Origin of the sequence: Actinoplanes sp. NPDC023936 (assembly GCF_040639325.1) — a bacterium.
Lineage (GTDB): Bacteria > Actinomycetota > Actinomycetes > Mycobacteriales > Micromonosporaceae > Actinoplanes.
Window position 1 is genome coordinate 68,955 of the sequence record NZ_JBEZZR010000009.1, and the last position, 113,225, is coordinate 182,179.

The following is a 113,225-nucleotide window of genomic DNA, read 5'->3' on the forward strand; positions in this document are numbered from 1 at the left end:
TCCACACGCAGACCCAACTTCGCCGGAGTGTGTGGAGTCCGGGCGCGATCCGAACCTCAGATCCACACGCAGACCCAACTTCGCCGGAGTGTGTGGAGTCCGGGCGCGATCCCAACCTCAGATCCACACGCAGACCCAACTTCGCCGGAGTGTGTGGTGCGCCACGGTCAAGGGAGTGACCTGCGGGTTTGCGTGTGGCTTCGCAGGCTCGAGGAGCCCGTCGAACCTTCGCGCCGGCCCGGCCGTCCGCGACTTTCCGCGAAGCGCCGTGTTCCCCTCGGATTCCGGCACGCCGGGGGACGATCACGGGTGTTGACCGGCACTGGGCGGCAGCAGCACCTTCGACGGTCCATTTGAGGCATTCACCCGGTGGCCGTGGGTGATCGAGAGCTGCGACTCGCCCGCGCCGGCTCGACGCCCGTCCGGCAGCGAGGGCAGGTCACACGATGCGGTGCAGGCGCGGGGACGGGAGCACACCGAAGCAGCACCAGCAGGGACGCGGGCACACCGAAGCCCGCACCAGCACGGACGCCGGCACACCGAAGCCGTGCGTGAGCCCTCATCGCCGCCCTGGCAGGGGTGCGCGCTCACGATGACGTTGCGTGCGCCCTCACCGGCCCTCAACCGCCGCCCGCCCGCGAATCCGCCCCGCCCGCGAGTCCGTCCGGGCGGGGCCGCGCACCCTCAACCCGCCACCTCGCAACGAAAGGCTCCGATCAGCCAGAGCGTCAAACGCCCAGTTCGCCACCATGGTCAACTTAAGCTGAGTGGCACTGACCGGCACCCTGTCGACGCCCGCGTTTGTCACACTGCGTACCGGTAACCGGGGTGAAGGCGGCGCTTGCCCAAAAGCCGTGGACATCCCGAGCCCCACAGGATGACGCAAAGCAGCAACGCTCCGCACTGCCGGTGACCAGCGTGGTTCCGACCGGACGTAGCTGAGGATCTCAGCGCGTGAGCATGTCAGCCCTTCGAGTGTTGCCCGGCGCACGGACGCCTCAACTTCGCGGCAGCTTCGCCTGCCGGGACCGCTCGTAGCGCCCGCTCAGCATCGCCACCACCAGGAACGCCGCCATCGGCACCAGCACCAGCGCCGCCCACTGGACCGGCCCGATCAGGCGGGTGGCCTCCGGATGGTACGAGTTGTATTCCATGAAGCCGTCGAAGCCGGACCGGATCAGCGGCACCGTGACCAGCACCGGCGCGGCCCAGGCCGGCAGCCAGCGGCGGACCGTGGCCTCCTGCCGGATCGCCGCCACCAGCACCAGGCCGGCGGCCGCCACCAGCATCAGAACGGCGACGCCGGACATCGCCGGCATATCGCTGAGGAGCATCTCCACGTCGCCCCTGCCGAGCACCAGCAATGGGGACAGCTGGTACGGCAACAACCAGTCGATCTCGGTCACCAGGATCAACAGGCCGCCTGCGGACAACACCAGGAGCAGGCCGCGCGGGCGGCCGGCACGGGTCGCGAGCAGACCGGCGACCAGCACCACGGCCGCCGTCATGATGATCCAGTAGGCGTTGAGCAGCATGGCCGGCGTGTCGAGGTACCACCGGAGGGCTGCGGCGATCTCACCGGCCAGTCCGATCGCGGCGCCGGTGAAGCCGAGCAGACGCCACCCTTTCGCCACCGCGACGAGCACCAGCGACCAACCGGCGAGGCGGACGTAGTCGACCGGCGCGACGACGTCGAGATGCCCCGGGACCAGCGGGACCACCCGGCGCCCCTCGAGCGCCAGCAACAACAGCGCTCCGAAGAGCTGGACCACCCGGGCGGACTGCCGGAGGCCGGCCGGCACGGGCACCCGCCGCAGACGCACCACCAGCGCCGAACGGACCAGGTCGAACACCTGCCCGGGACCGGGCCGCCCCTCGGCCGCCAGCACGGCGAGCAGCTCCTCCTCGTAGTCCCGGCGGAAGTCTCTCGGATAGAGCGCGAGCAGTCGCCGCTGCGTGGCGCTCATGCGGGCGCTCCCCCGAGCTCGGTGCGGCGGGCGCGCAGCCGGCCGTCGGCGATCGCGGCCTGCTCGCGCAGGCGTGCCGTCTCGGCGGCCAGGCTCCGCTCGCCGGCGGCGGAGAGCCGGTAGTAGCGACGGAGGCGGGACTGCACGATCTCCTCGCGGTCGACCTCGATCAGCCCCTCGGAGCGCAGCCGGTCGAGGGCGGCGTAGAGAGTGCCGGCGCGGAGACGGACGCGGCCGCCGGTCATCGCTGACACGTCCTCGATCACGGCATAGCCGTGCCGGGGCTCCTCGGCCAGGGCGGTGAGAACCAGGAATGTCGGCTCCCGCATCGGCGCATCGCTCATGGCAGCAGCATATACCGATCATCGGCATATACGCCATGCGGTTCATACGCTGGTTCGCGGGTACCACCAGAAAAACCAGGGGGAGGATCACACATGGCCGAAAGCGATCTCGGAAACCTCGGCGGCCTGACCGGCTGGGTCGCCTCGGTGATCGAGTCGACCGGTGAGATCGGTGTCGGCCTGCTGGTCGCCCTGGAGAACCTGATCCCGCCGATCCCGAGCGAGATCGTCCTCTCGATGGCCGGTTACCTGGCGAGCGAGGGCCGGGTCAACCTGGTGCTGGTCTGGGTCGCCGCCACGGTCGGCGCGCTGGTCGGCGCCCTGCTGCTCTACTGGCTCGGCCGCGGCCTCGGCGAGGAACGGCTGCGCCGCTGGCTGGACAAGGTGCCTCTGGTGGACCTCGACGACCTGGACCGGGCGGACCGCTGGTTCGAGCGGCACGAGCGGGCCACCGTCCTGTTCGGACGCTGTGCGCCGGTGGTCCGGAGCCTGGTCTCCATCCCGGCCGGGGCGAACCGGATGCCGGTCGGCCAGTTCGTCCTGTTCACCGCGATCGGCAGCGGCGTGTGGAACGCGCTCTTCGTCGGCGCCGGCTACGCCCTCGGCAACCGCTGGCAGGACGTGGAGAAGTACAGCCACTGGTTCGACTACGCGATCTGGGCGTTCTTCGCGATCGCGATCGGCTCCTGGGTGGTCAAGAAGGTGCGCAAACGGCGTCGCGCGGCCGCCCGCGAGGGCGACCGCGCGTCAACTGGTTAGCCGGTTCAGAAGCCGGCGCTCACCTTGGTGAACGCCCAGTCCGCCTGGGCGATGCCGGAGCAGTCGGAGACCACTCCGCCACCGGCGCAGCCACGGTCCCGGTTGACCGCCCAGAAGGCGAAGCGGGCCAGGCCGTTGTTCCGGGCGTAGTCCCGGATCCGGGTCCAGGTCTCGACCGACGTGACCTCCTGCTGGTCGGAGAGACCGTTCATGCCGGAGATGCCGATCCGCGAGTACGCCTGCGCGTCGGTGTACCCGAACGTGCTCTTCAGGACGTTCTTCAGGCCCTCGGTGGCGCCTACCGTGCTGGCGTACATGTCAGCGCCGCCGCTGAAGTCGAACGGCATCTGGGTGAAGACGTCGATGTTCGCGTTCTTCGCCTTGGCCTGCTGGATCAGCCGGACACCGTGCGCGTTCGGGCCGGTGGTGGTGGTGCCGAAGGTGAGGATGGTCTTCACCGACGGGTTCTTCTGCTTGACGATCTTCAGCGCGTCGACGATCCGGTCGGCCACCACGTAGTTCTCGAACTCGTCGGTGTTCTCGATGTCGATGTCGATCGCCTTCAGCTGGAAGGTGTCGATCACCTTCTGGTACGCCCCGGCGAGTGCCTCGGGAGTCGAGCAGTTCGGGCCGAGCTTGTTGCCGCTCCAGCCGCCGATCGACGGGACCACGTCCGCCCCGGCCGCCCGGATCGCCGCGATGGTGCTGGCGTGCGCGCCGCCGGTGAGGCCGGTGGAACCGTCCCAGGCCGGGTTGCAGCCGTTGCTGGCGAGCACGAAGGCGATGGTGAACGCCTTGATCCCGGTGGCGTTGACGACAGTGGCCGGCGCCGGCGGGTTACCCCAGCCCGGGTAGATGTACGGCGCGGCCGCCATCTTCGTCCCGGTGGCCGGCGGCTGGGTGGTCGGCCCGGTGGTGGGCGTGGTGGTCGGCGGCGTGGTGGTGCCGCCGCAGACGCCGTTGTCGGCCCAGACCGCCCACTGGGAGCTGTTGGTGGCCGGCGACTCGTTCTGGGTCCACCACTTGGCGGTGTAGTTGCGGCCGTTCTGCGAGGCGGTGTTGTCCTTGACGTAGACGGCGCTCGCGCTCCAGGCCGGAGCACACGCGACGGCCGCGTTCGAGGTGGTCATCGGGATGATCGCGGCGGCCGTTCCGGCCATCGCGACCGCCGCGACCACGGCGATCTTCCTGCTGAGTTTCACGGGACGCTCCGAGAGGGGGAGGTTGATCAGGGGAGGGTGGCGAGGTGCGGGTCGACGGTGTTGGCCCAGCTGGTGCCGTTGGTGACGTCCCAGTTGATGGACCAGGTCATCGCTCCGCGGATTCCCGGGTACGTGGCCGGGGGCTTGAAGGTGCCGCAGTTGGTGCCCCTGGCCAGGCAGTCGAGCGCGGCGTTGACCACCGACGGGGCCACGTATCCGCCGCCGGCCGCCCGGGTGCTGGCCGGCAGGCCGAGGGCGATCTGGTCCGGGCGCAGCCCGTTCTGCAGCGGGATGCAGGCGAGGGCGGTCAGGAAGTTGATGGTTCCCTGGCCGTACGCGGCGTTGTTGTCACAGCCGAGCATGGAGCCGGAGTTGTAGTACTGGGTGAAGACGACGGTCAGGATGTCCTTGATGTCGAGCGCCAGCTTGAAGTACGAGGACTGCGGGTTCTGCATGTCGATGGTCTGCGGCGCCATCGTGATGATCAGGTTGTTGCCCGCCTTGGCCCGCAGCGACCGCAGGGCACTCGCCATGTAGGTCGGGTTGAGCCCGTTCTCCAGGTCGATGTCGACACCGTCGAATCCGTACGTCCGGATCAGCGCGTGCACCGAATCGGCGAACGCGGTGGCGGCCGCCGCGCTGTTGACCGCAACCGTGCCCTTCTCGCCGCCGACCGAGATGATCACCTTCTTGCCGCGCGCGTGCAGGGTGGCGATGTCCGCCTTGAACTGCGCGTCGGTGTATCCGCCGACCGCGGTGGCCAGGCCCGGGTCGAGGTTGAAGGTGACAGCGCCGGCCGTCGTGGTGGCGTCCGCGAAGGCGACCGCGATCAGGTCGTAGGCGGCGGGGACGTCGGCCAGCTTGAGCGGCGCGGCGCCGTTGTCGAAGTTCTGCCAGTACCCGGTGGTGAAGTGCGCCGGCAGCGCGCCGTTGCTGGGGGACTGGGAGGTGGACGGCGACGAGGACGGCGAGGTGGAGGGGGATGCGGACGGCGAGCTGGAGGGCGACGAGGACGGCGACGACGAGGGCGACACCGACGGCGACCCGCTGGGAACGACCCCGCCGTCACACACCCCGTTGTCGGCCCAGACGTCCCACTGACCACTCCGGACGGCCGGGGAATCGTTCTGCGTCCACCACTTCGCGGTGTAGTTGTGGCCGCTCTGCGAGACCACGGCGCCCTTCACGTACACGGCGGACGAGCTCCACGCGGTGGCACAGGCCGTGGCGGCCTGGGCGTTGCCCGCGAACCACGTCGCCGCGCCGCCGGCGACGAGCGCCGTGACCGTTGCGAGGATGACCGATCTGGAGCGCTTCATCGACGTCCTTCCGTACACGCTGTGAGGTGTATCAATCTTTAGGACTGTTAACAGTAAAAGTAAAGAGTGACAGCCTTAAACATCCTTAAAAAATCTTCGGGTACGACAATGGGCCGCAGCCGCAGGTCAGCGGATACGACCCATCAGGACCAGTCGATAAAAAGTATTACCGGCGGAATTGGATCCAGTTGATGTTCACAAAGTCAGCGGGTTGACCGCTACTGAACGTGAGGAACACCGTGTGCGTACCCGTCACATTGGACACGTTGCCCGGAATCGATTGCCAGCTCTGCCAGCCGCCGGTGCCGCCGAGCGCGAAGCTGCCGATCGGCGCGTTGCTCCGGCTGTCCAGCCGCACCTCCACCAGACCACTGACCCCGCCGGCCGCGCCGGACGCGACCCGGGCCACGAAGTCCTTCACGCCGCCCGTGCCGAAGTTGACGTTGTCGAACCGCAGCCAGTCGCCGTTCGCGATCCACCCGACGTCCTGCCCGCCCTCCGCGCAGGTCTCCACCTGCACGCCCGCGGACGCGTTGAAGGACTCCGCCTCGATCCGCGCGTACGCGTCCCGGGTCGAGCCGCCGGGGGTGGGTGAGGTGGTCGGTGAGGTGGTCGGCGTGGTGCCGCCGGGGGATTGCCAGACCGCCACGTAGTCGACGAGCATCGGGACGCCGGACTGGGTCTGCGCGGTGGGACCGCCGCCGAACGCCGCCGGGAAGCCGCCGCCGATCGCCACGTTGAGGATCACGAACATCCCGTGGTGGGTCGCGTTGTTCCAGGTCGTGGCGTCGACAACGGTCGAGTCGAGGGTGAAGTAGTTGACGCCGTCCAGGTACCACCGCAACTGCTCGGGTGACGTGCTGCGGTCGTACTCCAGCGCGTAGGTGTGGAAGCTCGTCAGGCAGCCGTTGCACGGCCGCTCCCCGCTACCCAGGCCGGTGGTCTCGTTGCACGGTCCGCCGGGATTGGTGCCGCAGTGCAGGGCCGCGAAGACGCTGGGACGCCCGTTGATGTTCTCCATGATGTCCCACTCGCCGATGCCCGGCCAGTTCGTGGCGCCCACCGGACGGGCCGCGTCACCGAGCGCCCAGAACGCCGGCCAGTAACCGGCGGCCGCCGGGCCCGTCACGTTGGGTTGCTGGATCCGCGCCTCGATGCGCACCCGGCCGCCGACCGGTGCCGCGAAGTCGGTCCGCTGGGTCTCGACCCGGCCGGACGTCCATCGGCCGGCCGAGTCCCGGATCGGCTTGATCGCCAGGTTGCCACTGCCGTCCTGGTAGACGTTCTCGGTCGAGTCGGTCATCGTCTCGACCTCGCCGGTGCCCCAGTTGGGGGCGCCGCCCGGATAGCCGGTGCCGATGGAGTAGAGCCAGTTGGAGCGGTTGAGGCCGGTGCCCGCGGCACCGGTGAAGTCGTCGCTGAAGACCAGCGTCATGCCGGACGGCGGCGGCGGCACCGCCGCGTCGGCCGTGGTCACGATCGTCACGGAGGCGGCCACCACCAGTACGGCCGCGGCGAGAGCTCGGAGACTTCGCATGGGGACACCACGCCTTTCGAGGGGACGAGAGAGCGCTCTCACGAAAGTTTCACGCTTGTTACACGACGTGTCAACATGGACGAATGCCAATGCTTAGCGGCACGTCCCCACGGGTACTTGGCGGCCCATGGACACCGCCACCGAGGGGACCTCGCTTCCCGCGGACATCGCCGCCGAGGCCGAGCGCCACGATCTGCTGACTCTCGGCATCGAAGAGGAGTACCTGCTCGTCGACGCGGCCGAGCCACGCGCCGTCGAGGCGGTCGAGGACGTCTTCGCCGCGCTGCCCGAGGGCATCCGGGACGGCGTTCAGCACGAGTACTACCGCAGCCAGATCGAGGTGGCCAGCCCGCCCCGGCTGGACCTCGCCGACCTGCGCGCGGAGATGACCCGGCTGCGGTCCGGCGTCGCGGCGGCCGCCGAGCGTGCCGGCGCCCGCCTGGTCGCGGTCGGCACCGGCCCGGCCGCCGGACCCAACCTGCGGATCGTGGACAAACCCCGGTACCACCGGATGCGGGACCGCTTCGGCGACCTCTCCCCCGGTCAGGGCATGTGCGGCATGCACGTGCACGTGAGCATCCCGGACCCGGAGACCGGCGTCAAAGTCCTCAACCACCTGCGGCCGTGGCTCCCCGTGCTGCAGGCCGCCGCGGCCAACTCCCCGCTCTTCGCCGGGCGCGACACCGGGTACGCCAGCTGGCGCTCGATGTTGTGGGAACGCTGGCCCACCGTCGGCCCGGCGCCCTACCTGCGCTCGCACGAGCACTACCTGACGCTCATCTCCGACCTCGAGGCGAGCGGCGCGATGCTCGACGAGGGGATGCTCTACTGGTACGCCCGGCTCTCCGCGAACTACCCCACCGTCGAGATCCGGCTGGGTGACGTGACCCCGACGCTCGACGACGCGATGCTGCTCACCGCGCTCACCCGGGCCCTGGTCGCGACACTGCTCCGCGAGGTGCGCGACGGGATCGAGGCCCCGGACGTGGAACATCCGCTGCTGATGGCCGCGCACTGGCGGGCCGCGCACGACGGCCTGGAGGGCCTCAACATCGACATGGCGACGCGGGAGCCCCGGCCGGCCTGGCGCCTGATGCGGCAGCTCTTCGACTACGTGCGCCCGGAGCTGGAACGGCACGGCGACCTGGAGACCGCGACGGTCCTGATGGGACGGTTGCGGGCCGCCGGGACGGGCGCGGCACGGCAGCGCGCCATGCTGGCCCGGGGCGCCTCGGTCGCGGACGTGGTGGACGAGCTCGCTCGCCTCACGAAAGCGACAGAAGCGGACCGATAAGGATCACACCCCTATCGGTACGGATATTGCTGAGCGTAGTGACGCACGGTGACCTGGGGAAATCACGGTGCGTGCTGACGGGATGACCGATTCGGTATCGCGTTCGATCATGCAGCACGGTAGGCATGACGGATGTTTCCGCACAACCCGCGCCCAGCAGCACCGACGTCGGGTGTGGACGGCGCGAAGGGCGGGCGGCACCGCAGGACGGAGACGCCCGCCGAGAGCGTCCCGGCCGAACCGGACACCACCGGAACGAGCACCGCCGGACCGAGGCCAGCCGGACCGGGCACGGCTGGAACGGGCACGGCTGGAACGGGCACGACCGACACGTCCGGGTCGGCACGGCACCGCGCGGGGGCGTACCCCTCCGCCGGCTCCTCCCGGACCACCCGCGGCAGCAGGCCACGCACCGCCCGGCACGCGCGCCGCACCGCCTCGTCGGCCCCGCAGACCGGCGCACACCGCGCGCCGGGGACGCTGCCCGTCGAGGAGTGGATGACCGCCGCGCGGAACCGGCCGGCGCTGCTGCTCGGCACCCTTGTCGTCGCGGGCGTGCTGCTCGCCTCCGTGCCGACGATCCCGCAGCAGGACGGCGGGCCGACGAGCGTGATGAACGCCGCGGCCCAGGCCGTCGCGTCCCGGGTGACCAGCCCCAAGGTGACGAAGACCCCGGTGGCCGCCGAGGACCCGTGGACCGAGCCCGCCGCCGAACCCGAGGTGACGCGGGCCGCCGCGCCACAGCGCCCCGCGGCGACGCCCACCCGGGCCCAGCCGACGGCCGAGGTGCAGCAGGCCGGCCGGAAAGCGCCGCGCGGCGACGGCCCGGCCAACTCGCTGGTGACCACCGGATCCCGCACGGTCACCCTCAGCTTCGACGACGGTCCCGACCCGAACGAGACGCCGAAGATCCTCGACATCCTGGCGAAATACCAGGTGAAGGCGGTCTTCTGCCTGGTCGGCTCGCAGGCGCAGAAACACCCCGACCTGGTCCGGAAGATCACCGAGGCCGGGCACGTGCTCTGCAACCACACCTGGGACCACGATCTGAAGATCGGCAAGAAGAAGCCGGAGCAGATCCGCCACGACCTGGACCGGACCAACGCGGCGATCCGGGCCGCCGTTCCCGGCGCGCCGATCCCCTACTTCCGGGCGCCCGGCGGCAACTTCACCGTCCGGCTGGTCGACGTGGCGTACTCGGGCGGCATGACCTCGCTCTACTGGGACGTCGACCCGCGCGACTGGTACCACCCGGCCGGCGAGTCCGACGCGGACCACGTGAAGCGGGTGGTGGCCGAGGTCAGGAAGAATACCCGGCCGGGATCGATCATCCTGTCGCACGACTTCAACCAGCCGGCCACGACCACCGCATACCAGCAGCTGATGCCGTGGCTGACCAGCAACTTCACGGTTGGCCTGCCGGGCTCCGCGCCGGCGCCGGCCAGCTCCGCGCCGGTTCCGCCCTCGGCGCCCGCGACAACGGCCCCGACGCCCTCGGCGCCGGCCACCACCCCGGCGTCGCCCAGCCCGTCGCCGGCCGTCTCGGAGTCACCGGCGGCGCCCGAGGACGTGGCAGCCGCCGGTGTCACCCCGTCAGCGACGACCCCGGCAGGCTGACCGAGCCTCGTCAGCGACTCCCCCGGCGGACCGATCTCGCCGGGGGCGCGCTGACGGCCGGCTGGCACGTCGGGCACCAGTAGAGATTGCGGCCGGCCAGCGGCCCGCGGGCCACCTCGGTCCCGCAGACCAGGCACGGCTGGCCGGGACGGCGGTAGACGTACACCTCACCGCCGTGCCGGTCGACGCGCGGCGCCCGCCGCATCGCCTCCGGGGTGTGCTCGGTGTGGACGGTGTCGATCCGGCCGCGCGCCACGCCCTCCTTCATCAGCGCCCGCAGGTCGTCCCAGATCGCGGTCCAGCGCGTCTCGTCGATCGCGATGCCCGGCGTCTCCGGCGACAGCCCGGCTCGGAACAGCACCTCGTTGGCGTAGATCAGCCCGCAGCCGGCCACGACGGACTGGTCGAGCAGCAGCGCGAAGAGCGGCTTGGTGCTGCTCCGGACTCTGGTGAACGCCCGGGCCGGGTCCGCGTCGTCACGCAGCGGGTCGGCGCCGAGCCGGGCCTTCAGCAGGTCCACGGCGCCCGGGTCGAGGACCTCGCAGGCGGTCGGGCCACGCAGCTCCAGCCAGTGACCGGAACCGGTCATCCGCAGCCGGACCTGGCCGATCGGCTCCGGCGCGGGCAGCTCACCGTCGGCGAACTTGCCGTAGAGGCCGAGATGGACGTGGACGGTCCGATCGTCCTCGTAGTGGTGCAGCAGATGCTTGCCGTACGCCTCGGTGTCGCGCAGCACCCGCCCGTCGACAAGCGCGGCGCCGGCCGCGAACCGGCCCTGCGGGCTGCTCACCCCGACCGGCTGCCCGGCGAAGAGCTCGCGGTGACGTGTGGCGAGGCGGTGAATGGTATGTCCCTCCGGCACGCGACCAAGGTATCCGCCGCGCGGCACGGCACCGATTCGGCGTGATGATTGCCACCGCGGTCCGGTTCTGCCGACAGCGGATTCGCCCTGAGGGGAATCAGTGGCCGTCACGCCACGCCTGGGAGAAGGTGTGAATCGAGAACAGCGATGCGAGAAGGTGGGCTCATGAGCATTGACACGACCATGCGCGGCGGCGGCGCGTCCTTCGACGACCAGGTGTTCGAGCGGCTGCTCCGGGAGCGGATCATCTTCCTCGGCAGCGAGGTCAACGACGAGGTGACCAACCGGATCTGTGCGCAGATGCTGCTGCTGGCGTCCGAGGACTCCGAGCGCGACATCACGCTGTACATCAACTCGCCCGGCGGCTCGATCAGCGCCGGCATGGCGGTGTACGACACGATGCAGTACATCAAGAACGACGTCGCGACCGTCGCGATGGGCATGGCGGCCTCGATGGGCCAGTTCCTGCTCACCGCCGGGACGGCCGGCAAGCGGTTCGCGCTGCCGCACGCCCGGGTGATGATGCACCAGCTCTCCGGCGGCATCGGAGGCACCGCCGCGGACATCGCCATCCAGGCCGAGAGCATGCTGCACATCAAGCAGGTGATGAACGAGCGGATCGCCTTCCACAGCGGGCACACCCCGGAGGAGATCGAGCGCGACTCGGACCGGGACCGCTGGTTCACCGCGCCGCAGGCGAAGGAGTACGGCCTCGTCGACCACGTGATCACCACGACGGCCGACGTGCACACCGCCGCCTCGATCGGCTGATCCTCAGCAGCGAAGAAGGGCACGTGGAGTGACATCCACGTGCCCTTCGTGTCGTTTCCGGAAGGGCGGGGTATAGAGACCGTCATCACTGATGAAAATTGCTCGGAGGTGCTGACGTGAGGATTCCTTCCTTCCCCCGCCAGGCCTCGGCCGATAGCACGGTCGAGGACCGGCCCACTACGACCACAACGCAGCGTGACGACCGGCTGCCGCACCGCTCCCCGGTCGCGCCGCGGACCAGCACCGTCACCCCGCCCCGGGACGAGACCACCACGACCATTCCGGCCGTCCGCACCGAGCCGGCCCGCACCGAGCCGGCCCGCACTGAGCCGGCCCGCACCGAGCCGACCCGGACCGAGCGGCCCCGCACCGAGTCCGAGCGGGCCGCGGCGGTGACCGAGGAGCGCCCGCCGGCCGGCCGCGCCGCGGTCGACGCCCAGCCGGTCCAGGACCGTAAGCCGCGCGCCAGCCTGATGGCCACCGCCGGTCTGATCCTCGGTGTGGCGGGCGCGCTGCTGGTGCTCTCCGGCCCGCTGATGGGTTACGGCATCGGCGTGGCCGCGCTCGGTCTGCTGCTGTCGCTCGGCGGCCTGCTCGCCACCCGCAAGCGGCACGTCGCCGGCAAGACCGACGCGCTGCTCGGCCTGCTGCTCTCGCTCGGCGCGATCGTGATCGGCGTGCTGGCCCTGACCGGCTCGCTGAGCTGGCTCGGCACCGACATGCAGCCGGTCAGCGATCTCCGGCAGTGGCTTGACGCACAGTTTGAGAATCGATTCTGACGGGTACCTGACATCCAGCGCCGGTGATGCACCGGCGGTCCTCCTCGGAACCGGGACGGCTCACCCCGTTCCCGCCCCGAAAGGCTCCGGCGGTTCGCCGGAGACACCGCAATGCTCTGAGGGACCGGCGGTTCGCCGGTCCCTCAAGCGTGTGCGCAACGAATCGCCACAGTCCCCCGTGATCACGCAACGTTCCGCCGCTCCACGCATGGTTGATCCAGGGTTGTCGTCGGTCGATGCCGCATAGCGTCTTCTTCCATGACGTCCTCCGCCACGCCGCGCCGTTATCTCATGTGCCGGCCCACGCACTTCGCCGTCACCTACCGGATCAACCCGTGGATGGACCCGGCGGCGCCGTACGACAACGCGCTGGCCGTCAGCCAGTGGGAGAACCTCCGGCAGACCTTCCTCGACCTCGGCCACACGGTCGAGCTGATCGACCCGCTGCCCGGGCTGCCCGACATGGTGTTCGCCGCGAACGGCGGCACCGTGGTCGACGGCCGGGTCCTGGGCGTCCAGTTCCGCGACGCCGAGCGGGCCGACGAGGCCCCCGCGTACGCGTCCTGGTTCCGGGACCGCGGCTTCGAGGTGCACGAGCCGAAGCACACCAACGAGGGCGAGGGCGACATCCTGCTCGCCGGGGACGTGCTGCTGGCCGGCACCGGGTTCCGCACCGCGCACGCGTCGCACGCGGAGACCCAGGAGGTGCTGCGCCGGCCGGTGATCACGCTGCAGCTGGTCGACCCGGCGTACTACCACCTCGACACGGCGCTCTGCGTGCTGGACGAGACGAACATCGCGTACCTGCCACAGGCCTTCTCGCCGGGATCGCAGGCGGTGCTGCGGCAGCTGTTCCCGCACGCGATCGTCGCGACGCCGCAGGACGCGGCGGTGCTCGGCCTGAACGCGGTCAGCGACGGCCGTACCGTGGTCCTGCCGGTGCAGGCCACGGACCTCACGGCTTCCCTGGCGGAAGCCGGTTACCAGACCATCGGGGTCGACCTGTCCGAGCTGCGCAAAGCCGGCGGCGGCCCGAAGTGCTGCACGCTGGAGGTGCGCTCGTGACCACCGTCGATCTTCGTACGCCGGATGCGCTGGCCGAGGCCGAGCGCTGGACGGCACACAACTACCACCCGCTGCCGGTCGTGGTCGCCGAGGCGGAGGGCGCCTGGGTGACCGACGTCGACGGCCGCCGCTACCTCGACTTCCTGGCCGGTTACTCGGCGCTCAACTTCGGGCACCGGCACCCCGGCCTGATCGCCGCGGCGCACGCCCAGCTGGACCGGGTGACGCTGACCAGCCGCGCGTTCGTGCACGACCAGTTCGGCGCGTTCTGCCGGGGGCTGGCCGAGCTCTGCGGCAAGGACCTGGTGCTGCCGATGAACACCGGCGCCGAGGCCGTCGAGACCGCGATCAAGGTGGCCCGCAAATGGGGGTACCGGGTCAAGGGCGTCGCCGACGAGCGTGCCGAGATCATCGTGGCGTCCGGCAACTTCCACGGGCGCACCACCACGATCGTCAGCTTCTCCACCGACCCGGAGGCACGAGCGGACTTCGGGCCGTACACACCGGGTTTCGTCGTCGTCCCCTATGGCGACCTGGAGGCCGTCCGGAAGGCGATCACCCCGAACACGGTGGCCGTGCTGATGGAGCCGATTCAGGGCGAGGCGGGTGTGCTCGTACCCCCGGCGGGGTTCTTCGCGGGTCTGCGTGAGCTCTGCACCGAGCGCAACGTGCTGATGATCGCCGACGAGATCCAGTCCGGTCTTGGCCGCACCGGCCGCACCTTCGCGATCGAGCACGAGGGCGTCGTCCCGGACATGTACGTGCTGGGCAAGGCGCTCGGCGGCGGGATCGTGCCGGTCTCCGCGGTCGCCGCCGACCGGTCCGTGCTGGGCGTGCTGCGGCCCGGCGAGCACGGCTCCACGTTCGGCGGCAATCCGCTGGCCTGCGCGGTCGGCGCCGAAGTGGTCCGGCTGCTCGCCACCGGTGAATTCCAGGAGCGCTCCGAGCGGCTCGGCGCCCGGCTGCACGCGGGTCTGCGGGACCTGATCGGCAAGGGCCTGGTGGCGGTACGCGGACGCGGGCTCTGGGCCGGTGTCGACATCGACCCGCTGCTGATGACCGGCCGCCAGGCGTGCGAGCGGCTCGCCGAGCGGGGTGTCCTCGCGAAGGACACCCACGGCTCGACGATCCGCCTCGCACCGCCGCTCGTGGTCACCGAGAAGGACCTGGACCACGCGCTGACGCAGCTGGCCGAGATCCTGAAGAACTAGGGCCCGACCGGGCCCTAGCGGCCGACCGGGCGGAACGCCATCGTCGGCGCCTCGCCCATCACCGACTCCGGCTGCACCACGCCACCGCTCGCCCACAGCTTCGAGCGGCCGAGGTGCACCCCTGCGTAGAGCTCCACGACGTCCTCGGGACCGAGGATCCGGCTCTCCTGGCGTTTCAGGGAGAGCCGGGCGTCGTCGTCGGACGAGCCGCCCGGGCGGATGCCGGAGCCGTTCGTGCTGACGTCCTGCACCGTCACCTCGTCGCCGCGCAGGCTGAGCCGGACGTGCCCCCGGCTGATCCATTTCCGGGCGTCGTCGCTGAGCCACTGGCCGAGCATGACGCCGTCGCCGCCCTCGGGCGCCCGGCCGACCACGACCGGCTTGTCCTCGGAGACCACGAAACGCTGGCGGATCACCCCGTCGATGCGTACCGAGAAGACCTCGGTGCCCGGCCGCGCGCCGGCGTCCCGCAGCCGCTCACCGTGCCGCGGGCAGGTCGGCACTCCGGCCCGTAGCGCGGGCGGCGGCTGGGAGACCGGGCTGGTGTAGGTCCGCATGTCGGAGAAGAAGCTGTCCGAGTCGCCGCCGCTGCCGTAACTGGTGCAGTTCGGCGCCGGGCAGCTCCAGATCCGGGCGAGCAGGCGCTCGCCGAGCGGGGAGCGCGGCACCGGAGGCGCCACCTCGCCCCGGCCCACCCGCGGGACGAGCGTCGGCCCACCCTGGTTCGACACCAGGGCGAGAAGGCGGCCGGGATCGGCCACCCAGGGCCGGCGGTCGCGGAAGCGGTCCTCCCGGTCCCGGGTGAGCACCGGCAGGCCGAGCATCTCGGCCACTTCGAGCACCCGGTCGTCGAGCTGCGGAACGACCTCGATCTTGCCGTCGTCGGCCCAGCGGCGGACGACCATCCGCTCGTTCGACGTGAGGTCGGTGTCCGAGATGAGGCCGCGCGGGGCGACCGCGTAGACCGGCACGTTCTCCTCGGCGACGTAGCGGCCGAGCGCATCGACCAGCAGCCCGAGGCGGACCAGGCTGGCCGGGCGACCACCGTCGAGATCCGCGTAGCGGACGACCTCCGACAGATCGACCACGGCCCGGGCGAGTGCCGGGTCAGTGGTTAGCCGGACCTCGATGGCGTCGAGGACCTTGCTGACCTCGAATCTCACGAGTCCTCCCCATGGGTAACGCGTACCGGCCCATCATGCCCGCCACATGATCCGGCGAGAAATCCGGGCGTCCGCGAGGCCGGACTTGTCCGTTTGCGAAGTCACTCGCCCGGGAATCCCCTGATCGACCGGCGTCACATTCCAGGAGGGACACATAATGCGGAAAATCGCCATTTATACGGCGACCGCCACGCTCGCCCTGACGGGTTGCGCCAACGCCGACACCGCATCACCCGGCCCGTCCCGATCGCCAGTGGAGAACCCGAGCGTCGTCGCGACAGCCGACCCCGCCGCGACCGCCGCCCTGGGCAAGGCCACCGCCGCGCTCGGCACGACCAGCTACACCATGACGGTCACGGCCGGGAGCGGCTTCACGATGATCGCGCTGCTCGACCCGCCGGGCGGCAAGGGCACCGCCGAGCTGACCGCCAGCGGGCCGAACACCGAGATCACCGTCAAGTCCCTGCTGATCGGGCAGGACCTGTGGGCGCAGATACCCACCATCACCAAGGACGGCACCTGGACCCACCTCGACATGAGCCGGCTGCCCGAGGGCGCCAACGTCGGCCTGCGGCCCGGCCGGATCGACCCGGTGGACAGCGCGAACCTGCTCGCCTCGACCACCGACGTGCGGTCCACCGGCGGCAACTCGTACTCCGGCACGGTCGACCTGACCAAGGCGGCCGGCATCGCCGGCCTGGACCGGGTCACCATCGACGGGTACGGCTCGGCGGCGCAGCGCGTGCCGTTCGTCGCCGCCCTCGACGAGCAGGGCCGGCTCGCCACGCTCACGCTGCAGCTGCCCGCCGTGAACGGCACCACGATCGCCCCGGTCGAGGTCCGGTACACCGAATACGGCCGGACGGTGGACGCCGAGCAGCCGCAGGCCGCGACAGTGGTCGAGGCCCCGGAGAACGTCTACCGAGCCCTGGGCGGCTGAACCCGGGACGGCTGGAGTCGCGGGAGCGGGAAGTCCGGCGGCTGGTTGGCGTCGATCCACTCGTCGATCCGGGCCCACCAGTCGTAGAGCCAGTCGACCCGCTCCTGCTCGCCGGCCGGCACCTCCTCCGGCGGCACGCTCCAGAACTTCATCACCAGACGCTTGTCCATCGGCAGCTCGCGCCAGACGTCGGACACCGTGACCATCCGGTCCAGGCCGGTGTGCGCCACGAAAATCACTCCGGCGTCCGGCGCGGCGTCGATCGCCGCGAACAGGCCGCCCGGTTTCGGCGGCAGCAGGTTGTTCAGGTGCTTGGCCCGCTCGGCCATCTCGTCCAGCCCGCTGGCCCGGAGCCGGGCGATCGCCTTCTTCTTGCGGCCGGGCGTGAAGTTGCCGCCCTCCGGGAAGATCACGAAGGCGTCGTTGTGGTCCAGGCCGGTGGCGAGCGCGCCGATCTGCTCCTCCAGCGTCGCCGTCCCGGTGCGGCCGGGCGAGATGAACCGGTTGGGCAGGCGGTTGAGCAGCACGTCCACCGCCGGATCCCACTGCAGGGCCGCTTTCAGCACGATCCGCGGCTCCCGGGCGAACCAGTTGACCAGCGCGTGGATCAGCGTGAACGAGTCGCCCGGACCGGCGTGCCGGCTCACCACGATCTCCGGGCGGCCGGGGATCGCGGTGTCCGGATCGGTGCCGACCACGTCGATCGTCAGGTGCAGCGACCACCGGGCGAACCAGAACAGGATCCGCAGGAACCATCCGGTCATCACGTAATGGGCCCGCTGGAAGAACGCGTTACGGATCTGCCAGCCGAACCCCGAGGCCACCCAGGTCACCGCGAGGGCGACGAGCGCCACCGCGTCCCAGACCAGGTAGACGACGAGCAGGAAGACCAGCCGGGGCACCCGCAGCCGGCCGGGCACGAACGGCGACGCGGCCAGGGCGATCAGCAGCCAGACCGGCAGCGTGGTGACAAGCGTCGTGGCGAGCAGCACGACGAGCGGGGCGAGCACGACACGGCGTACCCAGATCGGCGGCAGGCCCATCACTGCTCCGGCAGCGGGTTCACGTTGGCCGACAGGTACCGGCGGGACGCCGTGTAAGCACGGCTGATCCGGCGGCCGACAGCGGCCATGTCCCGGTACGCCCACGGGGAATCGTCGCGAGCCTCGCCGCCACCGCTGGGAAGAACGTGCACCCGGACATCGTCGGGCAGCGACGCAAGCTCCCGCGCGAACCGGTGCCGCCGGGCGATCTCGAACGCCACCTGCGCCACCTCCCACGGCCGTTTCGGAACGCTGAGCTGCCGCTCCACCCGCCCCACCTGGAGCACGAAGATCAGTTTCGCGCCGACCCGGACCGCCTCGCCGATCGGGATCGAGTTCACGATGCCGCCGTCCACATAGTGCTCGCCATCGATCTCGGCGGGTGGCAGCAGACCGGGCACGGCCGAGGAGGCGAGCACCGCGTCGACGAGCGGTCCACTGTCGAACCAGTGCTCGGCGGCCCGCTCGATGCTCGCCGCGCAACACCGGAACGGGATCTTCAGGTCACCGAACGCGGTGCCCTCGCCGAGCTCGCTCTCCAGCAACCGCCGCAGCGGGCGCGGCGAGTGCAGATGGGTGCGGGCCGCGAACCGGCGCATCTGGCGGCCGAGCGAGTCGCCGTACACCGCCGCCGCCTCCGGTGAGGTCCAGAGCCGCAGCAGACGATCGGTCACCGCCTCGGACGGATCAGCGGCGACGAGCGCGCCGTTGACCGCGCCGATCGACGTGCCGACCACCACGTCCGGCCGGAACCCGGCCCGGAACAGTGCGCGCAGCATCCCGACCTCGACGGCGCCGAGCACGCCACCGCCACCGAGCACGAACGCCACCGGACCGTTGACCATGGTCCCATCTTGCCTTGACGCCGGTGTGAAGGCATAACGTCGGGCGCATGCTGATCGGAGAGCTCGCCGAGCGGGCCGGCACCAGCCCGCGCACGCTGCGCTACTACGAGGAGCAGGGGCTCGTGCGGCCCCGGCGCGACGCGAACGGCTACCGGCAGTACGACGACGCCGAACTCCGCGTGGTGCACGAGATCCGCACGCTGCTGGCCGACGGCTTCGGGCTCGACGACATCAAGCCGTTCGTCGACTGCCTGCGCGCCGGCAACGAGGCCGGCCACGTCTGTCCCGACGCGGTCGCCGTGCTGCGCCGCCGTCTGGCCGAGGTGGACGGATACCTCACCCAGCTCACCGACGTCCGGCAACGCCTGCACGACCAGCTGAACCAAGCGATCGAACACCGGGAGATCCGATGCCTGATGAATCCCTGCTGACCGCCACTGATCAGAACTTCGCGGAGCTCGTACTGGCCTCCCCGATCCCGGTCATCGTCGACTTCTGGGCCGAGTGGTGCCCTCCGTGCGGCCCGCTGACCCGGGTCCTGAGCGAGCTGGCCGACGAATTCGCGGGTCAGGTCCGCATTGTCACGCTTGATGTGGACGCCAACCCGGCGAGCACCCGGGACTATCGCGTGCACTCCATGCCCACCCTGCTCTTCTTCATCGAGGGCGTCCTGACGAACACTCTCGTGGGCGCCCGTCCGAAATCGATCCTCCGAAAGGCGATCACCACGACCGCGTCGCCCTACACCAACGCAGGCTGAACCCCTCCCCCGGTACGGGCCGAACCTCCCCAACCGCACCAATCCGTCCCGCCCCATCCGGGCGACTGACGCCCCTCCCGCCGGCTCACTCCGCCGCCGGCACCGGCGTCCCCGCACGGCCCGGCACCGCCGCCGGCACCGGCGTCCCCGCACGGCCCGGCACCGCCGCCGGCACCGGCGTCCCCGCACGGCCCGGCACCCGCTCCCGCCACGACCCAGCACCGATCATCCGGCGCGCCCCAGCCCGAGCCGTAGCCCAGACACCCCAGCCGGCCGCATGACCTGCGTCAACTACGGCTCGCCAGGCCCGGCCGTAGCCCACACACCCCCGCAAGCCACGCAACCTGCGTCAGCTACGGCTCACCGGACCCAGCCGTAGCTGAGCGCGGTGATCAAGGCCTGATTTGCTGCACCAGCTACGGCTCGCCCCGGCCAGCCGTCGGTCACGCATGTCAGACCGCGTTATGACCTGCCTCGGCTACGGCTCACCGGCTTCGACCGCCCCTGACGGACGGATTCGTCGGAACCGCCCCCGTTGAGGAGCGCCGCGCTCGGACGGGGCTCGCACGGCCGAGCGCCTCCGCATCGTGGGCGCCGGCGGGAATGCCGGGCATCGGCGGCCTTGCCTGGCACCGGTAGCGAAAGTCGCCGGACGGCCCGGACCACCGCTGGTGGCCGCGCGGACTCCCGGGGACGGGATCGGTGCGGTTGGGGAGGTGTGGCGCGTACCCCGGCGGGGTTCGTCAATCGAGCTCGGGCATCGCGACCGGCTGGGGGCGCGGGCGGCAGGTGCCGCACTGGACCGCGTCCTCGACCACCAGCGCCTCGGCCCGGTCGCGGAGCACCGAGCGGCTGATCTCCAGGAGGTACGGGCCGAAGCGGGCGTGCTCCGCGCACACCGCCCGTCCGCAGAACCGGCACGTGGCGCGTGCCCCCTCGGCGCAGAACCAGCAGAGCATCGGTGGTTCCTCCTTCGTCCGCGCCGGGGCGGGGAATGTCAGCCGGCGGAGGTTTCGGTGGTGGGTTCGGCCGAAGTGGGGTCGTCGGTCGGGTCCTCGGTGGGGTCGTCCGTGGGGTCGTCGGTCGGGTCGTCGGTGGGGTCGTCCGTCGGGTCGTCGGTCGTCGGGGCGGTGCTCGGGGCGGTGGCGCTGGAACGGCTCGGCGTGGGGCGGGCCGACGGGGGCCGGGACGTGGCGGACGGGCGGCTGGTGGCCGTCGTCGCGGCGCGGCTGGGTGTGCGGCTCGTCGTGGTGCGGTCCGGCGCCGGGGTGGTCGAGGTGACCTCCGGGGAACCGGTCTCCGACGGGGTCACGCTCGGCTCCGGCGGGAACGTGCCCTCCTCTGTCGGCTCGTCGCTCGGACCGGCCGCCGGCGGCGTGACCACCACACCGTCGCCGCAGGTCAGGCTCTCGCCGGAAGCCGGGCTCGCGGCGCCGCCGACGGTCACCGTCCCCTTCGCGACGGTGACCGCGACCGGGTCCGCCGCGAACCAGGAGCGGCCGTCGTTCACCACGTCGCCCTGGGTGCGCAGCACGGTCAGCGCGAGCGGCCGGTACGCCCCGCTCGTGCTCGCCGTGTCGGCCAGCACCCGGCCGCTGCCGAGGGCCAGCCGGCCGGACGGCGACGACGTCCGGCCGCGCGCCACCTCGGCGCGGTCCAGCTGGGTGGACGAACCGGCGCAGAGCACCACCGTCGCGCCGCCCGGGAACGTCAGCGTCGCCCGCCCGGCCTCCGGCACCCTGATCTGCGCACCGGCCTCGATGTAGCGGCGGCCGCCCGCCTGCACCATGGTCCGGTCCGTGAGGGTCTGGCCGCGTTCCACGGTGAGCAGCACCCGCTCGGCCGGCATCTCCGCCCAGGCCGGGCCCGGTTTGACGTTGAGCGCCACACTGACCAGGACGAACACCAGCAGGACACTGGCGAAGGCCCACATCCGCCGCTCGAAGTGACGGTCCACGTCGTACTCGGTGGGCGGTGGCGGCGGGCCGGGCGGGACGGCAAGCGGCGGATGGCCGGCGCCGGGGCGGACCGCGACAGGCGCGCTCGGCCGCAGCGACGGCATCGGGACGCCGGGGCCGTGCACGCCGACCAGGGGCGGCAGGTCCGAGGCGTCCGGCATGATCCAGAGCCGGACCGGGGTACGGGTCTGCGCGACCGCACCGGGACTGCCGTCGCCGACCGGCCCGACCAGTGTGCCGCGCCGCAGCTCGGTGCCGTCCGGCATGGCGATCACGCCGGACTCGACCACCACGGCATGGGTGGGTCCGGGCAGGATCACCGGCACGCCGGGTTCCAGGTCCGCCGGGTACGCCGCGGTGATCAGCGCGAGACGCTGGTCGTCCTCGAGCGCGGCGAGCGCCGGGGTGTCGGCGAAGAGCGCTTCCGCCTCCTCGCGCTCCATCGGCGGCGGGCCGGGCATCGGGCCGACCACGGCGGCGACGGCATCGGCCGGGGCCACGAGCAGCGTCGCGCCGGCGGCGGCGAACCAGTCCAGCTGCGCGGCGCGGCCGGTGAGCGCGCCGGCCAGGCCGACCACCCCGCCCGGACCGGCGTGGTGCCGGATCGTGCCGCCCGGATCGCCGGGGCGGCGGCCGTGCAGCGCGCCGTCGGCGACCACCAGGACGGTGGCCGGGAGCTCGCCGGAACGGACCAGCTGACGACCGGTCCGCGGGTGCTGCCAGCGGGCGTGCGCGGCCAGCTCGTGCAGCGCCGGCTCGGGCAGGCCGCCCAGCTCCGAGGCGTGCAGCGCGGCCAGGCGGCGCGGCAGGTCGGCGTCCCGGTCCCGTTCGGCGGCCCGCTGCCGGGCGAGACGCCCGGCAGCGGCGAGGCGGCCGAGCAGGGCGTAGAGCATCGGGGCGGCCAGGCCCAGCACGATCGCGATCAGCAGCAGGCGGGCGAGAACGCCCTCGTGCCAGAGACCGACGGCCAGGCCACGCACCCGGTCGGTCCAGAGCCGGCCGCCGAGGCCCGCCGCGACGGCCAGCCAGAGCAGGCCGAGCAGGGCGTAGAGCGCGACGAGCCGGCCCTCCCGGTCCAGCGCCGACCATCGGGGGCCGCGCAGCCGCAGCCGGCCGGAGAGCCAGGTCAGGGCGCGGGCCCGCAGGTCGGGGATCTCCAGCCAGTCCATCAGCAGGTAATGACCGTCGAGCGGCAGCAGCGGGCTCAGATTGAAGAACGTGTGCAGGTAGAAGAGGAACGCCAGCTTGAACGCCACGCCACCGGTCGCTGGCACGGCGAGGCCGATCACCTGGGCCAGGCCGGCCAGGCCGAGCGCGGCGGCCGGACCCGCGGCGGTGACGGCGATCCGGGCACGGCGGCCCGCCATCCAGACGTCGCTGGTGTCGACGAAGACCGAGGGGATGCCGAACTTGAGCATCAGGCCGGCGGCCGGGACCTCGCGCCCGACCCGTTTCGCGGCGAGCGCGTGACCGCACTCCTGAGCCGCGAGCACCAGCACGTTGAGTAACACCAGGACGACAGCGCCGAGGAGGTAGGAGTCACCCACCAGAAAGAGTGACAGGCTGCCGCGCTGCCAGGTGGCCGCGAACAGCCCCACCCCGGCGACCGCGAAGGCCACGCCGATCCAGAACGCCACCCGGGTGAAGAGCAGCCGTCCCGCGCGCTGATAGGCCGCGCCGACCAGGCCGTCGACGTCGGCGGAGAGGATCCGGCGCCCCCGCGCGGCGGCGGCGAGCGACCCGCCGAGGAGTTTCGGCAGGGGTTCCCGGCGCATCTCGCGCAGCGGCCGGAACGCGTCCACCGGAAGCTCTTCCAGCATCCGGTTGGCGGCCAGGTCGGCGACCACCCGGCGGACCTGGTCGGGGGCGAGCCGCCCGGCGATCCGGGCGAACTCCGCGACCAGCCGGGCGACCGTGGACGAGCCGTCCATCATCAGGGCGAGCTGGTACTCCTCCGGGCCCAGCCGAAGGTACGACGCCCGTCCGCCCTCCTCCGGCGAGCGGAGCATGACGTAACGCCCGCCGCGCACCGTGGCCCGATGCCGGACCTCGATGCCGGCGCGCAGCACCGGGCGGGCCCCGGACGGGTCCAGCCGGTCGGCGACCCTGTGCCAGACCCCGGCGTCGGCCGGCCCGGACGGCACCCCGGGTGCTCGCCCGGCCAGGGCTTCCCAGACGTTGGTCCGGGGTTCGACGTAGGTCAACTCGCGGGGCCTCTCACTCCAGACGACGCCCAAAGGGCGAATGGAGATTAGGCGGTCGCCTGGGCAAACGCGAGTCCCCGGCGGCAAAAGTAGCCCGTTGGTCGCTAAAGGTCCTGAATCGCGGCATAGATAGGAATACGGCGGGTGACGCGCCCACCCCCGGGTCACGTCACCCGCCGTAGCGGGAAAGCTCTGGTTACTGCGCCTCTTGCAGCGTCACCGTGACGGTCTTCTCGCTGCCGTTGCGGGTGAAAGTGATCGACATCTTCTGGCCGACGGTGCCGGCCTGAACCGCTGCCACCAGGTCGTCCGACTCGTCGATCGCCTTGCCGTCGACCTTGGTCACCACGTCGCCCTGCTGCAGGCCGGCCTTGGCGGCCGCGCTGTTCTGCGTGACGCTGCTGACCAGGGCGCCGCCGTTCTCCCCGTCGGTCACGCTGACGCCGAGAGCCGGGTGGCTGACCTTCTTGCCCTGCATCAGCGCGTTCGCCACGTCGACCGCCTTGTTGCTCGGGATCGCGAAGCCGAGACCGATGTTGCCGGAGCTCGACCCGGAGGTGGCGATCGCCGAGTTGATGCCGATGACCTCGCCGTTCGTGTTGACGAGCGCGCCACCGGAGTTGCCCGGGTTGATCGGCGCGTCGGTCTGCAGCAGGCCGGTCATCGTCTGCGTCGCCGACTGCTGCTGTTGCTGCTGGCCGCCGAACGGGCTCTGCGGGGTCTCCTGCTCCTCCTCGCCGCCGGACTGGATGGTGCGGTCCTTGGCGCTGATGATGCCGGCGGTCACCGAGCCCTCCAGGCCGAGCGGGCTGCCCAGGGCCAGGACGGTGTCGCCGACCTGGCTCTGCGAGCTGTCCCCGAACTTGGCCTCTTTGAGGTCGGCGACGCCGGTGGCCTTGACCACGGCCAGGTCGGTGCGCGGGTCGGTGCCGACGACCGTGGCGGTGGCCTTCGTCCCGTCCGCGAAGATGATGTTGACCGACTCGCCCTGCGCGGTCGAGACCACGTGGTTGTTGGTCACGATGTAGCCGTCGGCGCTGAGCACCACGCCGGAGCCCTCGCCGGAGCCGGTGGTGATCGAGACGACGCTGTCCTGGACCGCCGCGGCGATCTCGGCGAGCGACGACCGGTCGACCACGCGGGTGACCGAGGAGTTGCTGGTCTGCGCGCTCGGCGCGGTGCTGCCGTCGTCGAGGGCCAGTGCGGTCGCGGCGCCGACCCCGCCCGCTCCGAGCGCGATCACCACGGCGGCCGCACCGGCCAGGAGGATCTTGCGGCCGCGGCCGGAGCGCCGCTGCTCGCCGCCGGGCTGGGCCCAGACCGGGACGCCCTCGGCGGTCGCGGTGCCGCCGGGCTGCCAGGCCGACGAGTACGCCGCCTGCTGCGCGTAGTCCTGGTAGCCGGGCTGCTGGTAACCGGCGTAGCCGTGCGCCGGGTAACCCTGGTGCTGGTGCCCGTAGGCCGCGTAGGGCTGGCCGGTCACCGGCTCGGGTGAGCCATAGGGCTGCCCGGACGCGGTCTGCGCGTAAGCCGGCTGGGCCGACGCGGGCTGGGCCGAAGCCGGCTGAGCCGACGCGGGCTGGGCCGACGCGGGCTGGACCGAAGCGGGCTGGGCGGCCCACGGGCTCGGCGGCTGGGTGGGCTGCGGCTGGCTGGGCTGCGGCTGGGCAGCCGGAGTGTGGGGTGCCGCGGACTGGTGAGCGGCGGACTGCGCGGCAACCGTCGGCTGCGCGGCGGTCGGCTGCTCAGACTCCACCCGCGCCGCGCTGTTCTCAGCGTCGGCGTCCGCGGGCCGCGGGTCGGTCTCGTTTTCGTTCATGCGCTTAACTCTGCCCCGTCGTACTCGTACCGAACTGTGTTACTCCTGGACGTTTTCTGTGAAGCTTTTGTCCGGATTTATGGTCGGCAAAGTGACGCGGAACGTCGTTCCTTTGCCATCTTCGGACAGAACCTCCACGGAACCTTGGTGCGCGCGTACGATTGCCGCCACGATCGCGAGGCCCAGCCCGGTCCCGGTGGCCTCCCGGGTGGTGTTCCGGGTCCGTGCCTCGTCTGCCCGGTAGAACCGCTCGAAAACCCGTTCCCGCTGTTCCGCTCCGAGCCCCGGCCCGGTGTCCGCCACCTCGACCACAGCGGTGTCACCCTCGCCGGCGTGCAGCCGCAGCGTCACGCTCGCGTCCGCCGGCGTGTGCACCAGCGCGTTGGTCATCAGGTTGCCGATCACCTGGCGCAGCCGGGCGTCGTCCCCGTACGCCACCAGCCGCTCCGGCTCGTCGCGCACCTCCAGGCTGATCTCCCGGTCCGGCGCCGTCGCCTCGGCGGCCTGCACCGCGTCCAGGGCGAGCACCGGCAGCTCCACCGGGGCGAGCGTGAGCGGCCGCTCCCGGTCGAGCCGGGCCAGCAGCAGCAGGTCCTCCACGAGCAGGCCCATCCGGGCCGCTTCGTCCTCGATCCGCCGGACCAGCCGGGCCACCGCGTCCGGGTCGGAGACCGCCCCCTGCCGGTACAGCTCGGCGAACCCGCGGATCGTGGTGAGCGGCGTGCGCAGCTCGTGCGAGGCGTCCGCGACGAACTGCCGCATCTTCTGCTCGGACTCCAGCGCCCGCGCCTCGGAGCCCTTGGCCGCCTCGGCCGCCTCGCGCGCCGACTGCTCGGCCGCGAGGGCGGCCTGCTCGGACTGCGCGCGGGCCTGGAACGCCGCCTCGATCTGGGCGAGCATCGCGTTCAGCGCGCGGGACAGCCGGCCCAGCTCGGTGGTGGGCTCGCCGTCGTTCTCCTCCGGGTCGGGCACCCGGCGGGTCAGGTCGCCGGCGCCGATCGCCGCGGCCGTCCGCTCGATCTGCACGAGGGGGATCAGCGTCTGCCGGACCAGCGCCGCGCCGATCGCGGCGAGCGCCACCAGCACCGCGCCGCCGACCAGGAAGTCGACCCAGACCAGCCAGGCGATCACCGCGTCCACGCCGGACATGCGCTGGCCGACGTAGAGCGCCGAGTCGTTGTCGGTGCGGACCACGAGCATCCGCCAGGTCAGCGTGCCGTCGACCGACCTCGTCGTGTACGGCGTCCCGTCGTGCTTGTTGATCTCGTCGACGCCGGTGAGGATCTCCGGGAGCTGGTTGTCGGTGTAGTCCCCGCCGACCAGGATGCGGGTGCGGCCCACGCCGCTCACCGACGTGGTGGTGGTCAGGTAGTCGGACGGCAGCACGATCCGGATGGTGTCCGAGCCGCCCGCCTTGAGCCGGGCCAGCGCGAACCGCTTGAGCTGGTCGTCCATCCGGCTGATCAGGTAGGTGTTCAGCGCGTACGTGCTCGTCGCGCTGATCAGCGTGAGCGCGGCGAAGACCAGCACGAGCACCGAGGCGACGAGCTTGGTGCGCAGCGAGATCTTGCGCAGGTTGGGGTGCGGCGGGATCGCGCCCCTCACCCGCTCGGCGAGTTTCATGCCCGCGCCTAGACGGCGGGCTTGCGCAGCACGTAACCCACGCCGCGCAGGGTGTGGATCAGTCGCGGCTGCACGTTGTCCACCTTCCGCCGCAGGTACGAGATGTAGGACTCGACGATGTTGTCGTCACCGCGGAAATCGTATTTCCAGACGTGGTCCAGGATCTGCGCCTTGGAGAGCACCCGGTTGGCGTTGAGCATCAGGTAACGCAGCAGCTTGAACTCGGTCGGCGAGAGCTGCACCCGGCTGCCCGCCCGGTAGACCTCGTGGGTCTCCTCGTCCAGCTCCAGGTCGGCGAAGACGAGCCGGGACGGCTGCTCCTCGCCGGCCGTGGTGCGGCGCAGCACCGCCCGGATCCGGGCGGTGAGCTCCTCCAGGCTGAACGGCTTGGTGACGTAGTCGTCGCCGCCGAGCGTGAGCCCACGGATCTTGTCGTCGGTGCCGTCGCGGGCGGTCAGGAAGACCACCGGGGTGCGCTGCCCACCCTCGCGCATCAGACGGATGACCTCGAAACCGTCGAGGTCGGGAAGCATGACGTCGAGCACGACGAGATCAGGCGCGGAGTTGCGCGCGGCGCTGACGGCCGCACTGCCACTGGTCGCGGTGGTGACGTCGAACCCGGCGAAGCGCAGGCTGGCGGAGAGCAGCTCGAGGATGTTCGCATCGTCCTCGACGACGAGCAGTTTCGCCTCGCTCTGCTTGGGCTGGGTCTGGGCGGCCATGGCGCCATTGTTTCTCCACCCGCTGCAGCTCCGCTGCACAGTTGCTGAAAATTATCTGTGAGAGCGAGTCACGCTGCCAGGCGGTAGCCCCTCCCGCCCAGGCTGGCCTGCGCGGCGCGGGCCAGCGCACGCCGTCCGGCGCCGGACTCCGGCCGCAGCGCGGGAGCGGCCACCAGTGTGACGGTCAGCCGGCGGACCCGGGCCACCCGCAGCACCGAACCCCAGAGCGTGTCCGCGCCGACGAACGCCGCCTCGGTCGAGTCGTAGCTGATCGAGATCGGGACCACCGGCGCGCCGGAGTCGATCGCGGCCTGGAAGAGAGCGGGACGAAACGCCCCACTCTCGGTGCCGCAGTACGTCGTACCCTCGGGAAACACCGCGACCGACCGCCCGGCGCGCAGCGCGGCAGCCACCTCGCCCACCGTCTGCGGCAGCGACTTCGGCCGGTTCCGGTCGATGAAGATGGCGCCGCTGCGGCCCGCTGTCGCGCCGATCGCCGGCCACTGCCGCACGTCGTGCTTCGCGACCAGCCGCACCGGGACGGCCGCGTGGAGCGCGACGACGTCCAGCCAGGAGACGTGGTTGGCGACCAGCAGGCTGCCGGGGCGCGGCGCGGGACCGCGCCAGACCAGGCGGACACCGAGGACCGCGAGGATGGCGCGGGGCAGGGCACGCAACGCGCCGCCACGCAGCAGCGCCGCCGGCAGCAGACCCATCAGGAGTACGGCGATCAGCCCGGTCACCCGCAGCGCGGCGGTGACCGGAGTGGACGGCGACGCGTCGCCGGGACGGCAGCCGTCGCCACAGCCCGACGCAGGCTGCCAGTTCATCGCGTCGCGCCCAGGAAGTGCCGGCGGTACCGCGGGTCCAGGCGGTCCATCGAGAAGAGCACGTAGAAGTCGGCGCAGTCGAAGTCGGGGTCGAAGGCCGGCTCGCCGCAGACCCAGCTGCCCAGCCGCAGATATCCGCGGAGCAGCGCCGGAACCGCCACCTTGGGGTCGCCGGTGACGCCCTCGGCCGGGGTCCACGGGCGGCGCGGACGCACCCGCAGCGCCGGTGGCGAGAGGTGCTTCGCGGTGATCCGCGCGCGGACACCGGCGGCCGTCACGCCACCGTCGGTGAGCGGCACCGAGGCACAGCCGCCCAGCCAGCGCAGGTTGTTGAGATGCAGGTAGCGGGCGATGCCGGCCCACATCAGGTTGACCACGGCCCCGGAGCGGTGGTCCGGGTGCACGCAGGAGCGGCCGATCTCGACCAGCTGGTCGCGCAGCGGCCGCAGGGCGCTCAGGTCGAACTCGGCGTCCGCGTACCGGCGGCCGGCCAGCTCGGCGGCGCGGGGCGGGAGCATCCGGTACGTGCCCACCACCTCGCCGGTCGAGTCGTCCCGGACGATCAGGTGGTCGCAGTACGCGTCGAACTCGTCGCTGTCGAGCCCGGCCGACCCGGGCAGTGTGGCGCCGAGCTCGCCGGCGAAGACGTCGTGACGCAGTCGCTGCGCGGCCTCGACGAGGCTCGCGTCGTCCGCGATGAGGAGCGTGTAGCCGCTGGTCCCGGTGGGTGCGGCGGCCGTCATCAGAACTGCCATGAGATCTGTGTAAGGGTGACAGCTGCCGATGGCGTGTCGGCTCAGGTGGCGATGCGTGACCGGTTGATGAACGACGTGTGCGGCGCCGGTCGATAGGGTCGGTGGATGCTGATCCCGGCGCGATACAACGGACCTCCCGGAACCGGCAACGGCGGCTGGTGCGCGGGCGTCTTCGCGCAGGTCACCGGCGTGCGGCCGGCACAGGTGACGCTGCGGGTGCCGCCGCCGCTGGAGGTCGAGCTCGACCTGCGCGACGACGCGATCTGGGCCGGCGGGACGCTCGTCGCCTCGATCGAGCCGGGCACGGTCGGCGCGGGCGTCCCGCCGGTGCCGCACGCCGAGGCGGTGGCCGCCTCGGCGAGCTTTCCCGGCTTCACCCGGCACCCCTTCCCGACCTGTTTCGTCTGCGGCCCGGACCACCCGGACGGCCTGCGGATCTTTCCGGGGGTGCTGCCGGACGGGCGCGCCGCCGCGCCGTGGACGGTTCCGGACGAGGTGACCGAGCCGACCATGTGGGCGGCGCTGGACTGCCCCGGCGGCTGGGCCGTGATCGCGAGCGGCCGGGCATACGTCCTCGGGCGGATCACCGCCGCGATCGACGCCCTGCCGGAGCCCGGGGCGGAGTGCGTCGTGGTCGGCGCCGCCACCGGGATCGCCGGGCGGAAGGCGACCGTGGAATCCGCCGTGCACGGCCCGGACGGGCGCCGGCTGGCCGTCGCACGGGCCACCTGGATCGCCGTCGGCTGAAAACAATTTCTGCGCGACAGGCACGAAAGGGACGGATGCGCTGGTCGAGACGGTGCTCACATCTCGTGGCGCGAAGCAACCCGGCAAGGCGATTGGTCACAGAGTGGACGTCCGGATGGAGGGCGCTCATACACGGCGTAGCCTTGACCGAGAATCCTACCCGTCCCGCGTGACGGAGCAGTCACGTGATGACAAACACGGTGAAAGAGGCGAACGCGGCAGTGTCGACGCAGCAGACTTCGCAGGACAATCCACTCGCGGACTTCGGTCCCAACGAGTGGATCGTCGATGAGATGTACCAGCGATACCTGGCCGACCCGACAAGTGTCGACCCTGCCTGGCACGACTTCTTCGCCGACTACAAGCCGGCGATGGCATCGGGATCGATCGCGACTCCGGACGAGGCCACGGCGGCCAACGCCACCGCGACCGCCGCGAAAGCCGGCACGGACGCGCCCGCCGCGGCCACTGTCGCGCCGCCGAAGCCGGTGACCCCGGCCGCCGCGCCGAAGGCGGAGCCCAAGCCGAAACCCGCCCCGGTCGAGAAGGCAGCGCCGAAGCCGTCGGCCAACGGCGCCCCGACCGGCGAGGCGAAGACCACCCCGCTGCGCGGTGTCGCCTCCAAGATCGTGCAGAACATGTCGGCCTCGCTCGAGGTCCCGACCGCCACCTCGGTGCGCGCGGTCCCGGCGAAGCTCATGGTCGACAACCGCATCGTGATCAACAACCACCTCTCCCGCGGGCGCGGTGGCAAGGTCAGCTTCACCCACCTGATCGGGTGGGCGCTGATCCGCGCGGTCGTGCAGCACCCGGAGATGAACAACTCCTTCGCCGAGATCGACGGCAAGCCCAACCTGGTCCAGCCGCAGCACATCAACCTGGGCATCGCGATCGACCTGGCGAAGAAGGACGGCTCCCGCACGCTGGTCGTGCCGTCCATCAAGAACTGCGAGTCGATGGACTTCCGGCAGTTCTGGCAGGCGTACGAGGACGTGGTCCGGCGCGCCCGCCGCAACGAGCTGACCATGGAGGACTACTCCGGCACCACGATCTCGCTGACCAACCCCGGCGGCATCGGCACCGTCCATTCCATCCCGCGCCTGATGAACGGCCAGAGCGCGATCATCGGCGTCGGCGCGATGGAGTACCCGGCGCCGTACGCCGGGATGAGCGACGACATGCTCACCGAGCTCGGCGTCAGCAAGGTCACCACGCTGACCAGCACCTACGACCACCGGGTCATCCAGGGCGCGCAGTCCGGCGAGTTCCTCAAGGTGATGCACGAGCTGCTGCTCGGCAACCACGGCTTCTACGACGAGATCTTCACGTCGCTGCGGATTCCGTACGAGCCGGTCCGCTGGGTGCGCGACGTGGCCCGGACCTCCGAGGGGCAGATCGACAAGGCCGCCCGGGTGGTCGAGCTGATCCACGCGTACCGGGTGCGCGGTCACCTGATGGCCGACACCGACCCGCTCGAGTTCACCATCCGCAAGCACCCCGACCTGGACGTGCTGCAGCACGGCCTGACCCTGTGGGACCTGGACCGGACGTTCCCGGTCGGCGGCTTCGCCGGCAAGCAGAAGATGAAGCTGCGGGACGTGCTCGGCGTGCTGCGGGACAGCTACTGCCGCCGGGTCGGCATCGAGTACATGCACATCCAGGACCCGGAGGAGCGCCGCTGGGTCCAGGAGCGCATCGAGGTCAAGTACACCAAGCCGGACGCCGAGGAGCAGAAGCACATCCTCCACCGGCTCAACGCCGGCGAGGCGTTCGAGACCTTCCTGCAGACCAAGTACGTCGGCCAGAAGCGATTCTCGCTGGAGGGCGGCGAGTCGCTGATCCCGCTGCTCGACGCGGTCCTGCAGTCGTCGGCCGAGGCCGGTCTCGACGAGATGGTCATCGGCATGGCCCACCGCGGCCGGCTCAACGTGCTGACCAACATCGTCGGCAAGCCGTACGAGAAGATCTTCAACGAGTTCGAGGGTCAGATGGACCCGCGCTCGGCGCACGGCTCCGGTGACGTCAAGTACCACCTCGGCCAGACCGGCAAGTACACGACGCCGGACGGCGAGCACTCCACCACGGTCAGCGTGGTCGCCAACCCGTCGCACCTGGAGGCCGTGGACCCGGTGCTCGAGGGCATCGTCCGGGCCAAGCAGGACCGGCTCGACCTGGGCCTGCACGGCTACACGGTGCTGCCGGTGCTGGTGCACGGCGACGCCGCGTTCGCCGGCCAGGGCGTGGTCGCCGAGACGCTGAACCTGTCCCAGCTGCGCGGTTACCGGACCGGTGGCACGGTGCACGTCATCGTGAACAACCAGGTCGGCTTCACCACCGCCCCGGAGTACAGCCGCTCGTCGATGTACTCGACCGACGTGGCCCGGATGATCCAGGCGCCGATCTTCCACGTGAACGGCGACGACCCCGAGGCCGTGGTCCGGGTCGCGAAGCTGGCCTTCGAGTACCGGCAGACGTTCAACAAGGACGTCGTGATCGACATGATCTGCTACCGCCGCCGCGGTCACAACGAGGGCGACGACCCGTCGATGACCAACCCGCGGATGTACCAGATCATCGACACCAAGCGCAGCGTCCGGAAGCTCTACACCGAGGAGCTGATCGGCCGCGGCGACATCACCGTGCAGGAGGCCGAGGAGCAGCTGCGCGACTACCAGGGCCGCCTCGAAGAGGTCTTCAAGGCCACCCGGGACACCGGCGGCACCCCGCCCCGCCCGCACAGCCTCATCGAGGAGAGCGAGCCCGAGGTGCAGACCGCCGTCGACGCGGGCGTGGTCCGCTCGGTCGGCCAGGCGCACGTCGAGCTGCCCGAGGGCTTCACCCCGCACAAGCGGGTCCAGCAGCTGCTGGACCGGCGCGCCAAGATGTCCACCGACGGTGGCATCGACTGGGGCTTCGGCGAGCTGATCGCGTTCGGCTCGCTGCTGAACCAGGGCGTCACGGTCCGCCTCGCCGGTCAGGACTCCCGGCGCGGCACCTTCACCTCCCGGCACGCCGCGATCGTCGACGCGAAGACCGGCAAGGACTTCCTGCCGATCTCCACGCTGGCCACCGGCAACGCCCGGTTCTTCGTGCACGACTCGCTGCTCAGCGAGTACGCGGCGATGGGCTTCGAGTACGGGTACTCGGTGGAGAACCCGGACGCGCTGGTCCTCTGGGAGGCCCAGTTCGGTGACTTCGTCAACGGCGCGCAGTCGATCGTGGACGAGTTCCTCTCCTCCGGCGAGGTGAAGTGGGGCCAGCAGTCGTCGCTGGTGCTGCTGCTCCCGCACGGCATGGAGGGCCAGGGGCCGGACCACTCGTCCGGCCGCCCCGAGCGGTTCCTGCAGCTCTGCGCGCAGGACAACATGCGGGTGGCGAACCCGACCACCCCGGCGAACTACTTCCACCTGCTGCGCCGCCAGGCCCTGAGCAGCAAGCGCAAGCCGCTGGTGGTCTTCTCGCCGAAGTCGCTGCTGCGCCACAAGGCGGCCGTCTCGCAGGTGAACGAGTTCACCGAGGGCACGTTCCAGCCGGTGATCGGCGACACCGGGATCAACGGCACGCCGCTCGACGCGACCGCGGTGAAGCGGGTCCTGCTCTGCTCCGGCAAGGTCTACTACGACTTGGCGCAGGCGCGGGCCGACCGCGGCATCACCGACACCGCGATCATCCGGATGGAGCAGATCTACCCGCTGCCCGTCGAGGACCTGCGGTCGCTGCTCGCGCAGTACCCGAACGCCGAGGACTTCGCCTGGGTCCAGGAGGAGCCGGCGAACCAGGGCGCCTGGTCGTTCGTGGCGCTCAACCTGCTCGAGCACCTGGAGGGCGTCCGGCTCCGCCGGATCTCCCGCCCGGCCGCCGCCGCCCCGGCGGTGGGCTCGGCCAAGATGCACGACGCCGAGCAGGCCGCGCTGGTCGAGGCCTCGCTGCCGCGTCCGTGACGATGTGAAAAGCGGGGCCGCGCAGGGATTACCGCGCGGCCCCGCTTACTATCCGCTCATGTACTTCACCGATCGTGGCATCGAGGAGCTCGTCGAACGGCGCGGCGAAGAGACCGTGACCCTGGAGTGGATCGGCGAGCAGCTGCGTACCTTCGTCGACATGAACCCGGAGTTCGAGACTCCGATCGAGCGGTTCGCCACCTGGCTGGCCCGCGACGACGAGGATGAAGAGTGAACTTTTTTCAACGTGGCTAGGGCCCGCCCGGCTGGCGCAGGCCAACGGCCCGGCGGCTTCAGGCCCGTCGCCAGGTTGAAAATGGTTCATTGGATCTCACATCGGGAACGGGACTTTCGGCCCGGCCGGAGACTGATCCGGCCGGTAGGTTGAATCTCGTGGCACGCAGCGTTTACGTCGCGGGTTTGGGCCCCGGCGTCGGTAAAGGAACCGTGGCGCTCGGCATCGTCGAGCTGCTGTCCCGGCGCGTGGCGAAAGTGGCGGTCTTCCGGCCGCTCGTCGCGGGCGCCGGCCGAGATTCCGTTCTCTCCGTCCTCCAGGACCGCTATCCCGGCCCGGTGGCCTACCAGGAGTCGTTCGGCGTCACCCTGGCCGAGGCGACCGCGCTGGTCGCCGACGGCCGGCGCGAGGAGCTGATCGGACGGATCGTGGAGCGCTACCGGGAGGTGGAGCGCCGCAGCACGGCCGTGGTGATCGTCGGCAGCGACTTCACCGACAAGCTCGAGGAGGGCCGCGACGAGCTGCCCCGGGAACTGGCCTTCAACGCCCGGCTGGCGGCCGAGTTCGGCAGCGTCGTGGTCCCGGTGGTCAGCGGCGAGGGGCGTACCCCGGAATCGCTCGCGGCGGCGGCGCGGAGCGCGTACCACTCCCTGGTGGATCTCGGCGCGACGGTTCTCGCCGTGATCGCCAACCGGGTGCCCTTCCCGGTCGCGGCCGAGACCGGCCTGCCGGTCCCGTTCTGGGCGCTGCCGGAGGTCCCGGCGATCGCCGCGCCCACGGTGGGCGAGGTGGCTGCCGCGCTGGACGCCACGGTCTTCACGGGTACGCCCGGTGCCCTCGACCGGGACGTGCTGGACTACGTGGTCGGCGCCGCCCAGGTCCCCACCGTCCTGCAGCACCTGACCGAGGGCGCGCTGCTCATCACCCCGGGCGACCGGGCCGACCTGCTGGTGGCCGCGAGCGCCGCGCACGCGGCCGGCACGGTCACCCTGGCCGGCCTGGTGCTGACCCTCGGTGAGCCACCGGACCGGCACGCCGTCGAGGTGATCGAACGCCTCAACACCGGCCTGGCCATCCTGATCTCCAAGGCCGACAGCTACCACACCATCGCCGCGGCCGGCCGGATCAAGGCCCAGCTGAGCACCCCGCGCAAGATCGAGGCGGCGCTCGGCGTCTTCGAGAAGCACGTGGACACCGACGAGCTGGCCTCCATGCTCGACGTGGCCCGGTCCAGCCGGGTGACCCCGCTGATGTTCGAGAACGACCTGATCGACCGGGCCCGCGCCGATCGCCGGCACCTGGTGCTGCCGGAGGGCACCGAGGAACGGATCCTGCGGGCCGCCGAGACGCTGCTGCGGCGCGACGTCGCCGACCTCACCCTGCTCGGCGACCCGGCCGAGATCACCCGGCGGGCCCGGGAGATCGGCGTGGAGATCGGCGGGGCGCAGCTGGTCGACCCGGCGGCCAGCGCCTGGCGCGAGGACTTCGCGGCCCGGTACGCGGAGCTGCGCAAACACCGCGGCGTCACGATGGACCTGGCGTACGACGTGGTCCGCGACGTGAACTACTTCGGCACCCTGATGGTCGCCGCCGGGCGGGCCGACGGCATGGTGTCCGGCGCGAACCACACGACGGCGGCCACGATCCGGCCGGCCTTCGAGATCATCAAAACGGTTCCGGGGCTGTCGGTGGCGTCCAGCGTGTTCTTCATGCTGCTCGCCGACCGGGTGCTGGTCTACGGCGACTGCGCGGTAAACCCCGACCCGGACGCCGCACAGCTCGCCGACATCGCGCTCTCCTCGGCCCAGACCGCTGCCGCGTTCGGCATCGAGCCACGGGTCGCGATGTTGTCCTACTCCACCGGCAGCTCGGGCTCCGGCGCGGACGTGGAGAAGGTCGCTGCGGCCACCGCTCTGGTCCGCGAGCGGCGGCCCGATCTGCCGGTCGAGGGCCCCATCCAGTACGACGCGGCGATCGACCCGGCCGTCGCCGCCGCGAAGCTGCCCGGCAGCGCGGTCGCGGGCAAGGCGACGGTCTTCGTGTTCCCCGATCTCAACACGGGCAACAACACGTACAAGGCCGTGCAGCGGTCGGCGAACGCGGTGGCGGTCGGCCCGGTCATGCAGGGCCTGCGCGCACCGGTCAACGACCTGTCCCGCGGCGCGACGGTCAAGGACATCGTGAACACGGTCGCCATCACGGCGATCCAGGCGGGAGCGAAATGACCCGGGTACTCGTGCTCAACTGCGGCTCGTCGTCGGTCCGCTACCGCCTCTACGAGGGCGACGAGGTGCTCACCAAGGGGCTGATCCAGCGGATCGGTGAGGCCGACGGCGACGCGGCGGACCACGACGAGGCGCTGCGGAACCTGATGGACCGCCTGGACCTCGGCGGGCTGACAGCGGTCGGCCACCGGGTGGTGCACGGCGGCGAGCGGTTCACCGCGTCCACCGTGGTGACCGACGAGGTGCTCGCCGCGATCGAGGACCTGATCCCGCTCGCCCCGCTGCACAACCCGGGGGCGCTGACCGGGCTGCGGGTGGCGCGCAAGCTGCTGCCGGACGTGCCGCAGGTGGCCGTCTTCGACACCGCGTTCCACTCGACGATCCCGCCCGAGGGCGCGCTCTGGGCGATCGACTCCGCGCTCGCGAAACAGTGGGGACTGCGACGGTACGGGTTCCACGGCACCTCGCACGCCTACGTGTCCCGGGAGACGGCCCGGGTGATCGGCAAGCCGGTCGGCGAGGCCAACGTGATCACGTTGCACCTGGGCAACGGGGCGAGCGCGACGGCGGTGCGCGGCGGCCGGAGCGTGGCGACGTCGATGGGGATGACGCCGCTGCCGGGCCTCGTGATGGGCACCCGTTCGGGGGACGTCGACCCGAGTCTGATCTTCCACCTGCACCGGGTGGCCGGCCTGTCGGTGGACGAGATCGAGGACGCGCTGACCCGCCGGTCCGGGCTGCTCGGTGTCTCCGGGGACAACGACATGCGCACGGTCCTGGAACGCCGCGACGCCGGGGACCCGGACGCCACGCTGGCGCTGGACCTCTACTGCCGCCGGATCCGGGAGTACGTCGGCGCGTACCTGGCCGTGCTCGGCCGGGTGGACGCGATCACGTTCACCGCCGGTGTGGGCGAGCATGCGCCGCAGGTCCGGGAACACGCGCTGGCCGGCTTGGAAGCGCTCGGCATCTCGGTGGACCCGGACCGCAACGCACGCAACGAGCTGATCATCTCCCCGGACGGCTCACCGATCACCGTGTGCGTGGTGCCGACCGAGGAGGAGCTGGAGATCGCCTCGGAGGCCCTCCGCGCCGTTCGCTCAGAGGGACAGCCAGGCGACTAGCGCGATCAGCACGACGGCGGCCACCACGCCGCCGATCACGAACGGGAGCTTGGAGGGCGACTCGGAGTCCGGCCCGGTCCGGGTGAACGCCCGGAACGCCTCGGTGTTGCCGCTGGGGTCGACGCTGTTGTCAGACATGCGCCGACCCTAGCCAAACCGGTCAAGAATGGCGAAACCGGCCACCTGATCAGGCGAGATGATCAATAACGACCTTGCCGAAGACCGCACCGGACGCCAGCCGCTCGAACGCCCGCTCGACCTCGCCGAACCCGAACGTCGCGTCGATCACCGGGCGGACCGTCCCCTCCTCGATCAGCCGCAGGAGGGCGGCGAGCTCGTCGGGCGTACCCATGCTGCTGCCCAGGATCTCCAGCTGCATGGCGAACACCCGGCGCAGGTCGATCTCGGCCCGGTGCCCGGCGGTCGCGCCGCACACGACGATCCTGGCGCCCGGCGCCGCACACTTCATCGAGTGGTCGAACGTCGGGGCGCCGACCGACTCGATCACCACGCCGACGCGTTCCGGCAGGCGGGCCCCGGGCTCCACCGCGATCGCGCCCAGCTCGGCGATCCGCTCCCGCTTCCACTGCTCCCGGCTCGTCGCGTAGACCCGCTTGCCCAGCGCGACACCGAGCGCGACAGCCGCTGTCGCGACACCGCCGCCGGCTCCCTGCACCAGCACCGACTCGGCCTCGGCGAGCCGGCCGCGGGTCACCAGCATGTGGTACGCGGTGAGCCAGGCCGTCGGCAGGCAGGCCGCGTCCGCGAAGGACACCCCGGCCGGCTTCGGGATCAGGTTCTCCCGGGGCGCCGCGAGCCGTTCGGCGATCGTGCCGGGGTGACGCTCGGAGAAGAGCGAGTAACCGCGTGGGTCGGCCCGGTCCTCGACCACCGGGAAGACGATCACCTCGTTGCCGTCCGGGTCGACGCCGGCCGCGTCACAGCCGAGGATCATCGGGAGCCGGTCGGGCGGCAGGCCGACGCCGCGCAGCGACCAGAGGTCGTGGTGGTTGAGCGAGGAGGCCCGGACCTCGACCGTCACCCAGCCGTCGGGTGCGGGCGCGGCGGGCAGGTCACCGACGGTCAGGCCGCGCAGGGGCTGGTCCGGGTGCAGGGCGGAGGCGTAGGCAGCGCGCATCTGGTGACCTTAACGTCAGATAAGGCGACGACGCCGCCCCCGGAGCCGGGGGCGGCGTCCTTGCTCGTACCCGTCAAGCGGTCTGCCGGACCTCGGCCACGACCGGAGCCGGCGCCGGAACGGCGACCCGGCGCGCCACGCCGTCCTCGATCGCCGCCGCCGCGACCGCCGCGGCGACGGCCGGACCGACCCGCGGGTCCAGCGGGGACGGCACGATCGCCTCGGGACGCAGCTCGTCGGCGACGATCGCGGCGATCGCGTCAGCGGCAGCGACCTTCATCCGCTCGGTGATCGTGGTGGCCCGGACGTCCAGCGTGCCCCGGAAGATGCCGGGGAACGCCAGCACGTTGTTGATCTGGTTCGGGAAGTCGCTGCGGCCGGTCGCGACGATCGCCGCGTACTGGTGCGCGAGCGCCGGCGGAACCTCCGGCGTGGGGTTGGCCAGCGCGAAGATGATCGCGCCGGGCGCCATGCCGGCCAGCGCCGACTCCTCGATCGCGCCGCCGGAGACGCCGATCAGCACGTCGGCGCCGATCAGCGCCTCGGTGATCCCGCCGGTACGCCCGGAGATGTTCGTGGTCGCGGCGATCCGCTCCTTGAACGGGCCCAGGCTGGGGCGGTCGGCGTGGATGATGCCGCGCGAGTCGCAGACGATCATGTTGGCGCCCTGGACTCCGGCGGCGATCAGCGTGTTGGTGATCGCGACACCGGCCGCGCCCGCGCCGCTGACGACCACGCGCAGGTCGGCGAAGTGACGCCCGAGCAGCTTCGCGGCATTGCGCAGCGCGGCGAGCGTGACGACCGCGGTGCCGTGCTGGTCGTCGTGGAAGACCGGGATGTCGAGCTCGGCGTCGAGCCGCTCCTCGATCTCGAAGCAGCGCGGCGCGCTGATGTCCTCCAGGTTGATCCCGCCGAACGACGGCGCCATCGCCTTGACCGCGGCGATGATGCCCTCGACGTCCTGGGTGTCGAGGCAGATCGGGATCGAGTCGACCCCGCCGAACTGCTTGAACAGGACGGACTTGCCCTCCATGACAGGCATCGCGGCCTTGGGGCCGATGTTGCCGAGGCCCAGGACGGCGGAACCGTCGGTGACCACGGCGACAGTGTTCGCGGTCCAGGTGTAGTCGGCGTAGAGCGACTCGTCCTCGGCGATCGCCTCACAGACACGGGCGACACCCGGCGTGTAGGCGAGGGACAGATCGTCCCGGCTGGCCAGCGGGACTGTCGCGGTCATCGTCATCTTGCCCTGGCGGTGCAGGTCGAAGACCGGATCGGCGGCAAGGGCAGGATCGAGCTCGAAACTGAAAAAAGACACGGTGAACTCCACACGGCATCGGCGTTGATACGTGGCACCTGACCACTGCTGGTCGCGAGTATGCGCCAGGGGAAGGTGCGATGCGGGGATCACCCGAGAAAGCGTCCGCAGCGCGGGTGTGCGCTGGGGATTACGAAACACTACTTTATCGGCCCTGGCCTGGGCCAGTACCGAAATGTCACACGCCCGAGAACGTCCGCGACGCCATACGCCCGCGAGTCGTCGATGACTAACCCGTTGTCGCCCTCCAGCCACCAGCCGCCGTCCTGCTCGCGGATCGCGCGCTTGACGACCAGCAGGTCCGGGCGGGACCGGAAGGTCGCCACCACCACGTCGCCGGCTCGGACCCGGCCGCCGCGCCGCACCACCAGAGCGTCGCCGGCACGCAGCGTGGGCACCATCGACGGGCCCCGCACCAGCGCGGCGAACAGTGGTAATTGCCATCCCAAGGCAGGAAGCCTCCGTCGCGTTCGCCTACCGGCGTAAGGGGTAGTGTCAACCACGGATCATCGCAAACTCTATGGAGGAGTCCTGATGCGACTTCCGCGTTTCCTCACACCGCGCACCGTGGTCAGCGCGCACTGTGACCTGCCCTGCGGGGTCTACGACCCGGCCCAGGCCCGGATCGAGGCCGAGTCGATCAAGGCCATCGCCGAGAAGTACCAGGCGAACACCGACCCGGAGTTCCGCACCCGGGCCATCCTGATCAAGGAGCAGCGCGCCGAGCTGGTCAAGCACCACCTGTGGGTGCTCTGGACCGACTACTTCAAGGCGCCGCACTTCGAGAAGTACCCGAACCTGCACCAGCTCTTCAACGAGGCCACCAAGCTGGCCGGCGCCTCCGGCGCCAAGGGCTCGGTCGACCCCGCGGTCGCCGAGCAGCTGCTCGGGAAGATCGAGGAGATCTCCAAGATCTTCTGGGAGACCAAGCAGGCCTGAGGGGCCGCTCCGGGCCCGGCAGCCGATCGTTCGGCCGCCGGGCCTGCCCTTACCCAGAGTGAGCGGCTAGAGTCTCCTCCATCAGGAGGAGGGGCCCGGGGTGACTCAGCTGATGCAGACAGAGCCGGACGTCGGTGACGACGTCGTACTACTGACCGTTCCCGCCGACGGCGGATACCTCGGGGTCCTCCGGACGGCTACCGCGGGTCTCGCGGCGCGCCTGCACTTCGCTCTCGACGAGATCGAGGACCTGCGCATCGCTGTCGACGAGGCGTGCGCCATGCTGCTCGCGATCGCCACCCGCGACGCCGAGCTGGAGTGCCGGTTCGCGGTCACCGACGACGCCCTGACCGTCGAGGTCACCGTCGCCACGGTGCGCGGCGCGCGGCTGCCCTCCGAGTCGTCGTTCGCGTGGAAGGTGCTGACCGCTCTCACCACGTCGGCCGAGGCCGAGGCGAACGGGCGGTACGCGACGATTCGCCTGCTGACCAGGCGCACCGAGTTCTGACCCGGGTCAGCGGACCGCGTCGGCTATGTAGTCGAGGTGCTCCGCCGCCATCCGGGTGGCCGCCTCCGCGTCGGACGTGACAAGGCTCTCCAGCAGGCGCCGGTGGTCGGCGTCGATGCGCATCCAGTAACCCTCGGGCAGCCCACCGATCACCTCCTCGCCGTACGAAGCCTGGTAGAGCGGGCTTCCCACCAGCTCGAACAGCGGATTGCACGTCGCTTTCGCCATCGCCCGATGGAACGCGGCATGCGCCGCCATCATCGTGTCGAAGTCGTCGATCGCCGGGTCGAAGAGCGCCCCGCGCAGCTCGGCGAGGTGCGCGTCGGTGCGGCGGACCGCGGCCAGGCCGGCGATCGGCACCTCGAGCGCGCGCCGCAGCTCCAGCATGTCGGCGAGGCCGACGCTTGCCGAGTGGGTGAGCAGCGCGAACCCGGTGGAGAGCCCGTCGGCCAGCTGCTCGGCGTCGGGATGCGCCACGAAGCTGCCGCCGGTGACCCCGCGGGTCGTGACGATCAGATGCTGGCTGGCGAGCAGGCGCAGAGCCTCCCGGACAGTGCTCCGGCTCACACCGATCTTGACGCACAACTCGGGTTCCGGTGGCAATCGCTCACCGGGTTGCAGACGTCCTGAGGTGATATCTGCTCGCAAATCGTCCGCGAGTTGTTGGTATGCGGGCGGGCGCACCATTGAGCCGGTCACCTGTCCAGGTTAGGCCCTGATCCGCCGCTGGAGACCCGCTAATCGACGCCCAACGCTCGACTACTCGGTGGAACCAGGATCAGCGCCGCGGTCACCGCGGCCAGCAGGAGCATCCCCACGCCCTGCCAGGTCATCCCGATCTGCACCAGGAAGCCACCGGTCGCCAGCAGGAAGAGCTGGACGACGACGGCCGGTCCGCGGGCACGCACCGCCCGGCGCCCGAGCGCCCGGGCCACCAGGAAGACCACGACCGCGGCCAGGGCGGCCATCACGGTGAGCGAGGCGGCTACCGCCACCTCGATCTCACCGCTGGTCAGATCGAGGATCACCAGGTACGCGGTGAGCACAGCGAGTCCCGCCGCCTCCAGGTACAGCAGCCGCACCCCCCAGTCGAGGGTCCCCGCACGGTCCATCACAGGCTTCTCACCGGTCACTGGAGCACCATACCGACAGCCCGGAGCCGTTCCGCCGGGTACAGTGCCGCCCATGCGAGCGTTGCTGGTGGTCAACCCCCGGGCGACGACGACCAGTGAACGCAGCCGTGACGTGCTGGTGCGGGCGTTGCGCAGCGCGGTGGACCTGACCGTGCGGTACACCGAACGGCGCGGCCACGCCACCCGGCTGGCCCGGGCGGCCGCCGAGAGCGGGGTCGACCTGGTGGTCACGCTCGGCGGCGACGGCACGGTGAACGAGGCGGTCAACGGCCTGCTCACCGCATCAACCGCGCTCACCGAACTACCCGGCCCGCTCGCGCTCCGGCTGCCGGCCCTCGCGGTGGTCCCCGGCGGCTCCACGAACGTCTTCGCCCGCGCGCTCGGGATGCCACGGGACTGGGTGGACGGCACCGGCGTGATAATCGCCGGCATCCGCGACGGCCGGCATCGGGTGATCAATCTCGGTCGAGCGGACGATCGCTACTTCACCTTCACGGCCGGTCTCGGGTGGGACGCCGCGACGGTTCGCGGCGTCGAGCAGGCCCGCCTCCGTGGCCGGACGTCCACACCGGGGTTGTACGTCCGCTCAATGGCCGGCCAGTTCCTCACCGGCATGGACCGCAAGAACCCGCCGCTCGCGCTGGAACGGCCCGGCGAGGAGAGCGCGACCGGGCTGAGCACCGTGATCGTGCAGAACACCGCGCCCTGGACGTACGTCGGCGAGAAAGCCGTCGATCTCAACCCCGGCGCCTCGTTCGATCTCGGGCTCGACGTGCTGGCACTGCGCCGCCTGAATATTCCGGGGACAGCGCGAACCGTGACACAACTCGCGTGGCGATCCGGTGATCTTCGAGGTAAACAAGTATTACGGCTGCATGACATCGCCGAGTTCACCGTGGTGGCGTCCCGACCCCAGGCATTCCAGCTGGACGGCGACTACTTAGGGGAACGACAGAAGGTGCACTTCGTGTCCGTCCCCTCGGCGCTGCGTGTGATCTGCTGACAGTGGGGTACGTGAGACCTGAAGTTGCTCACGATCCGTTACAGAAACACGGTCAAAAGGTCGGCGAAGTGGGCAGGACCGTACTACATTGATGGGAGCGTTCGTCAACCGGCCCGCGCGGCAACGGCGGAACCGGACATAAGGGTGCGTGAGCCAGCTCACCCGCCGGGAGAAACTTCCAGCGCTACCCTTGACATCGCGAGAGTTCGTGAAAGCATTCACAAGCGATAAGAAGTAACCGGTTGCTGCTTGTGCGCGTTCCTAATCCAGAAGCGCGGAACAGCTACCAAACACCAAAAGCTTGCTGACGCACTGGTGATCACACGGGTACAACCCGTCGCCACCACTGCGCATGCATATAGGTAAACAGCACTGTTTTCATTACCCCATCCGAAACAAGGAGTTTGCCGCCATGGACTGGCGTCACGATGCGATCTGCCGCGACGAGGACCCTGAGCTGTTCTTCCCGATCGGGACGTCCGGCCCGGCGCTCCTGCAGGTCGAGCAGGCCAAGGCCGTGTGCCGGCGGTGCCCGGTGACCGAGTCGTGCCTCTCGTGGGCGCTCGAGTCCGGTCAGGACGCCGGCGTCTGGGGCGGGATGAGCGAAGACGAACGGCGCGCTGTGAAGCGCCGGGGCGGCCTTCGGGTCGGCGCTCCTACCGCCTGATTCAATCCCCCACACAGCATTTACGCCCCGGGCCGGACGGCACCGGGGCGTCTTGCTGTTTCGGGCCGCTCACTCAGAGCCTCATTCCACAGTGCGCAATTGCGATCACGGTACGTTTCCCCGTACCCCCGAAATGATCTCGAAATTCGGATCGCGGCGCTTTGCGTCGCGGAGTCGGCACACTCCGCATTGGAGTGACCCGATCACTCTTTCGCTGTTACCTTGCGCGGACTACCGGTAACCCAGAGTGAACTAATCCGTTTACCGGCGCACGCGGCCGGCTTGATCCTGTCCGGACTGGCTCGCGGGGGCCCTGAGCGGCCCGCAGAGCCGTTTCCCGATCCGTCCCGGGCACGAGCCTCCCCGGGAGCCGCCGGGGCCGCTCCATCGATCTCCGCCGCCCGCGCTGTCGATCTCCGCCGCCCGCCCCCGCTGCTACGCCCCGCTGCTACGCCCCGCTCGCGTCAGTGGCGCGCCAGCCTCGATCTAGGCGAAGTGTTGTCGACCGACACATCACCAGGTGGGCGTCAAGTCGCCAAGATCGGCAGTCAGGTGGCCGGCGCTGGCGCGTGCCGGCGTCGGTGCGGGCGCCGGGCCCGGGTGCCGGGCGCGGGTGCGGGTGCCGGGCGCGGGTGCGGGTGCCGGGCGCGGGTGCGGGTGCCGGGCGCGGGGCGCGGGCAGCGTCAGGCAGCCATCGGGAGCGGGTGGCCCAAGGCCGACTCCACCCGGGCTGCCACGAGACGCACCAGCTCCGTTGCCGCGGTGAGTGGCTCGGCGACCGCTACCGCCCCGGCCTCCCGGGCTGTGCGTGCCGCGAGGTCGTAGAGCAAACCAGGCGCAAGGAAATACGCCGACATCCCGACCCTTCGCGCGCCGGCGGCACGCAACGCCGCGACCGCCTCACCGGGCGCAGGGCCGGCGCCTGAGGCGTAGGCCACCTCGGCGGGCAGCCCGAGACGCCGTCCCAGGGCCGCGGCCGCGTCCGCCACGGTCGCCCGCGCCGCCTCGTCACGGGTGCCGGCGGACGCGAGCACCACGCCGTCGAGACCTCCGGGGCACGACCCGGCCGGCGGCAGCGCCACGCCGTCGAGACGGCCCCCGGGAAACACCCCGCCCCGCGGCAGCGCCACGCCGCCGGAAGTGCCGGAATGCGAGCCGGTGCCGGAGCGGGGCGCTGAGGCCAGCAGGCGCCGGCTCAGGGCGGACAGCAGCAGCGGCGACGCCGGGCCCAGAACGTCGGTGGCGGTCACCGTGATCGGCAGCGACGCGGCCGCGCGCACCACGGCCGGCAGATCGACGCGACCGTGGTACGCCGACGTCAGCAGCAACGGCACCAGGACCGCCCGGGCCGCCGGGGCCGACGCCAGCACGTCGAGCGGCCGGGGTCCCGCGTGGTCCAGGTAGGACGCCTCCACCAGCCACTCCGGGTGGGCCCGCCGAACCGCCCGGGCCAGCGCCTCGGTGGCGACCGCGGCCCGAGGGTCACGGCTGCCGTGCGCCACCAGGACCACGGCCGGCCGCGCCGGCCGTCCGGACGCGGAAGACCCGACCACCGGCCCCGCCGGGTCCGGCCCGGCAGCGGCCGCCGGCCCGGGGCCGCGAACCGGCCCGGTCAGCCCGGCCGGCCCGGATCCCAGAAACGGGCGGATCAGACGTGCAGGCCGCATTCGGTCTTCTCGAACATCGCCCAGCGACCGGCCCGCGGGTCCTCGCCGGCCTTGGTACGCCGGGTGCACGGCCAGCAGCCGATCGAGCCGTAGCCCTTCTTGAACAGCTCGTTGACCGGCACGTTCCAGCGGCTGACGTACCGGTCCACATCCGCCTGGGTCCAGGCCGCGATCGGATTGACCTTGACCTTGCCCTTCTTGGCGTCGAACGCGACGACCGGCGTGTTGGCGCGGGTCGGCGACTCGTCGCGGCGCAGGCCGGTGGCCCAGGAGTCGTAGTCGGCGAGGGCGCGCTCGAGCGGCTCCACCTTGCGCAGGAAGCAGCACTCGTCGGGGCTGCGGGCGAAGAGGCGGGGGCCGTACTCGCCGTCCTGCTGGCCGACGGTCAGGCGGGGACGGATCGAGCGGACGTTGACGTTCATCGTGCGGATCACCGTGTCCCGGACCTTGAGGGTCTCCGGGAAGTGCAGGCCGGTGTCGAGGAAGACCACGTCCACGCCGGGCGAGACGCGGGAGAAGAGGTGCGCCACGACGGCGTCGGCCATCGAGCTGGTGACGCAGAACCGCGAGCCGAACGTGTCGGTCGCCCACTTCGCGATCTCCTCGGCGGGCCGCCCTTCAAGAGCCTGCGCGGCGTCCAGAGCGAGCGCCTTGAGTTCCTCGGGGCCGCGCCGACCCGCCTCGACGACAGAGCCGGCGACCGGGCCGGCGACAGAGCCGGCGACGGGGCCGGCGCCCAGACTGACCAGACCGAGACCAGAAGCGTTGAGCAGGCTCATCTGTTTACTCCCTTGGACAGCAACCCGATGAACTTGACCGAGAAAACTCGCGCGCAGGAGTGGCACTCCCAGGCGCCGTGGGAGGCCTCGCCGGGACGGAGGTCCTCCTCACCGCAGTAGGGGCAGTACAGGACGGCGGATCTGGCGTCGCTCATTTCAGGAGCTCCTCGTCGGCCCGCAATACCCAGGTCGCGAACGTCTCGCCGTCGGTGCGGCCGTCCAGGTAGTGCCGGGCGACGCGTTCCACGTACTCGGGAAGCTCTTCGGCGGTGGCCTTCAGGCCCCGCACCTTGCGCCCGAAGCCGGCGGTCTCGCCCTTGGCCATGCCGAGCGCGCCGCCGAGGTGGATCTGGAAGCCCTCGACCTGCTCGCCGTGCGAGTTCATGACGAGCTGACCCTTGAGGCCGATGTCGGCCACCTGGGTGCGCGCGCAGGCGTTCGGGCAGCCGTTGATGTGCACCGAGATGTCGGCGTCGAAGTCCTTGAGCCGGTCCTCGAGACGGGCCACCAGCTCCTCGCCGCGGGCCTTGGTCTCGACGATCGCGAGCTTGCAGTACTCGATGCCGGTGCAGGCCATGGTGCCGCGCCGCCACGCGGACGGCCGGGCTTCCAGCCCGATGCCGCGCATCGCGGTGATCAGGGACTCCACGTTCTCGTCGGAGACATCAAGGACCAGGAGCTTCTGGTACGCGGTGAGCCGCACCCGATCCGAGCCGTGCGCCTCGACGAGGTCCGCCAGCCGGCTCAGCTGGGTGCCCGAGGAACGGCCGACCACCGGGGCCGCGCCGATGTAGTTCTTGCCGTCGTTCTGCTTGTGCACGCCGATGTGGTCGATCGGCTTCTCCGGCAGGTCCGGCGAGGGGCCGTCGAGAAGCGTCCGGCCGAGGTACTCCTTCTCCAGGACCTCGCGGAACTTCTCCACGCCCCAGTCGGCGAGCAGGAACTTGAGGCGGGCGCGGTGCCGCAGCCGGCGGTACCCGTAGTCCCGGAAGATCCCGACGACACCCTCCCAGACGTCCGGGATCTCGTTCAGCGGCACCCAGACGCCGAGCCGCTCGGCCAGGCGCGGGTTGGTGGAGAGGCCGCCGCCGACCCAGAGGTCGAAGCCGGGGCCGTGCTCGGGGTGGATCACCCCGACGAGCGAGATGTCGTTCGCCTGGTACGGCCCGTCGGCCAGCCAGGAGATCTGGGACTTGAACTTGCGGGGCAGGTTCGAGTACCGCGGGTCGCCGACGTACCGCTTCACGATCTCGTCGATCGCCGGGGTCGCGTCGATCACCTCGTCGGCCGAGACACCGGCGACCGGGCTGCCCATCACGACACGCGGGCAGTCGCCGCACGCCTCGGTGGTCTGCAGGCCGACGGCTTCGAGCCGGCGCCAGATCTCCGGCACGTCCTCGACCCGGATCCAGTGCAGCTGGATGTTCTGCCGGTCGGTGATGTCGGCGCTGTCCCGGCCGAACTCGGTGGAGATCTGCGCGATGGTGCGCAGCTGCGCCAGGTTCAGCGCGCCGCCGTCGATCCGGACGCGGAGCATGAAGTACTCGTCCTCGAGCTCCTCCGGCTCCAGCACCGCGGTGCGGCCGCCGTCGATTCCGGCCTTGCGCTGGGTGTAGAGGCCCCACCAGCGGAACCGGCCGCGCAGGTCGGCCGGGTCGATCGAGGAGAACCCGCCGTGCGCGTAGATGTTCTCGATGCGCGCGCGGACGTTGAGCGGGTTGTCGTCCTTCTTGCTCCGCTCGTTGGGGTTCAGGGGCTCGCGGTGGCCGAGCGCCCACTGACCCTCGCCGCGGGCCTTGCGAGGCCGGGCGGCCGGCGTTGCGGGGGTGTTGCTGGGCGCCATCTCGGCTTCCCTCCGGGTTTCGTGGGCGCGCGTTGCCGCTCACGGCCCTGGAGGCTCGTGACATCTGTGTCAGGAGTGGGCCCGGCGGTCGCGTGCCCGAAAATGAAAAGCGGGCGGCGTCAGGAAGCCGGACACATCGCGCTGCGGACACGGCCGTAGTCCACGTGGCGGCGGGCCACGAAGCGGCGGTCAACTGCAGCGGTCATGTTGGCTAGCGTCTCACGCCGGGCGAATCTGAGCCAGTGCGGTCCAGAATCCGGGAGTGTGCCACGTAACACAACGGTGACAAGTGGTAACGCCGAAGGCCGACCACTCGATGCAGCGAGATGAGCACTCGAGTCGCGAGACTCAGGCGTCGGTCAGCGTTTCGCGAGCGGCACCACCAGGACCGCCTCGGTGCCGCCGCCGGCCCGGTTGCGCAGCTCGATGCTGCCGCGCAGCTCGCCGGTCGCCAGCGCCCGGACGATCTGCAACCCGAGCCGCCCGCTGGCGTCCGGCCGGAAGCCCTCCGGCAGCCCGCGCCCGTTGTCGGCGACCGTGACGTGCAGCTGTTTGCGGAACCGGTGCGCGGAGACCACGACCTCACCGGCCTGCTCCGGCGGCGCGGCCTCGTCGTCCTCGTCGTCCGGGGCCGAGAAACCGTGCTCGACCGCGTTGATCAGCAGCTCGTTGAGCACCATCACCAGCGAGGTCGCGATCTCCGCGGGCAGCACCCCGAACGTGCCCTCCCGGCGCATCCGCACCGGGAAGCTGGTGGCGGCGACCTCGGTGGCGGCGGTGGCTACCCGGTCCACGATGCCGTCGAACTCGACCGCCTCGTCGCTGGACATCGAGAGCGTCTCGTGGACGAGCGCGATCGAGGCGACCCGGCGTACCGATTCCTCCAGGGCCATCCGCGCCTCCGGCGCGTCCACCCGGCGGGCCTGCAGGCGCAGCAGGGCCGCGACGGTCTGCAGGTTGTTCTTCACCCGGTGGTGGATCTCCCGGATGGTGGCGTCCTTGGTCATCAGGGCGCGTTCCCGGCGGCGGATCTCGGTGACGTCGCGGACCAGCACCAGCGCGCCGATCGGCACGCCGGCCGGCAGCAGCGGCAGCGCCCGGGTCAGCACGGTGGCGCCGCGCGCCTCGACCTCCATCCGGGGCGCGAACTCGCCGCGCAGCGACCCGAGGATCCGCTCGGAGGCGTCGTTGCCCTCCAGCGGGTCGGCGGCGAGCCGGCTCGCGAGGTTCGCCAGCTCCTCGCCGACCAGGTGCGAGTTGAAGCCGAGCCGCCGGTACGCCGACTGCGCGTTCGGGCTGGCGTAGGTGACCTTGCCGGACGAGTCCAGCCGGATGATCCCGTCGCCGACCCGGGGCGCGGACGTGGTCTCGCCCGGGTGCCGGGGCGGCGGGAACGTGCCGTCCGACACCATCTGGGCCAGGTCGTCCGCGGTGGTCAGATAGTTCAGCTCGAGCTGGCTCGGCGTGCGCGCGGTGCTCAGGTTGGTGTCGCGGCCGATCACCGCGATCACCTCGCTGTAGCCCTCCTCCAGGTCGGAGGCGTCGCGCAGCCGCACCGGGATGGCCTCGTGGCGGGCGGGGGTGTCCCCGTACCAGACCGGGTCGCCCTCCCGCCAGATCCGCTCCTGGGTGAGCGCCACGTCGAGATGTGCCACCTCCGGCCCGCCGACGATCTTGCCGACCTGGTCGTCCTGGTACGCGGTCGGCGCGGTGACCGGCCGCACCTGGGCGACGCAGAGGAACTCGCGGGGCTGCCGCGGCTCCCCCTTGATCGGCACCCAGAGCAGCAGGTCAGCGAAGGAGAGATCGGAGAGCAGCTGCCAGTCACCGGCCAGCCGATGCAGGTGGTCGATGTCGGCGGGGCTGAGGTTCGTGTGTTCTTCGACGAGGTCACGCAGGGTGGACACGAACCCAGCTTATTTCTAGAAGGTGGTGGTGACCTTCTTGAGGCCGCGCGGCGCGTCCGGATCCTCGCCCCGGGCCAGCGCGAGCGCCAGCGCCAGCTTCTGCAGCGGGAGGATGTCGAGCATCGGGCTGTACCGCTCGTCGACGGCCGGGACCGCGAGCCGGGCCGAGGCGCCCGGGACGTCGGCGGGGCCGATCGTGACGACGTCGGCCCGGCGCTCGCCGAGACGGGTCACCACGTCACGCATCGAACGGCCGCCCGGTCCGTCGCCGACCACCGCGAGCACCGGCACGTCCGGGTCGGCCATCGCGAGCGGGCCGTGCAGCAGGTCGGCGCCGGAGAAGGCGAGCGCCGGCAGGTACGACGTCTCCATGAGCTTCAGGGCGGCCTCGCGGGCGGTCGGGTACGCGAACCCCCGGCCGGTCGTCACCAGGCTGGAGGCGAACCGGTAGCGCTGCGCCAGGTCCTCGGCCGACGTGTCGGCGAGCGCCGCCTCGGCGAGCCGGGGCAGCTCGGCCAGCGCGTCGCGCTCCTCGGCGGGCAGCCGGCCGTCACCGGCGCGGACACCCTCGATGAGCATGAGCAGCGCCAGCAGCTCGGCCGTGTAGGTCTTCGTGGCGGCCACCGCCCGCTCGTGCCCGGCGGCCACGTCGACGGCGAGCTCGGCGGCCTCGGCCAGCGGCGACGACGGGTTGTTGGTGACCGCGACGGTGAGCGCCCCGTTCTCCCGGGCGACGCCGAGCACGCCGGTGAGGTCGGCCGAGCCACCGCTCTGGCTGACCCCGATCACCAGCGTGCCGGTGAAGTCGGGACGGGCGCCGTAGAGCGTGATCGCGCTCGGCGAGGCGCTCGCGACCGGCAGGCCCAGGCGGATCTCGGCGAGGTACGCCCCGTAGAGCGCCGCGTGGTCGGAGGTGCCCCGGGCCACGAACAGCACGTTGCGCGGACGGCGACGAGCGATCTCGGCCGCCACCTCGGCGATCGCGCCGGCGCTGCCGCCCTCCAGCAGCCGGGCGAATCCGGCCGGCTGCTCCCCGATGTCCGCCGACATGCCGCTGCCTCGCTGTGTCACGTGATCTCCCCAGAGTCCTGTTCCCGCGCAATCGCTGCGCAATCTTGCAAGAAGAAGCTTACAACGTCAAGGTTTCGAGCAGAACTGCGCAAACATGAGGACTGACATATGGCGCTGCTTCCCCTAGGGTCTTTGCACGTGGATTCCCCCTCGGCCCACCGCGACCTCGCGCGCGCCCGCGCCGCACTCGACCGCGGCGAGATGGCGGACGCCGCCGGCCATCTGACCGGCGCGCTCACCCACGCACCCACGCTGCCCGAGATCCATGAGCTGCTCGGCCGGTTGGCCGCGACGCCCGGCGGCGGGCTCGATCTCTTCCCGTCCGAGCCGCACGAGCCGGTCGGCCGCTCGGTCGCGCGCGCGCATCTGCTCGCCGCCTCCGGGCGCCCGGAGGACGGCCTCCCCCTGCTCGCCACGGCCAGCGGCAACCACCCCGGCGCCGACTGGGCCGGCGTGCCGTGGGTCAGCGACCCGGCGCTCGGCGTGCGCCTCGACCCCGGGCTGCTGGCTCGCACGATCATGCGGCTCTGCACCGCGGTGGGCGATCCGGCGCCGGAGGGGACCGCCGACTCGCTGCGCCCCTACCTCACCGTGATCAGGCACGCGGTCGCCGCGCACGGCGAACAGGCGATGCTGCTCGGTGCCGGCTCGGCGCTGGCGCGCCGGCTCGGCGAGGTGCGCCTCGCCGTCGACTGGGCCACCCGCGGCGCGCGGGCGCAGCCCTCCAAGCTGGGCGAGATCTGGCTCGGGTACGCGTACCGCAGCGCCGGGCGGATGCCGGAGGCCCTGGCCGCGCTCCGCCGGGCGGTCGCCTACGACCCCGACGACCTCTCCGTGTACGCCGACGTCGCCGCCACCCTGGCCGACCTGGACCGGCTCGACGAGGCGTTGCGCTGGACCGAGCTGGCACTGGAACGGGACCCGGACTTCGACTGTGTCGTACACACCGCCCACCGGCTGCGGCACCGGGCCGACGGCGACGTGGCCCACCTGGTCGCGCTCGCCGACTTCATCCGCGACCACCCGGACGACGCCCACGAGCACACCGACCTCGAGGAGTGCTGCCGGGAGGCGGCCTGGCTCGGGGGCATGCCGGCCGGCGCGCCGCTGCGAGCCGGACGCGCGCCGGTGAACGCCGAGCCGTCGGCGGACGCGGTCCGGCGGCTGCTCCGGATCGCCACGCCGACCTGGGCGCATCCGCCCGCCGCGTACGACCGGGCGCTCGGCCTGGTCCTGGTCGAGCCGTGGGAGTTGCTCGCGCTGCTCGCCCACCCGGCCGTCGTGGAGGCCCGCCAGCCCACCGGGTACGAGGTCTGGGCCTGTCTCGGCCTGCTCCACCACGGCTCCGAGGAGCCGTGGCTGGACTCCAGCCGCCGCCGGCTGCTGCTCGGCCTGCTCGACGGCGACCTGGACCGGGTCACCCAGGCGGCGCTCTTCGCGCTGATCACCTACGCCTGGGTGGATCCGGATGCCCGCCCGGACGTGGCAGCCGTGGTGGCCGGCCGGCTCAGCGAGATGGCGTCCGGCCCGGCGGCCCGGGCGGTCGCCGAGCTGGCGCTCGCGGCGCCCGGCCTGGACCGGCCGACCCGCGAGCTGGCCGCCGCGACGATCCGGGTGCCGCAGGTGCCGCGGCAGCGGCGGGCGAACTGGATCCGCCGCTCGTTCTACCGGAACTAGCTGGCTCCGCTTCGCTCCGCGGCGATCGCCTTGTAACCGGTGATCGCGGGTCTAGCGGGCCTGGCTACTAGTTCTACTAGTTGATGACGGCGATCAGGTCGCCCTCCTGGACGACGTCGCCCTCGTTCACGGTGAGCTGAGCCACCGTCCCGTCGGACTCGGCGATCACCGGGATCTCCATCTTCATCGACTCCAGGATCACCAGCGTGTCGCCGTCCGCGACGGAGTCGCCGACGTTGGCCACGACCTTCCACACGTTGGCCACCATCTCGGCCCGGATCTCGTCAGCCATCAGGGGATCGCCCTTCCGCTCGCATGAACGCTTGTTCAGGTGAACGCCATCAAACCACGGATCGCCGCCGAGCGAGGCGGAGCCGGTAGGCAACCCCGGCGGGCACGTCCCGGCGCTGCGGAGCGGCCCACTACGATCGGCTGCGGAACGGCACCACTAACCAGGGAGTCCCGCCATGGCGAAGAAGGCCCGTAAGAAGAAGGCCCGCAAGAAGAGCTCTGCCAACCACGGCAAGCGCCCCAACAGCTGAAAAAAGGCCCGGCGGATGCCGGGCCTTTTTCATGTCCTGACCGGGGTCAGGGGAGGAACTCGCGGGTCTCGGTCTGCACCTCGAGCTGGTCCAGCTTGTGGCGCAGCCGGTCGCGCAGCTCCAGCGGCGCCCGCTCGTCACCGCAGCAGCGGCCGACCAGGGCCTTCACGTCGTGCTCGATCCCGAATTCGCGCAGGCAACCGGTGCACTCGTCCAGGTGCTTCTGGATCAGCTGCCGGCGGTCCTCGCTGCACTCCAGGTCCAGGTAGAGGTAGACCTCGCTGAGGACTGAGCTGCAGTCGGTCTCGTTCTCGTCGGTCGACATCGGTGTCAGGCCCCCTGCGGTTCGGACGTCGTGGCGCGGGTGATGCCCCGGTCGGAGGCGTACTTCTCCAGGAGATTGCGCAAGTTGCGCCGTCCCCGGTGCAGCCGGGACATGACCGTGCCGATCGGCGTGCCCATGATGTCGGCGATTTCCTTGTAGGAGAAGCCCTCGACATCGGCGAGGTACACCGCGAGCCGGAAGTCCTCCGGCAGGGACTGCAATGCTTCCTTGATGTCGCTGTCCGGAAGCCGGTCCAGCGCCTCGGTCTCGGCCGACCGCAGACCCTGCGACGTGTGCGACTCGCTCGACGCGAGCTGCCAGTCGGTGATCTCCTCGGTCGGCGCCTGCACCGGCTGCCGCTGCTTGCGCCGGTACGAGTTGATGTACGTGTTCGTCAGGATCCGGTACAGCCAGGCCTTGAGGTTCGTACCCTCTTCGAACTGGTGGAACGCGGAGAACGCCTTGAGGAACGTCTCCTGCACCAGGTCCTCGGCGTCAGCCGGGTTACGGGTCATCCGTAGTCCGGCGGCGTACAACTGGTCAACGAACGGCAGCGCGTCGCGTTCGAAACGCTGACGGCGCTCGTCGGTCCGCTCTTTCTGGGCCACCCTGGACTCCCCCCTCGACCGCCCCGCCGAGGATACGGGTAGTGCCCGTGTAACGCCTTCGAAAACCGCGGGTGTGCTCACGCTCACCGAAGGAGACAAAGGCTGAGTCTCGGCCGCCGGCCACTCCGGGGAGCTCAACAAGCTCTGCACCCGGGCGACCTCCCGGCCGTCGCGCTCGACGATCTCGGTACCGGCACCCACTACGACATCCCCTTCCGACGAACAAAAGTGTCCGCCTGTGTAACGCCGCCCGGGGGTCTCCCATTCCGCACCTCCCGGGCCCGCTCATCGAGCCCAGCCGTGCTCCCGCAACCAGTCCACCGCGAGGGCCGCGGTTCCGGCGACGTCCTTGCGGAGATCGTGGACGGCGCCCGGCCGCACGGCCACCTCCACCGTGCCGGCCGGCTCGGGCACGCCGAACGGATCCCGATCACCATTGATCACCAGCGTGGGCAGCGGCAGCGCCAGCTCGCCGGCCCGGCTCTTCTCCGGCTTGCCCGGCGGATGCAGCGGGAACGCGAGCGCGAGAACACCCGCGGCGCCGAGCGTGGTCGCGGTGCGGCACGCGACCCGCGCTCCGCTGGAGCGCCCTCCGACGATCAACGGCGTTTCCGGTACGCGCAGAGCAGCGCCGACCGTGAGCCAGGCCTCGTCGAGGTGCCCGGCCGGCGCGGGCGCACGCCGGCCGGCCACCCGGTAGGGCTGGGTGACCAGCGCGACCCGCACACCGGCCGCCACCGCCGCGTCGCGCACCGCGACCAGGTCCGGCGCGTCGACGCCTCCCCCGGCGCCATGGCCGAGGAGGAGCAGACTCACCGCCGGACCGGACGGGGCGGTGACGCGGACGGCGGCGGGGCCGCGCGGGGTGGTGACCGTCAGTTCCTCGGGGCTGTGCACAGCCCCGTTCTATCAGCGACTGACCGGCATCAGGTTCAGCAACCGGCGATCGTCGTCGGCGGAGTCGTCCTCGACCATCTCACCGTCCGGCGCGACGCGCTCCCGCCAGGCGACCAGCATGGCCCGCCGCTCGCGTGGCGTGGTGCCGCCCCAGACGCCGTGGCAGTCGCCGACCTGCAGCGCCCACGCCAGGCACGGGCCCTGCACCTCGCAGGTCCCGCAGAGCGCCACGGCCGAACCGGATGGTTCGTTGGGCGCCGGAAAGAACGTCTCGGGATCAACGCTGCGGCAAGCGCCTCGCGTGCGCCAGGCCTCATCGGTACGTCGTTGCGCGATCGCCTCGAGCAGTCGCGGGTCACGTCGCGCGATGGCCACCTCATGCGGACGCGGCATGCGTGCTCGTGTCATCAGCCCACCTCCCCCGTGGGACCGGAAGTGCTGTGGCGGCCGAACCGCACCCTACGGACCGGTACCACTCCGGCGCTGGTTTGTACCGCACCGTACAAGATCAGAACAAGGGGGTGATCTATCTTGAAACAAAGTTGTTGATTCAGAATGGGCGCATAATCCGACAAAGAAGAACGTTGATCTAGCGCTGTTCAGAAAAGCGTCACCTCGGAGCGAGGTTCCAGCAACTCGGGCCCATTGTTGCGGACATTGCCGACCTCCGGCCCGATCGCACGGATCTCGATGGCTTCCAGATCGCTGTCGGAGAGCGGGCGCAGCAGCCGCTCCGGATCACCGCCGCCGGCCAGCCAGTCGTCCCACCGCTCCGCCGGCAGGATCAGCGGCATCCGGTCGTGCACCCGGGCCAGGCCACCCCGCGCGGCCGTCGTCACCACGCTGCACGTGAGCACCGACTCCGGGCCCCACGCCGACCAGAGCCCGGCGAACGCGAGCGGCCGCCCGTCCAGCGGCGTCATGTAGAACGCCTGCTTCTGCTTGCCGTTTGCCCGGCTGCCCCTTGCCCGGTCGCCGCTTGCCCGGTCGCCGCTTGCCCGGTCAGCGTTTGCCTGGTCAGCGTTTGCCTGGCCGGGACGCACCCACTCGAACCAGCCGTCCGCCGGCACCAGGCAGCGCCGTTTCGCGAACGACGGCGCGAACGACCGCAGCGTCGCCACCGTCTCCGCCCGTGCGTTGATCATCCGGGCGCCGGCGCGCAGGTCCGGCGCCCAGTGCGGCACCAGGCCCCAGCGGGCGGTGTCGAGCACCCGGCCCTCGTGCTGTTTCGACGTGCGGATCAGCGGCACCGGATCGGTGGGCGCCACGTTCCAGCTGGCGCGCAGCGGCTCGGCCACGTCGACGGCCTCGAAGAAGAAACTGAGGTCGGCGTTGCTCCGGGTCGTCGCGTATCGGCCGCACATGGACAGCACCGTACTGCGCCGGACCCGTGGCCGTCCGCCCCCACGCCACCCGGAGCGATCACGCGCCGATCACGCACGATTCCGCTGCCCAGTGGGCACGCTCCCACGGAATGCGTCGTGCACGTCGCCTCAGGTCAGCGAAATCGCGGAGAAATGGTCGCCGCCGACGGGTCCGTCCCGTGAGCCGGGAATGCCGTCGGGTCCCGGGGGCCCGCGACGGCAGAATGGGGTGGTGACTGCTGAACCTCGCCCCTGGCTCGCCCCGTCCGCTTCCGGCCCGGTCTCGGCGACCGTGCGGCTGCCCGGCTCCAAGTCGATGACCGCCCGCGCCCTGGTGATCTCCGCGCTCGCCGACGGGCCGTCGGTGATCGAGGCGCCGCTGCGGGCGCGCGACACCGTGCTGATGACGGCGGCCCTGCGGGCGCTCGGCGTCGGCGTCGACACCGGCTCGGACGAGCGGTGGACCGTGACGCCCGGCCCGATGCGCGGACCCGTCCGGATCGACGTCGGCCTGGCCGGCACGATCATGCGGTTCCTGCCGCCGGCCGGCGCGCTGGCGGACGGCACCGTCGAGTTCGACGGCGACCCGCACGCCCGCAAGCGGCCGCTGCGCCCGATCGTCGAGGCGCTGCGCTCGCTCGGCGTCGCGATCGAGGCCGCACCGACCGGCGGGCTGCCGCTCACCGTGCACGGGACCGGCCTGGTCGAGGGCGGCGAGGCGGTCATTGACGCGTCCGGGTCGAGCCAGTTCGTCTCCGGGCTGCTGCTCTCCGCGCCGCGCTTCACCAAGGGCCTCACCCTGCGTCACGAGGGCCCGCCGGTGCCGTCCGCGCCGCACCTGCGGATGACGACGCACATGCTGCGGGCCGCCGGCGCGGTGGTCGACGAGAGCGTGCCCGACGTGTGGACGGTCGAGCCGGGGCCGCTGCACGGGCGCACCTGGACGATCGAGCCGGACCTGTCCGGGGCGGCGCCGTTCTTCGCGGCGGCGGCGGTCACCGGCGGATCGGTCACCCTCACCGGCTGGCCGGCCGACAGCTGGCAGCCCGTCGAGCGGCTCGCCGAGATCTTCACGGCGCTGGGCGCCGAGGTCTACTTCACGCAGGAGGCCGAGCCGGGCGACGAGGCCGCGGTGGGCGGTCTCACCGTGCGCGGCACCGGCACGCTGCGCGGGATCACCGCGGACCTCTCCGAGGTGAGTGAGCTCACCCCGGTGATCGCGGCCCTCGCGGCGCTCGCCGAGGGGCCGTCCGAGCTGCGCGGCGTCGCGCACATCCGGGGCCACGAGACGGACCGGATCGCCGCGCTCGCCACCGAGCTGGGCAAGGCGGGCGCCGCGGTGACCGAGTTCCCGGACGGGTTGCGGATCGTGCCGGGGGCGCTGCACGGGACGACCTTCGAGACGTACGCGGACCACCGGATGGCACACGCCGCGGCGGTTATCGGACTCGCCGTGCCGGGCATCAACCTCGCCGACGTAGGTTGTACGTCGAAGACGTTGCCCGAGTTCCCCGAACTCTGGGCGGGACTCGTGGCGAGGAGCTAGATCTGCCAGGGCGTAAGCGGGAGTACGACGAGGACGACGTCCGGATCCGGCCGGGACGCGCCTCCCGCCCGCGTACCCGGACGCGGCCGAAACACGACGACGCGGTCGAGGCGCTGGTGATCACCGTCGACCGCGGGCGGTACGGCTGCGTCCGCGAGGACACCGGCGGCCTCGACGTGATCACCGCGATGCGGGCCCGGGAACTGGGCCGCAAGTCGGTGGTGGTGGGCGACCGGGTGTCGCTCGTCGGTGACGTCTCCGGGGCGCCGGGCGCGCTGGCCCGGATCGTGCGGATCAGCGAGCGGACGTCGGTGCTGCGCCGCACCGCGGACGACGACGACACGACACCGGAAGGCCGGCTGGAACGGGTCGTGGTGGCGAACGCGGATCAGCTCGTCATCGTGAGCGCGCTGAGCGACCCGCCGCCGCGGACCGGGTTCATCGACAGGTGCCTGGTGGCGGCGTACGACGCGGGCATCGAGCCGCTGCTCTGCCTGACCAAGGCCGACCTGGCCGGTCCGGAGCAGGTCCTCGACTACTACGCCGAGCTGGACCTGCGGCACGTCCTGGTCCGCCCCGGCAGTGATCTTGACGAGTTGCGCGGCCGGCTGGCGAACCGGATCTCGGTCATGGTCGGTCACTCCGGCGTCGGCAAGTCGACGCTGGTGAACCGCCTGGTGCCGGACGCGCTGCGGGCGGTCGGGGTGGTCAGCGCGATCGGCAAGGGCCGGCACACGTCGACAAGCGCGGTGGCGCTGCGCCTCCCCTCGGTCCGCGGAAACCGCAAGGACCCGGGCTGGATCGTCGACACACCGGGCATCCGGAGTTTCGGCCTCGCCCACGTGAGCGCGGAAAGCCTGTTGCACGGCTTCCCGGACCTGGTCGAGGGCACTCTCGAGGACCAGCCGAACTGCGGGCACACCGCGGCCGACGCGGACTGCCGGCTCGACGGATGGGTGGCCGAGGGCAAGGCTGATGCGCGACGCCTGGCCTCGTACCGCAGGCTGTTGAGCTCGCGGGCCGGAGAGCTGGACGTTCGCAACGAAGACGGATCCACCGCCTAGCTCGCGCCTGAGATGCACTAACTTTCTGGCATGGCTGGATATGCGGACGATCTCGCGCTTGCCCATCTGCTCGCCGACACGGCCGACGCCATCTCGACGGCCCGGTTCCGCGCGCTCGACCTGCGCGTCGAGGCCAAACCGGATCTGACGCCGGTCTCCGACGCGGACACCGCTGTGGAGACGGCGATCCGGTCCACGCTGGCCCGCGCCCGCCCGCGCGACGGCATGCTGGGCGAGGAGTTCGGCCGGACCGTCGCGGCCGCCGGGCCGGGCAGCCGGTACTGGGTGATCGATCCGATCGACGGCACCAAGAACTTCGTGCGCGGCGTGCCGATCTGGGCCACGCTCATCGCGCTGATGGAGGGTGACACCCCGGTGGTGGGCCTGGTCTCCGCGCCGGCGCTGGGCCGTCGCTGGTGGGCCGCGCGCGGCCTGGGAGCGTACGCGGGAAAGCACCAGCACGCGGCCAGCCGGATCAGCGTCTCGTCGGTGCGCGCACTCGCCGACGCCAGCTTCTGTTACGCCAGCCTGAACGGCTGGGCCGAGAACGGCCGTCTGGACGCGATGCTGGACATCCTGCTCGGCGTGTGGCGGAGCCGGGCCTACGGCGACTTCTACGGATACATGCTGCTCGCCGAGGGCGCCCTGGAGGCGATGGCCGAGCCGGAGTTGTCGCTCTGGGACATGGCCGCGCTCATCCCGATCATCACCGAGGCCGGCGGCAAGGTCACCGATCTGGACGGCCGGCCGGCCGCCGACAAGAGCTCGGTGATCGCCACGAATGGACTGCTGCACGAGACGGTTCTGACCGCGCTGGCCCGCCGGGGCTGATCAGACGGACAGATCGGGGCATGAGTCCATCGGGGCGGGGTACCTAGCTGTTCTGCGGATCACTGGCCACAACGATGACGACTGATCCTCTCGCCGAAATGCGAGGAGAGGACGCGTTATGCACAATGGAGCGATCATGCCGACCGAGGTTCGTCATCTGGTGGACCGCGACCAGGCCTATCCCCTGGTGCGGTTGACCGGGGTGCTCAACGGCGAGACCGCCGCCGCGGTCCGGTCGGTGCTGCTCGACGTGCTCGCCGACCAGCCCGAGGCGGTCGTGGTCGACGTCGCCGACCTGGTGGCGCCGCAGGCCGGCTCCACTGCGGTGCTGCGGGACGTGCTCGACGTGACGCGGGACTGGCCGGGCTCGCACCTGGCGCTCTGCGGAGCGGCCGACGCCGCGACCTGGAAACCGAGTGGCTGGCCGGTCTGGCCGGACGCGGACGACGCCTTCGCCGCGCTGGGCGAGCCGGAACAGGACCGCCGGGTCAGCATCGAGCTGGATCCGGTGGTCCGCGCGGCTCGCCGGACCCGGGAAGTGATCACCGAGTCGTGCGGCAGGTGGGACTGCCCGGACCTGATCGGCAACGCCTGCATCGTGGCGACCGAGCTGGTGAACAACGTGGTGGCGCACGCCCGTACGCCGATGCGCGTGCTGCTGGCCCTGCAGGGCGACACGATGAGCGTGGCGGTCCGGGACGGCTCGCCGACACTGCCCCGCTTCACCGGGCCGGTCGAGGTCACCTCGTACGGGGGCCGGGGTCTGCTCCTGATCGACACGGTCTCGGCCCGCTGGGGTCACCTGGAACTGGACGGCGGCAAGGTGGTGTGGGCGCGGCTGGAACCGGATCGCACGGTGATGCCGGTATGAGGCAACGCCCGCGTGGGTAGATTTGCGGACATGCGAGAGAACGACTACCCGACCGAGGTCAGCGATCCGGAGGCCTCGGGACTGCCGGATACCGCCGACGACGATTCCACCGCGTACGACGAGGTGGACAGCACCCGGTGGAGCGACGGGCCGGATCCCGCCGCGCTGGCCGGTGTCGGCCCCGGCGGGTCGAACCGCTTCGGTGACACCGCGGAGGAGCAGCGCCAGGGCGAGTCGCTGGACCAGCGGCTGCGCCAGGAGGAGCCGGACTTCGGCGCCGAGCGCGAGCAGGTCCAGCGGGACCGGGACCCGCTGGACGAGACCGTCGACAGCTCCGAGGAGCTGGCGTTCGACCGGGACGTCTGGGAGGACGGCCCGACCTCGGACCCGAAATCGCAGGTGTCGCTCTACGACGACGGCCAGCTCGACGAGGCGGACCCGGAGACGGTGGGCCGCCTGGTCGCCCCGGACGAGGGTTCCGGGTGGGACGAGGAGCCGGACAGCGTCGCCTACGACGCGGGCTCGGCCGGTGGCGGCGCCAGCGCCGAGGAGCTGGCGATGCACGAGACGCGGGCGCCGGATTACGACTGATATGTCGTAGGGCAGCCTGAAAAGATCGGCCCTCACTCTTGCTGAGAGCGCTCCCAACTAGGCAGAGTGCTCGCGCGAGTGATCAAGAGTGGGGGATGTGGCGATGAAGAGCGTGCGCCTGCTGCGGTCGCTGACGGCGGCCGCAGTGTTCGTCTCCGGGCTGTCGATCGTGACCCTGGGGCGGGCGGAACGCGCCGCCGCGGCTCCGACCGTGACCAAGACCGTCTTCAGTGACTTCTTCGGCGGCGATCGGGGCGCCACGCCGGACCCGGCCAAGTGGGCTCCGGCCCGCGAGGCCTGGCTGGACGGCGAGGGACGCCTCGTGCTCGACGACACGCTGCGCACCGCGAAGGCCGTCACCCAGAAGTCCGGGCGTGCGATGGCCAAGATCCAGATGCGGCGGACGTCGGGGGCCTGGCGTGCGCTGGGTGTGCTCGACGAGTCGGGCCGGATCCCGGCCGGCAAGGTCGAGGTGCTGGCCGACGACGGCGTGGCGGACGACGAGTTCCACACCTATGCGATCGAGTGGACGCCCACGTCGATGGTCTGGTCGGTGGACGACGTGGACGTCATCCGGTTCACCCCGGCGGTCAGCGGGCAGCCGTTCCATCTGGCGCTGAATCTGAACAGCTGGGGCAACCGGGCGCCGGCCATCGCTGTCGACACGGTGCGCGTCACGATCCAGGTCGCGGTGAAGACCACGGCGTGGGAGAAGTTCACCGCGTATCAGGCCGGGCAGTACGTCACGTACAAGGGCGGCACCTACCGGGTGACGGAGCGGCACACCTCGCTGCCGGGGTGGCAGCCGACGCTCGTACCCGCGCTCTTCACGAAAATCTAGGGGCAAAGCGTTATCCGGCGGTTCCGGAACCCGTCTCCATTGACCGACAGCAGTCTATCTCTAAAGACTGTTTGGAGAACCGGTTCCCTCTCCCCCGGAGGATCCCCATGCGCAAGTTACGGATGCTGCTCAGCGTGGCGGTGGTCGCCACCACGCTGGCCGGCACGCTCACCCTGGCCTCGCGCGGCGACACCGCCGACGCCGCGATCGGCCCGGTCACCTGGTCGGACGAGTTCAACGGCGCGGCCGGCGCGCCGGTGGACGGCTCGAAGTGGAACTTCGACACCGGCGGTGGCGGGTTCGGCAACAACGAGCTGCAGTACTACACGAACTCGACGAACAACGTGCGCCAGGACGGCGCCGGGCACCTCGCCATCACCGCGCGCCGGGAGAACCCGGCCAACTACCAGTGCTGGTACGGCACCTGCCAGTACACCTCCGGCCGGCTGCTCACCTCGGGCAAGTTCACCCAGCGGTACGGCCGCTTCGAGGCGAGCATCAAGGTTCCCCGGGGCCAGGGCATCTGGCCGGCGTTCTGGATGCTCGGCGACAACCTCGGCAGCGTCGGCTGGCCGCAGTCCGGCGAGATCGACATCATGGAGAACGTCGGCAAGGAGCCGAACCGGGTCTACGGCACCATCCACGGACCGGGGTACTCCGGCGGCAGCGCGGTGGGTGGCAACCGGACGCTCTCGGCGCCTCTCGGGGACGCTTTTCACTCGTACGCGGTGGAATGGTCTCCGAATTTGATCGTCTGGTTCCTCGACGGCGTGGAGTACTTCCGCGCCACGCCGGCCTCGGTCGGCGGTAACCAGTGGGTGTTCGACCACCCGTTCTTCCTGATCCTGAACGTCGCGGTCGGCGGCAACTGGCCGGGCAGCCCGGACGCGAGCACCTCGTTCCCGCAGACCATGCTCGTCGACTACGTCCGGGTCTCGGCCTGGACCGAGTCCACCGGCGGCAGCGCGCTGAAGAGCACCTTCAACGGCCGCTGCATCGACGTGCCGGGCGGGACCGTCGGCGACGGCGCCCGCCTGCAGATGTACGACTGCAACGGCACCGCCGCCCAGAGCTGGGCCCCCGCCGCCGACGGCACCCTGCGCGCCCTCGGCAAGTGCATGGACCCGGCCGGTGGCGCGCTCGCCAACGGCACCCCGATCCAGCTGGTCACCTGCAACGGCAACCCGGTGCAGCGGTTCACCCTGTCGGCCGCCGGTGACCTGGTCAACGTCTCCGCGAACCGGTGCGTGGACATCGCCGGATGGAACAACGCCAACGGCGCGCAGCTCCAGCTCTGGGACTGCGGCGGCACCGCCAACCAGAAATGGAGCCGTGCCTGATGGCCTCGCTCCGCTCGGCGGGATCGCGCCCCTAGAAGACTGGCGCGATCGGCCTGAGCCACGGGGACCGGTCAGCGGCTCACGGTGTACCGGTCCCCGTACACCTGCCAGCTCAGCGGCGCGGTCAGGTCCAGGTTCGCCGTCCGCAGGAACACCCGCTGGGCGGTCTCCACCCGGCTGGTATCGCTGTGCGCCGCCTCGGTACGCATCTCGGCCGCCCGCGAGTCCAGGAAGGCCGCCAGATAGCTGATCTCGTCGCCGTCCCGGGCCGGCGGCCGGGCGGACTGCGCCGCCCGGTCACGGATCTCCTTCAGCCCGTCGACGCCGTGCATCACCGCCGCGTCGTAGTAGGCGAACTGGCCCAGCGCCCGCAGCCCGTCGGACTCCGCGAGCCGGACCGCCGGACCGAAGTAGATCCGGTCCCGGGCGTCCTCCTGGACCTGCCGGAACACCGGATCGGCGGCCGCCGCCCGCCACGCCCGCACGAAGCCCCGGCCCAGACCCCGGTGCGAGTCCGTGCCGTCCACCGACCGCAGTGCCGGAAGGTACCGGGCCAGGCGGTTCGACGGCCTGCGCCGGGAGTACTCGGTGACGACGCCGAGCATGTCCGAGGTGCCCGAGGTGAACCCGACGATCCCGCCGGTGTAGCCACGGCCGTCGCCGATGTCCTCGATGTAGCCGAACGACCCGCGCCAGTCCAGCGTCGAGTTCTCCGCGCTGGCGACCAGCTTGAGCGCGGTCTCCTTCTTGCCGGCCGAGGTCAGGTCCGCGGCCTCTCCCGGCACCCCGGCGGTCGCGCGGCGGCCACTCTCGGTGACCGGCCCGGACGGCCCGGGGCCGTACGCGCGCATCTCCCACAACGAGTACCCACCCGAGGCGACCGACCGCCGGGTGGCGAGCAGGCGCAGGTAGCGCCCGGATCCGTGCAGGCCGCGCACGTCGTCGGCGCCGCCGTTGCCGGAGCCGGTGCGGTAGAGGTCGCGCCAGACCGAGCCGTTGTCGGAGAGCTGCAGCCGGTACGCCCTCGCGAACACCGTGGCCCAGCTCAGCCGGACCCGCCTGACCTCCTGAGCCGCGCCGAGGTCGATCTGGACCCACTGCGTCCCCGGCCCGGTGCCGCTGGTCCACCGGGTCCGGGGGTCGCCGTCGTCCACGCCGTTCGCCGTCCAGGCGACCGAGGCGGTCGAGGACGCGAGAGCCGGCCGGCCCTGCGAGATCAGCACGTCGGCTCCGGCCACGGCGGCCACCGAGACGGCCGGTGGCACACAGAGGACAGCGGTGATCCCGCTGATCAACGCGAACGAACGAAACGACCCGCCCATGCATTTACGCTAGGGCGGGAGCGGTCAGCGACGCTTCCGGTTCCGCGAAATCAACACTATCGCCAATACGACCCCACCCACGACGAACAGGCAGCAGAGCAGGCCGAAGAAGCCGAAGACCCCGAAGCCGCCCCGCGAGCGACGGCGGGCCGCCTCGACCGCCAGATCCGCCACACCGTTGCTCGCCGCCCATGCGTGTGCCGGGACGACCAGGGCCAGGACCGCGCCCGTCACTACCGCGGCCGCTCGTGACCACCACTTCATCAGATGAGCCATGTCTCCATGCTGACCCATCGGTGCAAGTCAAACGGAGGCATGGGTAAGAGACCGGTACCTACGGGAAGGGAACACGCGATGAACGCGGATCTGGTGGCGCTGGCCGAGGCGCACGGGGTTGCCACGTGGTACGAGGACTGGCAACGGCAGCGAACCGACGTCTCCGAGGAGTCGGTGATCGGCGTGCTCGGGCTGCTGGGCGTCGACGCGAGCACACCCGCCGCGGTACGCGCCGCGCTCGCCGCCGTCCGGGGCCGGGAGAAGGGCGGCCTCCCGGGGACGGTCGTGCTGCGCGCCGGCTCCCCGTTGCGGCATCCCGGTGAGATCACGCTGGAGGACGGCCGGACCCTGCCGGCGGACAGTACGGAGATCCCGCTCGGCTGGCACCGGCTGCGATCCGGCGACCAGGAGACCACCCTCGTCGTGGTGCCCGCCGAGCTTCCCGAGCCGCCCGAGGCCTGGGGCTGGATGGTCCAGCTCTACACCCTGCACTCCGCCGACTCCTGGGGCATGGGGGACCTCGGCGACCTGCGGTCCTTCGTGTCCTCCGTCTCCGCCGGCGCCGGTCTCGTGCTGCTCAACCCGCTGCACGCGATCACGCCGGTCCGGCCGGTGCCGGCCTCGCCCTACTCGCCGTCGAGCCGCCGCTTCGCCAACCCGATCTACCTGCGGATCTCGGACGTCGACGCGTACCGGCGGGCGGACGCCTCGCTGACGGCGCGGGTGGACGCGCTGAAGCCGTCCCCGCCCGCCGACGGGCTGATCGACTACGACGCGGTCTGGGCCGCGAAACTGGCCGCCCTGGAACTGCTCTGGCCGCTCGCCGGACCGGTCGACCTGGAGAGCGACCCCGGACTCACCGACTTCGCCCGGTTCTGCGCGCTCGCCGAGGAGCACGGACCGGACTGGCGGACGTGGCCGGAGGAGTTGCGCCGGCCGGACTCGCCGGCGGTCACGGCGTACACCTCGGACCGGATCGCCTTCCACGCCTGGATCCAGCACCTGGTCGAGGACCAACTGGTCGCGGCGCGGGAGGCGGCCGCCGGCATGCCGGTCGGGATCGTGCACGACCTCGCGGTCGGCATCGACCCGGGGGGCGCCGACGGCTGGCTGCTGCAGGACGTGCTGGCGCCGGGCGTGCGGGCTGGCGCGCCGCCGGACGCGTTCAACCAGCTGGGTCAGGACTGGGGCCTGGCGGCCTGGCGGCCGGACAAGCTGGTGGAGACCGGGTACGCGGCGTACCGGGACATGCTGCGGCGGATCTTCCGGCACGCGGGCGGGCTCCGGGTCGACCACGTGGCGGGCCTGTGGCGGCTCTGGTGGGTGCCGCCGGGCCTCGGCGCGGCGCAGGGCACCTACGTCCACTACGACCCGGAGGCCATGCTCGGCATCCTGACGCTGGAGGCGCACCGGGCCGGGGCCGTGGTGATCGGCGAGGATCTCGGGACGGTGCTGCCGGAGGTGACCGACGGGCTGGCCGGCCGGAACATGCTCGGCTCGGCCGTGCTCTGGTTCACCCGGGACGACGACGGCGACTACCTCCCCGCCGCCGATTACCCGCGCAATGCCCTGGCCAGCATCTCCACCCACGATCTGCCGACCGCCGCCGGCTTTCTGGCCGGCGAGCAGGTTCGGGTACGGGCGGAGCTGGGTCAGCTGGCCGGTCCGGTCGAGAAGGAGCGCGCCACCTGGCAGAAGGACCGCTCCGAACTGCTGGATCTGTTGCGGTCCGAGGGTCTGCTCGGCGACGACCCGGCCACCGAGCAGACCATGCTCGCCATGCACCGCTTCCTGGCCCGGACGCCGTGCCGGTTCGTCACCGCGTCCCTGCACGACGTCCTGCTGGAGATCCGCCAGCCGAACCTGCCGGGCACGTTCGACGAGTACCCGAATTGGCGGATCCCGCTCGGTCCGGACCTGGCCGGGGTAATCGGGCACCCGCTGTTCCGGGAAGTGGCCGAGATTCTGGGTAAAAGAGAACCCATGAGTTTCTTGGACAAGGCGAAGCAGTTGGTCAACAAGCACGAGGACAAGGTCGACAAGGCACTCGACAAGATCGGCGACGAGGTGGACCGGCGTACCGGCCACAAGCACAGCTCCAAGATCGACCGGGGCGTAGAAGAGATCAAGAAGCGCACCGGCCCGACCCGGAGCTGAGCTGGAGTGGCTGGCCCGTGCGGCGCCGGCCGCACGGCCGGGTCAGACGGACAGGGGTTCCGGCGGCGGGTCGTCGTCCACCGCGTACAGCATCGGGTGCAGCGGCAGGAAGGTGTCCGGCCGCCGGCAGCGGGCCGGCGGCAGCAGCGAGGATCCGTGCGCCGGGTGCTCCCGGCAGTGCCGGTGCGCCCGGGTCAGCGCGTCCTCGTGATGCCGCCCGCCGCCGTACTCACCGCAGCCGGCGCAGTCCCACCTCCAGAACGGCGCGCCCTCGTCGGAGGTGTGCCGCCGGATCCGCAGCGGCGGGCCGGCGGCCTCCTTCGCGGCGGCCAGGATTTCGGGCATCTCGCGGGCCGGCGGCGGACCCAGTGGCCGCCGCTGCCCCATGATCTCGGCCAGCACGTTGCTCGACACCGTGACCTCCGTGTTCGTAGCGGTGCGTTTCAGCGTTTCAGCTGTTTCAGTGTTAATCGCACCTTTGGAACCGGAAGGCCTTTTGACCCGTTTTAACGCGGCTTGATGACACCCAGCGACGAGGCGGTCACTCCGGGGAAGACGCCCGACATGTCGCCCACCCCGCACCGGGCCCGCAGGATCTCACCGATCACCGCACGGTAATCCGTGGTCACCGCGAGGTCGCCGTCGCGCAGGTCGTCCGCGGCGAGGCCGGGCCACCGCCCGTACACCTTGCCGCCCCGCACACCGCCGCCCAGCACGAACATCGCGTTGCCGTACCCGTGGTCAAGGCCGGCGGATCCGTTCTGCGTCACCCGCCGGCCGAACTCGCTGATCGTGATCAGCGTGACCCGCCGCATGCCGTCCGGGCCGAGGTCGGCCGCGAACGCCGCGAGCGCGGTGGCGAACGCCGTCAACTGGTCGTACATCCGCCGGCCCGCCGCCGCCACACCGAGATTCTCGTGCATGTCCCAGTCACCGGAGTCGACGGTCGCGGTGCGCAGCCCGGCACCCGACTTGATCAGCCGGGCCACGTCACGCAGCGCGTCGCCGAGCCCGGTGCCCGGATAGACCGCGCCGTTCGCCGGCGCGTATCCGGCCGCCCGCAGCGCGGCGCCCCGGCTCAGCGCGCCGGTGAGCTGCCCCGCCGTGGCCGCCAGCGCGGCCGGCGCCCCGGCGTAGAGCTTGCTCATCGTGGCGGCGATCGGCCGGTCCGCCTGATCACCGTTGAGCTTCAGGTGGTCGACGGCGGTCAGCCCCAGGTACGGCGCCGGGCCGGACAGCACCCGGGCCGGCATCGCGGTGCCCATCGCGACGGCGTGGAACGGATCGGCCGGGCCCGCGCCGGAGGTGCCCAGCATGCGGTTCAGCCAGCCGGTGCGGATCGACGTGCCCGGCGCGGCGCGCTCCAGCTCCTCCATGGCCGAGAAGTGCGACCGGTTCGGCGCCGGCTGCCCGACCGCCTGCACCGCGGCGAGCTGGCCGCCGGTCCAGTACGGCAGCAGCGGGGCGAGCGCCGGGTGCAGCCCGAAGAACGCGTCACCGCCGATCAGCTGGGCCTTCGGGACGCCGATACCGGGGCGGGCGGCGTAGTAGCCGGGATCGCCGTGCGGCACCACCGCCGAGAGGCCGTCGAAACCGCCCCGCATCGAGAGCAGCACCAGGACGTCACCCGAGTACGACGGGTCGGCCGCGAAGGCGAGGCTGGTGTCCAGCTGCGATCCGGCCAGGCCGGCGAACGCGCACGCCGTGCCGGTCGCGAGCAGGCGCCGCCGGGACAGGGTCTTCGTCATCTTCACTCCGGGGCTCATCGCAGCGCGAACGTCGGGGAGTTGAGCAGCATCGCCATCAGGTACGGGAACATCCAGCCGGCCGCCGGATCACCGGCTTTCAGCGGCGACGCCGGTGTCCTGCCGTAGAACTCGGCGAGCGCCGTCACGTGCGCGGCCGGGGGCGCCATCCCGAGCAGCCGCACGCCCAGCTGAGTGATCAGCGCGCCGTACGTGGCCGGCAGCACCCCCAGCATCCCGGTCGCCAGGTTCGCCGGCCGTACCAGCGTGTCCGGCCACCAGCCGGCCGCGATGGAGAGGTGGAAGTTCCAGCGGACCAGCAGGCCGGAGGGCGACGCCCAGGCGCTCGCCACGTCCGGGAACCCGTTCGGCGGCGCCCAGGAGAGCGGCGCCTGGCCGGCGTCACGGGCCATCGCGTAGAGGCTCTCCAGGAACTTCGTCCCGGTGGGCGCCGGACCGTAGCCGAGGATCCGTACCGTCGCCGCCAGATCCTCCAGCGGCGTCCGCGTCTTGGCACCGGCCGAGGCCGCGAACGCGGCCGAGGTGAACAGCGCCCGGAGCACCGGCGCGATCGCCGACTTGTTGTCCAGGTAGACCTTGACCAGCGCGGTGATCAGATCGGCCGGCGGGTCGTCGGCGACGAACCGGACGCAGAGCTTCGTGACGATCCGGCGAGCCGTCACCGGGTGCAGCGCCAGGTAGTCGAGGAGCGCCAGCGCGGCCTTCTCCCCGCCGGCCGCTGTCGCGTTGGCGTGCTGGAAGGAGAGGATCCGGACCGCTCCGGTGGCGTGCGCGGCCGCGTCGTACCGGTACTTCCCGGTGGCGTTGTCCACTGTCAGACCGGTCAGCAGCCGGGCCGCGGCCTTCACGTCCGACTCGGTGTATGCCAGGCCCACCGTGTGCAGTTCCAGCAGCTCACGGCCGTAGTTCTCGTTCGGCGAGGCCTTGCTGGAGAACCGGTTGTCCAGGTAGGTGAGCATCGCCGGATGCCGCGCGGACGCCTTGAGCATCGCGGCGAAAGTGCCCAGCGCATGGGTACGGATGACGGTGCGGTCATAGTCGATCCGGCTGTCCCACACGTCCCCGTGCGGGCAGGTGACGTTCAGGTGGTTGCTCCAGAAGTCCACCATCACCTCGAACAACTGGCGCTCGCTCCAGACGGCCCGGGCCACCGCCGAGAACCCCAGCTGCCACATCGGCTCCCAGCTGTACTGCTTCAGCTTGCCGGCGGTGACCAGGTTGCGGATCTGGGCGATCCCGAGCCGGGCCAGCGGGAACCGGGCGACCAGGCCGTCGGCCACCGTGTCCGGGATCGAGGACGGCTTCAGCTGACGCTCCAGCCAGGCCTTCGTGCCCAGCTTGCGGATCGCCGCGATCGACGACGGGCTGGGGCCGAACGTGGCCCGGCGCAGCAGGTGCAGCTGCGGGTCGCCGGGAACCGATGCGGCCGCGCCGGTCGTGGCGGCCGCGGCGGCGGGCGTGCCGAGGGGAAGCACCGCTGCCACGCCGGTGGCCGCGGCCACGCCCACGACCGAGCGACGCGTCATCGGCTGCTCGAATGCGCTCACGGAGGGAAATGCGCTCACGGAGGGATATGTCGGGAGTTCCCCGAGTGATCGTTGGGTTCCCTGCGGCGTGCTCCCGATTTGCTCCGGAGATACTGACCGGATGGCACAGCGCAGGGCGTCCCGGCGACGCGTGGAGACGGTCGCCTCCGGAGTGGCCGAGCTGACGCCGGACCCGGACCGGGACACGGCCTGGACGCTGCTGCTGGACGGCGCGCCGCAGTCCCACGTCGACCTCGCCGACCCCACCTACCTGCAGTTCGAGTACGTGCGCCGGATGGCCTCGGCAATCGACCTGGTCGCGCCGCCCGGCCGGCCGCTGCGCGCGCTGCACCTCGGCGGCGGCGCGCTCACGCTGCCGCGGTACATCGCTGCCACCCGGCCCGGTTCCGCGCAGCGGGTGGTCGAGATCGACGGTCCGCTGGTCGAGCTGGTGCGCGAGGCGCTGCCGCTGCCCGCCTCGGCCGGCATCCGGGTACGGATCGCCGACGCGCGCGCCGCGGTGGAGGGAATGCGCGACGCCGGGTACGACCTGGTGATCCTGGACGTGTTCGCCGGCGCCCGCACCCCCGCGCACCTGGCCTCCGCCGAGTTCGCCCAGCAGGTGGCCCGGGTGCTCGACCCGGCCGGCTGGCTGATCGCGAACGTGGCCGACGGCCCGCCGCTGAAGTACGCGCGCACCCAGGTCGCCACGATCCGCGCCGCGCTGCCGCAAGCCTGCCTGATCGCCGACGCCGGTGTGCTGCGCGGCCGCCGGTTCGGCAACCTCGTGGTGCTCGCCGGGCGGACCCCGCCGCCGCTCGCCGAGCTGTCCCGGCGTGCCGCGGGCGACTGGTTCCCCGGCCGGGTGGAGGACGATCTGGACCGCTTCGCCGCGGGGGCCGTACCGGTGCCGGACGCGGCGGCGGTCGCCTCCCCGCCACCACCGACCGGCCTCTTCGGTAACCGAAAGTAGTGGGCGGATCTGCCCTTGGTGCATGCCTGATCACCGGACTGCGTCGATTCCGGAAGATGCGATGTGATTCGTGCCCGGTCACTGGCGGCACCCGGCGCAACAGGCTGTAATCGGGGACGGCCGCGAGAAGCGCATCGCGGCGATCACGGGGAAGGCGGACGATGTTCCACCAGCACTTCCTGTCCGCGCCCGGTACGGACCTGGGACCGCTGGACACCGGGGAGCGCGTGCTCTGGCAGGGCCACTGCGCCGTCGCCGAGTACGCGTTCGACGAGGCGTCCTCGCTACCGCGATGGACCCTCCCGGAAGAGACCGTGGTCCTCGTGACGGACCGGCGGGTGCGGTACACGTACGCGAACACTTCGACGCTCAGTAGTGGTGAGCTGTTCTGGCTGTGGCCGCAGCACCTGCGTGTCCAGCCGGGCAACCGGGAGGTCGGGCGCAATGCCACGATCACCCAGATCCAGCTGGTCTGCAACGGGCCGGGCGGCAGCTTCCCGGCGCTGGTCTTCGCCGGTGGCGCGCTGGGCACGGTCGGCGACGCGGACCGCCTCGCCAACGTGCTGCGCCAGGCCATCGCCCGGTTCCGGGTGGAGAACGCGAACGAGATCGGCGTGCCGGCCCCACAGGCCCGGATGCTGTCCCGCCTGGTGATCGGGCCGGAGTTCAGCAACTATCAGGGCGGCGAGGGGCAGACCGTGACGCTGCTCGGTTCGGTCCCGGTGCCGGCGCCCGTCGAGGATGCCGCGTTCGCCGAGTCCGCCGAGTTCGGCGCCGAGGCGGAGTTCATCCAGGACGCCGAGCTCGTCCAGGACGACCGGCCGGTCTCCGCCGTGCCCACCTCAGCCGTGCCCACCTCAGCCGTGCCCACCTCAGCTGTGCCCGCCTCGGCCATGCCCGCGTCCGCGGTGCCGGTCTCGGCTGCGGCCTTCGACCGTCCCGGCCGGGAGGCCGACGCGCAGCGGGCTCAGGAGGCGATCCGCGCCGAGCAGGACAGCCGGTACGCGGAGCCCGACCTGGCCTCACGCGCGGCCAGTCTGGCGGCCCGGATCGCCGGGCTGGTCTCGGCCTCGGACGAGGACCGGCCGGGCCAGGTGACGAACCTGTCCGCGTACCTGAACGCGGACGTCGACCCCGGCACCGCCCGCTAGAACCCTCCGCGGGCCGCCCCTCAGGCAGAAGCCGGCTTCCCGGTCGCCGACGGCGCGAAACACCGGCCCTCGGCGACCCGCTCGGCGTGCACCTGATGGGCACGCCGCAGCAGGGCCATCAGCTCGTCCTCCTGGCGGATCCGGGACCGCTGGCGCTCCGGCAGCTTGCGCAGGTTCTCCTCCTCGCCGAGGAGGCGGTGGTAGATCTCGTCGCAGTACGCCGGGTCGGTCTCGACGTCGAGGAACTCGGTGGCGTGCCGGCGCGCGGCCGCCACGTGCGTCCGGGCCCGGCCCTTCGGGCTGAGCAGCGACGCCACCACCGTGATCACCAGGACGCCGATGATGATCCCGAGGGAGAGCGCGGTCGGGATCTCGGCGACGTGCACCGGCTCACCGTCGTTGATGAACGGGACGTTGTTCTCGTGCAGCGCGTGCAGCACCAGCTTCACGCCGATCAGCGCGAGGATCGCCGCCAGCCCGTAGGAGAGGTAGACCAACCGGTCCAGCAGGCCGTCGATCAGGAAGTACAGCTGTCGGAGCCCGAGCAGCGAGAACGCGGTGGCGGTGAAGACCAGGTAGACGTTCTGGGTGAGCCCGAAGATGGCCGGGATCGAGTCCAGCGCGAACAGGATGTCGGTGCCGCCGATGGCCACCATCACGAGCAGCATCGGGGTCAGCACCCGCTTGCCGTCCTGATAGGTGAAGAGCTTGTCGCCGTCGTACTCGTCGGAGGTGTGCAGGAACCGGCGCGCCAGCCGGATGATGATGTTGTCCGGCGCCTGGTCCGGGTCCTCGCTCTTCTTCCGCAGCAGGTTCCCCGCCGTGATCAGCAGGATCAGCCCGAAGATGTAGAAGATCCAGGCGAACGAGTTGATCAGAGCGGCGCCGAGCAGGATGAAGCCGGTCCGGGCCAGCAGCGACACCACGATGCCGAAGAGCAGCACTTTCTGCTGGTCCGCGCGCGGCACCTTGAAGCTGCTCATCAGCAGCAGGAAGACGAAGAGGTTGTCGACCGAGAGGGCTTCCTCGGTGACGTAACCCGCGAAGTACTCGGCGCCCATGGTGGAGCCGCCGAAGATCCAGACTCCGACGCCGAACAGGATCGCGATCGACACGTAGATCGAGGTCCACAGCCCGGCCTCGCGCAGCCGGGGCACGTGTGCCCGGCGCACGTGGAAGAAGAAGTCGAAGAGCAGCAGGCCGATGATGAAGAGAACCGTCAGCACCCACACCGTGCCGGAGACCTGCTGCATGCGCCCATCCTATGTGTGATCGGAGTCCATCACTGCCGCACGACGCTGCGACGCGGTGAGAAAGAGCACGCCGGTCAGGTTCGCGCCGCGCAGATCCGTGCCACGCAGGTCCGCACCGGTGAAGTCGGCTCCCCGCAGGTCCGCGTCACGCAGATCCGCTCCGATCAGTACTGCCCCGCGGAAGCTCGCTCCACGCAGGTCCGCGCCACGCATCCGGCGGCCGATCAGCTGCGCGCCGCTGTGATCCGGCCGGCGGCCACCGAACCGGGCGCGCGCCAGCTCACTCGCCCGGCGCAGCAGCGGATTGACCCGGCCCCGGTGCGCGTCCACGTCGAGCGCCCGCAGCAGCTCGGCGCTCCCGCCCGCGAGCCGGTCGGTCTCCTCGAGCGCGGCGGACAGCTTCGGGTGCAGGCGCCGCGCCTCGTCCAGTTTCAGCGCCTCGGTGAGGTACCACATCAGCTCGTGCAGCTGCCGCACGATCGGCAGCGCGGCGAACATGTCCCCGGCGATGCCCGGCGCCGACCGCCAGTCCTGCCCGCCGAACGTCTCCTGGGTGAGCCGCTGGCCCGCGCCGAAACAGTCGAACACCACGCATCCCGGGAAGCCGCGCTGGGGCAGCTGCTCGTGGATACCGCAGCGGAAGTCGTCCCGCAGGTTCCGGCAGGGCTGGCCGGCCGGTTTGTTCACCGCGAAGTCCGACGACTTGGCGAACGCGGGCGCCACGCAGCAGAGCCCGGCGCAGCGGGAGCAGTCAGCGGCCAGAACCGTCACTTGAGGTGCTCCGCGAGCACCGCGAGACGGGTCTTGCGGGCCTCGTCGTGGCGGCTGCGGCCCTCGTCGGTGAGCTCCACGAAGACGCCGCGGCGGTCGGTCTCGCAGTGCGTGCGGGCGACCAGGCCGCCGGTGACCAGACGCCCGACCGTGCGGGACAGGGCGCTCTGGCTCAGGTACATGACGTCGGCGAGATCCTGCATGCGGCGCTTCTCACACTCCTGCGTGACGAGACGGTCGAGCGTTTCGAACTCACTCAGCGTGAGGCCGTGCGCTTCCTGCAGCGCTCGCTCCAGGTGACCGGCAACCTCGTTGTAGCTGGTCAGCAGTGAACGCCACCGCTCGACGAGGGTTTCTTCCGGGTCCATGCCGCGCATCCTAATCCAACCGGACCGCAACATGCACACAAAAATAATGCAGCAACAATTAATGCATGGACATTAGATGCGTACGCATCTAGCGTCCGCTGAGTGACTATCACCGATTCCCACACCACGCCCGGGTCCGCCGGGCAGCGTTGGACGCCGCGGCTCTGGGGCGTGCTGGCGGTGCTGTGTGCGGTCCTCTTCCTCGACGGCCTCGACGTCTCCATGGTCGGCGTGGCACTGCCCTCGATCGGCGCCGAACTCGGCCTCTCCACCACTTCCCTGCAGTGGATCGTCAACGGGTACGTCCTCGGATACGGCGGCCTGCTGCTGCTCGGTGGCCGCACCGCCGACCTGCTCGGCCGCCGCCGCGTCTTCCTCGTCGCGCTGGCCGTCTTCGCGGCGGCCTCACTGATCGGCGGCCTGGTCGACGACGGCACGCTGCTGATCGCCACCCGGTTCATCAAGGGACTCGCCGCCGCGTTCACCGCGCCGACCGCGATGAGCATCCTCACCACGACGTTCCACGAAGGGCCGGCCCGCAACCGGGCACTCTCGATCTTCACGGTCTTCGGCGCCAGCGGTTACTCCTCCGGCCTCATCCTCGGCGGCCTGCTCACCAGCCTCGGCTGGCGCTGGACCTTCCTCGTGCCGGTCCCGCTGGCACTCGCCGCGCTCGCCGCCGGTTACCTGCTGATCCCCCGCGACCGGCCCGCCGCCGGCGGCGGCCACGACCTGCTCGGCGCCGCCACCCTCAGCTCCGGCACGCTCCTCGCGGTCTACGCCGTGGTCACCGCCCCCGAGCGGGGCTGGCTGCACCCGCTGACCATCGCCGTCGCGGCGCTCGCCGTCGCGCTGCTCATCGCGTTCGTCTCCATCGAGCACCGGGTCCGGCACCCGCTGGTCCGCCTCGGCATCTTCCGGAACGGCCCGATCGTCCGCGCCAACGCCAGCATGATCAGCCTGATGGGCTCCTACGTGAGCTTCCAGTTCATGATGACGCTCTACCTCCAGGACGTGCTGCGCTGGGAGCCGCTGCGGATGGCCCTGGCCCTCCTGCCGGCCGGCCTGCTCGTCGCGTTCAGCTCCCCGTTCATGGGCCGCCTCATCGACCGCCACGGCACCGCGCCGCTGATCGTCACCGCCATGGCGTCCCTGAGCGCCGGATACGTCTGGTTCCTCAGCACCGCCGGCGACCACCCCGGGTACCTGCTCACCATCCTGCCCACCATGCTCCTGCTGGGCGGCGGCTTCGCGTTCGGCTTCAGCTCGATCATGGCCCAGGCCACCGACGGCATCGACGACTCCGAACAGGGCCTCGCCTCCGGCCTGGTCAACTCCTCCGGCCAGATAGGCACCGCCCTGGTCCTGGCCGTCGTCACAGCCCTGGTCTCGGCAACCGCCGGCGAGGCCGGTTTCGCCCCCTTCCGCCCCGGCGTAGGCCTGGTCACAGCGGTAGCCCTGGCCGGCCTGACCCTCAGCCTGATCCCCCTGCTCACCCGGAAGCGGAGCCCGGTGTAACCCCCGCTCAACCCCCGCGCTAAGCTATATCTACCGACGCGGGGTGGAGCAGCTCGGTAGCTCGCTGGGCTCATAACCCAGAGGTCGCAGGTTCAAATCCTGTCCCCGCTACGAGTGGAAGAGGGGTCGTGTTCGCGGAAAGCGCGAACCACGGCCCCTCTTCGCATATCTGCTTGGGGGCCGAGCCCCCAGACCCCACGGTGCGGCGCCTCCGGCTCAGCGCGCCACAACCCAGGCCCACCCCGGACGGGCGAGACGGGCAGCGTGCCGCGTACCCCACCCGGATCTTGGCGATCTACGCATCACCGTGCGTGCGCAACCCGCCAAGGTCTCGACAAGCCGCCCACCGCAACCACCGCACCGCGGGGTCTGACGGCTCGGCCCCCAAGCGGAATGTGAAAAGGGACAGCGGTCAGCGGGCCGCCTGGAGCACAACGCGTTCGTGTTCGGTCAGCGGGCTCGCCCCGACGGACAGGGCTGGCCGGAGCGTCCCGGCCGGTTCTATCTGTATCGCTGCAAGATCTTCTCCATGATCTTGCGTGATTCGGCCGCCTTCTTGGCGATGACGACCAGCTCGCTCATGGCCGCGCGAGCCGGTTCCAAATCTTGGATATCAGTTATGAATAAGGCCCGGTCGAAGTACTCCAGATAGCCGACCTCCGAGGATTCGAGTCGGAGAATGGAGAAGGAATTCATCCTGAATGCCAGGCCTCCGGCCCCAGGCATCACGATCTGAATATGCACATGCGGAAATTCAGATGCCTTCAAGAGGAATTCGATCTGCTCGCGCATGATCTGTTTGTCGTTCAAACCGTCAATGAGGGACGAGTACTCAACTACCGCCCAGACCTGGGGGGTTCCGCGCTCCAGCGCCATGCGTTGCCGCTGCAGGCGTACATCGAGCAGGTTGCGTACCTCGTCCTCGCCCGCACCTCCGGAGCGTATTACCGCTTCCGCATATGCCTTGGTCTGGAGTATCCCGGGAATAAGCCGCACCTCGTACGTCTGGATGTACTTCGCGGCAGATTCAAAGGCCAGGTACGAGCGGTACCATTCCGCGAGATTGCCGTAAGGCTTCCACCATCCGGGTTCGTTCAGGCGCTGCTGCTGTCCCAGGAAGGCCAGTCGCTCAGTGGCGTCCGATATCCCGTACAACTCCAGGAGTTGGTGAAGGTCGGCCTCCTTGGTGCCGACCTTCCCGCTCTCCATCCGGCTGATCTTCGATGCCGAGGCTCGGATATGTTGCGCCGCCTCGTCCTGGGTCAGGCCGCAAGCCTCCCGCAGCCTCCGCAGCCGGCTACCGAGCAACTGCAAGGCGTTCCTCGGTCGCCCGCTGCCATCCCGCCTGGAGGACAAGTTGGGTTGCACGTCAGCGTTCCACGGTGATGCGCAGAGCGGCAGTGAGTGAAGCGAGCAGCCTGGCCCCATGAAGCTGTTGGGTGCGTGATGTCACCGCAGGAGCCTGCGAGCCAGCTTGTTGGCGAGGCCGACGCTGGCGATGCCCGTGAAAGCCGCCAGGACGGTCTGAGAGAGCCCCAGTAGGACTACGGAAAAGCACATCAGGGCAACGTCCAGCGTGGCCATCAAGGCGGCCACGCCAAGGGTGATGGGCGGCAGGCTCCCCGCCCTGACCCGGGGTCGGATGTTCTTCTGTTTCACGCCGCGTATGGTGACCGCACACCCAAGACCGAGCAAGACCATCTGCAAATGTGCAATACGTACGTCGCCCGCACGCGTTGTTACGGCGCGTGATCGACGCACGTTGATAGTGGGATCGGGTGCGCCGCGGGCGGCGTGTGGATCGCGAGGTTCACCCTTGCGGGTGAGATCAGTGCGTCTGCCGATCAGGCCGGCCTGCTGTCACGACGGCTTTCAGGGCTTGCGGCCGACGCCGCAGTAGCCGTCCAGGGCCGGCGGCAGCGGGCTGACCTCGGGGCGCCAGTGCGGTATCGAGACAACGCCGGGCTCCACTAGATCGAGCCCGTCGAAGTATCCGATGATTTCTTCCGGGCTGCGGAGATGGTAGGGATGGCCGCTCTGATTGGCGATCCGCTGGCCTTCGACGATTTCATTGCTGGTGTTCGTGCCGTCTGAGACCACCAGGTAGCTGCCGGAAGGCACCTCTCGGAGCAGGTGCTCGACGATGGATCGCGCCTCGGCGTAGTCGGCGACGTTACCCAGGATGCCGAGCATGGTGATCCCGATCGGCCGGTCGAAGTCCAGGGTGCGTTTGGCCTTGCCCACGATTCTGGCCGGTTTCTCGACATCGGAGTCGACGTAGTCGGTAGACCCCTCGGGGCTGCTGTTCAGCAGCGCCCGCGCGTGCGCGAGGACGAGTGGATCATTGTCGACGTAAACCACCCGGGCCTTGCTGTCGAGTCGCTGGGCGACCTCGTGCGTATTGTTGGCGGTGGGCAGGCCCGTGCCGATATCCAGGAATTGGCGGATTCCCGCGCCGACAAGGTGGGTGACCGCGCGCACGAGAAACTTGCGCTGTTCCTGCGCCACCTTCACGATCGCCGGGAATGACTGACGGACCTGATCGCCGACCATGCGATCGATTTCGAAGTTGTCCCTGCCGCCCAGGATGTAATTCCAGACTCGGGCGCTGCTCGGCTTGGTCCGGTCGATGTTTGGCTTGGTCATCTACTGCGCCTCTCCGCAGGCATGCCAGATTGACATCGAGCTGAAGGCTGATCCTACGGCCGTTCTCACTCTGAATCCAATCTCGCTCGTAGCTTTTGCTACCCAGACGGATGTGGATCTCGTATGCGCGCCTCGGCGAGTCGCTTCGACACGCCGACAACCGTAGACCGGCGAGAAGGGAATGTCACGGGGCAACTTGCTCTGCGCCAGGAGGGGGCCGGGGAAGTGGAGTCCCGCGATCTTGGAGGCGTATCCCGGTCTCGTAGGAAACCGCAGGTCGGCAGCGAGCCCGGCGGTTTCATGAAGATCGCGCGGCGCTCATCGAGAGGGGCGGCCGTGTTCCGTCATGTACTCCTGCTGGGTGATGTGGCCCGGTGGTCGAGATCATCCAGGTGCGGCGCGACAGGTGAATCCCCCGACCTGCCGGCGCCGATCAGCATGCCGGTCACCATCCGCGCTCGTGGCCGGGCGACCAGCCCGGACGCCGGCGTCGTGAACGTCGGCGAACGGGTGCGCCACGCCCACCATGAGGGCGATCTAGGCGATGTGGGGCTGTCTCGTGGACAGGGACTGCCAAGATCGGGGATGAGGCGGCAAGCCGGCAGTAAACCGCGAACCGCAACCACCGCACCGCACCGACCGCACCGACCGCACCGCACCGACCGCACCGCACCGCACCGACCGCACCGCAACCACCGCACCGCGGGGTCTGGGGGCTCGGCCCCCAGGCAGAATGCGAAAAGGGACCGAGGTCAGCGCTTTCCGCTGACACACGGTCCCAATTCCCTTGTAGCGGGGACAGGATTTGAACCTGCGACCTCTGGGTTATGAGCCCAGCGAGCTACCGAGCTGCTCCACCCCGCGTCGGCTTCATAAGACTAGCGCACCGTCTCCGGGAGCTGCAAAACGGCCCCCGGAGACGGTGAACACATCAGCTTCCGGCGCTGGCGGACGGCGCCACGGACGGGGCCACGGAGGGCGCCGTCGCGGGCGGGGTGCTGGCTTCCGCGGCCTGGAGCTGCTGGAAGCGGTTGACGGCGTCGTCGAGTGCCTTCAGGGCCTCACCCTGCTTGACGAAGTCGCCGGCCTGCTGGGCGGCCTTGAGGTCCTCGATGGCCTTGTCGACGGCTGTCGCGGCCTGGGCCAGGTCGCCGGTGAGCACGGGTGGCGGGGTCGCCGGCGTGCTGGGGTTCGTACCCGGCGTATTGGGTGTGCTCGGTGTGCCGGGGCTCGGCGCGCCGTTGGTGCGGCCCAGCTCGGCGAGTGCTTGCAGGCCCTTGGTGAGGTTGTCCTCGAGGACGACGTAGGTGCCGCCGTCACCGTAGGACATCAGGACCTTCTGCAGCAGCGGGGCCGCGTTGGCCTGGCTGTTGCTGCGCACGTAGACCGGTTCGACGTAGAGGATGTCCTTCTCCAGCGGCAGGGAGATCAGGTTGCCGTAGAGGACGGTGGCCTGCCCCTGTCTGCTGAGCAGCGCGAGGTCGGAGGCGACGTTCGCGTTGTTGACCATCCGTTGGTGCACCTGGACCGGGCCGGAGACGACGGTGTCGTCGGGTAGCTCGAGCACCTCCAGCTTGGGCTGGCCGTCCACGTACGAGCCGGAGATCAGCGCGGCCATGTTCTCCCGGTTCGCCGGTGTGACGCCGGCGGTGAGCTGGAACCGTGTGTCGTCCTGCTCGGGGAGTTTCACGTTCAGGTAGAACGGTGGCTGCTTGACGCCGTTCTGTGGCGCGTCCGGCGCGTTCGGGACCTCCCAGAAGTCGTTGCCGGAGAAGAACGTCTGCGGGTCGGTGACGTGGAACTTGGTCAGCAGGTTGCGCTGCACCTTGAACAGGTCGGCCGGGTAGCGGAAGTGCGAGGAGAGGTCGGCCGGGATCTGCGCCTTCGGCACGATCAGGTCGCCGCCGAACGCCTTGTTCCACGCCTTGAGGACCGGGTCCTTCTCGTCGAACTCGTAGAGGGTGACGGTGCCGTCGTACGCGTCGACGGTGGCCTTCACCGAGTTGCGCATGTAGTTGACGTCGTCCCGGGCGAGGGCGAAGGAGCCCTGACCGGTCAGTTCGTCACGCGTCTCGGTCGCCAGGTTGATCTTCTGCGCGTACGGGTAGGTCTGCGCCGTCGTGTAACCGTCCAGGATCCAGACGATCTTCCCGCCGACGACGGCCGGGTACGGGTCGCCGTCGATGGTGAGGAACGGCGCGACCTTCTCGACGCGGTCCCGCGGGTTGCGGATGTACATCAGCTTGGAGTTCGAGTTCACCGCGTCGGAGAGCAGGAAGTTGCTCTCGGTGTTCTTGATCGCGAAGACCGCGCGCCGGAAGAACGAGCCGATCGGCACGCCGCCCTCACCCTCGTAGGTGTAGAGCTCCGAGGCGTCGCTGTTCTGCTCCTGCGGCCGGTCGAACTCGACCTTCTTCTCGTCGCTCTCCTGGCCGACGATCACGTACTCGGTGGACTGCTCGCCGTAGTAGATCCGCGGCTGCTCGGCCTTGATCTCGTCGGTCTGCGCCGAGCAGTTGCCCTGGCCGGTGTTGCTGCCGAGGAAGCCGGAGACGAAGTACGGCAGGCCGGTGCCGCAGACCTCGTTGGCCGGCGCCGCCACCAGGCCGTAGCCGTGGGTGTAGACGGTGTGCCGGTTCAGCCAGTTGCGCTGCTGCGCGGTCAGTTTCTCGTCGTTGATCTCGCGGGCCCCGACGACGTAGTCCTGGGTCTTGCCATCGATCGTGTACCGGTCGACGTCGAGTTTCGCCCCGAAGTCGTAGAAGCCCCGGGACTGCTGCGACTGGGTGAACGCCTGGGACACCAGCTGCGGGTCGATCAGCCGCACGTTCTGCGCGCTGCTGTTCTCGGCGAGGTTGGCCGGTGGGCTGCCGCTGGCCGCGCTGTACTGCGTGACGTCGGTCGTCTCCAGGCCGAACGCCTGACGTGTCGAGTCGATCGACCGCTGGATGTACGGCGCCTCCTTGTCCGAGAGGCTCGGCTTGACCTGGAAGTTCTGCACGGCGAGCGGGTAGATGCCGCCGATCGCGACCGCCGAGATGGCGAGCAGCGCCAGGGAGACGCCGGGCCAGACCAGGTTCCGCATCACCGCGTTGGAGAACACGATGATCGCGATGGCGACCACGACCGAGATGTACGCCAGGATCTCCTTGGCCGGCAGCAGCGCGTTGACGTCGGTGTAGCCGGCTCCGTACAGCCCCGGCGACACGTGCTGCTCCAGCAGGAGCGCGCGCCGGTCCAGCACGTACGCCACCGCCTTGAGCAGCACGAAGATCGCCACCAGCGTGGTGAGGTGGGCGCGGGCCGCGGTGGTCATCCGGTCACCGACGCCCTGCAGACGCACCCCGCCGAAGATGTAGTGCACGGCGAGCGCGCCGAGCACCGACAGCACCACGGCGGTGAAGCCGACGCCCAGCAGGTAGCGCAGGAGTGGGTACTCGAAGATGTAGAAGGAGACGTCCACCTTGAACTCGGGGTCCTGGACGCCGAACGGTCCGCCGTTGCGGAACAGCATCCAGTCGGCCCAGCGGCTCTGCGCGGAGAGGCCGGCGAAGAAGCCGACGACGAGAGCGACCACGGTGATCCAGGTCCCCAGGCGGGGCGCCAGGATCATCCGGTAACGCTCCAGGGTGGCCTGTTCCGCGGAGTGCGGACGCAGGAGTGGCCGCAACCGGTACGCGAGGTACAGGTTGGCGCCGACCACCAGGGCCATCACCGCACCGATCGCCAGGAAGAGCAGCAGCCTGGTGATCAGGACTCCGGAGAAGACGTTCGTGAAGTCGACCTCGGAGAACCACAGGTAGTCGGTGTACGCGTCGATGCCCCACCCGAGCAGGGTGAAAAGTATGAATACCCCGACCAGGACGCCGACGGTGACGCGACCGCGCCGGCTCATCCTCGGTAGAGGACTGTTACGCATAACCAACGTTGGCTCCACACTTCGTCTGGCCGGTGATTCACCTTAACGATGTCGCATCCAGCTTCTATACGCGGCGAAACTCGTCCGTCACCACCGGTGCGGGATCACGATGCCGAACAGGGCTTCGGGGTCCCACCGGTGGAGAATGTCGCGAGAGCGGCGAGGGCGTCGTCCACCGTGGCGACCTCGGCCATGGGCAGGCCGGGCACCGCGTTGCGAAGCGCCTCGGCGCAGTTGTCCTTGGGCACCAGGAAGAGCTCGGCGCCGGCTTTCTCGGCTCCCACCAGTTTCTGCGGGATGCCGCCGATCGGTCCAACGTTACCGTTGTCATCGATGGTTCCGGTGCCCGCGATGATCTTGCCGCCGGTCAGGTCCTCGGGCTTGAGCTTGTCGATGATGCCGAGACTGAACATCAGACCGGCGCTCGGCCCGCCGATCTTCTCGAGGTCGATCTCGATGTCGAACGGGTTCGGCTGCTTGGTGTCGATCTCGATGCCCAGCCGGGGGGTGTCGTCGGCCGTGGCCTTCGTGGTGATCTGCGCGGTTCCGGCCTTGCCGTCCCGGTCGTAGCCCACGGTCAGCGTGGTCCCGGCCGGCTTGGCCCGGACCAGCTCGGTGATCTGCTCCGGACGCTCGATCCTCGTGCCGTCGATCGCGGTGATCACATCCCCGGCGACCAGCTTGCCCTCGGCTGCCCCACCGGCCGTGATCTTCTCCACGAACGTCAGCACGGGGTAGCCCAGCTCACGCAGGGCCACCGTCTCGGCGCTGGTCTGCGACTCTTTCCACTCCTGCGCGTTCTGCTCCTGGACCTGCTTCACCGTCTGGTTCGGCGGGTAGATCAGCTCTTTCGGGACGACCGCGTCCTCGCCGCTCAGCCAGCCCTCGATGGCCCAGACCAGCTCCACCTTCGACTGCACGTTGACGGTGGTGAGCCGCAGCTGGCCTTTCGAGGTCGAGGTCTCGCCCTTTTTGACCTGGATGACCTCGCTGCCGTTGTCCGAACCGAGGGTATTGACCGTGGGCCCGGGCTTGAGGACCACGTAGGGCAGGGGTGCGACCATGACACCGGCTGCCAGCAGAGCGGTGATCAGGGCGCCGAGGATGACCGTGACACCGCGACGTCTCATGCGCGTGAGCGTACCTACTCACCCTGAGTTCTCTCTGAGCTGATACCTCCCTCAGTCCGCTACGAGCATTTCGCGCGTACCGTTGGGGTCGTGCCTGATATCCCGTTCGGCTTCTCCCTGCCGGGCGCTCAGCCGCCCGACCCCTCCGACCCGCAGCAGATGCAGCAGTTCATGGCGCAGCTGCAGCAGATGTTCGCCGCGCCCGGCAGTGGCCCGGTCAACTGGGACCTGGCCCGGCAGGTCGCCGCCAGCCAGCTCTCCGCGACCGGCGACCCAGCGGTGAACATGCTGGAACGACACCAGGTCGAGGAGGCTCTGCGGCTCGCTGACCTCTGGCTCGACCCGATCACCGCCCTTCCGAGCGGCATCCACAAGGCCGTCGCGTGGAACCGCAACGAGTGGATCTACAACACCCTCGAGGTCTGGAAGAAGCTGTGCGAGCCGATCGCCGGCCGCATGGTGGGCGCCATGGGCGACCTCGTGCCCGAGGAGGCCCGCGCTCAGCTCGGCCCGATGCAGTCGATGGTGGCCACCCTCGGCGGCGCGCTCTTCGGCGGCCAGCTCGGCCAGGCCTTCGGCCAGCTCGCCGCGGAGGTGCTCTCCGCCGGCGACATCGGGCTTCCGCTCGGACCGGCGGGCACGGCCGCGCTGGTGCCGGCCAACATCAAGGCGTACGGTTCCGGCCTCGAGCTCCCCGAGGACCAGGTCCGCCTCTACGTGGCCCTGCGCGAGGCGGCCCACCAGCGGCTCTTCGGGCACGTCCCGTGGCTGCGGGCGCACGTGCTGAGCGCCGTCGAGACCTATGCCAACGGCATCACCGTGAACCGCGAGGCGATCGAGGACGCGATGAGCCGGGTCGACCCGAGCGACCCGGAGTCGATGCAGCAGATGGCTCTCGAGGGCATCTTCACGCCCGAGGACACCCCGCAGCAGAAAGCCAGCCTGGCTCGCCTGGAGACCGCGCTCGCGCTGGTCGAGGGCTGGGTCGGTCACGTGGTGGACGCCGCCGCGGCGGACCGGCTGCCGTCGGTGGCCGCACTCGGCGAGGCGTTCCGGCGCCGCCGGGCCGCGGGCGGTCCCGCGGAGCAGACCTTCGCCGCCCTGGTCGGCCTGGAGCTGCGGCCGCGACGGCTGCGCGAGGCCGGAGCGCTCTGGGCGTCGGTGGCCGAGCATCGAGGCACCGCCGGGCGGGACGCGCTCTGGGACCACCCCGACCTGCTCCCCACCGACGAGGACTTCTCCAACCCGGAGACCTTCGCGCAGAGCCGTTCCGACTGGGACATCAGCGAGCTCGACAACCTGGGCGACGGGCCCACCGAGGACTGAGTCCCTCAGCCGCCGAGGAGGGCCCGGGTGTTCTCCCAGCCCTCCAAGGCGGGGTCGAGAGTCGCGAGCTCGGCGGGGCCGCGCAGGCGGCGCCACTGCGCGGTCGAGGTGACCTCGCCGGGCGCCGGCGCGGTCCGGCGCAGCCGCTGCGGCGTGGCGGTGTCCAGGTCGTGGTCGAGGAGCCACTCCGGCGCGGGCAGGTTGGCGGCGACGCCGAGCAGCCCGCCGGCCGGCCCGCCGGGCGCCACCGCCACCGCCCTGGTGTCCAGCGGCTGCAGGAGCTTCCCGAGGGTCATGCCGGGCACATCCGGCGCGTCGGCGGCGATCACCGCGGCCTGGTCGTAACCGTCCGCCGCGGCGGACGCCAGCACCGGCAGGACGGTCGGCGACGGCACGTCGTAGATCTTCATCCCGGGCCAGGCGATCTCGTCGGCCAGCTCCCGGTCGCCCGGTCCGGCCGCGATCGCGGCGTCGGCCGCGGCGAGCCGGGCGAGCAGGTCGACCACGTCCTCGGCCAGGGCCGCACGCCAGGCCCGCAGGTCCACACCCGGCGGGCTCCACGGGACCGGGACCAGCAACGTCACCACCACGCGCCGCACCACGGACGCCAGCTTAGTGCTCGGCCATCTCCAGGTTGCCGGCAGCGGAGACGCCCTCGAGGTAACCGCGGGCGCGCTCGGCCTTCCCGAACCGGTTGACCAGCTCCCAGAAGCGGGCGTTGTGGCTCGGCACGACCAGGTGCGCCAGTTCGTGCAGGACCACGTAGTCGATCACCCACTCGGGCATCTCCTGGATGCGGTGGGAGATCCGGATGGTCGCGTCGTCCGGGGTGCAGGAACCCCAGCGGCCGTTCTGGTTGGTGACCCACCGGACGCTGGCCGGGACCACGACGTCCGCGTGGTCGGCGAGGTAGCGCGCGGTCAGCCGCCGGGCCCGGGCCAGCAACTCGGCGTCGGTGCACCTCAGGCGCTCCTCGCGGGCGGCCAGCCGGGCGAGCATCCGCTCCACCCACTCGGTCTCCTCGGCGCGCGAGAACCGATCGGGGATGAGCACGACGACGCGCTCACCGTCGCGATACGCGGACACCGTCCGGCGCCGGCGCTGACTACGCCGCACCTCAACGACAGGCTTGCGCGTGCGGGCGGTCATTACCGGCTCGCGCAGCCCAGATTCGGGTTCACGTTGAGACGCTAATCCGCCAGCCCCTGGTCACCGCAAGAGTACGGGCAATGACCGTCTCCGAAAATGTGCACTTCGGCCGCATATACCCGAAAAAATTTTCCTCAGCGGCAACATCGAAGACATCCGTCAAACTAGACCATCGTCGACTCAGGCTTCCGGCGGACCACAGGCCCGCTTTACGCCTTTCTGATGGGGGTCGTCGGCGTGTCCCGGCAAATCTGGCGGAAAAGGACACTTCGCACCGGCACACTCACGTCGTCGGTGACACCGCCGACGCTGCGTTGACATGGAACCGGCCTGACCTGGGTAAGTGACCGCCCCGGACGGGTGGCCACATCCGTGTGGCCGCGCGGTCCAGCGCCGCAGACAGGTTCGCACCCGTAGCCGCGAACAAGGCACCGGGCTGAGCGGCCGACGACACGACGAGGAGGAACCGTGGCCGACACCACATACAACGGCTACTGCGTGAAGTGCAAGGAAAAGCGCGACTTCCAGGGCAACGTGGAAGTCTCCAAGACCGGCATGAACATGGCGAAGGGCAAGTGCCCGGTCTGCGGGACCACCATGAACCGGATTCTGGGTAAAGCCAAGGCATCCTGATCACAGCGTCGTGAAAACCGCCCGGTGAACCGGGCGGTTTTCCGGCTCTTTCCGGCAGAGCCGTAACCGTGGTCGCCCGACCACGTTGAGTTAACGGGCGTCCTGTGGATAACTCCGGGCAGGCTGTGGACAACGCTGCCCGCGCCTGTGCGGGCCTGTGGATAACATCAGCGCTCCGCAGTGCCACCATGACAACCTGTCACTCATGTCCCGGACGTCTCTCCCCCGGCCGGCCCCATCCCGAGCGGCCCCATCCCGAGCGGCCCCATCCCGACCGGCCCTGTCGCGGCCGACCCTGATCCCCGGGCTGCCCCGCATCTGGCGTGGCCCCGGCGAGTTGCAGCTCGGGCTGGACGCGGCGCACGCCGTGGTTCTGAAGCTGCCGGATCCCCGGGCCGCCCGGGTTCTCGATCTTCTCGACGGCGTCCGCTCCGAGCGTGCCGTTCTGGTCCGGGCCGCGGAGTTCGGCGTGCCGCCGGACGAGGTGCGCGTGCTGCTCGACCTGCTGCACCGGGCCGGCCTCGTGCTGCCCGGCGCGGCGTTGCTGCCTCCGGCCCTGTCGCCCGAGGTTCGGGCCCGGCTCACCGGTGAGGCCGCCGCGCTGGCCCTGAGCGCCGCCACCCGGCGAGACGATCAGCCGTCCCCGGCCCTGAGCGCCGCCACCCGGCCGGACGATCAGCCGTCCCCGGCCCGGGTGCTGCGCCGCCGGCAGGCGGCCCGCGTGGTGCTCAGCGGGCGGGGCCGGCTCGGCGCCCCGATCGCGGTGGCGCTCGCCGAGGCCGGCGTGGGGCACGTCCACCCGGACCTCTCCGGCGTGGTCGGAGCCGCGGAGATAACCGGTGGCCCGCTCGGCTCCGCCGACACCGGGAGCCCGCGCCGGTCCGCTGTCGCCGCCGCCGTCCTGCGCGCCGTTCCCGGGACGGACGTGCACGGCTCCCGCCGGATGCCCGCCGGCCTGGTCGTCCAGCTGGCACACGACGAGCCGGCCGCGCTGATCGCCGCCGGGCACGCCGCACGCCGTCAGCCGCACCTCGCGGTGGCCATCCGGGACGGCGCCGCGGTGATCGGCCCGCTCGTCCCGGCCGGCGGGTCGCCCTGCCTGCGCTGCGTCGACCTGCACCGGCAGGATCGGGACGCCGGCTGGCCGGGCACGCTCGCGACGACCGGCCCGGACACCGAACCGTGCACGGTCGCCACCCTCCTCGCCGCCACCGCGTACGCGACCGCCGAGGTTCTCGCCCACCTCGACGGCCGGGCGCCGGAGACCCTCGGCGCCTCCGTCGAGATCACCACGCCGGGCCGGTTCCGCCGCCGCACCTGGCCCCCGCATCCGGGCTGCGACTGTCAGCCGCGGGCACGATCCTTTACCGGACCTTCACCACATAAGCCCAAAACCACCAGACGACAGGCAGAGTAGCCGCCGGAAGTCGGTCACAATGATCTGGTGACGGACATACCCCGCCGCGCGGCGTCCCGGACCGCCAAGCTGGCCTCGCTGCCGCTCGGCTTCGCCGGGCGGACCGCGCTGGGCCTGGGCAAGCGTGCCGTCGGGATCGCCTCCGACGTCATTTCCGCGGACATCCAGCAGCGCACCGCCGAGCAACTGTTCAGCGTCCTCGGCCAGCTCAAGGGCGGCGCCATGAAATTCGGGCAGGCGCTGTCGGTCTTCGAGGCCGCCCTGCCCGACGAGATGGCCGGGCCCTACCGGCAGGCCCTGACCAAACTGCAGGAGGCAGCGCCGCCGATGCCGGTGGCGAGCGTGCACAAGGCGCTCGCCGAGCAACTCGGGCCGGACTGGCGGGACAACTTCGCCGAGTTCGACGACAGCCCGGCCGCCGCGGCCAGCATCGGCCAGGTGCACCGGGCGGTCTGGAAACTGCCGCCGGCCCGCCGCAACGCGAAACCCAAGCTGCTGCCGGTCGCCGTGAAGGTGCAGTACCCGGGCGCCGGCGACGCGCTCGTCGCTGATCTGAAACAGCTGTCCCGGCTGGCCGGCATGTTCAAAATCATCCAGCCGGGCATCGACGTGAAACCGCTCATCGCCGAGCTGCGCGAGCGGGTCATCGAGGAACTCGACTACGAGATGGAGGCGGAGGCCCAGCGGGCCTTCGCCGCGGCGTTCCAGGACGACCCGGAGATCTTCGTGCCCCGAGTGGTGGCGTCGGCTCCTCGTGTCCTGGTCACCGAGTGGGTCGACGGGACTCCCCTGGCCGCGGTGATCGCCGGGGGCAGCACCGAGGAACGCGACGCGGCCGGCCGGCTGATGGCGACCCTGCACTTCTCCGCACCCGCCCGGGCCGGGCTGCTGCACGCCGACCCCCACCCCGGCAACTTCCGGATGCTCGCCGACGGCCGGCTCGGAGTGATCGATTTCGGCGCCGTCGCCCGTCTGCCGGAGGGCATGCCGGAACCGGTGGGCCGGTTGGTCCGGCTCGCCCTCGAGGGCCGGGCCGAGGCGGTGGTCGACGGCCTGCGGGACGAGGGCTTCATCAAGCCCGACGACGAGATCGACGCCGAGGCGGTGCTGGAGTTCCTGCTCCCGATGATCGAGCCGATCGCGGTGGATCGATTCCGGTTCAGCCGGACCTGGCTGCGTGGTGAGGCGACCCGGCTCGCCAGTCCCCGGTCACCGGCGTACCAGCTCAGCCGCAAGCTCAACCTGCCGCCGTCCTACCTGCTGATCCACCGGGTCACGCTCGGCTCGATCGGCGTCCTGTGCCAGCTGGAGGCGGAGGCGGCGTACCGGGAGATCCTCCTGGAGTGGCTGCCGGGCTTCGCCGAGTAAAGCAGCGAAATGCCGGAAGGCCCGTCCGCATCAGCGGACGGGCCTTCAATCATCTGTGGAGGAGAACGACGTTACGGGTCAGAGTCCGCCTAGTTCGCGAGCGGCCCGGTGACGGGCCTCCATGGCGATACGGCGAGCGGCGCGGTAAGCCTCAGGTGCACGGTCACTCTGAGGCCTCGGCATTCGGGCCCTCGATAACGCTTCGTGGATGAGTCTCATCTTGTTTCCTACGCTCGGGTTCATCTCGTTACTCGGCTTTCGGATATCGATCACGGTCATGGGGAGGGAGTGCATCTCAAGCAGCCAGGCGAACCGAGCTGCGGGTGTCGAGACCGTTCGCGGCGAGCCGCTCCTCGACCTCGACGGCAAGCTCGGCGTCGCGCGCGACGTCGACCTTGCGGGGACGGCCACGGGGCCGCTTGCGCGGAACCACTGCTCCACGCTCGAAGATCTCTCCACCCCAGACACCCCAGGGCTCGCTGCGCTCCACGGCGCCGGCGAGGCACTCGACGCGCAGCGGGCAGTCCCCGCAGAGCGACTTGGCCAGCTCCAGCTGGCCCGGAGTGTCAGAGAACCAGAGGTCAGGGTCGAACTTCCGACAGGGCAGGTTTGCCTCGAGCTCGACGGTCACGTCGAGTGGGGCCAGCGCCAGACTCATAAAGCCCGGTCACCTCTCTCTTCTTCTCGATCTTGAATGATCGCGATACATCTACGCACCGGCCGGTGAGCCGGCAAAAAATTAGGCCGCGGATCCCGGTTACGGGTTCCGCGGCCTCGAGGTGAGCCGGAGGTCTGTTTAGACCGGCCTTCCTCGAGGCGGGACACCGCTGCCACCATCCGTGTAGCGCTTACGGGAGATGGAGGCGTTGCTGCCAGTGAACCCAGTGGTCCCCTTGTTTCCGTCGACGAGCACCAGAACGGCTTTGCCCAGCTCGGACTGGACGAGAGCCTGGTGCGCCAACGGAGCCACGAACCGCTCAGCGGCCGGGACGGCCAGCGGGGCGGGCATGACGGGGCACAGAATGCGGGCAGCGGTCGGCAGCATCGACGGAACTGTCATCGTGTTGAGCTTCATCGTTGCCACCTCCTCCATTACCTGCACTCGTGTCCTTGACTTGGCGGGCAGAACCCCGCTCGCCAAGGTGTGATCTGAGGCTATGCCTGCCCTACAGCAGAGGGCAAACGAATTAACGGACTAACTTTCGAAGTTTTTCTGGGCAAGATCATCTGGACTCGCCCCGGCCACCAGAGCGAAGACCGCCTCGCCGTACTGACCCAGTTTCCGGGGCCCGATACCGGCGATCGCCAGCAGTTGCGCCGGATCGGCCGGGCGACGCTCCGCCATGGCCACCAGCGTGGCGTCGGTGAATACCACGTAAGCAGGAACTTTGAGTTCCGCGGCGGTGGTCGCCCGCCACACCTGCAAGCGCTGGTACAGGTCCTCGTCGAGGTCCGACGGGCAGGTCGGGCAGCGGCCCAGTTTCCGGTCCGCGCCGGCCAGCAACGTGGCCCCGCAGATCCGGCACGAGGAGACCTGCGGGCGGCGGCGGTCGGGTTTCCGACTTCCGATCCCGCGCTCACCCCGGTCCGCGGACGGCCCGCCGGACCGGCTCAGCTGCGGGAGGAAGCGGCACGGGCGGCGCGGACGGCCACCGGGGGCGCGGGACTGCCCGTACGACAGCCAGAGCCACTGGCGGGCCCGGGTGACACCCACGTAGAGCAGCCGGCGCTCCTCCTCGAGCTGGTCGGGCGTCTTGGCGTACGTCGTCGGCAGTGTCCCGTCGGCGAGGCCGACCAGGAAGACCGCGTCCCATTCCAGGCCCTTCGCCGAGTGCAGCGAGGCGAGCGTCACACCCGCCACCGTCGGCGCGTGCTGCTGCTCGGCGCGGCGGGCCAGCTCGTCGTTGAACGCCGAGAGTGAGACCTCCCGCTGCACCCGCCCGGCCTCGCCGATCGGCAGGATCTCCGGCGTCGCGGCGTACTCCTCGGCGAGCGTGACGAGCGCCGCCAGCGCCTCCCACTGCTCACGGGCCGCGCCGCCGGGCGGAGGCTGGTGACGGCTCCACCCGGTCGCCGCGAGCGCCTCCACGACCGCCTGGACCAGCGGCGTCTCGCCCGGGATCGAGCGCACGGCGGCGCGCAGCGCGACCATCGCTCCCCGTACCTCGGCCCGCTCGAAGAAGCGTTCCCCGCCCCGGACCAGGTACGGCACCTCGGCCTCGGCCAGAGCCTCCTCGTACGCCTCGGACTGCGCGTTGGTCCGGAAGAGCACCGCGATCTCACTGGCCGGCGTGCCGGACGCGATGAGCTCACGGCAGCGCCGGGCCACCGCGGCCGCCTCCCCCGGCTCGTCCGGGAAGATCTTGAGCTCCGGCTCCGGGCCGGCCGGCCGCTGCCCGACCAGCTCCAGGCGCAGTTTCGCCTCGGTCCCCCGGGCCTGCCGGATCACCGCGTTGGCGAGACCCACCACCTGCGGCGTCGAGCGGTAGTCGCGGACCAGCCGGACCACCACGGCGTCCCGGCGCTTGCGCGGGAAGTCGATCAGATAGCCGGAGGTCGCCCCGGTGAACGAGTAGATGGTCTGGCTGGCGTCGCCGACCACGGTGAGGTCGTCACGCCCGCCCAGCCAGGCCTCCAGCAGGCGCTGCTGGAGCGGGTTGACGTCCTGGTACTCGTCGACCACGAAGTGCCGGTACTGGGCGCGGATCTGCTCGGCCACGTCCGGGTGCTCCTCGATCCCCCAGACCGCGGCGCGCAGCAGGTCCTCGAAGTCGATCACGCCCTGACGGCGCTTGAGCGATTCGTAGGCGGCGAAGACCTCGGCCACCCGGGCCGGCTCGAACGGCGGCTCCCGCAGCGCCTTGGCGGCTGCCACGGCGTACTCACCGGGCTCGACGAGCGACGACTTGGCCCACTCGATCTCACTCGCCAGGTCGCGGGCGGCGGCGCGGTCCGCCCGTACCCCGGCGCGGGCCGCCGCCAGACCGACCACCCTGACCTTGCTCTCCATCAGCTCGGGCATGCCCCGGCCCTCGAGCAGCCGGGGGGCGAAGTAGCGGACCTGCCGCAGGGCGGCGGCGTGGAACGTGCGGGCCTGCACCCCTGCGGTGCCCAGCGCGGTGAGCCGGGCGCGCATCTCGGCGGCCGCGCGGGCGGTGAAGGTGACCGCGAGCACGTGCCGCGGGCTGATCTCCCCGGACGACGTCCGGTAGGCGATCCGATGGGTGATCGCCCGGGTCTTGCCGGTGCCGGCGCCGGCCAGGATGCAGACCGGGCCGGCGGGGGCGGTCACCGCCGTCCGCTGCTCCGGATCCAGCCCGGCCAGCACCGCTTCACTCCGCACGGTAGGGAATCATGACACCCCTCGGATGCGTTGTGCTTCTCAGCCGCACCGCCGTGTGACCTGGATCGAAGGAGCCTGACCGATGCTGACCATGTACTCGACGTCCTGGTGTGGGTACTGCCACCGCCTGAAGAGCCAGCTCGATCGGGAGGGCATCGCCTACGACGTCGTGGACATCGAGCAGGACGAGGCCTCGGCCGCGTTCGTGCGCAGCGTGAACGGTGGCAACCAGACCGTGCCCACGCTGAAGTTCGACGACGGGTCGGCGCTGACCAACCCGTCGATCGTGCAGGTGAAGCAGCACTTGGCGACGATCTCCGCCTGAGACGCCGAAAAGGGGGCCTTTGTCACAAGGCCCCCTTTTTCGTGTGCGGATCAGGGAATCAGCGCAGGGATGCTCGAGTCGAGCAGGCCCCGCTCCTTGAGCGCGCCGTAGAGCGGCGTGGTCTCCGGGTAGTGACCCCACTGGTGGTCACCGTCACCGTTGCCGAAGCCGCCGAGCAGCTGCTTCTGCACCTCGGTGAAGCCGTTCCACTCCGGCCGGGTCGGCAGGTCCGCGACCTCGTCGCGGATCGCGATCCAGCGCGGGGTGTAGCCGAAGAACGCGCCGACACGGGTGATGTCGGAGTAGTTGTCCGACCGGGCGTGCCAGATGCGCCGGTCGAAGACGACCAGGTCACCCGGGTTCGCCGTGATCTGGACGGCACCCTCGGGCTGCGGCCACGGAACGCCACGGCTCGGCGGGCCGGGCAGCCAGTTGGTCTTGTGGCTGCCCGGCAGGACGGTGAAGTTGCCCCGGCCGGTCTCGCTCACGTCGGAGAACCAGTACGCCAGCTTCACCGACATCATCGGGCGCGGGTCGGTCTCGATCTCCCGGTTCTGGCGGCCACCGTCCTGGTGCCAGTGCCACCAGTCCTTCTGCTTCTCGTGGATCTGCGGGTGCACGTCGATGTGCGAGTGGTACACATGCACGTTCCAGCCCAGCAGCGACCAGATGTACTTGAAAGCTCGGGGGTGGTCGAGCAGGAAGGCCAGCTCCGGCACGTGGGCGACCGGGGAGAGCTGGTGCAGGGCACCACCCTCCGGCTTCATCTTCTCGTAGTACCCCAGGATCGCGGCCCGACCGGCCTCGATCTCACTCTCGCTGAGCACCGACGGCACGATGATGTAGCCATCGCGCTCGAACGCCTCCCGCTCCTCCGCGGACATCGGCGTCCACGCCGGGGCTTCCACCTGGGTCATCGGTTCCCCTCTCGTCTTTGTATCCAAGACGCCGCGAGGCACCGAGTTGGTTGCCACCCAATCAGAAAAACTTTCTGTTAACCGTGCAGCCACTTCTCGACTAGATAGAAGGCAATCGATGAGCGCATCGGCAGGCTCATCGGCACGCCGCTCTCCGGATCGACGTAACCACCGGCGATCATCTTGGCGATCGCGTCCCGGGAGAACCAGTGCGCCTCGTCGATCTCCTCCGGGTCGAGGCGCAACGCCTGGGCGGGATCGGCGACGGCGTGGAAGCCGAGCATCAGCGAACCCGGGTACGGCCAGGACTGGCTGCCCGCGTAGCGCAGTGAGCTCAGCCGGATGCCGACCTCCTCCTGCACCTCGCGGACCACCGCCGCCTCGGCCGACTCGCCCGGCTCCACGTAACCGGCGAGGCAGGAGAACCGCCGCACGCCGTCCGCCCCGGTGGGCCAGGCCGCGTTGTGCCCGAGCAGGCAGCGGCCGGACGGCCCGGCGGCGCCGTCGTGCACCAGCACGATCATCGCCGGGTCGGTCCGCGGCCACATCAGCTGGCCGTCGGCGTCGGCGCGGGCCCAGCCGGCCTCCACCGTGGTGGTGGGCTTGCCGGTCCGCGGCGAGAAGGCGTGGCTGCGGTGCCAGTTGCCGAGCGCCGCCGCCGCGGTGAACAGGCCGGCGTCCCGGTCGTCGAGCAAGTGGCCGATCTCCCGCAGGGTCGACGCGCGCCGGCCCCCGGAGGCCGTGACGGGGGCGTCAACGGTCCAGATCGGGGTGCCGTCGAGATCCTCGCCGAGGAACCAGCGCTCGGCCTCCGGCGCCTCGGACGACGGCACCAGGACCAGTGCGACGCCGCCGTCCGGACGGTCGGAGACCAGGGCGCGGCCGCCCTTGTCGAGGTCGACCACGAGGACCTGACCGCGCGTCCACGCCTCGGCGAGCCAGGCGTCGTCCTTACGCCGGTGCGCGGCGCGGTCCAGGGTGGTACGGGCCAGCGGCGGGGTACCGGGTTGCTCCCCCAGGTCTGGCTGTTCAGGTTCGGTCACTCTGTGCTGCGCTCCACGGCCGTCAGTACGGACAGTTGCGACTCGATCTTGTCGGCGTCGCCGAGCACCACGGTAACCGCACGGGAGGGCGCCAGGTACCGCGCTCCGGCCGCGAACACCTCCTCACGAGTGACAGCGGCGATCGCTTCCGAGTGCTCGCGCAGGTGCTCCAGGCGCAGCCCGAAGCCCGCATAGACACTGGCCAGGCCGGCCAGCCCGGACTGGGTGGACATGCCGAGGCGCAGGGTGCCGAGCGCGTACCGGCGGGCCTGTTCCAGCTCCTCCTCGCCGGGCGGGAGGCTGGCGATGCGGCCCAGCTCGTAGAGCGTCTCCAGCAGCGACGGCCCGGTCACCTCGGTGGCCACCTCGGCCGCGCCCTGCCAGGTGGACCCGGCCACGTAGTGCTCGACCACGGAGTGCGAACCGTACGTGTAGCCCTTGTCCTCGCGGATGTTCTCCACCCACCGGGACGAGAAGTACCCACCGAAGATCAGGTTGGCCACCGTGAAGGCGGCGTAGTCCGGATCGGTCCGGGTGATGCCGGGCAGCGCCAGCCGCAGCGACGACTGCACCGAGCCCGGCCGGTCGACCAGCAGCAGCGGGCCGGTCCGGATCTCCGGGGTGGGCGGGATGACGCCGTCCGGCGCCGATCCGGTCCAGCCGCCGAGCACCTTCTCCGCGACGTCGATCGCCCGGTCCGGGTCGATGTCGCCGACCAGCACGAGGGTGGCGCCGGCCGGGCGGACCCGCTCGGCGTGCAGCTCGCGCAGGCCGGCCGGGTCGACCGCGCGGATCTCGTCGGGAGTGGGGGTCTGCACCGCGTACGGATGGGTGTCGTAGATCCGTTTGAGAAGGGCGACCCGGACCAGGTGCGCGGGCTGGCTCAGGGCGACCTGGATGCCGTCGACCAGGCGCTCCCGCTCGGTCGCCACCTCCTCCGCCGGGTACGTGGCGTCGGTCAGCACCCCGGCCAGCAGCTCCAGCGTCCGATCCAGACCGGCGGCCAGCGCGTTTCCGCTGATCAGCAGCCGGTCCGGGTCCAGGCCGGCGGCCAGGCTGCCGCCGACCGCCTGCAACTCGGCGGCGATGTCGATGCTGGACAGCGCGCTGGTGCCGGTGAAGAGCGCCTGGGAGAGCAGCGTGGCCGGGGCCAGCGGCGCGCGCCCGAACGGGATGCGCAGCCGCAGCTCGACCAGCGGCACCGCCGAGCGGCGGATCGCGATCACGGTCAGCCCGTTGGACAACCGGCGCTCCGCCTCGCGCGGCAGGTGCAGTTCGGCGTCCGGAACCAGGTCCGGCAGGGTCTTGATGCTCACTGGCCCGCTCCCGGGATGACTTCGATGCTGGCGCGGCACTCCGGGCGCAGCGTGGACGCGGCGGCGACGATCTTCTCGGCGGTGACCTCGCTGACCAGCTTGGGCAGCTCGTTGAGGAGCCCCGGCCGGCCGCGCTGCAACTCCAGGACGGCCATCGGCTGGGCCCGGCCGAGCACGTCGTCGGTGCCCTGCAGCAGCCGGGTCGCCATCCGGGCCTGGGTGCGGTCCAGCTCGCCGGCCTTGAGGCCGTCGGTGACCAGCCGGTCGAGCTCCTCGTCGATGGTCTGCAGCACCTTGCCGGCGTCGCCGCCGGGCGGGAGGTGGGCCTGCAGCAGCAGGGCGGTGGGGTTGCGCACCTGGTACTCGTCGCCCATGAAGCCGAGGTAGCCGCCGAGGTTGGTGGCCGTCCGGTCGCGCTGGACCAGCCGCTCCACCAGCCGGGAGGCGTCGCCGTCGGTGAGCACCTCGGCGAGCACCGCGTACGGCAGGTAGGCGTCGAAGTCGCTGATCGGGTCCGGCACGCCCCAGCCGGCCGCCACGGCGGGCAGCGGCGCGATCCGGTCGATGTAGGTCTCGCGTTTCTCCTCGGTGAGCCCGGGCTCGGCGAAGTCGGGCAGCTCCGGCGCCGGCCGGGCCGGCACGTCGCCGAAGTGCCGCTCGATCATCGCGGTCGCCTCGGCGACGTCGAAGTCACCGGCGACCGAGAGCACCGCGTTGCCGCAGGCGTAATAGCGGTCGAAGAAGCCCTGCGCGTCCTCGACGGTGGCGCTCTCCAGGTCCTCGAACGAGCCGTAACCGTCGTGCGCGTTGGCGAACGTATCGAACATCACCGGTGGCAGCTTGAGCCACGGGAACCCGCCGTACGGCCGGTTCAGCACGTTGACCCGGATCTCCTCCTTGACCACGTCGACCTGGTTGCGCAGGTTCTCCTCGGTGAGCCGGGGGCCGCGCATCCGGTCCGCTTCGAGGAAGAGCGCGCGCTCCAGGCCGCCCGACGGCAGCTCCTCGTAGTAGTCCGTGTAGTCCAGGTGGGTGGAGCCGTTGAAGGTGCCGCCGGCACCCTGCACGTGCCGGAAGTGGGCCAGCTTCTCCAGGTTCGCCGAGCCCTGGAACATCAGGTGCTCGAAGAGGTGGGCGAAGCCCGTGCGGCCTTCCGGTTCGCTGCGGATGCCGACGTCGTAGACGACGGCCACGCCGACCACCGGAGCACTGCGATCCGGTGACAGGACCACGCGGAGGCCATTGCCGAGGGTGAATCGCTCGACCGGATATTTCGTCGCGGGGATCTTGATTCTGGGCGCCACGGTACGAATCTAGCGTGTCGGCACGGATCCGCGCGGTAGTCGAGCCGCCCGCGCGGGGGTAGCGGTCCGATGACGCGGAGTAAATGCACCGATATCCGCATCCGCCGATCTTTTCGCGTCGCGCGCTGTTACCCCGATCACCTTGACGCACTAAACCTATCTAGTCCAGTATTCCCATCCAGCAGATAGGTAATACAAAGAATCGGGAGGGGGCGGCCGGTCGTGTACGTCTCGGCACGCACGGACTACGCCGTACGCGCGATGCTCGCGGTCACCTCCGAGCACCCTCACCTGGTCAAAGCCGCCAGCCTGGCGGCCGTCCAGGACATCCCGCTCAGCTTTTTGCAAGGAATCCTGCTCGACCTGCGCCGCGCCGGGCTGCTGCACAGCCATCGCGGAGTGGACGGCGGGTACGCCTTGGCCCGCCCGGCCGAGGAGATCACCGTCGGCGACGTGGTCCGCGCCGTCGGGGGTGCCCTCACCACCGTCCGGGGGTTACCCACATCAACGGCGACCTACCACGGTGCGGCGACCGCGCTGCACGACGTGTGGATCGCCGTCGAGGCGGCCATCGAGGGCGTTGTCGACCACAAGACCCTGGCCGAACTCTCCCTGAACTCCGTGAAGAAGAACTAGGAGTGAGCATGAGCTCCCGCACCATACGTGCGCTCGCCCTTGCCACGGCCGCTGTCGCGGCCTCCACCGCGCTGGCCGCTTGCGGTTCGAACGACGACAACACCGCCGAGGGTACGAGCGGAGCAGCCGCCGAAGCCAAGACGATCAACCTGGGTTACTTCCCGAACATCACCCACGCCCCCGCCCTGGTCGGCGTGAACAAGGGTCTGTTCAAGGAGGCGCTCGGCAGCGCCACCACCCTGGAGACCAAGACCTTCAACGCCGGCCCGGCCGCGATCGAGGCGCTGCTCTCCGGCGCGATCGACGCGACGTACATCGGCCCGAACCCGGCCATCAACGGCTGGTCCACCTCCAAGGGCACCGCCCTGAAGATCATCGCGGGCAGCACCTCCGGCGGCGCCGGCCTGGTGGTCAAGGAGGGCATCAACTCCGCGGCCGACCTCAAGGGCAAGAAGATCGCCACCCCGCAGCTCGGCAACACCCAGGACGTCGCGCTGCGCGCCTGGCTCAAGGAGAACGGGCTGAACGCCGACACCAACGGCGGCGGCGACGTCTCGGTCCTGCCGCAGGACAACGCGACAGCGATCCAGGCCTTCGCGCAGGGCACCATCGACGGCGCCTGGGTGCCCGAGCCGAACTACAGCAAGCTGATCCTGGAGTCCAAGGGCAAGGTCCTGGTCGACGAGAAGACCCTCTGGCCGAACCAGGAGTTCGTGACCACCCACCTGATCGTCAGCCAGAAGTTCCTGAAGGAGTACCCCGGCACGGTCAAGAAGCTGCTCCAGGGCCACATCTCGTCGGTCAAGTACATCAACGACAACAACGCCGACGCGCAGACCGCCGCGAACGCCCAGATCGAGGCGCTCACCGGCAAGCCGCTGAAGCCGGAGATCCTGGCCGCCGCGTTCAAGAACCTGAAGTTCACCCACGACCCGATCGCGTCCTCGCTCTACACCAGCGCGAAGCACGCGGAGGACGTCGGACTGCTCAAGCCGGTCGACCTGAACGGCATCTACGACCTCGGCCCGCTGAACGAGCTGCTCAAGGCGGACGGTCAGCCCGAGGTCAGCGACGCCGCGGCGTCCTGACGGATCGCATCGATGGGAGGGCGAGTATGAGCACGGTTGTCCGTATCGACGACGTCACCAAGGTGTACGGCTCGGGGGGCAATGCTCTGCTCGCCCTCGACCACATCTCACTCGACGTCCAGCAGGGAGAGTTCGTCTGCCTGCTCGGCGCCTCCGGCTGCGGCAAGAGCACGCTGCTCTCGCTGGTGGCCGGCCTCGACAAGATCACCACCGGCAGCCTGGACATCGGCGGCCGCCACGTCGCGCTGATGTTCCAGGAGGCCGCGCTCTTCCCCTGGCTCTCGGTGGCCGGCAACATCGAGCTGCCGCTGCGCCTCCAGGGCATCGGCAAGGCCGAACGCAGGAAGCGCGCCGAGGAGCTGCTGGAGATCGTCCGGCTCGGCGGCTTGGGCGGCAAGCGGCCGCACGAGCTCTCCGGCGGCATGCGGCAGCGCGTCGCCCTGGCCCGGGCTCTCGCCCAGAACGCCGACGTCCTGCTGATGGACGAGCCGTTCGGCGCGCTCGACGCGATGACCCGGGACATCCTGCACGACGAGCTGGAGCGGATCTGGCGCGAGCAGGAGCTCACGGTCCTCTTCGTCACCCACAACGTGCGCGAGGCGGTCCGCCTCGGCGACCGGGTGGTCCTGCTCAGCAGCCGCCCCGGCCGGGTCATCGAGGACTTCAAGATCGACCACCCGCGCCCCCGGCGCATCGATTCCACCGAGGTCTCGAGCCAGGCCGCTGAGATCACCGACCGGCTCCGCGCGGAGGTCGCCCGCCATGCCAACTGAGCACTCCGCCACCAAGGCCGCGGTCCAGGGCCTCGCCCCGGACGCGTTCCCGCCGCCCCGGGAGCCCGAGGCCGCCGACCTGGCCGCCGCCGACCGCGTCAGCGGCCTGGACGCGCTGGAGCTCGGCCCGAAGAAGGAGAAGGGCAAGCTCGGCAAGCGGATCTGGAACAGCACCTGGCCGAAGCTGCTCGCTATCGCGATCGTCGTCGGGATCTGGCAGGCGGCCGTACTCGCCGAGTGGAAGCCGATCTACGTGCTGCCCGCTCCGCTCGACGTCTTCGCGGTGCTCAAGGACCTGGTCACCACGGCCGACTTCTGGGACGGCGTACGCCTCACGATGACCCGGGCGATCACCGGCTTCTTCCTGGCCGTGGTGATCGGCACGGTGATCGGCGCCGCGGTCTCCCGGTTCGCCCCGCTGCGAGCCGCGATCGGCTCGCTGATCACCGGTTTGCAGACCATGCCGTCGATCATGTGGTTCCCGCTCGCCATCCTGCTCTTCCAGCTCGGCGAGAGCGCGATCATGTTCGTGGTCGTCCTCGGCGCCACGCCCTCGGTGGCGAACGGCCTGATCAGCGGCATCGACTACGTGCCGCGAACCTGGCTGCGGGTCGGCAAGGTGATGGGCATGAAGGGCCTGGCCCAGTACCGGCACCTGATCCTGCCGGCGTCACTGCCGTCCTTCGTCTCCGGCCTCAAGCAGGGCTGGGCGTTCTCCTGGCGCAGCCTGATGGCCGGTGAGCTGCTGGTCATCGTGCCGGGCACGGTCTCGATCGGTGTGCGGATGCAGAACGCCCGCGATCTGTCGGACAGCGCCCTGGTGATCAGCTACATCATCGTGGTCCTGGTGATCGGCATCCTGATCGACCAGCTCTTCAACTTCGCCGACAACAGCCTGCGCCAGCGCTGGGGACTCAAGGAGAGCTGAGCTGAGCTTGCTGGCTTCGCTTCGCTCCGCGGCAAAACGCTGTGCTTGCTGGCTTCGCTTCGCTCCGCGGCAAAACGCCTTAGACCCGGTGAGTTGGCCGCTGGTTTCCCGCCGCCCGCACACCCCGCGGGCGTCGGGAAACCAGGGGCCAACTCACCGGCGGCGTTTTGCGGGTTCGCGGGTTTGTGGGTTACAGGGGTCTGACGGAGTTGAGGACATCCTCTACTACGTAGTCGAACTGCTTGTGGGTGCCGGGTATCGACACGTACAGGATGGCGGCGGTGGGTTTCCCGACGTCGATGACCGCCACCGCGGAGAGCTCCTCAGTGGCGGTCAGCCCGTTCGCCTCGAACCGCAGGCGGAACTCGCTCACCCAGGCCGGCAGCCCGCCCAGCGTGGTGACCTCGTCGCGGAGCGGCTCCATGGTGTTCGGCTGCGGGTAGTACTCGGCCCGCACGTCCGCCGCCACCTGCCGCCCGACGCACTCCAGGTCGAGGGAGACCGCGTCGTTGTCCGCCGCCGGCACCGCGCCGGACAGGATCGACGCGTGGTACTCCCCGCCGCTGTACACCTCGGTGACGAAGTGCTGGCCCACCCGGTACGGCACCTCCAGCGTGCCCGCCTTCCACACCGTGTCCCAGACCTGCCAGGGCGCGCCGTACCTGCGGTAGGAGATGCCGGCCTCGGAGTCGGTGGTCCGCTCCCCGGTGGCCGGCGGCGCCGCGCTCGGCCGCTGGGTGGGCGCGCCCCCGGGCGACTCGGCCGGCGCGGGACACGCCTGTGCCAGCGGCGGCCGCAGATCGGCCGGGCCGGCCGCCTTGTCGCCGCCGAACGGGTTGCTCTCCGCACCGAGGATCACGATCAGCAGCACGGCCAGACCGGCGGCCAGGATGCCCGCGGCGATCCCACCGAAGATCCGCAACTGCCGCCGGCGCCGTTCCGGTCCACCCGGGCGCGGCGCCTCCGGCGGCGTGGGCGGATCAGGGGCCAGCGGGGGTACGCCGGAAGCGGTGACCATGCCCGACGACCATGCCCCGCCGGACCGGCTCCACGCGTTCCGTTCCGACATGCTCTTCAGTGAACACCACGAGAGGTAACCGGGCTCGGCACGGCCGCCGGCATTGTCCACCCGTACCACGCCTTTCCCAGAAATCTCAGCTACCGTGCTGCCATGGAACTGGTGTATCCCCCTGTTGTCGGTCTGGCGAAGACTCTGTTTCGCGTGCTCGACCTGAAAATCGAGGTCGAGGGCGGCGAGCACATCCCGTCGAGCGGCGGGGCGGTGCTGGCCAGCAACCACTCGAGCTACCTGGACTTCATCTTCTGCGGCCTGGGCGCACAGCCGTCCAAGCGGCTGGTCCGCTTCATGGCGAAGAAATCGGTCTTCGACCACACGGTGAGCGGTCCGCTGATGCGCGGCATGAAGCACATCCCGGTCGACCGCAAGGCCGGCACGGCGGCGTTCCGCGCGGCCACCGACGCGCTGCGGAACGGTGAGATCGTCGGCGTCTTCCCGGAGGCGACGATCAGCGAGTCGTTCACCATCAAGGGGCTGAAATCGGGCGCCGCGCGGATGGCGCAGGACGCGGGCGTCCCGCTGATCCCGATGGCGGTCTGGGGCCCGCACCGGCTCTGGACGAAAGGCCGCAAGAAGGAGCTGACCAAGCGTCACGTGCCGGTGCTCATCAAGATCGGTGAGGCGCTGCACGTGCCGGAGGGCGCCACGCCCGAGGCGGCGACGGCCCTGCTGAAGGAGCGGCTGAGCGGACTCCTCGACGCTGTCCAGAGGGCGTACCCGGAGAAGCCCGCCGGTGACGACGATCGCTGGTGGCTTCCCGCCCACCTCGGCGGAACCGCCCCGCTGCCGCCCGCGGCGGCACCGTCCGCGGCGGCGCCGTCCGACGTTCCCACCGTGTGACGCTCCCCGGCGTCTGACCGAAAAAGATCAGTGAAGCCCTCGGCGTGCCGAGGGCTTCACCGATGCCAGCGCCTCACTCGTTCCAGGGCTTCGCTCCTGCCCGGGCTTCGCTCTGCCGCTGAAACGGCATCGGCGCCGCACCCGGGCTGGGCACGACGCCGATTTCAGTTGAGACCTACGGCTGCTGGCGACAGCCGATCAGGCTCGGAATCAGACGGAGCGGATGTTCGCGGCCTGCGGGCCCTTCTGGCCCTGGGTGACCTCGAACTCAACCCGCTGGTTCTCCTCCAGGCTGCGGTAGCCCGACATCTGGATCGCGGAGAAGTGGGCGAAGACGTCGGCGCCGCCGTCGTCCGGGGTGATGAATCCGAAGCCCTTGTCCGCGTTAAACCACTTCACAACGCCGGTAACCATGATCGTCTCCTCGACGGTCGATCGTTCCTGCCCATTATGGACGGGAACGAGGTAATAAGACCCGCATTCTGCGGGACTCGTGTCGCCGTACTGATCGCCCGTACCGGAGAAACCCGGGTTACGACAAAGAGCGCCTGGGGCAGACTTCCCCACAGGCGCTCCTGAGTACTTGGGAACCAAACTGACAACGCTCGCGAGCGTATCACGACAAAGGAGGCCGGGACGTGCTCGGTATGGAAACGGCGCGGCAACTGAAGACCGCGGGGCTGATCTGGAAGCCCCGTCCGGGTGATCGGTTCGCGGTGCCGGACCGGGATCTCGACGACGAGTTGTTCGTGCTCAGCAACATGACGATCCAGGTGCACGACCGGCCGGACGGGCGGATCATCGGCTTCAACGGCACCACCGAGTGGGCTCTCGACGACGTCGAACTCGACGAGGCGATCTGGCTGCCCCGCGAAGATCAGCTGCGGGAACTGCTCGGCGGCACGTTCCGGGAGCTGCGTCGCGAGGGAGGCGATTATTCGGTACGCGTTCAGCTGCTCGACACCGAGCGGGTGTTCGTGGCGTCCAGCGCCGAGAAGGCGTACGCGGATGCCCTGATCCACCTGCTGGCCGCCGCCGGTGTTCACTCGTCAGAGTGACTCCTCCGGCACCTCCTCGATCAGCGCGGCCAGCCCGGCGGCGTCCATCAGATCGGCCGGACGCACCGTGACCTGCTCCCGGACGTAGTGGAAGCCGGCCCGGACCCGGTTCACCGGAACGCCCGCGAGGGTCGCCCAGGCCAGCCGGTACGCGGACAGCTGCACCGCCGCGGCCTCCGCCTCCGCGCCCGACGGCCGCCGCCCGGTCTTCCAGTCGATCACGTCGAAACGGCCGTCCCCCTCGGCGAAGACCGCGTCCATCCGCCCGCGCACCACCACCCCGGCCACGGTCGTGGCGAACGGCACCTCCACCTCCACCGGGGTCCGGTCGGCCCACTCCCCGGTCAGGAACGCCTCCTGCAGCGCGGCGAGCTCCTCGTCACCTGCCGCGCCCTCGTCGGCCGCGCCCGGCAGCTCGTCGATGTCGATCAGCCGACTCGCTCCGAACCGCTGCTCCAGCCAGGCGTGAAACGCGGTGCCCCGCCGTGCCTGGGGCGCCGGGCGGCGTGGCAGCGGACGCCGCAGCGATCGGGCGAGCGCCTGCGGGTCCCGCCGGAGCACGACGAGCTGCGAGACCGACAGGTGCGGCGGGAGCGCCACCTCGGCCGGGCCGTCCTGCCGGGTCCGCTCGGACCGCTCGGCGAGCAGCAGCCTCGCCTCCCGCCGCCAGCGAGCGATGTCCGGGTCCGCGCTCTCCCCCGCCTCGTCACCGGCGTCATCGGCCCGGCCCGTGCGCACCGGGTCACCGGCCTCGGGCCGGACCGGGCGCACCGGGTCACCGGCCTCGGGCAGTCCCGCCGCGTCGGCGGCATCCGCGGCCCGCGCCGCCACCTCCGGCTCACTCGCCGCCAGCTCGACGAACGCCTCCGCCACCGACGCGTCCGGATCCGTGATCATCCGGCGGATCAGGTCGGCGGCCGCCGCCATCGCCGGCCGGCGCGTGCCCAGCGGGTCGGACGGCCACTCCGCGCTCGCCACCGCCTGATCACCGGGGTTCGACTCCCCCGGCGCGGGCTCCGGCGTCCACCTGTCCACCACACCCGCCCCGGCGGCGCAGGCCTCCCGGATCTCGTCGAGGAAGACCGACGGTCCGCGTGGCCGCTTCACGCCCTGGCCCCACCAGTACCCCGAGCAGAGCAGCAGGCGGCGGGGACGGGTCACCGCCACGTACGTGAGCCGCCGTTCCTCCCGTTCGTCGTGCTCGCGCCAGGCTCGGCCGAACGCCGTCAGCGCGCCCGCCACGTCCTTCTGGTCGGCCGCTCCGGACAGGTCCAGGTCCGGCAGCCCGTCGGCGTCGCCACGCAACGGGAACGGGAGCACCCCGATCCCGCCCAGATAGTGGTCGGAGGCCCGGGTCTGGCCCGGCCAGACACCCCGGCACAGGCCGGCCACCGCGACCACGTCCCACTCCAGGCCCTTCGCGGCGTGCGCGGTCAGGATCTGCACCGCGCCCTCGACCACGTCGACCTGGCCCGGCTCCAGGCCGCGCTCCTCCTCCTCGGCGGCGGCCAGGAACGCGAGGAACCCGGCGAGCGTGCCGCTCTCGTTCTCGCTGCTGTAGCGGGTCGCCGCCTCGCCGAGCGCGTCCAGGTGGGCCCGGGCCAGTCCGGCGTCGCCGGCCGCCCAGCCCCGGACCGCCACCTCGACGTCCAGGCCGATGGTCCGCTCGATGTCCGCGAGCAGGTCGGGCAGCGGCTGGTCGAGACGCTGCCGCAGCGCGCCCAGCTCCAGCCCGTACGCCCGGAGCCGCGCGTACCCCTCCGCCGAGTACTGCGCCGCGATCCCCAGGTCGGCCATCGCCTCGACGAGTGTCGCGTCGTCCAGCCGGTCGGCTGTCGCGTCCGCCTCCTCGGCGTCGGTCGGCGACGGGGTGCGGGCCGCCGCGATCGCCCGGGACCGGCGGTGCAGCGCCACCAGGTCACGCGGGCCGATCCGCCAGCGGGCGCCGGTCAGCAGCCGCAACAGCGAGGCCCCGTCGGTCGGGTCGGCCAGCACGCGCAGGGTGCAGACGATGTCCCGTACCTCCGGGGTGTCCAGCAGGCCGCCCAGGCCGACCACCTCGACCGGAAGGCCACGGGACCGCAGCGCCTCCTCGATCACCGGAATCTGGCTGCGGACCCGGACCAGGACCGCGCTGGTGGGCCGGCGTTCCAGCGGGATCTCGGCGGCCGGGGCGCTGGGCAGGCCGGCGGCCAGGCGCCACCCGGTCAGCATCGAGTCGGCGATCCACTCGGCCTCGTCGGCGTACGTCGGCAGCAGCGCGCAGGTGACGGTGCGGCCGCCGACCGCCTCGGCCACCCGCTCGGCCGACGTGAGCTCGGTGACCACCGCCCCGGCCCGCAGCGGCGCCGAGACCCGGTTCGCCACCGCGAGGATCTCCGGGCGGTTGCGCCAGCTCTTGGAGAGCGTCTGAATCCACGCCGGATGTCCCGCCCGGTCGGGGAACTCGGTGGCGAAACGTTCCAGCGTCCCCGCCGAGGCGCCGCGCCAGCCGTAGATCGACTGCGAGGGGTCGCCGACCGCGGTGACCGCGTGGCCGCCGCCGAACAGGTTGTTCAGCATCGTCACCTGGGCGTGGCTGGTGTCCTGGTACTCGTCGAGCAGCACGATCCGGAACCGGCCGCGCTCGATCGCGCCGACCTCCGGATGGTCCCGCGCCACCAGGGCCGCCCGGGCCATCTGGTCGCCGAAGTCCATCGCCTCCAGGTCGAGTTTGCGCTGCTGGTAGAGGCGGACCAGGGGCAGCAGGGTGAGCCGCTGCTGCTGGCGGCGGAGCATGTCGGCGACATCCTTGTAGACCCGGCCCGGGAACTCGGTGACGTCCGCGTAGAAGCCACCGGTCCAGGCGGAGACGTCGTCCGGCGTCCGCAGGTGCTCGGCGATCTCGGCGGAGAGCGCCAGCACGTCGTCGGTCACAGTGCCGGGCGCCCGGTTCAGGCCGGTCATCTCGCCCGTGTACGCCCGCACCAGCGAGTCCACGATCTGCCAGCGGGCGGCCTCGGTGAGCAGCCGGGCGGACGGCTCGTAACCGGCGCGCAGGCCGTGCTCGGTGACGATCCGGGCCGCGTAGGCGTGGTAGGTCGAGATGGTCGCCTCGCCGGCGAACGCGTCGTCCCGGCCGAACCGGCGGATCAACTGCCCGACCCGGGTACGAACCCGGTGCGCCAGCTCCCCGGCCGCCTTGCGGGTGAACGTGAGCCCGAGGATCTCGCCCGGATGCGCGTACCCGTTGGCGACCAGCCAGACCACCCGCGACGCCATCGTCTCGGTCTTGCCGGACCCGGCGCCCGCGACCACCAGCAGCGGGGCCACCGGGGCCGCGATGATCGCCTCCTGCTCGGCGGTCGGCGGCGGCAGGCGCAGCATGCGGGCCAGCTCGCGCGGCGTGTACCGGGGACCGGAGTCGGCGCGCCGGCGTGGCCGGGGTGGTTCGGAACCCTGCCGGCTCGGGTCGGGCGTGTGCCGGCTCATTTCGGGCGGGTGCTGACTCATTGTGGTTCGACGACCTGCCGCCCCTTGCCGGAGATGGGACAACTCGTGCGGACCGGGCAGACCCGGCATCGGCTGTTCGCCACCGCGGAGAACGTCGACGCGGCCATCGTCTCGGCGGTCCGCCGGACCATCTCGTAGGCCCACTGCGGGTCGGTGGCCTCGGTCAACGGCACCTGCATCTGCTCGCGGGCCTCCTTGCCGGGACCGAGCTGGACGAGAGCCGCGCCGCCGCTGTCCGTGCCGTAATCCGCGAAACCGCCCGCGTCGACCGCCGCCTGATAGCCCGCGAGCTGCGGGTTCTCCGCCACATCGGCGCCGGAGACGGCAGTGCTCTTGCCGGTCTTCAGGTCGATCACCACGAGCCGGCCCTCGTCGTCGATCTCCAGCCGGTCGACCCGCCCGGTCAGCTGGATCGGCCGCCGCTCGTCCTCCAGCCGCACCGTGAACTCGTGCTCGATCGCGAGCAGCCGCCGCGGGTTCACCGCGAGCCAGCGCAGCAGCTTGTCCACCATCCCCTGCGCACGCTCCTGCTCCGGGCCGGCCAGCCAGCGCGCCGCCAGCTCGATCGAGTCGAATCGGGCGCTCACGTACTCCACCAGCTTCTCCCGGTCCGCGTTCGCGTCCTCGGCCAGCATCGCGGCGGCGTGCACCAGATTGCCGATCCCCTGCGCGGGACCGGCCGGGGCCGCGCCACCGTGCCGTTCCAGCAGCCAGCGCAGACTGCAGCGCAGGGCGCTCTCCATCGACGAGGGCGTGACCTTCACCGCGTCACCCTCGTCGATCAGCGGCCGGTCGTCGGAGAGCGGGCGCAGGCCCCACCACTCGTCCGGGTGAGCTCCCGGCACACCGGCGGCGGCCAGCGTGGCGAGCTCGGTCGCCGCGGCGCGCCGCCGGGCGGGCGTTTCCCGGTCCGACACCACGACGGTACGGAGTTCGGCCACCAGCGACGCGAGAGTCAGCGCCCGGGGCGCCCGCCCGACCGGAAGCTCAGCATCCTCGGCCGCCGCGTCCCCGGATGCCGCATCCACCGGCTCCGGGTCCTCGGGCTCGGTGTCCTCGGGCTCGGTGTCCTCAGGCTCAATGTCCTCAAGTTCCGGGTCCCCGGGCTCGGCGTCCTCAAGTTCCGGGTCCTCGGGCTCGGCGTCCTGCTCCGCATCTGCCGCATCCGCGGCAGCGGCGTGCTCCACGTCGTCGGGGCCCGCGTCGCCGGAGTCGGCATCCGGGGAGTCCGGGCTGGGGGGCGGGCCGGCGTCCCAGGGGTCCGGCTCCGGCGGGTCGTCCGGCGGCGGCGTGTCCGGGCCGCCCGCCGGGCCCGCGCCGGGACCGCCCGCCGGGCCAGCCGCCGGGCCGGCCGCCGCCAGCTCGGTCAGGAACCGGCTCGGCTGTTCCTCGCCGCCCATGCCCCCGCCACTGCTCGCTGAGGCCACCGCGGTCACCACGAGCCGGCGCCGGGCCCGGGTGATCGCCACGTAGAACAGCCGCCGCTCCTCGTCGAGCAGCGCCGAAGTCTCCCCGGCCACCGCCGCCGGACCGGACGCGGGACGGCCCGCCAGCACGTCGACCAGGCGTTCCGAACCGAGCAGGCTGCCGCGTAGGCGCAGGTCCGGCCAGATGCCCTCCTGCACCCCGGCGAGGACCACGACGTCCCACTCCAGGCCTTTCGCCGCGTGCGCGGTGAGCAGCCGGACCGCGTCGCCCCGGTCCGCGCTCGGCGCGATCGAGTCGGCCGGCAGGTCCTGCGCGAGAACGTGCTCCAGGAACACCTCGGTGCGGGCGCCGGGCAGCCGGTCCACGAACCGGGCCGCCGCGTCGAAGAGCACCACCATCGCGTCCAGGTCCCGGTCGGCCGCCTCGGCACGCCAGCGCCGGGCACGGCCCGCCTCCCGCTGGTCCGGCATCGGGACCGAGCCGGTGCTCATCGCGTACCACCTGTCGGCCAGGCCGCTGGCCCGCCACACCGCCCAGAGCACGTCCTCCGCGCTGGCGCCCGGCTCGGCCGCGGCTTTGCGGGTCACGTCGATTAGGTGGGCGAGGCCTTTCGCCGGGCGGGCCCAGCGGCGGTCGACCATGTCCAGCCCGGCAGGGTCCCGCACCGCGTCGACCAGCAGCTCACCGGAGGGCCGCCGGTCACCCGCGGCGAGGGCGAGCGCGCGCAGCCCTTGCCGCAGCCGGCGTTCGGCCAGCGGGTCGGCGCCGCCGAGCGGCGAGTGCAGCAGCGCCACCGCCGCCTCCTCGTCGAGCACCCCGGGATCGAGCGCACACCGCAGGAGCAGCAGGAACGGCGCCACGGCCGGCTGCAGGTGCAGCGGCAGGTCCTCGGCATGCGTGACGGTCGGCACCCCGGCGGCCGCGAGCGCCCGCTGCACCGACGGCTGCTGCAACGAGGTCGACCGCATGACCACGGCCATCCGCGACCACGGAATCCCGTGCAGCAGGTGAGCCTCGCGCAGCGCGTGAGCGATGTAGGCGGTCTCCGCGGCCGGTGACCGGAACGTCCGGACGACCGCCTCCGGGACCAGCACCTCCCCATCCGATTCGGCGTCACCGCCGGCGCGCGCGTCGCCCGGATCCGGAGCGGCCGGGAGCTCGGCGGAAGAGAGCTGCTCGGGGGTCGGGGGGAACATCGCCCGGTGGCTGATCGGGCCCCGCATGCGGCGGGCCACGCGACCGGTGGCGGCCAGCAGCGGGGCGGCGACCCGGTAGTTCGTATGCAATGTGACGGTGGGGGCCGGCGCGCCCGCCGGCGTGCGGAAGCGGGCCGGGAAGTCGCCGACCAGCGACGGGTCGGCGCCCCGGAAGCCGTAGACCGACGAGTCCGGGTCGGCGAAGGCGACCAGCGGCTTGCCGCCACCGGCGACCAGGGCGAGCAGCTCCAGCTGCGCCGGGTCGGCCTCGGCCAGCTCGTCGACGTAGACGTAGGCGAGGCGGCGGCGCTCGGCGGCCAGCAGGTCGGGCTCGTCGGCGAGGAGACCGGAGGCGGCACGGACCAGCTCGGCCGGGTCGTAGGCGGTCGAACCGCGGGTGGTGACGTCGCGCAGGGCGAGGACCGCGACGTACTCCCGGAGGAAGCGCGCGGCCGCCGGCCAGTCGTCGCGACCCAGCCGCTCGCCGAGCTGAGCCAGCCGGACCGGGCCGACGCCACGCTCGGCGGCACGCTGCATCAGGTCCCGCAGCTGCTGGGCGAAGGCGCGGGTGCCCAGCGCCGGCCGCAGCTCCTCGGGCCAGCCGATCGGGTCGTCCTCCCGCGCGGCCGGCTCGGACGCCTCACCGGCGACGGCCAGCAGCTCTCGGATGATCAGATCCTGCTCGGGACCGGTGAGCAGGCGTGGCGACGGCTCACCGCGCTCGGCCGCGGCCCGGCGGAGCAGGCCGAACGCGTACGCGTGGAAGGTCCGCACCAGCGGCTCGTGCACGATCCGACCGGCCACGCCGGCGATCCGCGCCTCGATCCGGTCACGCAACGCCGCCGCGCCACGACGCCCGAACGTGAGGACCAGGATGCGCTCCGGGTCCACCCCCTCGGCGATCCGCGCCGCGACCGACTCGATCAGAACCGTGGTCTTGCCCGTGCCGGGGCCGCCCATCACCAGCAGCGGGCCGCGGGTGTGCGCGGCCACCCCGCCCTGCACCGCGTCGGGCAGCAGCTCGGGGACGGCCGGGCGGGGACGCCGGACCAGGCGATAGGCCGGCCGGCGCACCGGGGCTGGGGGGACCGGCGTGCTCACGGCATCAAGGAAAGCACGCCGGTACGACGTTCTTCGTCAGCGAGGTACGCCGGGATCCGCCGAATCCGCGCGACGGCGACCGAGGGGTCGGCCGCGAGCAGGCGGTAGCAGCAGGACCCCTCAGACGGCGAGTGCGCCCTCGATCAGATCGACCGCCTCCGGGACCGTCCGCGCCACCACGATCATCTCCATCGCGCCGGGACGGACGAACTTCTTGTCGACCAGCCCGTTCAGCCAGCTCAGCAGGCCGTCGTAGAAGCCGTCCGGGTCGAGCAGCACCATCGGTTTGCGATGCACGCCGAGCGTCGCGGTGGTCCACACCTCGAAGAGCTCGTCCAGCGTGCCGAGGCCGCCGGGCAGGGTGAGGAAGGCGTCCGACCGTACGATCATGAGGTTTTTCCGGGAGCTCATGTCGTCGGTCACGACGAGCTCGTCGGAGCCGAGGTCGGCCACCTCGAGGTCCACCAGGCACTGCGGAATGATCCCGAGGGTCCGGCCGCCACCCGAGCGGGCGCCGTCGCCGACAGCGCCCATCATGCCGACGCAGCCGCCGCCGGAG

Annotated in this window: 101 protein-coding genes, 2 tRNA genes and 1 pseudogene (1 of these 104 only partly in view); 43 read left to right on the forward strand and 61 right to left on the reverse strand. The window is 71.0% G+C overall.

Translation table 11 applies throughout. From position 1 onward, the window contains the following. Positions 1 to 998 precede the first annotated feature (998 nt). Positions 999 to 1,967, reverse strand: a complete 969-nt coding sequence (locus AB0F72_RS14780) for a hypothetical protein (protein ID WP_360430473.1) — start codon at positions 1,965 to 1,967, stop codon at positions 999 to 1,001. Further along, positions 1,964 to 2,311: a PadR family transcriptional regulator gene (locus AB0F72_RS14785; RefSeq protein ID WP_360430475.1), complete on the reverse strand. Its 348-nt coding sequence runs from the start codon at positions 2,309 to 2,311 to the stop codon at positions 1,964 to 1,966. The genes AB0F72_RS14780 and AB0F72_RS14785 overlap by 4 nt, the downstream gene beginning before the upstream one ends. A gap of 93 nt (positions 2,312 to 2,404) precedes the next feature. Here AB0F72_RS14785 and AB0F72_RS14790 point away from each other — a divergent pair, with 93 nt between their 5' ends. Next, positions 2,405 to 3,070, forward strand: coding sequence for a DedA family protein (locus AB0F72_RS14790; protein WP_360430477.1), 666 nt, complete (start codon positions 2,405 to 2,407; stop codon positions 3,068 to 3,070). Between the two features lie 5 nt (positions 3,071 to 3,075). Here the strand turns inward: AB0F72_RS14790 and AB0F72_RS14795 are convergent, their stop codons facing one another. From AB0F72_RS14795 to AB0F72_RS14805, 3 genes are all read right to left on the reverse strand, one after another. After that, on the reverse strand, positions 3,076 to 4,272 hold the full coding sequence (locus AB0F72_RS14795; RefSeq protein WP_360430479.1) for a chitinase: 1,197 nt from the start codon (positions 4,270 to 4,272) through the stop codon (positions 3,076 to 3,078). Positions 4,273 to 4,298: 26 nt separating this feature from the next. Then, positions 4,299 to 5,591: a glycosyl hydrolase family 18 protein gene (locus tag AB0F72_RS14800; protein WP_360430481.1), complete on the reverse strand. Its 1,293-nt coding sequence runs from the start codon at positions 5,589 to 5,591 to the stop codon at positions 4,299 to 4,301. Between the two features lie 166 nt (positions 5,592 to 5,757). After that, complete coding sequence (locus tag AB0F72_RS14805) at positions 5,758 to 7,128, reverse strand: carbohydrate-binding protein (protein ID WP_360430483.1); 1,371 nt, start codon at positions 7,126 to 7,128, stop codon at positions 5,758 to 5,760. Between the two features lie 127 nt (positions 7,129 to 7,255). Between AB0F72_RS14805 and AB0F72_RS14810 the strand changes: the two genes are divergently transcribed. Next, on the forward strand, positions 7,256 to 8,422 hold the full coding sequence (locus AB0F72_RS14810) for a glutamate--cysteine ligase (RefSeq protein ID WP_360430485.1): 1,167 nt from the start codon (positions 7,256 to 7,258) through the stop codon (positions 8,420 to 8,422). A gap of 132 nt (positions 8,423 to 8,554) precedes the next feature. Continuing rightward, on the forward strand, positions 8,555 to 10,039 hold the full coding sequence (locus tag AB0F72_RS14815) for a polysaccharide deacetylase family protein (RefSeq protein ID WP_360430487.1): 1,485 nt from the start codon (positions 8,555 to 8,557) through the stop codon (positions 10,037 to 10,039). 10 nt (positions 10,040 to 10,049) lie between these two features. Here the strand turns inward: AB0F72_RS14815 and AB0F72_RS14820 are convergent, their stop codons facing one another. Continuing rightward, complete coding sequence (locus AB0F72_RS14820) at positions 10,050 to 10,901, reverse strand: DNA-formamidopyrimidine glycosylase family protein (RefSeq protein WP_360430489.1); 852 nt, start codon at positions 10,899 to 10,901, stop codon at positions 10,050 to 10,052. A gap of 147 nt (positions 10,902 to 11,048) precedes the next feature. Here AB0F72_RS14820 and AB0F72_RS14825 point away from each other — a divergent pair, with 147 nt between their 5' ends. From AB0F72_RS14825 to rocD, 4 genes are all read left to right on the forward strand, one after another. Then, positions 11,049 to 11,672 (forward strand): ATP-dependent Clp protease proteolytic subunit, encoded by a 624-nt coding sequence (locus AB0F72_RS14825; protein WP_360430491.1) that lies wholly within the window; start codon positions 11,049 to 11,051, stop codon positions 11,670 to 11,672. Between the two features lie 116 nt (positions 11,673 to 11,788). Then, the gene (locus AB0F72_RS14830) at positions 11,789 to 12,451 is read left to right on the forward strand and encodes a hypothetical protein (protein WP_360430493.1); all 663 of its coding nucleotides are present in this window, start codon (positions 11,789 to 11,791) and stop codon (positions 12,449 to 12,451) included. A gap of 258 nt (positions 12,452 to 12,709) precedes the next feature. Beyond that, a complete protein-coding gene (ddaH, locus tag AB0F72_RS14835; RefSeq protein WP_360430495.1) occupies positions 12,710 to 13,516 on the forward strand; it encodes a dimethylargininase in 807 nt (268 codons plus the stop codon). Beyond that, the gene (gene rocD / locus AB0F72_RS14840) at positions 13,513 to 14,727 is read left to right on the forward strand and encodes an ornithine--oxo-acid transaminase (protein WP_360430497.1); all 1,215 of its coding nucleotides are present in this window, start codon (positions 13,513 to 13,515) and stop codon (positions 14,725 to 14,727) included. Before ddaH ends, rocD begins: the two co-directional genes overlap by 4 nt. 14 nt (positions 14,728 to 14,741) lie before the next feature. Here the strand turns inward: rocD and AB0F72_RS14845 are convergent, their stop codons facing one another. After that, positions 14,742 to 15,890 (reverse strand): FHA domain-containing protein, encoded by a 1,149-nt coding sequence (locus AB0F72_RS14845; protein WP_360430499.1) that lies wholly within the window; start codon positions 15,888 to 15,890, stop codon positions 14,742 to 14,744. A gap of 157 nt (positions 15,891 to 16,047) precedes the next feature. On the opposite strand from AB0F72_RS14845, the gene AB0F72_RS14850 reads away from it, so the two are divergent. Further along, positions 16,048 to 16,830, forward strand: a complete 783-nt coding sequence (locus AB0F72_RS14850) for a hypothetical protein (RefSeq protein ID WP_360430501.1) — start codon at positions 16,048 to 16,050, stop codon at positions 16,828 to 16,830. Here AB0F72_RS14850 and AB0F72_RS14855 read toward each other — a convergent pair. Together AB0F72_RS14855 and AB0F72_RS14860 are read right to left on the reverse strand one after the other, a co-directional pair. Further along, the gene (locus AB0F72_RS14855; RefSeq protein ID WP_360430503.1) at positions 16,809 to 17,873 is read right to left on the reverse strand and encodes a 1-acyl-sn-glycerol-3-phosphate acyltransferase; all 1,065 of its coding nucleotides are present in this window, start codon (positions 17,871 to 17,873) and stop codon (positions 16,809 to 16,811) included. The genes AB0F72_RS14850 and AB0F72_RS14855 overlap by 22 nt on opposite strands. Continuing rightward, a complete protein-coding gene (locus AB0F72_RS14860; RefSeq protein WP_360430505.1) occupies positions 17,873 to 18,718 on the reverse strand; it encodes a patatin-like phospholipase family protein in 846 nt (281 codons plus the stop codon). The genes AB0F72_RS14855 and AB0F72_RS14860 overlap by 1 nt, the downstream gene beginning before the upstream one ends. Positions 18,719 to 18,765: 47 nt before the next feature. On the opposite strand from AB0F72_RS14860, the gene AB0F72_RS14865 reads away from it, so the two are divergent. Both AB0F72_RS14865 and AB0F72_RS14870 read left to right on the forward strand, forming a co-directional pair. Next, entirely contained in the window at positions 18,766 to 19,149 is a 384-nt protein-coding gene (locus AB0F72_RS14865; RefSeq protein WP_360430507.1) for a MerR family transcriptional regulator, read from the forward strand. Beyond that, entirely contained in the window at positions 19,128 to 19,478 is a 351-nt protein-coding gene (locus tag AB0F72_RS14870; RefSeq protein WP_360430509.1) for a thioredoxin domain-containing protein, read from the forward strand. Before AB0F72_RS14865 ends, AB0F72_RS14870 begins: the two co-directional genes overlap by 22 nt. 743 nt (positions 19,479 to 20,221) lie before the next feature. On the opposite strand, the gene AB0F72_RS14875 is transcribed toward AB0F72_RS14870, so the two are convergent. From AB0F72_RS14875 to AB0F72_RS14905, 7 genes are all read right to left on the reverse strand, one after another. Further along, positions 20,222 to 20,437, reverse strand: coding sequence for a hypothetical protein (locus AB0F72_RS14875; RefSeq protein WP_014447374.1), 216 nt, complete (start codon positions 20,435 to 20,437; stop codon positions 20,222 to 20,224). A gap of 38 nt (positions 20,438 to 20,475) precedes the next feature. After that, positions 20,476 to 23,640: a cyclic nucleotide-binding protein gene (locus AB0F72_RS14880; protein WP_360430511.1), complete on the reverse strand. Its 3,165-nt coding sequence runs from the start codon at positions 23,638 to 23,640 to the stop codon at positions 20,476 to 20,478. A 196-nt stretch (positions 23,641 to 23,836) separates the two neighbouring features. Then, complete coding sequence (locus tag AB0F72_RS14885; protein WP_360430513.1) at positions 23,837 to 25,459, reverse strand: trypsin-like peptidase domain-containing protein; 1,623 nt, start codon at positions 25,457 to 25,459, stop codon at positions 23,837 to 23,839. 39 nt (positions 25,460 to 25,498) lie between these two features. Next, entirely contained in the window at positions 25,499 to 27,082 is a 1,584-nt protein-coding gene (locus AB0F72_RS14890; protein ID WP_360430515.1) for an ATP-binding protein, read from the reverse strand. A gap of 8 nt (positions 27,083 to 27,090) precedes the next feature. Next, entirely contained in the window at positions 27,091 to 27,804 is a 714-nt protein-coding gene (locus tag AB0F72_RS14895; protein WP_360430517.1) for a response regulator transcription factor, read from the reverse strand. 68 nt (positions 27,805 to 27,872) lie between these two features. Beyond that, positions 27,873 to 28,634, reverse strand: a complete 762-nt coding sequence (locus tag AB0F72_RS14900) for a lysophospholipid acyltransferase family protein (RefSeq protein ID WP_360430519.1) — start codon at positions 28,632 to 28,634, stop codon at positions 27,873 to 27,875. Then, a complete protein-coding gene (locus AB0F72_RS14905; RefSeq protein WP_360430521.1) occupies positions 28,631 to 29,389 on the reverse strand; it encodes a GNAT family N-acyltransferase in 759 nt (252 codons plus the stop codon). The genes AB0F72_RS14900 and AB0F72_RS14905 overlap by 4 nt, the downstream gene beginning before the upstream one ends. 105 nt (positions 29,390 to 29,494) lie before the next feature. Here AB0F72_RS14905 and AB0F72_RS14910 point away from each other — a divergent pair, with 105 nt between their 5' ends. The 5 genes from AB0F72_RS14910 to AB0F72_RS14930 all read left to right on the forward strand — a co-directional run bounded on the left by AB0F72_RS14910 (position 29,495) and on the right by AB0F72_RS14930 (position 37,661). Continuing rightward, positions 29,495 to 30,136, forward strand: a complete 642-nt coding sequence (locus AB0F72_RS14910) for a hypothetical protein (RefSeq protein WP_360430523.1) — start codon at positions 29,495 to 29,497, stop codon at positions 30,134 to 30,136. 221 nt (positions 30,137 to 30,357) lie between these two features. Beyond that, positions 30,358 to 34,077 carry a multifunctional oxoglutarate decarboxylase/oxoglutarate dehydrogenase thiamine pyrophosphate-binding subunit/dihydrolipoyllysine-residue succinyltransferase subunit gene (locus tag AB0F72_RS14915; RefSeq protein WP_360430757.1) on the forward strand — a complete coding sequence of 1,240 codons (3,720 nt, stop codon included), beginning with the start codon at positions 30,358 to 30,360 and terminating at the stop codon, positions 34,075 to 34,077. Positions 34,078 to 34,135: 58 nt separating this feature from the next. After that, complete coding sequence (locus AB0F72_RS14920; RefSeq protein ID WP_360430525.1) at positions 34,136 to 34,312, forward strand: DUF6104 family protein; 177 nt, start codon at positions 34,136 to 34,138, stop codon at positions 34,310 to 34,312. Between the two features lie 149 nt (positions 34,313 to 34,461). Further along, on the forward strand, positions 34,462 to 36,537 hold the full coding sequence (gene pta / locus AB0F72_RS14925) for a phosphate acetyltransferase (protein WP_360430527.1): 2,076 nt from the start codon (positions 34,462 to 34,464) through the stop codon (positions 36,535 to 36,537). Then, on the forward strand, positions 36,534 to 37,661 hold the full coding sequence (locus AB0F72_RS14930) for an acetate kinase (RefSeq protein ID WP_360430529.1): 1,128 nt from the start codon (positions 36,534 to 36,536) through the stop codon (positions 37,659 to 37,661). Before pta ends, AB0F72_RS14930 begins: the two co-directional genes overlap by 4 nt. On the opposite strand, the gene AB0F72_RS14935 is transcribed toward AB0F72_RS14930, so the two are convergent. From AB0F72_RS14935 to AB0F72_RS14950, 4 genes are all read right to left on the reverse strand, one after another. After that, on the reverse strand, positions 37,638 to 37,799 hold the full coding sequence (locus AB0F72_RS14935; protein ID WP_360430531.1) for a hypothetical protein: 162 nt from the start codon (positions 37,797 to 37,799) through the stop codon (positions 37,638 to 37,640). The genes AB0F72_RS14930 and AB0F72_RS14935 overlap by 24 nt on opposite strands. 49 nt (positions 37,800 to 37,848) lie before the next feature. Further along, positions 37,849 to 38,799, reverse strand: coding sequence for a zinc-binding dehydrogenase (locus AB0F72_RS14940; protein ID WP_360430533.1), 951 nt, complete (start codon positions 38,797 to 38,799; stop codon positions 37,849 to 37,851). A gap of 73 nt (positions 38,800 to 38,872) precedes the next feature. Beyond that, positions 38,873 to 40,042: an NADP-dependent malic enzyme gene (locus AB0F72_RS14945; protein WP_360430759.1), complete on the reverse strand. Its 1,170-nt coding sequence runs from the start codon at positions 40,040 to 40,042 to the stop codon at positions 38,873 to 38,875. 215 nt (positions 40,043 to 40,257) lie between these two features. Further along, positions 40,258 to 40,566 (reverse strand): S26 family signal peptidase, encoded by a 309-nt coding sequence (locus tag AB0F72_RS14950; protein WP_360430535.1) that lies wholly within the window; start codon positions 40,564 to 40,566, stop codon positions 40,258 to 40,260. 85 nt (positions 40,567 to 40,651) lie between these two features. Here AB0F72_RS14950 and sodN point away from each other — a divergent pair, with 85 nt between their 5' ends. Beyond that, the gene (sodN, locus tag AB0F72_RS14955) at positions 40,652 to 41,056 is read left to right on the forward strand and encodes a superoxide dismutase, Ni (protein ID WP_127543292.1); all 405 of its coding nucleotides are present in this window, start codon (positions 40,652 to 40,654) and stop codon (positions 41,054 to 41,056) included. A 112-nt stretch (positions 41,057 to 41,168) separates the two neighbouring features. Next, the gene (locus AB0F72_RS14960; RefSeq protein WP_083888854.1) at positions 41,169 to 41,564 is read left to right on the forward strand and encodes an ATP-binding protein; all 396 of its coding nucleotides are present in this window, start codon (positions 41,169 to 41,171) and stop codon (positions 41,562 to 41,564) included. 6 nt (positions 41,565 to 41,570) lie between these two features. Here AB0F72_RS14960 and AB0F72_RS14965 read toward each other — a convergent pair whose 3' ends face one another. Continuing rightward, entirely contained in the window at positions 41,571 to 42,251 is a 681-nt protein-coding gene (locus tag AB0F72_RS14965; protein WP_360430761.1) for a FadR/GntR family transcriptional regulator, read from the reverse strand. A gap of 50 nt (positions 42,252 to 42,301) precedes the next feature. Beyond that, positions 42,302 to 42,676, reverse strand: a complete 375-nt coding sequence (locus tag AB0F72_RS14970; protein WP_360430537.1) for a hypothetical protein — start codon at positions 42,674 to 42,676, stop codon at positions 42,302 to 42,304. Positions 42,677 to 42,749: 73 nt separating this feature from the next. Between AB0F72_RS14970 and AB0F72_RS14975 the strand changes: the two genes are divergently transcribed. Together AB0F72_RS14975 and AB0F72_RS14980 are read left to right on the forward strand one after the other, a co-directional pair. Continuing rightward, entirely contained in the window at positions 42,750 to 43,700 is a 951-nt protein-coding gene (locus AB0F72_RS14975) for a diacylglycerol kinase family protein (protein ID WP_360430539.1), read from the forward strand. Between the two features lie 412 nt (positions 43,701 to 44,112). Beyond that, on the forward strand, positions 44,113 to 44,367 hold the full coding sequence (locus AB0F72_RS14980) for a WhiB family transcriptional regulator (RefSeq protein WP_014447395.1): 255 nt from the start codon (positions 44,113 to 44,115) through the stop codon (positions 44,365 to 44,367). Between the two features lie 683 nt (positions 44,368 to 45,050). Here the strand turns inward: AB0F72_RS14980 and AB0F72_RS14985 are convergent. From AB0F72_RS14985 to AB0F72_RS15005, 5 genes are all read right to left on the reverse strand, one after another. Next, the gene (locus AB0F72_RS14985; RefSeq protein ID WP_360430763.1) at positions 45,051 to 45,878 is read right to left on the reverse strand and encodes a CbiX/SirB N-terminal domain-containing protein; all 828 of its coding nucleotides are present in this window, start codon (positions 45,876 to 45,878) and stop codon (positions 45,051 to 45,053) included. A gap of 137 nt (positions 45,879 to 46,015) precedes the next feature. Continuing rightward, positions 46,016 to 46,813, reverse strand: coding sequence for a phosphoadenylyl-sulfate reductase (locus tag AB0F72_RS14990; RefSeq protein ID WP_360430541.1), 798 nt, complete (start codon positions 46,811 to 46,813; stop codon positions 46,016 to 46,018). A gap of 151 nt (positions 46,814 to 46,964) precedes the next feature. Beyond that, a complete protein-coding gene (locus AB0F72_RS14995) occupies positions 46,965 to 48,656 on the reverse strand; it encodes a nitrite/sulfite reductase (RefSeq protein WP_360430543.1) in 1,692 nt (563 codons plus the stop codon). Positions 48,657 to 49,015: 359 nt separating this feature from the next. Then, on the reverse strand, positions 49,016 to 50,563 hold the full coding sequence (locus AB0F72_RS15000; RefSeq protein ID WP_360430545.1) for a histidine kinase N-terminal domain-containing protein: 1,548 nt from the start codon (positions 50,561 to 50,563) through the stop codon (positions 49,016 to 49,018). A gap of 15 nt (positions 50,564 to 50,578) precedes the next feature. Then, on the reverse strand, positions 50,579 to 51,613 hold the full coding sequence (locus AB0F72_RS15005) for an SIS domain-containing protein (RefSeq protein ID WP_360430765.1): 1,035 nt from the start codon (positions 51,611 to 51,613) through the stop codon (positions 50,579 to 50,581). A 129-nt stretch (positions 51,614 to 51,742) separates the two neighbouring features. Here AB0F72_RS15005 and AB0F72_RS15010 point away from each other — a divergent pair, with 129 nt between their 5' ends. Continuing rightward, positions 51,743 to 53,311: a tetratricopeptide repeat protein gene (locus tag AB0F72_RS15010; protein WP_360430547.1), complete on the forward strand. Its 1,569-nt coding sequence runs from the start codon at positions 51,743 to 51,745 to the stop codon at positions 53,309 to 53,311. A 76-nt stretch (positions 53,312 to 53,387) separates the two neighbouring features. On the opposite strand, the gene AB0F72_RS15015 is transcribed toward AB0F72_RS15010, so the two are convergent. From AB0F72_RS15015 to AB0F72_RS15040, 6 genes are all read right to left on the reverse strand, one after another. Then, positions 53,388 to 53,603: a biotin/lipoyl-binding carrier protein gene (locus AB0F72_RS15015; protein WP_360430549.1), complete on the reverse strand. Its 216-nt coding sequence runs from the start codon at positions 53,601 to 53,603 to the stop codon at positions 53,388 to 53,390. Positions 53,604 to 53,899: 296 nt separating this feature from the next. After that, positions 53,900 to 54,178, reverse strand: coding sequence for a mycothiol system anti-sigma-R factor (gene rsrA / locus AB0F72_RS15020; protein ID WP_360430550.1), 279 nt, complete (start codon positions 54,176 to 54,178; stop codon positions 53,900 to 53,902). Positions 54,179 to 54,183: 5 nt separating this feature from the next. Next, positions 54,184 to 54,987: a sigma-70 family RNA polymerase sigma factor gene (locus AB0F72_RS15025; protein WP_360430552.1), complete on the reverse strand. Its 804-nt coding sequence runs from the start codon at positions 54,985 to 54,987 to the stop codon at positions 54,184 to 54,186. An 84-nt stretch (positions 54,988 to 55,071) separates the two neighbouring features. Next, positions 55,072 to 55,683 (reverse strand): alpha/beta family hydrolase, encoded by a 612-nt coding sequence (locus tag AB0F72_RS15030; protein WP_360430554.1) that lies wholly within the window; start codon positions 55,681 to 55,683, stop codon positions 55,072 to 55,074. A 12-nt stretch (positions 55,684 to 55,695) separates the two neighbouring features. Next, positions 55,696 to 56,091 carry a WhiB family transcriptional regulator gene (locus tag AB0F72_RS15035; RefSeq protein WP_360430556.1) on the reverse strand — a complete coding sequence of 132 codons (396 nt, stop codon included), beginning with the start codon at positions 56,089 to 56,091 and terminating at the stop codon, positions 55,696 to 55,698. Between the two features lie 191 nt (positions 56,092 to 56,282). Next, entirely contained in the window at positions 56,283 to 57,047 is a 765-nt protein-coding gene (locus AB0F72_RS15040; protein ID WP_360430558.1) for an SOS response-associated peptidase, read from the reverse strand. Between the two features lie 190 nt (positions 57,048 to 57,237). Here AB0F72_RS15040 and aroA point away from each other — a divergent pair, with 190 nt between their 5' ends. From aroA to AB0F72_RS15075, 7 genes are all read left to right on the forward strand, one after another. Then, positions 57,238 to 58,593 carry a 3-phosphoshikimate 1-carboxyvinyltransferase gene (aroA, locus tag AB0F72_RS15045; RefSeq protein ID WP_360430560.1) on the forward strand — a complete coding sequence of 452 codons (1,356 nt, stop codon included), beginning with the start codon at positions 57,238 to 57,240 and terminating at the stop codon, positions 58,591 to 58,593. A 2-nt stretch (positions 58,594 to 58,595) separates the two neighbouring features. Beyond that, positions 58,596 to 59,657, forward strand: a complete 1,062-nt coding sequence (gene rsgA / locus AB0F72_RS15050) for a ribosome small subunit-dependent GTPase A (RefSeq protein WP_360430767.1) — start codon at positions 58,596 to 58,598, stop codon at positions 59,655 to 59,657. A gap of 30 nt (positions 59,658 to 59,687) precedes the next feature. Further along, positions 59,688 to 60,488, forward strand: a complete 801-nt coding sequence (gene hisN, locus AB0F72_RS15055; RefSeq protein WP_360430562.1) for a histidinol-phosphatase — start codon at positions 59,688 to 59,690, stop codon at positions 60,486 to 60,488. A 136-nt stretch (positions 60,489 to 60,624) separates the two neighbouring features. Then, positions 60,625 to 61,359 carry an ATP-binding protein gene (locus tag AB0F72_RS15060; protein ID WP_360430564.1) on the forward strand — a complete coding sequence of 245 codons (735 nt, stop codon included), beginning with the start codon at positions 60,625 to 60,627 and terminating at the stop codon, positions 61,357 to 61,359. A gap of 30 nt (positions 61,360 to 61,389) precedes the next feature. Then, a complete protein-coding gene (locus AB0F72_RS15065; protein WP_360430566.1) occupies positions 61,390 to 61,950 on the forward strand; it encodes a DUF5709 domain-containing protein in 561 nt (186 codons plus the stop codon). A 103-nt stretch (positions 61,951 to 62,053) separates the two neighbouring features. Beyond that, on the forward strand, positions 62,054 to 62,791 hold the full coding sequence (locus AB0F72_RS15070; RefSeq protein WP_360430568.1) for a carbohydrate-binding protein: 738 nt from the start codon (positions 62,054 to 62,056) through the stop codon (positions 62,789 to 62,791). A gap of 107 nt (positions 62,792 to 62,898) precedes the next feature. Next, positions 62,899 to 64,131 (forward strand): family 16 glycosylhydrolase, encoded by a 1,233-nt coding sequence (locus tag AB0F72_RS15075; protein WP_360430570.1) that lies wholly within the window; start codon positions 62,899 to 62,901, stop codon positions 64,129 to 64,131. Positions 64,132 to 64,202: 71 nt separating this feature from the next. Here the strand turns inward: AB0F72_RS15075 and AB0F72_RS15080 are convergent, their stop codons facing one another. Beyond that, positions 64,203 to 65,453, reverse strand: a complete 1,251-nt coding sequence (locus AB0F72_RS15080; protein ID WP_360430572.1) for a chitosanase — start codon at positions 65,451 to 65,453, stop codon at positions 64,203 to 64,205. Between the two features lie 24 nt (positions 65,454 to 65,477). Then, positions 65,478 to 65,729, reverse strand: coding sequence for a hypothetical protein (locus AB0F72_RS15085; protein ID WP_360430574.1), 252 nt, complete (start codon positions 65,727 to 65,729; stop codon positions 65,478 to 65,480). A gap of 78 nt (positions 65,730 to 65,807) precedes the next feature. Here AB0F72_RS15085 and malQ point away from each other — a divergent pair, with 78 nt between their 5' ends. After that, positions 65,808 to 67,886, forward strand: a complete 2,079-nt coding sequence (gene malQ / locus AB0F72_RS15090; protein WP_360430576.1) for a 4-alpha-glucanotransferase — start codon at positions 65,808 to 65,810, stop codon at positions 67,884 to 67,886. A 42-nt stretch (positions 67,887 to 67,928) separates the two neighbouring features. Here malQ and AB0F72_RS15095 read toward each other — a convergent pair whose 3' ends face one another. From AB0F72_RS15095 to AB0F72_RS15105, 3 genes are all read right to left on the reverse strand, one after another. Then, entirely contained in the window at positions 67,929 to 68,300 is a 372-nt protein-coding gene (locus AB0F72_RS15095) for a hypothetical protein (protein ID WP_360430578.1), read from the reverse strand. 92 nt (positions 68,301 to 68,392) lie between these two features. Next, positions 68,393 to 69,634: a DUF1501 domain-containing protein gene (locus AB0F72_RS15100; protein ID WP_360430580.1), complete on the reverse strand. Its 1,242-nt coding sequence runs from the start codon at positions 69,632 to 69,634 to the stop codon at positions 68,393 to 68,395. Positions 69,635 to 69,648: 14 nt separating this feature from the next. Beyond that, positions 69,649 to 71,199, reverse strand: a complete 1,551-nt coding sequence (locus tag AB0F72_RS15105) for a DUF1800 domain-containing protein (protein WP_360430582.1) — start codon at positions 71,197 to 71,199, stop codon at positions 69,649 to 69,651. Between the two features lie 100 nt (positions 71,200 to 71,299). Here AB0F72_RS15105 and AB0F72_RS15110 point away from each other — a divergent pair, with 100 nt between their 5' ends. Continuing rightward, a complete protein-coding gene (locus AB0F72_RS15110) occupies positions 71,300 to 72,151 on the forward strand; it encodes a fused MFS/spermidine synthase (RefSeq protein ID WP_360430584.1) in 852 nt (283 codons plus the stop codon). Between the two features lie 161 nt (positions 72,152 to 72,312). After that, the gene (locus AB0F72_RS15115; protein WP_360430586.1) at positions 72,313 to 73,302 is read left to right on the forward strand and encodes a translation initiation factor 2; all 990 of its coding nucleotides are present in this window, start codon (positions 72,313 to 72,315) and stop codon (positions 73,300 to 73,302) included. A 302-nt stretch (positions 73,303 to 73,604) separates the two neighbouring features. Here AB0F72_RS15115 and AB0F72_RS15120 read toward each other — a convergent pair. The 3 genes and pseudogenes from AB0F72_RS15120 to AB0F72_RS15130 form a co-directional block, all read right to left on the reverse strand. Further along, positions 73,605 to 74,555 (reverse strand): annotated as a pseudogene (locus AB0F72_RS15120) (TerC family protein); the annotation flags it as partial. Positions 74,556 to 74,564: 9 nt separating this feature from the next. After that, positions 74,565 to 75,326 carry a pentapeptide repeat-containing protein gene (locus tag AB0F72_RS15125; protein ID WP_360430588.1) on the reverse strand — a complete coding sequence of 254 codons (762 nt, stop codon included), beginning with the start codon at positions 75,324 to 75,326 and terminating at the stop codon, positions 74,565 to 74,567. Further along, positions 75,323 to 75,694, reverse strand: coding sequence for a MarR family transcriptional regulator (locus AB0F72_RS15130; RefSeq protein ID WP_360430590.1), 372 nt, complete (start codon positions 75,692 to 75,694; stop codon positions 75,323 to 75,325). Before AB0F72_RS15130 ends, AB0F72_RS15125 begins: the two co-directional genes overlap by 4 nt. A gap of 102 nt (positions 75,695 to 75,796) precedes the next feature. Here AB0F72_RS15130 and AB0F72_RS15135 point away from each other — a divergent pair, with 102 nt between their 5' ends. Both AB0F72_RS15135 and AB0F72_RS15140 read left to right on the forward strand, forming a co-directional pair. Next, entirely contained in the window at positions 75,797 to 77,212 is a 1,416-nt protein-coding gene (locus AB0F72_RS15135; protein ID WP_360430592.1) for an MFS transporter, read from the forward strand. 37 nt (positions 77,213 to 77,249) lie between these two features. Further along, positions 77,250 to 77,323: transfer RNA gene (locus AB0F72_RS15140), tRNA-Met, on the forward strand. Between the two features lie 390 nt (positions 77,324 to 77,713). On the opposite strand, the gene AB0F72_RS15145 is transcribed toward AB0F72_RS15140, so the two are convergent. The 6 genes from AB0F72_RS15145 to AB0F72_RS15170 all read right to left on the reverse strand — a co-directional run bounded on the left by AB0F72_RS15145 (position 77,714) and on the right by AB0F72_RS15170 (position 84,907). Then, the gene (locus tag AB0F72_RS15145) at positions 77,714 to 78,526 is read right to left on the reverse strand and encodes a helix-turn-helix transcriptional regulator (RefSeq protein ID WP_360430594.1); all 813 of its coding nucleotides are present in this window, start codon (positions 78,524 to 78,526) and stop codon (positions 77,714 to 77,716) included. A gap of 135 nt (positions 78,527 to 78,661) precedes the next feature. Further along, positions 78,662 to 78,871: a hypothetical protein gene (locus AB0F72_RS15150; protein ID WP_360430596.1), complete on the reverse strand. Its 210-nt coding sequence runs from the start codon at positions 78,869 to 78,871 to the stop codon at positions 78,662 to 78,664. Positions 78,872 to 79,084: 213 nt separating this feature from the next. After that, positions 79,085 to 79,858: an SAM-dependent methyltransferase gene (locus AB0F72_RS15155; protein ID WP_360430598.1), complete on the reverse strand. Its 774-nt coding sequence runs from the start codon at positions 79,856 to 79,858 to the stop codon at positions 79,085 to 79,087. Between the two features lie 790 nt (positions 79,859 to 80,648). Further along, positions 80,649 to 80,722 (reverse strand) — tRNA-Met (locus AB0F72_RS15160). Positions 80,723 to 80,789: 67 nt separating this feature from the next. Further along, complete coding sequence (locus tag AB0F72_RS15165) at positions 80,790 to 83,753, reverse strand: UPF0182 family protein (protein ID WP_360430600.1); 2,964 nt, start codon at positions 83,751 to 83,753, stop codon at positions 80,790 to 80,792. A gap of 128 nt (positions 83,754 to 83,881) precedes the next feature. Further along, entirely contained in the window at positions 83,882 to 84,907 is a 1,026-nt protein-coding gene (locus AB0F72_RS15170; RefSeq protein WP_360430602.1) for a PDZ domain-containing protein, read from the reverse strand. Between the two features lie 90 nt (positions 84,908 to 84,997). Between AB0F72_RS15170 and AB0F72_RS15175 the strand changes: the two genes are divergently transcribed. Continuing rightward, positions 84,998 to 86,233, forward strand: coding sequence for a zinc-dependent metalloprotease (locus AB0F72_RS15175; protein WP_360430604.1), 1,236 nt, complete (start codon positions 84,998 to 85,000; stop codon positions 86,231 to 86,233). A gap of 5 nt (positions 86,234 to 86,238) precedes the next feature. Here AB0F72_RS15175 and AB0F72_RS15180 read toward each other — a convergent pair whose 3' ends face one another. Next, positions 86,239 to 86,835 carry a hypothetical protein gene (locus AB0F72_RS15180; protein ID WP_360430606.1) on the reverse strand — a complete coding sequence of 199 codons (597 nt, stop codon included), beginning with the start codon at positions 86,833 to 86,835 and terminating at the stop codon, positions 86,239 to 86,241. A gap of 10 nt (positions 86,836 to 86,845) precedes the next feature. Then, positions 86,846 to 87,382: a M48 family metallopeptidase gene (locus AB0F72_RS15185; RefSeq protein WP_014447432.1), complete on the reverse strand. Its 537-nt coding sequence runs from the start codon at positions 87,380 to 87,382 to the stop codon at positions 86,846 to 86,848. Positions 87,383 to 87,850: 468 nt separating this feature from the next. Between AB0F72_RS15185 and AB0F72_RS15190 the strand changes: the two genes are divergently transcribed. The 3 genes from AB0F72_RS15190 to AB0F72_RS15200 all read left to right on the forward strand — a co-directional run bounded on the left by AB0F72_RS15190 (position 87,851) and on the right by AB0F72_RS15200 (position 90,800). Then, the gene (locus AB0F72_RS15190; RefSeq protein ID WP_014447433.1) at positions 87,851 to 88,015 is read left to right on the forward strand and encodes a DUF5679 domain-containing protein; all 165 of its coding nucleotides are present in this window, start codon (positions 87,851 to 87,853) and stop codon (positions 88,013 to 88,015) included. A 280-nt stretch (positions 88,016 to 88,295) separates the two neighbouring features. After that, positions 88,296 to 89,432, forward strand: coding sequence for a hypothetical protein (locus tag AB0F72_RS15195; RefSeq protein WP_360430769.1), 1,137 nt, complete (start codon positions 88,296 to 88,298; stop codon positions 89,430 to 89,432). Positions 89,433 to 89,459: 27 nt separating this feature from the next. Then, entirely contained in the window at positions 89,460 to 90,800 is a 1,341-nt protein-coding gene (locus tag AB0F72_RS15200; protein ID WP_360430608.1) for an AarF/ABC1/UbiB kinase family protein, read from the forward strand. 295 nt (positions 90,801 to 91,095) lie between these two features. On the opposite strand, the gene AB0F72_RS15205 is transcribed toward AB0F72_RS15200, so the two are convergent. The 3 genes from AB0F72_RS15205 to AB0F72_RS15215 all read right to left on the reverse strand — a co-directional run bounded on the left by AB0F72_RS15205 (position 91,096) and on the right by AB0F72_RS15215 (position 94,143). Then, complete coding sequence (locus tag AB0F72_RS15205) at positions 91,096 to 91,458, reverse strand: WhiB family transcriptional regulator (protein WP_360430610.1); 363 nt, start codon at positions 91,456 to 91,458, stop codon at positions 91,096 to 91,098. Between the two features lie 138 nt (positions 91,459 to 91,596). Continuing rightward, entirely contained in the window at positions 91,597 to 91,875 is a 279-nt protein-coding gene (locus tag AB0F72_RS15210; RefSeq protein WP_360430612.1) for a hypothetical protein, read from the reverse strand. Positions 91,876 to 91,995: 120 nt separating this feature from the next. After that, on the reverse strand, positions 91,996 to 94,143 hold the full coding sequence (locus tag AB0F72_RS15215; RefSeq protein WP_360430614.1) for an ATP-dependent DNA helicase UvrD2: 2,148 nt from the start codon (positions 94,141 to 94,143) through the stop codon (positions 91,996 to 91,998). A gap of 82 nt (positions 94,144 to 94,225) precedes the next feature. Between AB0F72_RS15215 and AB0F72_RS15220 the strand changes: the two genes are divergently transcribed. Next, positions 94,226 to 94,468 (forward strand): mycoredoxin, encoded by a 243-nt coding sequence (locus tag AB0F72_RS15220; protein WP_014447439.1) that lies wholly within the window; start codon positions 94,226 to 94,228, stop codon positions 94,466 to 94,468. Between the two features lie 50 nt (positions 94,469 to 94,518). Here AB0F72_RS15220 and AB0F72_RS15225 read toward each other — a convergent pair whose 3' ends face one another. From AB0F72_RS15225 to AB0F72_RS15240, 4 genes are all read right to left on the reverse strand, one after another. Then, positions 94,519 to 95,385 (reverse strand): phytanoyl-CoA dioxygenase family protein, encoded by an 867-nt coding sequence (locus AB0F72_RS15225; RefSeq protein WP_360430617.1) that lies wholly within the window; start codon positions 95,383 to 95,385, stop codon positions 94,519 to 94,521. Positions 95,386 to 95,462: 77 nt separating this feature from the next. Then, positions 95,463 to 96,428, reverse strand: a complete 966-nt coding sequence (nudC, locus tag AB0F72_RS15230) for an NAD(+) diphosphatase (RefSeq protein WP_360430619.1) — start codon at positions 96,426 to 96,428, stop codon at positions 95,463 to 95,465. After that, positions 96,425 to 97,744, reverse strand: coding sequence for a pitrilysin family protein (locus AB0F72_RS15235; RefSeq protein WP_360430621.1), 1,320 nt, complete (start codon positions 97,742 to 97,744; stop codon positions 96,425 to 96,427). Before AB0F72_RS15235 ends, nudC begins: the two co-directional genes overlap by 4 nt. Then, on the reverse strand, positions 97,741 to 99,048 hold the full coding sequence (locus AB0F72_RS15240) for a pitrilysin family protein (protein ID WP_360430623.1): 1,308 nt from the start codon (positions 99,046 to 99,048) through the stop codon (positions 97,741 to 97,743). Before AB0F72_RS15240 ends, AB0F72_RS15235 begins: the two co-directional genes overlap by 4 nt. A gap of 222 nt (positions 99,049 to 99,270) precedes the next feature. Between AB0F72_RS15240 and AB0F72_RS15245 the strand changes: the two genes are divergently transcribed. The 4 genes from AB0F72_RS15245 to AB0F72_RS15260 are packed head-to-tail and all read left to right on the forward strand — an operon-like array spanning position 99,271 to position 102,473. After that, positions 99,271 to 99,684, forward strand: a complete 414-nt coding sequence (locus AB0F72_RS15245; RefSeq protein ID WP_360430625.1) for an Rrf2 family transcriptional regulator — start codon at positions 99,271 to 99,273, stop codon at positions 99,682 to 99,684. Positions 99,685 to 99,692: 8 nt separating this feature from the next. Next, the gene (locus AB0F72_RS15250) at positions 99,693 to 100,772 is read left to right on the forward strand and encodes an ABC transporter substrate-binding protein (RefSeq protein WP_360430627.1); all 1,080 of its coding nucleotides are present in this window, start codon (positions 99,693 to 99,695) and stop codon (positions 100,770 to 100,772) included. A 26-nt stretch (positions 100,773 to 100,798) separates the two neighbouring features. Further along, positions 100,799 to 101,545 (forward strand): ABC transporter ATP-binding protein, encoded by a 747-nt coding sequence (locus AB0F72_RS15255; protein ID WP_360430629.1) that lies wholly within the window; start codon positions 100,799 to 100,801, stop codon positions 101,543 to 101,545. Next, on the forward strand, positions 101,535 to 102,473 hold the full coding sequence (locus tag AB0F72_RS15260) for an ABC transporter permease (RefSeq protein WP_360430631.1): 939 nt from the start codon (positions 101,535 to 101,537) through the stop codon (positions 102,471 to 102,473). Before AB0F72_RS15255 ends, AB0F72_RS15260 begins: the two co-directional genes overlap by 11 nt. Positions 102,474 to 102,663: 190 nt before the next feature. On the opposite strand, the gene AB0F72_RS15265 is transcribed toward AB0F72_RS15260, so the two are convergent. Beyond that, on the reverse strand, positions 102,664 to 103,542 hold the full coding sequence (locus AB0F72_RS15265) for a hypothetical protein (RefSeq protein WP_360430633.1): 879 nt from the start codon (positions 103,540 to 103,542) through the stop codon (positions 102,664 to 102,666). A gap of 102 nt (positions 103,543 to 103,644) precedes the next feature. On the opposite strand from AB0F72_RS15265, the gene AB0F72_RS15270 reads away from it, so the two are divergent. Continuing rightward, positions 103,645 to 104,391, forward strand: coding sequence for a lysophospholipid acyltransferase family protein (locus AB0F72_RS15270; RefSeq protein WP_360430635.1), 747 nt, complete (start codon positions 103,645 to 103,647; stop codon positions 104,389 to 104,391). A 210-nt stretch (positions 104,392 to 104,601) separates the two neighbouring features. On the opposite strand, the gene AB0F72_RS15275 is transcribed toward AB0F72_RS15270, so the two are convergent. Continuing rightward, positions 104,602 to 104,805, reverse strand: a complete 204-nt coding sequence (locus AB0F72_RS15275; RefSeq protein WP_014447450.1) for a cold-shock protein — start codon at positions 104,803 to 104,805, stop codon at positions 104,602 to 104,604. A 233-nt stretch (positions 104,806 to 105,038) separates the two neighbouring features. Between AB0F72_RS15275 and AB0F72_RS15280 the strand changes: the two genes are divergently transcribed. Next, positions 105,039 to 105,449, forward strand: coding sequence for a pilus assembly protein CpaE (locus tag AB0F72_RS15280; protein WP_360430771.1), 411 nt, complete (start codon positions 105,039 to 105,041; stop codon positions 105,447 to 105,449). Here AB0F72_RS15280 and AB0F72_RS15285 read toward each other — a convergent pair. The 3 genes from AB0F72_RS15285 to AB0F72_RS15295 form a co-directional block, all read right to left on the reverse strand. Next, positions 105,441 to 108,815 carry a UvrD-helicase domain-containing protein gene (locus AB0F72_RS15285; protein WP_360430773.1) on the reverse strand — a complete coding sequence of 1,125 codons (3,375 nt, stop codon included), beginning with the start codon at positions 108,813 to 108,815 and terminating at the stop codon, positions 105,441 to 105,443. The two genes, AB0F72_RS15280 and AB0F72_RS15285, sit on opposite strands and share 9 nt — an antisense overlap. A gap of 122 nt (positions 108,816 to 108,937) precedes the next feature. Then, positions 108,938 to 112,666 (reverse strand): ATP-dependent DNA helicase, encoded by a 3,729-nt coding sequence (locus tag AB0F72_RS15290; protein ID WP_360430637.1) that lies wholly within the window; start codon positions 112,664 to 112,666, stop codon positions 108,938 to 108,940. Between the two features lie 120 nt (positions 112,667 to 112,786). Beyond that, on the reverse strand, positions 112,787 to 113,225 hold the 3' portion of the coding sequence (locus AB0F72_RS15295) for a TIGR00730 family Rossman fold protein (protein ID WP_360430639.1). It continues 110 nt past the right edge of the window; the window shows 439 of its 549 coding nt (coding positions 111-549); its start codon lies beyond the right edge, outside the window; it ends in the stop codon at positions 112,787 to 112,789.

Bases quoted from the DNA above. Each gene is read 5' to 3' on its own strand.
- AB0F72_RS14780 (WP_360430473.1), bottom strand. From the start codon at position 1,967: ATGAGCGCCACGCAGCGGCGACTGCTCGCGCTCTATCCGAGAGACTTC.
- AB0F72_RS14785 (WP_360430475.1), bottom strand. From the start codon at position 2,311: ATGAGCGATGCGCCGATGCGGGAGCCGACATTCCTGGTTCTCACCGCC.
- AB0F72_RS14790 (WP_360430477.1), top strand. From the start codon at position 2,405: ATGGCCGAAAGCGATCTCGGAAACCTCGGCGGCCTGACCGGCTGGGTC.
- AB0F72_RS14800 (WP_360430481.1), bottom strand. From the start codon at position 5,591: ATGAAGCGCTCCAGATCGGTCATCCTCGCAACGGTCACGGCGCTCGTC.
- AB0F72_RS14805 (WP_360430483.1), bottom strand. From the start codon at position 7,128: ATGCGAAGTCTCCGAGCTCTCGCCGCGGCCGTACTGGTGGTGGCCGCC.
- AB0F72_RS14810 (WP_360430485.1), top strand. From the start codon at position 7,256: ATGGACACCGCCACCGAGGGGACCTCGCTTCCCGCGGACATCGCCGCC.
- AB0F72_RS14815 (WP_360430487.1), top strand. From the start codon at position 8,555: ATGTTTCCGCACAACCCGCGCCCAGCAGCACCGACGTCGGGTGTGGAC.
- AB0F72_RS14825 (WP_360430491.1), top strand. From the start codon at position 11,049: ATGCGAGAAGGTGGGCTCATGAGCATTGACACGACCATGCGCGGCGGC.
- ddaH (WP_360430495.1), top strand. From the start codon at position 12,710: ATGACGTCCTCCGCCACGCCGCGCCGTTATCTCATGTGCCGGCCCACG.
- AB0F72_RS14850 (WP_360430501.1), top strand. From the start codon at position 16,048: ATGCGGAAAATCGCCATTTATACGGCGACCGCCACGCTCGCCCTGACG.
- AB0F72_RS14855 (WP_360430503.1), bottom strand. From the start codon at position 17,873: ATGGGCCTGCCGCCGATCTGGGTACGCCGTGTCGTGCTCGCCCCGCTC.
- AB0F72_RS14860 (WP_360430505.1), bottom strand. From the start codon at position 18,718: ATGGTCAACGGTCCGGTGGCGTTCGTGCTCGGTGGCGGTGGCGTGCTC.
- AB0F72_RS14865 (WP_360430507.1), top strand. From the start codon at position 18,766: ATGCTGATCGGAGAGCTCGCCGAGCGGGCCGGCACCAGCCCGCGCACG.
- AB0F72_RS14870 (WP_360430509.1), top strand. From the start codon at position 19,128: ATGCCTGATGAATCCCTGCTGACCGCCACTGATCAGAACTTCGCGGAG.
- AB0F72_RS14875 (WP_014447374.1), bottom strand. From the start codon at position 20,437: ATGCTCTGCTGGTTCTGCGCCGAGGGGGCACGCGCCACGTGCCGGTTC.
- AB0F72_RS14885 (WP_360430513.1), bottom strand. From the start codon at position 25,459: ATGAACGAAAACGAGACCGACCCGCGGCCCGCGGACGCCGACGCTGAG.
- AB0F72_RS14890 (WP_360430515.1), bottom strand. From the start codon at position 27,082: ATGAAACTCGCCGAGCGGGTGAGGGGCGCGATCCCGCCGCACCCCAAC.
- AB0F72_RS14895 (WP_360430517.1), bottom strand. From the start codon at position 27,804: ATGGCCGCCCAGACCCAGCCCAAGCAGAGCGAGGCGAAACTGCTCGTC.
- AB0F72_RS14900 (WP_360430519.1), bottom strand. From the start codon at position 28,634: ATGAACTGGCAGCCTGCGTCGGGCTGTGGCGACGGCTGCCGTCCCGGC.
- AB0F72_RS14905 (WP_360430521.1), bottom strand. From the start codon at position 29,389: ATGGCAGTTCTGATGACGGCCGCCGCACCCACCGGGACCAGCGGCTAC.
- AB0F72_RS14910 (WP_360430523.1), top strand. From the start codon at position 29,495: ATGCTGATCCCGGCGCGATACAACGGACCTCCCGGAACCGGCAACGGC.
- AB0F72_RS14920 (WP_360430525.1), top strand. From the start codon at position 34,136: ATGTACTTCACCGATCGTGGCATCGAGGAGCTCGTCGAACGGCGCGGC.
- AB0F72_RS14930 (WP_360430529.1), top strand. From the start codon at position 36,534: ATGACCCGGGTACTCGTGCTCAACTGCGGCTCGTCGTCGGTCCGCTAC.
- AB0F72_RS14935 (WP_360430531.1), bottom strand. From the start codon at position 37,799: ATGTCTGACAACAGCGTCGACCCCAGCGGCAACACCGAGGCGTTCCGG.
- AB0F72_RS14940 (WP_360430533.1), bottom strand. From the start codon at position 38,799: ATGCGCGCTGCCTACGCCTCCGCCCTGCACCCGGACCAGCCCCTGCGC.
- AB0F72_RS14945 (WP_360430759.1), bottom strand. From the start codon at position 40,042: ATGACGATGACCGCGACAGTCCCGCTGGCCAGCCGGGACGATCTGTCC.
- sodN (WP_127543292.1), top strand. From the start codon at position 40,652: ATGCGACTTCCGCGTTTCCTCACACCGCGCACCGTGGTCAGCGCGCAC.
- AB0F72_RS14960 (WP_083888854.1), top strand. From the start codon at position 41,169: ATGCAGACAGAGCCGGACGTCGGTGACGACGTCGTACTACTGACCGTT.
- AB0F72_RS14965 (WP_360430761.1), bottom strand. From the start codon at position 42,251: ATGGTGCGCCCGCCCGCATACCAACAACTCGCGGACGATTTGCGAGCA.
- AB0F72_RS14970 (WP_360430537.1), bottom strand. From the start codon at position 42,676: ATGGACCGTGCGGGGACCCTCGACTGGGGGGTGCGGCTGCTGTACCTG.
- AB0F72_RS14975 (WP_360430539.1), top strand. From the start codon at position 42,750: ATGCGAGCGTTGCTGGTGGTCAACCCCCGGGCGACGACGACCAGTGAA.
- AB0F72_RS14980 (WP_014447395.1), top strand. From the start codon at position 44,113: ATGGACTGGCGTCACGATGCGATCTGCCGCGACGAGGACCCTGAGCTG.
- AB0F72_RS14990 (WP_360430541.1), bottom strand. From the start codon at position 46,813: ATGAGCCTGCTCAACGCTTCTGGTCTCGGTCTGGTCAGTCTGGGCGCC.
- AB0F72_RS14995 (WP_360430543.1), bottom strand. From the start codon at position 48,656: ATGGCGCCCAGCAACACCCCCGCAACGCCGGCCGCCCGGCCTCGCAAG.
- AB0F72_RS15005 (WP_360430765.1), bottom strand. From the start codon at position 51,613: ATGTCGGCGGACATCGGGGAGCAGCCGGCCGGATTCGCCCGGCTGCTG.
- AB0F72_RS15010 (WP_360430547.1), top strand. From the start codon at position 51,743: ATGGCGCTGCTTCCCCTAGGGTCTTTGCACGTGGATTCCCCCTCGGCC.
- AB0F72_RS15015 (WP_360430549.1), bottom strand. From the start codon at position 53,603: ATGGCTGACGAGATCCGGGCCGAGATGGTGGCCAACGTGTGGAAGGTC.
- rsrA (WP_360430550.1), bottom strand. From the start codon at position 54,178: ATGTCGACCGACGAGAACGAGACCGACTGCAGCTCAGTCCTCAGCGAG.
- AB0F72_RS15035 (WP_360430556.1), bottom strand. From the start codon at position 56,091: ATGACACGAGCACGCATGCCGCGTCCGCATGAGGTGGCCATCGCGCGA.
- AB0F72_RS15040 (WP_360430558.1), bottom strand. From the start codon at position 57,047: ATGTGCGGCCGATACGCGACGACCCGGAGCAACGCCGACCTCAGTTTC.
- aroA (WP_360430560.1), top strand. From the start codon at position 57,238: ATGCCGTCGGGTCCCGGGGGCCCGCGACGGCAGAATGGGGTGGTGACT.
- hisN (WP_360430562.1), top strand. From the start codon at position 59,688: ATGGCTGGATATGCGGACGATCTCGCGCTTGCCCATCTGCTCGCCGAC.
- AB0F72_RS15060 (WP_360430564.1), top strand. From the start codon at position 60,625: ATGCCGACCGAGGTTCGTCATCTGGTGGACCGCGACCAGGCCTATCCC.
- AB0F72_RS15065 (WP_360430566.1), top strand. From the start codon at position 61,390: ATGCGAGAGAACGACTACCCGACCGAGGTCAGCGATCCGGAGGCCTCG.
- AB0F72_RS15070 (WP_360430568.1), top strand. From the start codon at position 62,054: ATGAAGAGCGTGCGCCTGCTGCGGTCGCTGACGGCGGCCGCAGTGTTC.
- AB0F72_RS15075 (WP_360430570.1), top strand. From the start codon at position 62,899: ATGCGCAAGTTACGGATGCTGCTCAGCGTGGCGGTGGTCGCCACCACG.
- AB0F72_RS15080 (WP_360430572.1), bottom strand. From the start codon at position 65,453: ATGGGCGGGTCGTTTCGTTCGTTCGCGTTGATCAGCGGGATCACCGCT.
- AB0F72_RS15085 (WP_360430574.1), bottom strand. From the start codon at position 65,729: ATGGCTCATCTGATGAAGTGGTGGTCACGAGCGGCCGCGGTAGTGACG.
- malQ (WP_360430576.1), top strand. From the start codon at position 65,808: ATGAACGCGGATCTGGTGGCGCTGGCCGAGGCGCACGGGGTTGCCACG.
- AB0F72_RS15100 (WP_360430580.1), bottom strand. From the start codon at position 69,634: ATGACGAAGACCCTGTCCCGGCGGCGCCTGCTCGCGACCGGCACGGCG.
- AB0F72_RS15110 (WP_360430584.1), top strand. From the start codon at position 71,300: ATGGCACAGCGCAGGGCGTCCCGGCGACGCGTGGAGACGGTCGCCTCC.
- AB0F72_RS15115 (WP_360430586.1), top strand. From the start codon at position 72,313: ATGTTCCACCAGCACTTCCTGTCCGCGCCCGGTACGGACCTGGGACCG.
- AB0F72_RS15130 (WP_360430590.1), bottom strand. From the start codon at position 75,694: ATGGACCCGGAAGAAACCCTCGTCGAGCGGTGGCGTTCACTGCTGACC.
- AB0F72_RS15155 (WP_360430598.1), bottom strand. From the start codon at position 79,858: ATGACCAAGCCAAACATCGACCGGACCAAGCCGAGCAGCGCCCGAGTC.
- AB0F72_RS15165 (WP_360430600.1), bottom strand. From the start codon at position 83,753: ATGAGCCGGCGCGGTCGCGTCACCGTCGGCGTCCTGGTCGGGGTATTC.
- AB0F72_RS15170 (WP_360430602.1), bottom strand. From the start codon at position 84,907: ATGAGACGTCGCGGTGTCACGGTCATCCTCGGCGCCCTGATCACCGCT.
- AB0F72_RS15185 (WP_014447432.1), bottom strand. From the start codon at position 87,382: ATGACCGCCCGCACGCGCAAGCCTGTCGTTGAGGTGCGGCGTAGTCAG.
- AB0F72_RS15205 (WP_360430610.1), bottom strand. From the start codon at position 91,458: ATGAGTCTGGCGCTGGCCCCACTCGACGTGACCGTCGAGCTCGAGGCA.
- AB0F72_RS15210 (WP_360430612.1), bottom strand. From the start codon at position 91,875: ATGAAGCTCAACACGATGACAGTTCCGTCGATGCTGCCGACCGCTGCC.
- AB0F72_RS15220 (WP_014447439.1), top strand. From the start codon at position 94,226: ATGCTGACCATGTACTCGACGTCCTGGTGTGGGTACTGCCACCGCCTG.
- AB0F72_RS15225 (WP_360430617.1), bottom strand. From the start codon at position 95,385: ATGACCCAGGTGGAAGCCCCGGCGTGGACGCCGATGTCCGCGGAGGAG.
- AB0F72_RS15250 (WP_360430627.1), top strand. From the start codon at position 99,693: ATGAGCTCCCGCACCATACGTGCGCTCGCCCTTGCCACGGCCGCTGTC.
- AB0F72_RS15255 (WP_360430629.1), top strand. From the start codon at position 100,799: ATGAGCACGGTTGTCCGTATCGACGACGTCACCAAGGTGTACGGCTCG.
- AB0F72_RS15260 (WP_360430631.1), top strand. From the start codon at position 101,535: ATGCCAACTGAGCACTCCGCCACCAAGGCCGCGGTCCAGGGCCTCGCC.
- AB0F72_RS15265 (WP_360430633.1), bottom strand. From the start codon at position 103,542: ATGTCGGAACGGAACGCGTGGAGCCGGTCCGGCGGGGCATGGTCGTCG.
- AB0F72_RS15270 (WP_360430635.1), top strand. From the start codon at position 103,645: ATGGAACTGGTGTATCCCCCTGTTGTCGGTCTGGCGAAGACTCTGTTT.
- AB0F72_RS15275 (WP_014447450.1), bottom strand. From the start codon at position 104,805: ATGGTTACCGGCGTTGTGAAGTGGTTTAACGCGGACAAGGGCTTCGGA.
- AB0F72_RS15280 (WP_360430771.1), top strand. From the start codon at position 105,039: ATGGAAACGGCGCGGCAACTGAAGACCGCGGGGCTGATCTGGAAGCCC.
- AB0F72_RS15285 (WP_360430773.1), bottom strand. From the start codon at position 108,815: ATGCTGCGCCTGCCGCCGCCGACCGCCGAGCAGGAGGCGATCATCGCG.